Here is a 110,902-nt window from a genome sequence, read left to right as displayed (position 1 = left end):
GTCATTTTCGTTTTTGCTCCGGGGCTATTACCCGCCTATGGGTGCCTCATGGCTTGTGGGGTTGACGGTTCAGGGTGAACGCAGACAACAGGAGTGCACGGCCCCGGCCGGATGGCTGGAGCCGTGCACTGGTGAAGATGGTGCTTATAGAGTGACCTAAGCCGCCATTTCTAGCAACTGTGGCAAGATACGGTGGCCGGGTGTGGCCAGCAAAGGCTGATCCACCACTTCCACCAGACGGGCCTGGTCGAAGCCGTTGAACTCGGTCCGCAGCGTGGCGCCATAGGCACCCAACTGGCCAATCTCGATCCAGTCGCCCTCGCGGATGTCGGTTGGCAGCAGGAAAGGCCCCTTCATCCGGTCGGCGCTGTCACAGGTCGGACCCCAGAAGCTGAACGGCATCAGCGGCGCATCCGACCGGCGGATCAGGCGGCAGGGGAAGCGGAAGGCCGGCACACCGGCGTCCGACAGGCTGCCATAGATGCCGTCATTGATGAAAAGCTCATCCCCACCGCGCCGCCGCTCCACCTGCACCACGACGGAACCGCCGGCCGCCACCAGGGCACGCCCCGGCTCGCACCAGATGCGGGTCTCCCGCGGCAGGTTCAGCGCCGCAATGCCACGGGCGATGGCATCCATGTAAAGCTGCAGGTCCGGCGGGGTCATGTCCGGATAGGCGACGGGGAAGCCGCCGCCGACATCCACCACATCAATGGCCACCCCTGCCGCCGCGATCACGCGACCGGCAATGGCGATCCCCGCCTCGTAAGCCGCCGGGTCCATCATCTGGCTGCCGACATGGAAGCAGACACCCAGACGGCGGGCCAGCGGGCGGGCGCGGCGCAGCAGGGCCACCGCTTCTTCCAGCGTAGCGCCGAACTTGCCGGACAGGTCATAGGCCGCCGCCCCTTTCGGCATCGCCAAGCGGATGAACAGGCCCAGATCGTCGTTGGCACCGGTAACCGCCAGGATCTTGTCCAACTCCTCCTGGCTATCCAGGGAGAAGTCGCGCACGGCGAAATCATTCCACGCCTTGGCGATGGCCGCGCGGTTCTTGACCGGGTGCATGTAATGGACATGCGCATCGGCGAACATCTGCCGCACGATGCGGATTTCCGCCGGCGAAGCGCAGTCGAAATGGCGCACGCCGCCGCGATAGAGCGCGCGCAGGAAGGCCGGGTCCGGATTGCACTTCACGGCATACAGCACATCACCCCCCACCGCCCGGTCAAACAGGTCGATGAAGCGGCGGGCCGTGGCGGACAGGACCTGCGGGCGGATGCAGTGCATCGGCTCCGCCGGCTGCAAATCCGCCACCATGCGGTCCACGGTGGGAAGCTGGACGGGGCGGTGGGACAGGTTGCGCCGCAAGGGTGCGACAGCGGAACGGAAGCGGATATGCGCCATGACAAAATCCCCCCTGCCACGGGATGCGGGATAAAACCCGGCCACACATGGCAAGAATAAAAAAGCGAGGCCCCAGGCGGTAAAGGCCACGGAACCGATGATGGTCTTGGGGAAAAGGTCTGGCGTCGCGTCGTGATTGCCGGGTCGATCCTGCGGCCCCCAGGGGAGATTGCAGTGAACCTCAAAGCGTCAACAGACGAGAGGAACCAGAATAGGCCTTAGCCTAACATGGCCCCTTTGGGCATAACGGCGTTCATATCGACTTCCCTCTCGGGGACCGGCCCACTTTCGACCGGTTCTGCCAAAAAGGACGCCTGACGTCGTTGCGTAAACACCAGGGGCATTGCCGGAGAAGGCGAATGCCGCAAGGGCCAGGGGCACGTGCGGGTGCGTCTACCCCCTATTTAGGGAAAAGGAACGGCCCTGCCAAGCATCTTTAGGGTCAGGTTCAAAAATTTCACAATTCCGCCGCAGGTTCGCCCGGCAAGGCACCCTGCCGTTCCAGATAGCGGCGCAGCAAAGCCATGTTGCGCTTGTTGGATTTGAAATAAACGTCAAAGACAGTGCCGATCAGCGGCACGCTGCCAAACAGCCAGTCCACGCCGACATTGCCGGCCATGCGGGTCAGCAGCCAGCGCGACGCCCCCAGGCGCCGCGCCTCGGCCAGCAGATAAAGGGAGATCATGGCCGTGGCCGTATCGCCCGCCACGGGGATAAGGCTGGCAAGCCCGTCCCAGCCAAAGCGGATGCCGGTGCCAGGGATTTGCCAGCGGCTGTCCAACTGGCGGGACAGCGCTTCCAGCCGGGCGAGCGCCGCTAATCGCTGGGCCGGGCCGGAAGCGCCCTGGTTCATTTCTTCACGATGACCCAGATGGCGTGGATGATGCCGGGGATATAGCCCAGGATGGTCAGCAGGATATTCAGCCAGAAATGCAGGCCGAAGCCCACCTGCAAGAACACGCCCAGCGGCGGCAGCAGAATGGCGAAGATGATGCGGATCACATCCATGGTTGATACCCTTTCTCGTGGATTGGTCCCTGCCTGTTGAACGGGCAGGATAGTAGATCGGTTCCCATTTTGGTCACGGGGCAGCACAGGGTTCCGTTATCTGACTCCGGCCAAACCCCACACCGCATCCGATGGTTCCAGCACCTGACCTTCAGGACAGGATAATGGCCCGCCCCTGTTCACCCTTTCCCGCCATGCCCATATCCCTGATATGAAAAAGACACGCATCCTGTTGCTGGCCGCCCTGCTGACCCTGCCCGCCTTTCCGGCGGCGGCGGATAACCCGCTGTTGCAGCCGGCGCCCGGCACCAACCCCAGCGGCAACCGCTCCCCCCTGGCGGCGGAACGAGACCGGATGCAGGCCGACAGTTTGCGCAATCTCAGCCGCGACCCAACCCTTGGCGTCCGCCCGCCGGACCCGATGGCACGCCGGGAAGCGCAGGAATATCGCCGCGACGCTGATCGCATCGACCAGTCGCTGCAAGGGCCGGGTCGGGTGCCGGTTACGCCGGATGACCGGGCCTTGCGCGACAGCCTGGGGGGCAGCGCCCCGCCCGGTACCACGCCGCCACCGCCGCGCATCACCCATGGCAAACCACCAGGCAGCCCCAGCCCGGTTCAATCCTCCCCTGTGCCGGAACGCAAGCCGGACACGCCGGACAACTGATCCATCGATTGATCCATCGCAGGCAGGACAAATGCCGCGCGCCATGAATGATATGGCGCGCGGCACAGGCATTACTGCGTCGTCGGATAAGGGACGATCCTTTAGATTTCTGGCCTTTAGATTTCTGGGAAATCCACGTCGGTCCCGGCAACGTTGTTGATCAGGTTGGTGAAGAAATTCTCCGCCACGACGGCGACGATCTCGACAATCTGACCCTCGCCGAAGCCAGCCGCCCTCACTGCATCGATATCGGTTTGGGAGACCTTGCCCCGCGTCTCCGCGACACGGCGGGCAAAAGCGGCAGCAGCGGCAGCCTTGGGCTCTTCCGATGTTCCTTGCCGTGCCCGGTCAATTTCCTCACGGCTCAGCTTGGCGAAGTTGAAACCGGTGAAGGTGTGGGCGGCGTTGCAATATTCACAGCCATTTACCGCCGCGACCGTCAGCGCGATACGCTCCCGGGTCTTCGTATCAAGCGCCTTGCCAAGTCCCTGGTTCAGGGCTGCATGGGCATTGATAACTGTCGGGCTGTTGGACAGAACGCGGAAGAAATTGGGAACACGGCCGAGCTTCGCGTTGATCGCACCAAGCGTGGCCTGGGATGCGTCGGGGGCGGATTGCGGCGCGGGGATCGAAAGACGAGACATGGCTTATACCTTTCCTTGAAGGGGATTTACGGATGCCGATCCAGGATGGTGCGGCATTGATTGTCGCCTCAGGCACCCACGGGGATCGGGTTCTCAACGAGGCTTTGGTTGAAGGCGTCGAAAAGGGCGTGTTCATTGGCGCCCGGATTGTCGCGCATCGGTTTTATGGCATCGACGATCACTTCGGGATCATCGGTTGCCAGCGCCGCGAGGGTCTGTTCAATGAAGGCGGGCAGCGGCATGGCGCGCGGATCCCCGCTCTTGTAGATCAGGTCGGTATCCACCCAGGGCGGAGCGATTTCCTGCACCCGGACAGTGGTGTTACGCAGTTGGAAGCGCTGCGACAGGGCAAAGGAGTGCAACGCCGCCTTGGTCGCCGAATAGATCGCGTTGCTGGCAATCGGCACGAAGGCAAGAACACTGCTGGTGTACAAGACCGTGGCCGCTGGCTTTGTTTTCAGATGCTCGATCAGGGCTGCGGTTACGCGGATGGGGCCCAGCAGGTTTGTGGTGATCAATGTCTGCGCCACCGCATCATCGACAGGGCCGGACACATCGTCGAATGGCATGAAGCCGGCATTGTTGAACACGACATTGAGATCGGGATGTTTCTCAATCAGTTCGCGTGCCGCCGACTGGATGCTGTCCAGACTGTTGACGTCCAGCATGATGGCCGACATGCCGGGATTGGCGGCTGTCACCTCCGCCAGCAGGGCGGTGCGCCGCCCGGAAATGATCACCTTGTTGCCCAGGCGGTGGAATGCTTCTGCAAGACCACGGCCGATACCGCTGGTGCCGCCGGTGATGAAGATGGTGTTACCGGTGAGTTTCATGGGGAACAGTCCTGATGAAGAGAAAGCCGGGAGGCATCAGACGGCGACGTTGAAGCGTGCGGCCGGGGTCGTGGCGGAAAGCTGGGGACCCAGCGCGTGGCGTGCGGCCTCAAAGGCATTCCACAGCTCAACATCCCGCAGCGCCGGGATCGTGCTGGTCTCACCCTGATCCAGTCCGGCGAGGGCGGCATCCACCATGTCCTCGGCCTGCATCACGATCTCGCTGGGCAGATGCTCGACCGGCAGACCACCCAAGGCCCAGAAATCGGTCCGGGTAGCGCCGGGCAGCACGGCCTGCGCCCGGATGCCACGCTCAGCCAGTTCATGGTTCAATGAGGCAGTGAATGCCTGAACAAAAGCCTTGGTCCCGCCATAGACGCCGTTGAGCAACTCAGGCGCTACCGCCACGATGGAGGCAATGTTGATCACCGTCCCGCCACCACGGGCGACAAAACCGGGGACCGCGGCATAGGTCAGACGCATCAGCGCCGTCACATTCAGCCGCACCATGGCTTCCATGCGATCAACATCGCTTTCCAGCAGCTTGGTGTGGGTGCCGATACCGGCATTGTTGACCAGCGCCGTGATGCTCGCATCCTCGCGCAGCACTTTCTCGACCGACGCGAGATCAGCCGCGTTCCCCAGGTCGGCCGCCAGCACCTCAACCGCGCGGCCGGTCTTGTCCGAAATCTGGGCGCCCAGGGTCTGGAGCTTGTCCTTATTGCGCGCCACCAGGATCAGGTCGTAGCCGCGGGCGGCGAGACGGTCAGCGTAGATCGCACCGATGCCGGTGGAAGCGCCCGTGATAAGTGCAGTTCCCTTGATGGTCATTGGGATGGTCCTTGTTGGGGAGGAGAGCGTGATCGCTTCCGACAAGGACTTTATGGACCCAACAGTCCGCGTCTGATATGACGTATAAAGTACGTTTTTCAGACATCCCATCCAGAGGGTCCAATGCCCCACATGTCCATGGTCCTCACCCCCGGCTTCCAGTTCCTGGCCCTGGGCGTGCAGGCCGCCTTCGAGCTGGCCAACGCTTTGAAGGGAGAAGCTTATTACAGCCTCTCCATCACTTCGGTTGCAGGCGGCCCCGTCATGTCCTCAAGCGGCTTTGCCGTGCCGACGACGCGGCTCGACCAGGTGGAGCCTGTTGACACGCTGCTGCTTCTGGCTGGCCTTGTGCCACCCCCGCAGCAGAATGAGGCGACCCTTGCCTTGCTGCGCGCCAAAGCCACCGAAGCCCGCCGGGTTGCAGGCCTGTGCACGGGGGCCTTTCTACTGGGGCAGATGGGGCTTCTGGAGGGGCGTCGCGCCACGACGCACTGGGCCTATGCCCGGCACATGCGCGAGGCCTTTCCCAATGTGCGGGTGGAGGATGACCGCATCTTCATCAATGAAGGGACGGTCTGGACGTCAGCGGGACTGACAGCGGGCCTGGATCTCGCGGTGGCGCTGATCGAGAAGGACCTGGGGCGCGACATGGCAAGCGCTATTGCCCGGCGGCTGGTGATGCATCATCGCCGGGCCGGCGGTCAGTCCCAGCATTCCGAACTGCTGGAACTGGCCCCCAGCAGTGACCGCATCCAGAAGGCGCTGATCCACGCCAGGGCCCATCTTTCCCATCCGCTGACGGTTGAGGAACTGGCGGAGGTCGCAGCCCTGTCGCCCCGCCAGTTCAGCCGCGCGTTCCGCGCGGAAACCGGCCAGACACCTGCCAAGGCGGTGGAACATATCCGGCTTGAAGCCGCACGTCTCATGATCGAGGAAACCCGTCACCCTCTGGATCAGATCGCGCGGGAAAGCGGCTTTATCGATATACGCCGGATGCGCGAGGCTTTTATGCGCCAGTACGGCCAGCCGCCGCAGGCCCTTCGGCGCCTGGCGAGGGCGGCCTGATCGAAACAGAGATTTTGGGCCGCTTCGCTGATATGGTGCATCGCTGGTGCCAGCCGCCATCGCTTTGCATCCCTGCGCCCTATGCTGTAGGCAAGCGGACCTTTTCCCTTTCCCCCGGACCTTTTCCTCCATGATCGCCATCACCCCCTATATTTCCATCGCCGAGGAGGAGTTGCAGGAGAGCTTCCTGCGCGCCGGCGGGCCGGGTGGGCAGAATGTCAACAAGGTGGAAACGGCGGTGCAACTGCGCTTCGACGTCGCCAATTCTCCCTCCCTGCCCGATTGGCTGAAACAGCGGGTGCGCGGCGTGGCCGGGCGCAAGCTGACGGCGGAAGGGGTGCTGGTGCTGGTGGCGCAATCCCATCGCAGCCAGGAGCGCAACCGGGAAGACGCCAAGGCACGGCTGGTGGAAATTCTGGCCAAGGCGGCGGAACGGCAGGCCCCGCGCCGTCCGACCCGGCCCACCAAGGCGTCGAAGGTCCGTCGGCTGGATGAAAAGGGCAATCGGGCCGGCATCAAGCAGATGCGCGGCAAGGTCGCGCTGGATTGAACGGAAACAGAATGACGCGCGCTTATGATGTGGTTATTGCCGGCGGCGGTGCTGCCGGTCTGTTTGCCGCCATTTTCGCTGGTCGGCGGGGGCGCCGGGTGGCCGTGCTGGACCATGCGGAGAAGGTGGGATCGAAGATCCTGATCTCCGGCGGCGGACGGTGCAATTTCACCAATCTGGACACCAAGCCTGACCGGTTCCTGTCGCAGAACCCGTCTTTCTGCATCTCGGCGCTGAAACGCTATACCCAGCATGATTTCATCGCGCTGGTCGACCGCCACGGCATCCAATGGCACGAAAAGAAGCTGGGCCAGTTATTCTGTGACGGCTCCGCCAAGGAGATCGTCGCCATGCTGGTGGCGGAATGCGGCGATGCCGGGGTGGATATCTTCACCCAATGCCGGGTCGACAAGGTGTCGGCCAATGAGGGCGGCGGTTACAGCGTCGCCACCAGCCTGGGCGACTTCTCCGCCGCCAGCTTCATTCTGGCGACCGGTGGCCCGTCCATCCCCAAGATGGGGGCGACGGATTTCGCCTTCCGGCTGGCACGGCAGTTCGGGCTCAATCTGGTGGAACCGCGCCCGGCCCTGGTGCCCTTCACCTTCGCCGACCGCGACCTGAACAAGTTGCGCGACCTGTCCGGCGTACCGCTGGAAGCCAGCGTCGCCTGCAACAAGGGCAAGTTCCGCGAGGCCTTGCTGATCACCCATCGCGGCCTGTCCGGGCCATCCATCCTGCAAATCTCGTCTTATTGGCGCGACGGGCAGGAAGTGAGCATCGACCTGTCGCCCGACCGACCGCTGGCAGAGCATCTGAAAGGGCTCAAGCGGACACGCCCGAAGGCGGAATTGCGCACCATCCTGGGCGAAATCCTGGCACGGCGCTTTGCGGAACGGCTGTTCGAGACCGATCTGATCGGCCCACAGCCGCTGACCACCCGCCCCATGGCGGATATGAAGGATGCCGATCTGGTCGCCATCGCCCAGGCCCTGCACGCGTGGCGCGTCACGCCCAACGGCACGGAAGGTTACCGCACGGCGGAAGTGACGCTGGGCGGGGTCGATACGGCGGAACTGTCGTCCAAAACCATGGAAGCGAAGAAGCTGCCCGGCTTCTACGTGATCGGTGAGGCGGTGGACGTGACCGGCTGGCTGGGCGGCTATAATTTCCAATGGGCCTGGTCCAGCGGGCACGCAGCGGGAATGGCGGCGTAACGGGACGAACGCCACCATAACGTGCCTCCCCCTTTGAACATTCCCCGCCCCCATGCCATATCGTGAAGTCGAACAGCTTCACCGGAGGGGGCAATGCCCGATAGTTTGACGACCGCTGATCTGGGCCCGATGCCGAATTGGGACCTGTCCGATCTTTATGCCGGCCCCGACAGCCCGGCGTTGAAGGCCGATCTGGATCAGGCGGAAAAGGACGGCATCGCCTTTGCCAAACAATATGAAGGCAAGCTGGCCAAGCTCTCCGGTGCCGATCTGGCCAAGGCCATCGCGATCTATGAACGGATAGACGAAGCGCTGTCCAAGATCATGTCCTATGCCGGGCTGCTCTATGCCTCCAACATGGCTGATCCGGCCATCGGCCGCTTCTACCAGGGCATGAATGAGCGGGTGACCGCCATTTCCGTGCATCTCTTGTTTTTCACGCTGGAGATCAACCGGCTGGAAGAACATGAAATCCAGGCCAAGCTGCGCGACAAGGCCCTGGCGGCTTATGGCCCCTTCATCCGTTATACCCGCGTGTTCCGCCCGCATCAGCTTTCCGATGAGGTGGAAAAGCTGCTGATGGAAAAGCAGGTGGTCGGTCGCGCGTCCTGGATGCGTTTGTTCGATGAACATCTGGCCGATCTGCGCTTCCCCGTGCGCGGTAAGGATCTGACCTCGGCGGAAGCGCTGAACCTGCTCTCCTCCACCGATCCGGCCCTGCGGCGCGATGCGGCCCAGGCGCTGGGCGAAGTGCTGGGCAAGAACCAGCGCATCTTCGCCCACATCATGAATACGCTGATCAAGGAAAAGGAGATCGAGGATCGCTGGCGCTCCTACGCCCAGCCCTGGTCAGCACGCAACATGGGCAACCATGTCGAAGATGAGGTGGTGGATGCGCTGCTGTCGTCGGTGCGCGCAGCCTATCCCCGTCTGTCCCATCGTTACTATGCGCTGAAGGCCAAATGGTTCGGCCAGGACAAGCTGGATTACTGGGACCGCAACGCCCCCCTGCCCGGCGATGACGATGCCAAGATCAGTTGGGAAGACGCCAAGCGCATCGTCAGCAATGCCTATGGCCGCTTCTCCCCCGACATGGCGGCAATCGGCCAGAAATTCTTCGACAATCCCTGGATCGACGTGCCGCCGCGGCCCGGCAAGAATCCCGGTGCGTTTGCCCATCCGGTGGTGCCGTCGGCCCATCCCTATCTGCTGCTGAATTATATGGGCCGCACGCGCGATGTGATGACGCTGGCCCATGAATTGGGCCATGGCGTACATCAATATCTGTGCCGCGCCCAGGGGCATTTGCAGGCGTCCACACCCCTGACCCTGGCAGAGACGGCGTCCGTCTTCGGGGAGATGCTGACCTTCCGGTCGCTGCTGGACAAGACCACCGACAAGGCCGCGCGCAAGCGCCTGCTGGCCGGCAAGGTGGAGGATATGATCAACACGGTGGTCCGCCAGATCGCCTTTTACCAGTTCGAGCGCAAGCTGCACAGCGAACGGCGCGAAGGCGAACTGTCAGCCGAGCGGATCGCCGATATCTGGATGGAAGTACAGAAGGAAAGCCTGGGCCCCGCCTTCCGCTGGGAAGACAGCTACCGGCCCTACTGGACCTATATCGGGCATTTCGTCCATGCGCCCTTCTATGTTTACGCCTATGCCTTCGGCGATTGCCTGGTGAACAGCCTCTATGCCGCCTATCAGGAAGCGGCGGCCAAGGGCGAAGGGGACGTGTTCGCGGACAAATACATCAAGATGCTGTCCGCCGCCGGCACCCTGCACCATGGGGAATTGCTGGCCCCGTTCGGCCTGGACCTGAAAGACCCCGCCTTCTGGAACAAGGGGCTGGGCCTGCTGGAAAGCTTCATCGACGAGTTGGAACGGCTGTAAGGCCATTCTGCTTACTGGAAACACACCCCGGTTTTTGTTTTCCTCAATCGCCGGCGCTGCCTCCGGCAGCTTGGCTTCGCGGCACGTGCCGCGCGGCGGCGGTCGCCGCCGGAGCTGTTTCCGGTCAACCGAAAACAGCTCTACCGCATCAGCCATTTCAACAGCCGGTCGATGCGCTCCCCATAAGGGGGGCGCATCAGGCCGGTCAGGCTGAAGCGGCTTTGGGTGAAGATGGCGCGGGCATGGCTGAACCGGTGGAAACCGGCCTCCCCATGATAGGCACCCATGCCGCTTTCCCCCACCCCGCCAAAGGGCAACGCTTCCTGCGCCACATGCAGCAGCGTGTCATTCACGGTCACCCCACCAGACAGGGTTCGGTCCAGCACATGGCGGGTCAGGGCCTTGTTGTGGCTGAACAGGTACAGCGCCAGGGGACGGGACCTAGCGTTGATATAATCAATCGCACCGTCCAGCGTGTCATAGGGCACCAGCGGCAACAGTGGCCCGAAAATCTCCTGGTTCAGGATGTCAGCCGGCTCCGGCACCTCCGTCAGCAGGACCGGTGCCAGCTTGCGATCTGCCGGGTCCAGGATTTCCGCCGCCGGGCTGAGCGGGAACAGCCGCGCCCCGCGCCGGCGCGCATCATCCAACAGGCCATTCAGCCGCTGATAATGACCATCGCTGATGATGGCGGTGTAATCCGGATTGCGGCCCAGCGTGGGATAGCGCCGCGACAATGATTGCGCGAATGCGTCAATGAAGGCCGCCTCCCGCCCGCGCGGCAGCAGCACATAATCGGGCGCGATGCAGGTTTGCCCCGCATTCAGCAGCTTGCCGGCCAGGATGCGGTCAACCGCCTGATCCAGCAGATAATCATCGGTCAGCAGAACAGGCGACTTGCCCCCCAGTTCCAGCGTCACCGGCACCAGATTCTCCGATGCCGCCCGCATCACCTGCCGGCCAATATGGGTGGAGCCGGTGAACAGCAGATGGTCGAACGGCAGATGGGTGACGGCATGGGCCAGATCAGCCCCACCGGTCAGCACCGCCACCTCACTCGGCTTGAACACCTCTGCCAGCAGCAGTTCCAGCAGCGCGGCCGTGCGGGGCGTCTGTTCAGACGGCTTCAGCAGCACCCGGTTACCCGCCGCCACCGCCGCCGCCAGGGGGGAAAGGGCAAGCTGCACGGGGTAGTTCCACGGCGCGATGATGCCGACCACGCCCAGGGCCTGATATTCCACCCGTGCCCGGCCGAGGCGGAACAGCAGATCAACCGGCCGGCGGCGCGGCCGCATCCAGCGGCGCAGATGTTTGGCAGCATGGCGGATGGCAAGACGGGTGGTGAAAAGGTCTGCCATCATCGTTTCATGGGTGGAACGATGGCCGAAATCCTGGCTTACCGCTTCGCACAGGCTATGGGCATACTTGGCCAAAGCCTGATCAAGCTGTTCAAGGGCGGCGATGCGGCGCTCTGGCATCAGGGGGCCTTCCTGGCGATAGGCATCGCGCAGGGGATCGAACGCGCCGGTCACCCGGCGATCAGCAGCGGCAGCCGCGCGGATGCGGGCCTTGGCCAATGGAAATTCGATCACCGCATCCGACATGCGTGTCCGCCTTCCTTGCCGATAGCGCGTCGGGGCGGGGATCGCCCGCTCAGGCGCGCCGGAACCGTTCCACCTTGATCAGCCGATAACCCGATGCGGCCGAGAAGCGAGAGGCTGCCCGGTGCCGGGCATCACGATCAGTGGCCCCAGAAATCAAATAGGTACGCCCCGCCGCCCAGTCCATGGCAACCGCGCCCGATGGCGGCGCCGTGCCGCCTTCCTGCGCTATGGTAACCTCCCACAGACGGGTTTGGCCCAGGCTGGACCGGTCGATCATGAAAAGACGCTGTTTGGGCTGCTCATTGGCCTGGGCCAGATCGGCTTCAGCCTGGATCGTTTCATCGGCCAGCCGGGCCAGTTCCGCCTTGGCGCGGCCCAGTTCCTCCTGGCTTTGCGCATTCAGGCCGCGCAGGGTCTCACACGCCACATCCAGACGCTGCCGTTCCTCCTCCACCAGCCGCAGGTCGCGCTGGTAGTCCATGACATCCCCCTCGATCCGGCGCATCAGCGCGGCGGAAAACACGATGGCAATGACGATCAGCAGGAACAGGCCGAGCTGGATGATCATGCGCCTACGCCGCTGCCAGAGGCATGGAGGGGGCGGGCTTGGAAAGGGAGAAGCCGGCATCGGGGGAGAAGGCAGCCCGGGCGATACGGGTCGCTTCCTCCGCATTATCGGCCCACACCTCCACCATGTGCCGCACATGGCGCAGATGGCAGTCCTTCACCGTGGTCTGTCCCAGCATGATGGTGCTGGCGATGGATAATTGCAGGGAAAAGCACTGTCGATGGCTGCCAGGGTCACCCAGTTCATGCACGATCAGATAATTATCGGCCGCGGCCTGCTGGATGCGGCGGTGGAGTTCGGCCAGTTGGGTTGTCGCCACCTTGCGGTCCTGCTCCGCCTGGCGCACCGCCTCCTGCGTCCCGCGCCAGGCATCGGTCAGGGCCTGCTGCTTGCGGGTCAAGGCCCGGTTCTGCTCCTGCTGGCGATCGATGCGCGCGCGACGGGTATAGAACAGCATCTGCCGGACAAGGGCCAGGGTCACTGCCGCAATGGCGCACACCATCGAAACAACAAAAAGGGTGATATTGACGTCCAACCCCAGGGCCTCCCTGCCCCCCTGACCATAGACCGGTAATCTATCATGCCGGTGGCGGGGCCGTCTTTGCCGGCGATCCAGCCGGAAGCGATGGGGCCCTATGCAAGGGTGGCTCCCAGCACCGCGCCGCTGGCAGCCAGATCAGCCGGCCAGTGGGGCCCGGCAAGATAGGCCATCTCTGCCTGCCGCGCCCCGACAACCGGGTCCAGTCCCGCCAGCACGTGATCCGCCTGGGCCGGATGCACCATGATCAGCAGGCCCGGACGCACCCGTGACAGGAAACGCCGCATCAATGCCGGAAAATCCCCGTCGAATCCGTAAATACCGGTAAAGCCGGCATTGGTGGGAATGCCACGGGCATGGGCCGCCGCCGCCAGCCCGCCAGCCAGCGCGGCGATGAAGGCAGCCTTGGCCGGGGCTACGCCGCGCGCCAGGATCGCGCCCGCCGGCTCGGCACAATCACGCAGCCACACCGTGCCGGCGGGATAGCGGCGGGTCAGCGCCCCCAGCACTGCCGGCCGGATGCCCGGCAGCAGATGCACATGCTGGTGCCCGTCAATATAGGCCGGCGGGCGGCCCATCACGGCCTCGAACGCATCAAGCTGGCGGTCGATCTCCGCCGCGATTTCCGTCCGGCATGCCGCGTTCAGGCCACCGGACAGGCTGTGCCGCAGCCACCAGCCCAGCGCCGGGAAGCGCCCATCCGGCGCCAGTCGCGGCATGGCGCCCAGTGGGGCGAGCGCCCCGGTCAGGGTCACATGCAGCCCTGCCTGAAAAGGCGGCGGAAGGTCCGCCAGGGCGCGGCCATGCTCCCGCCAGAAGGGGCTGGGCGTCATCGCACCCGTACCCGTCAGCCGCCCTTCCCTGGCCAGGGACAGGATGGCGGCACTGACGCCGGGGGAGAGCGCATAATCATCCGCCACCACCTGGATCGGACAGGGCCGGCTCATGATTCCACCATCGAAACAGGGGTGATGCGCAAACCACTGGGCAGCGGCCCGCCCGGATCGGTGACGAAGGCTGCCACATCGCCCCGAACGATATCAGCCTTCAGGTCGCGCAGCAGCAGATGCCAGCCATCGGGATAGCGCAGCACCCGCACCCCTTCTCCCGACGGGATGCGATGCAGGGCCGTCGTCACGGCCAGCGGCGGGATCACCTGTTCGTTCCGGCCATAAAGCACCAGGGTGGGGGATGGCAGCCTTGCCATCGACGCCATGGCCTGATCCATCAGGTCGGTCAGCCCGCGCATGGCATCAATCCGGGTGGCGCGGATCATCATCGGGTCACGGCCCAGCGCGCGCAGCATCTCGATATTGTCGGAAGCCTGGATTTTCAGCCCCTTGGGTGGGGTCAGGGCCATATCGGGGAACAGCCAGCCCCCAACCGCCAGCGCCCAGCGCTGATAGAAGGGCATGGTGGCGCGGCTCCACACCGCCGGCGCAGACAGGATCAGCCCGCCCACCCCATCCGGCAGGGGCGCCCCGGCAAAGGTGGTCGCGGCCACCGCCCCGCCCATGCTTTCCCCCAGGACAAAGACGGGCAGGCCCGGATAGGTCTGGCGGGCGGCGGCGACAGCGGACAGAAGATCGGCCTGCAACGTGTTGATGCCGGGCCAAAGCCCCCGGCCCGGTGCCGCGCCGAATCCGCGCTGGTCATAGGCCAGGGTCGCGATGCCCTGGGCCGCCCAGTCACGCGCCGGCGCATCAAAGGCATTGGAATAATCATTGAAACCGTGCAGGGCGACAATCACCGCCCGGACCGGGCCTTCCGGCCTCCAGTGCCGTAAAGGGAGGTTTGCGCCATCCGTTGTGACAAGCGCCCCTTCGGCCAGGGAAGGCACCTGCCGGACGGGACCGATCATCTCCGTCCGGGCGGCGCACCCCGTCACCAGCAGGCAGGCCAGCAGGGCCAGCGGCCCCAGCAGCCGGCCCCACCAGCCCGCCCCTGTCGGTTCAGCGCAGGCCACCATCCACAGAAGCCGGTGTGCGGGTCAGTTGCAGGAACACATCCTCCAGATCGCTTTCCACCATGGACAGATCCTTGACCGACAGGCCGGCAGCAGCCATGGCGCCCAGCAGGTCCGCCACCCGGGTCTGGGTGGGGCGATAGCGGATGGTCAGGCGGCGCGGGTTGTCCAGGCTGGCATCGAAGCCGGCAAATTGCGTCGGCACAGCAGCGATATCCTGATCCAGCGTCACCACCATCTCCTTCGCGTCCAGCCGGCCCAGCAGCACAGCCGTGCTGTCACAGGCCACCACCTGTCCGTGATTGACAATGGCGATGGTGTCGCAAAGTTCCTGTGCTTCTTCCAGATAATGGGTGGTCAGCACCACCGTGGTGCCGGCGCGGTTCAGTTCCCGCACATAGGCCCACAGGCTCTGCCGCAATTCCACATCCACGCCGGCCGTCGGCTCGTCCAGCACCAGCACCGGCGGGGCATGGACCATGGCCTTGGCCACCATCAGGCGACGGCGCATGCCGCCCGAAAGGGTGCGGGCATAGGCATTGGCCTTGTCCTTCAGCCCCACCGCCTCCAGCAGCCGGTCGGTCTGGCGTTCCGCCTTGGGCACGCCATAAAGCCCGGCCTGAAGGTCCAGGATTTCCCGCGGGGTGAAGAACGGGTCCAGGTTCAGTTCCTGCGGCACAATACCGATGGCGGCACGCGCCGAGCGGGGATGCTTGTCGATATCGATGCCCCAGATCTCCGCCGTGCCGCTGGTCTTGTTCACCAGACCGGCCAGGATATTGATCGTGGTGCTTTTGCCCGCCCCGTTCGGCCCCAGCAGCCCATAGATGGACCCGCGCGGGATGGTCAGGTTGATGCCCTTCAGCGCTTCCTTGGGCGGGGCCTTGCCGCTGCCGCGATAGGTCTTGCGCAGATCGCGGATGGCAATGGCGGCGGCCGGGCCTGCCGGGGCCATGTCGGCCGCGGTCGGCCGGCTTACACTATCAGGCATGACATCATTTCCTTAAGGCGCGCACAGACTACAAAGACAAAGGTTCCAGGCGGCCGGAAGATTGCACAGCGTTGCATCTGGGGTACACCCAAGCCGCCCTCTGGTCAAACTGTGCCTCCGGTGAAGCGTAAAGGATACGACCGCCATCACAGGGGCGGCACGGCAGGGGCATGAAATCGGGAACGCTCCCATCCGCCGCCACCGCTTGCGCAAACGGTTGGCGCTTGTATGATGCGCGCGATATCGCCTTTTCCATGATCAGACGTCCAAAGGAACGATCCGCCATGCAGCCGCTGGAAACCATCTACATCGACGACGATACCGTCGGCTGCGATGGCGGCGGCGGCCCGCTGGGCCATCCGCTGGTCTATCTGCCGCTGGCCCCCACCGGTCAGGCCTCCTGCCCCTATTGCAGCCGCCTCTATATCCAGACGGAAGAGAGCAAGGCCGCCGGCGGTCACGGCCACTGACCGTCCATGCCGATGGCGCCCCCCGGTCAGGGGGCCGTCACCTGCACCAGCGGTCCCGGATGCAGGGAAAAAATGACTGAACGACCGCTTTCGTTCGTCATCTCCTGGTCGGCATGGGCATAAAAGGCCTGGTAGAGACCTGCCTCTGTCGGTGTGGCCAACATCCCTGGTGATGTGAAATCGGATGCCTGGGGGTTACGCCCCGCCGGCACCAGTGCAACGCCGTCAAATCCACCCGCCGCTGCCTGCTGGCATCCGGTCGGAACAGGGGTGCCCGCTGTCAGCACCAACGGCATCTCCGTCAGCAGCAAACCCGCCCGGGCGGTGAAAAGCTGAACGATCACCAGCCCCGTGCGCCCCAGCGCCGCGCCCATGCCGGCATGGGTCCACCGCGTATCCAGCAGGTTGCGGCGATGGCCGGGTGATCCCATCAGGTGGCGGACGGCCTCCGTCCCCGCTTTTTCTGCCTGGGCGGGATTGAACAGGCTGGCGCCATAAAGATTTTCCGCCGTGACGCCGACAAGGCGGCGATGCAGCAGGGCCACCCGCTCCCCCGCTTGGCGCCCCTGGGCATCGGTGTGGGAAAAGGGCGCGCCATCTGCCAGCGCCTGGGCATAAAAACGCGCAATCGCCGTCAATATCGCGTCTTCCGGCAGGGCGGCGGCCTGTTGCGCTGTGCGTTCCCGGTTGCTGGCCGCCATCGCCGCCGCCTCCACCCGGTCCAGCGGCCGTTGCGCCGGACTCCGCGGCGGTATGGCCTGGAACGCATCCCGATAGGCCTCTATGTCGGAGAGGGCGGGCGACGCCCCGACCCTGCCTGTCCGCAGGACGGCGACCATGGCCGCCAGTCCCGTGACGACGATCCGTCGGCCAAGACCGTGCATACTATCCTTTCGGCTAGGGTTTCAGGAGACGCATTCCAGTGCGGGCCGTTTAGGATGGCGCGGCCCTGGCGGATATGGTTACAGAATCACCGCTGCCAATAACTCTACCCCCATCGCCTTATCAATGCCTGTCGCCCCCAACCCCGTCAGAGTACCCATCACCCGCCTCCCCTTTGTCGGCGATAAAGCCGATGGCAGGATGGGATATTGGGTATTGCCGGAAGTCGGAGAGGGGGCGGATATGCGCCTTGTCGCCCGTACCTATGTCGCCTGGTTCATGATTTACGCCGAAGCCAACGGCCAGGATGCGGCGCGGGATCTGATGGACCGGATCGAGCTTGAGATGCCCTCGCGCTATCCCGCCATCGACCGGATTTTCCTGCGTGAACTGGCCGATCTGTGGTCACCATCGCCCTGATCCGCATCACCGCGCACCCAATTGTAAAAGAGTGTCGCAAAGCCCGTCCTGTTACAGGGTTGTAACAATAAGACGGTAGATAGCCGGGGTGGGAGCCACTAGTTGCTATGTGGTCAACCTGTGCCTATCTCACTGGCGGCGCACTGCCACTATTGCATGGCATTCGCCATCGGCTTTTTGCACAAGCCCCTCCTGGCCAGTTGCGATAGGATCGCAATGGTATTTCGGCCCCGTATTCTCTCGGGGGGTGAAGGCATTTCTTATGCGGAACGGATAATGCGCCTGCCACTTCAAATCGCCTCTGCCGTTGCCCTGGTCGCCATTGGCGGCGGTGTCTGGTATGTCGCCGGCACCCCGAAAGGGGCTGGAGAACAGAATCAGGTCGCCACGCGCGCGGTCTCCGTTGTGGGCGCCCGTGTCGAGAGGGGCGATATCCAGGTCAGCTTTGATGCTGTGGGCACCTTGCGCGCCAATGAAGCTGTGACCGTCACGGCGAAAACGGCCGGCATTGTCCGCTCGATCAATTTCTCTGAAGGGCAGAAGGTGGAAGCCGGGGCCATACTGGTGGAACTGGATGCGACCGAGGTCCGCGCCAATCTGGCGGAAGCGGAAGCCGCGCGCCGCAATGCCGCCCAGTTGCTGGAGCGGTCCAAGGCGCTGTTGCCGCGTCAGGCCATCGCCCAGGCCCGGGTGGATGAATTGAACCTGTCGCTCCAGGGGGCAGAGGCCGCCGTCCGCGCCGCCCAGGCCCGGCTTCAGGATCTGACGATCAGCGCACCCTTTTCCGGCTATACCGGCCTGCGTCAGGTCAGCCCCGGCGCGCTGGTGCGCCCGGCCGACCCCGTAACCACGATCGATGATACCAGCACGATGAAGCTGGAATTCAGCGCACCGGAAGCGACGCTGCGTGACCTGCGTACTGGCATGCAAATCAATGCCGAAACCATGGTTTACCCCGACGAGCGTTTCAGCGGCGCCCTGTCGGCCGTCGATACCCGCATTGATCCCGTGACCCGCACGGTGACGGCTGTTGCCCAGATGCCCAATGCGGATAACCGGCTGCGGCCCGGCATGTTCATGACCGTCCGCCTGACGCTGGAGAACCGGACGAACGTGGTGCTGGTGCCGGAGGAATCGCTGGTGCCCAGCGGCGACCGGCAGTTCGTCTATCTGGTTGCCAATGACCGGGTGGAACGCCGGGAGGTCAAGATCAGCACCCGCAGCGATGGCAAGGTCGAGGTGGTCAGCGGCCTGCAGGGTGGCGAGGTCGTCATCACCCGTGGCGTGCAGAAGGTCCGCGAAGGCCAGCCGGTCAAGGTGGAGATCAGCGGTGAGACGGGCGTGCCGCCGCAGACGGCAGCCCAGCCCAGCCAGACCTGATCGCCAGGATGGATTTACCGGCGCCCCCCTGTGGCGGCGCCCCCGCATATGCACCAGGGTAACGGGCGCCGCAACGCGCACCGGCCCGGTGCCATTCTTTACAAATGCCTTCCAGTGGGAAACCGGCCATGGTGCTTTCCGATATCTCGATCCAGCGCCCGGTGCTTGCCTTCGTGATCAGCGCGATGCTGGTGGTGTTCGGCGTGCTGGGGTACGAGAAGCTGCCCGTGCGCGAACTGCCCAAGATCGATTATCCGATCGTCTCGATCAGCACCGGCTATCCCGGCGCCAGCGCCGAGGTGGTGGATAATGAGATCACCGAGCGGATCGAAGGCGTCATCAACGGCATCGAGGGCATCAAGACCATCCGCTCCCGCTCCCGCGAGGGCTCCTCCTCCGTTTCGGTGGAGTTCAATATCGACCGCGATATTGATGCTGCCAGCAATGATATCCGTGACCGTGTCAGCCGCATCGCTGACAATCTGCCGGAAGAAGCCGATCCGCCGGAAGTCAGCAAGGTCGATGCCGACAGCAGCCCGATCATGTGGATCTCGTTGTCATCGGACCGGATGAACCAGCTTGAGCTGACCGACTTCGTCAATCGCTACTATCTGGATGCGCTGGGCACCGTGGAAGGTGTGGCCTCTGTGCGCATCAATGGCCGGCGCGATTTTGCCATGCGGGTCTGGCTGGACCGCAACGCCATGGCCGCCCGCGATGTGACGGTGCAGGATATCGAAGCCGCCATCCGTCGGGAAAATACCGAATTGCCGGCCGGCCGTATCGAAGGTGTCCAGCGTGAATTCACCGTCCGCACCGACACCCGCCTGAACACGCCCGAACAGTTCTCCCGCATCCTGATCCGCAGCGACGGGCTGAGCCAGGTCCGGATCGGCGATGTGGCACGGGTGGAAGTCGGTCCGCGGGACGATCGCAGCGGTTTCCGCATTAATGGCAGCGACGCTGTCGGCATGGGCATTGTCCGCCAGTCCACCGCCAATACAGTGGAAGTGTCACAGGCCGTGCGCGCCATGCTGGACCAGTTCCGCGCCACGCTGCCGCCCGGCATGGCCCTGGAAGTGCGGAATGACGACGCCGTCTATATCAGCCAGTCGATTTACGAGGTGTTCCACGCCATTGCGGTCGCCATCGGGCTGGTGATCCTGGTTGTCTGGGTGTTCCTGCGCACCTTCCGCGCCACGGTGATCCCTGTCGTCGCCATTCCCGTTTCTATGATCGCCGCCTTCGGGGTGATGGCGGCGATGGGCTTTTCCATCAATGTGCTGACCCTGCTGGCCTTCGTGCTGGCCGTAGGGCTGGTGGTGGATGATGCCATCATCGTGGTGGAAAACATCTCCCGCCGGATCGAGGAAGGGGAACCGCCGCTGCTGGCAGCCTATCGCGGGGCGCGGCAGATCGGTTTCGCCGTTATCGCCACCACCCTGGTGCTGCTGGCGGTGATTGCACCGCTCTCCATGCTGCCGGGTGATCAGGGCCGTCTGTTCCGGGAGTTCGCCATCGCGCTGATGGCCGCCATCGCCTTCTCCTGCCTTGTGGCGCTGACCCTGTCTCCCATGCTCTCTTCCAAGATGCTGAAGGGTCATCAGGAAGCGCGCGGGCTGTTCCGCTATTCCGAACGGTTCCTGGATTGGGTGACAAGCGGCTATCAGAGCCTGCTGAATGGGGCCTTGAAAAGCCGCCTGCTGGTGATCCTGGCCTTGTTCGGCAGCATCGTTGTGACCGGCCTGATCGCCCTGTCCCTGCCCAGCGAACTGGCCCCGACGGAAGATCGCGGCCAGTTCCGCATCTCTCTGACAGCCCCTGAAGGCGCCAGCCTGGAGTTCACCAAGCGGGAGCTGGCCGATGTGGAAGCGCTGCTGAAGCCCTATCTGGACAATGGCGAGCTGGACAGCACACTGACCATCCTCAACCCCGGCTGGGGCGGCAATGCCGGTGTCAACCGCGCCATGGTCATCGCCCGCACCCCTGTGTGGAGTGAGCGCGTCTCCGACAAATCCGTGCTGGCCATGGTGGCGGAACTGCGCCCGAAGCTGGATGCAATCCCCGGTGCCCGCATCGTGCCGATCCTGCCCTCCGGTCTGGGTGGCGGCAGCGGCAATGCCAATCAGATCCAGGTCGTGATTGGCGGCAACACGTTCGAAGAACTGGCCGAATGGCGTGACACGCTGATCACGCGGCTGGGCCAGTATCCCGGCCTGAACGGCTTTCAGGCTGATTATGACGAGACCAAGCCCCAACTCCGCGTGACCGTGGATCGGGAACGCGCCGCCGATCTGGGCGTGCCCGTCACCCTGATTGGCACGACCCTGGAAACCATGCTGGGCGAACGGCAGGTGACCCGTTATCTGGACCGGGGCGAGGAATATGACGTGGTGCTGCGGGCCAATAGCGGCGACCGCGCCAATCCGCGTGACCTGAACAATATCTTCGTGCGCGGCAACAGCCAGGCCGGCTCCGGCCAGTTGGTACCGCTGGCGAACCTGATTCGGGTGCATGACATCGCGGCCCCGACGGAACTGAACCGCTATAATCGCCTGCGCTCCATCACCATCACCGCCAATCTAACCAGCGGAACGCCGATGGGCGATGCAATCCGGGAAGTTCAGGCCGCCGCAGCAGAGGTGCTGCCGGGCGAGGCGCGGGTCAATTTCGAAGGCGCGGCCCGCCTGCAGCTTGAAGCCTCCAGCGCCATCTATTTCGCGTTGGGCATGGCGATGCTGGTCGCTTTCCTGGTGCTGGCCGCCCAGTTCGAGAATTTCCGCCTGCCGGCCATGATCCTGGTATCGGTGCTGCCCGCGGGCTTGGGGGGCATCCTGGCGATCAAGCTCACCGGCATGTCGTTGAACACCTACACCCAGATCGGCCTGATCATGCTGATCGGCCTGATCGCGAAGAACGCGATCATGATCGTGGAATTCGCCAACCAGCTTCGCGAAGAAGGGCAGGAACTGCTGGAGGCCGTGGTCGCGGCCGCTACCCTGCGCCTGCGCCCGATTCTCATGACCTCCATCGCCACCGTCTTCGGCGCCATGCCCCTGGCCCTGGCCCATGGCGCCGGTGCAGAAAGCCGGATGGCCATTGGCTGGGTGATCGTGGGCGGGGTCAGCGTCGGCACCCTGCTGTCCCTGTTCATCACCCCGGTGCTGTACAGCATGTTCGCCAAGGGCGTGCAGCCGATCGGCAGCATCCGCCGCCGGATTGAAGAACAGGAGCGGGGCCTGGGGCCCCATCAGGTTCCAGCGGAGTAACCGACCGAAACCCGATCAATCGACCACGCAAAAGGGCGCCTCACCGGGGCGCCCTTTTTCATAACATATGGTCTGGCGATCCTTGCGGGATCAGTCTTGTGACAGGGCGGTCAAGGCTGGGCCGCTCAGCGCCATCAGCGTCACCCCTTCCGTCTGCGCGCCTAGTGAGCGGTAGAACAGGGCCGCCCGCACATTGCGGGTGCGGGCATGCCAGGACAGCCAGCCCAGCCCCTCCTCCACCGCCAGCCGGGCACAGGCGGCCATCAGGGCACGGCCCACGCCACAGCGCCGGGCCAACGGCTCCACATAAAGATTTTCCACCACAAGGCCCGCTTCCGCCGACTGGCTGTCATAGCCCCTGGTCAGCAGCACCAGCCCGGCCACCCTTCCCTGCCGCTCCGCCAGAAGGGCGGTGAAAAGCGGCTTGCGGCCAAAAGCCTGCCGCTGGAACAGGGCGGGGGTCAGCGCCGGCGGCACCATCCCCTCTTCCGCCGACAGGGCGGCGATAAGGGCACAAACGACATCGGCATCCGCACGGGTTGCCGCACGGATGCCGATCATCATGGCGCTTTCCGCCTTTACCGGTCAGGCCGCGGCGACCAGCTTGTCCATCTCGCGCAGGATGCTGTCCGCCATGACGGAGGTGGACACCTTCGCCATGCCGGGCTGCATGATGTCACCCGTACGCATGCCGGTCTTCAGCACATTCTCAACCGCAGTCTCCAGAATGTCGGCATCGCCCTGCAGGTCGAAGGACCAGCGCAGCGCCATGGCGAAGGACAGGAACATGGCGATCGGGTTGGCCAGGTCACGGCCGGCAATGTCCGGGGCGGAACCATGCACCGGCTCATACAGGGCCTTGCGCTTGCCATTGGCATCCGGCGCGCCCAGCGAGGCGGACGGCAGCATGCCGATGGAGCCAGTCAGCATGGAGGCTTCGTCCGACAGGATGTCGCCGAACAGATTGTCGGTGACGATCACGTCGAACTGCTTGGGATTGCGCACAAGCTGCATGGCAGCGGCATCGGCCAGCATGTGGGACAGTTCCACATCCTGATACTCGGCCTTATGCAGAGCGATCACTTCCTGACGCCACAGCAGGCCCGATTCCATCACGTTGGACTTCTCGGACGAGCAGACCTTGTTGCCGCGCTTGCGCGCCAGCTCGAACGCCACGCGGGCGACACGGTGGATCTCGTGCGTGTCATAGACCTGGGTGTTCACGCCGCGACGCTCGCCGTTCGGCAGATCGGAGATGCCGCGCGGCTCCCCGAAATAGACGCCGCCGGTCAACTCGCGGATGATCATGATGTCCAGGCCGCGCACGATTTCCGGCTTCAGCGAAGAGGCATCGACCAGCGCATCGAACACCTTGGCCGGGCGCAGGTTGGCGAACAGCTCCATCTCCTTGCGCAGGCGCAGCAATCCTGCCTCGGGGCGCTTGTCGAAGCTGAGATTATCCCATTTCGGCCCGCCGACGGCGGCCAGCATCACCGCATCCACCGCCAGGGCGCGGGCCATCGTCTCGTCGGACAGGGGGGTGCCGTGCGCATCATAGGCGCAACCGCCGACCAGACCTTCCTCAATATCGAACTCGACACCGCGCTTGCGGGCGTACCAGTCGATGACACGGCGCAATTGGCGCATCACTTCCGGCCCGATACCGTCGCCCGGCAGCAGCAGCAGCGAACGCTTCGACATAATACTACCCCTGTAAGTTCATCATCGGACGGCCACGCCGTCGCGGCATTTCTAAACGGATCGCCCGCCAGCGCCAAGCCCGTGATGGGGCGACACCGGCAGGGCGAAGATCAGACGGGCACCCGCCTTCAGGAAGCCCAGAGCCAGGACTGGTCCTGCTTGGCCTTGGCCTCGAAACTGTCAATGGCATCGACATTGCGCAGGGTCAGGCCGATATCGTCCCAGCCATTCAGCAGGCATTCGCGACGGAACGGCTCCACGTCGAAACCAATCGTGCTGCCATCGGGCAGGGTGATCTTCTGGGTTTCCAGATCGACGGTGAAGGTGGAATTGGCGCCATTATCGGCAGCCTCCATCAGCCTTTCCACCACTTCAACCGGCATCGGGATCGGCAGGATGCCGTTCTTGAAGCAGTTATTGAAGAAGATGTCGGCAAAGCTGGGGGCGATGATGCAGCGGATGCCATAATCGGCCAGCGCCCAGGGCGCATGCTCACGCGAGGAACCGCAGCCGAAATTGTCACCGGCGATCAGGATGCTGGCCTTGGCATAGGCCGGCTTGTTCAGGACAAAATCCTCAATCGCCTTGCCATCCTTGTACCGGAGCGAGGCGAACAGCCCGGCACCCAGGCCGGTGCGCTTGATCGTCTTCAGGTAATCCGCCGGGATGATCATGTCGGTATCGACATTCATCAGACGGAGAGGGGCGGCAACGCCGGTAAGCTGCGTAAACTTCTGCATGGGATAAGGACCCGGACGGCTGGCAATGAAGCAGGCCCCCTTACTGCCATGCCGCCGGGCAGTGGCGCAATACATGATCGCAGGAATGCTGCTCTGCGACAGAAGCTTGCGTGCAGCCGGATCAACGCCGGCAGACGCCACCAAATTTCACGCACGGGCCCGCATTCCGGCACCGCCGTCAGGCCATGGCGTTCACCTGCCAGCAGGCCGCTGTGAAACGCGCCTCCTCCCCCTGTATGAAAGGCGCGAACGAGGTCAGCAGGTGCGCCAGCACTTCCTGGCGCCGGCCTGGTTCCAGCCCGTCCATCACCCGTCCCAAAGGGCCGAAGCGGGACAGATATGTCGGCAACCGGTCCAGGGGCAGACCACATTCAACATCCATGGGCGCGATGTCGATCTCACCCCAGCCGGAATCCCGCAAAATCCCCGCCACATGGTCGCGGTCAGCAAAAGCGAACTGGCCGGGCGCATGGGGCTGCCGGGGTGGCAATGGCGGCAGAAAAGAGGATGCTGCCTTTTCTGCCAGGGACATGAAGCTGTTCTCCACCGCGCTGCGCCAGGCAAAAAAGCACAGGTTGCCCCCTGGCCGCGTCGCCCGCCACAGGTTGGCAAAAGCGGACACCGGCTGGCCGAAGAACATCACGCCAAAACGTGACACCACCAGATCGAAACCGCTTTCGGCAAAATCATGGCTTTCTGCATCCGCCAGCAAAAAGCGCGGATCCAGCCCAGCAGCGCGTGCCCGCACTTCCGCCGCTGCCAGCATGGGGGCGGAAATATCGATCCCTGTCACCATCCCGGCAGGCCGATTACGGGCGATGGCCAGGGTGACGGCCCCGGTGCCACAGCCTACATCCAGCACCCGCTGGCCCCCCTGTGCCGCCACGGCAGCAACCAGCCTTTCCTGAAACGGGTGCAACATGGCATCCATCATAGTGCATTCCTCGGCCCAGGCACGCCCGGCCGCACCGTTCCATAGCTGCGCCTGATCGTCCGCCCCCTTGGGAAGCAGGTGCATCCTGTCGGTCATATCCATTTCCTTCCGCTTGCAAAACTATGGGCATGGCGAGAGGCTGCCACTTCAAGTTCACTTGAGGTCAAGGGCTATTCGATGCTTCTCGATATTGGTGAGGTTGCACGGAAATCCGGCCTGAGCCCGGCAACCTTGCGATTCTACGAGGAGAAGGGCCTGATTGCGCCCGTCGGCCGCCGGGGCCTGCGCCGGCTTTACGAGGCAAGTATCCTGGAACGGCTGGCGCTGGTGGCATTGGGTCGGGCGGCAGGCTTCACCCTGGCGGAGATCGGCCCGATGCTGGGAACTGATAGCACCCCCGCCCTGGACAGGCAGATGCTGGTGGAAAAGGCTGATGAACTGGACCGCACGATCTCCCGTCTGGTGGCGATGCGCGACGGGTTGCGCCATGCCGCCGCCTGCCCCGCCCCCCGTCATATCGAATGCCCCACCTTCCGACGCCTCATGAAAGGCGCGGCCCATGGCCTCTTTGCCTTGGGCAAAGGGGAGCCCTCCCCCTTCTAAGTCCCCCCACGACGTTGGTCGGGGGCACCAATGGTTATAGCCCCACATGATTGCCGGGTGGGCCCACCCGCGTTACCATCATCCCAATATATCGAATGGTGCGAACCGGCGCTGACCGGATCAACGCAACCGCATAAGGGAGGGGCGCCTGGATGAATGGGGCCATCGGCACAAACTCTTCAAACCGGGGGTGCCATGCGCGTGCGTAGCCCCCAGGATCTGGTGGGTGGTATCGCGCTGATCGCGCTGGCCGCCCTGGCATTTTCACAAATCGGTGATTTACGGTTCGGTACCGCATCACGCATGGGGCCGGGATACTTCCCCACCGTGCTGGCGGGGCTGACCGGATTGGTAGGGCTGGTGCTGGCCGCCCGATCACTGGTGCTGGACGGGCATGGGCTGGAAAGCCTGAACCTGCGGCATGGTTTGCCGCTGCTGGCCGCCATCCTGGTCTTCGGGCTGACCATCCGGCCCCTGGGTCTGGTGCTGGCCTCCGCATTGCTGTTCCTGGTCAGCGCCTTTGCCTCGCCCGAACTGAAATGGCGGGAAACGCTGGTCGCCTCGGTGCTGTTGATCGGGCTGGCCGTGCTGCTGTTCGTGGTCCTGCTGGACCTGCCTTTCCCCGTCTGGCCCCGGATGTGAGCCCATGGACAGCGTCTTTTCCAATCTGGCGCTGGGGTTCAGCGCGGCGGGCACGCCGACCAACCTGGCGCTCTGCTTCATCGGCGCCCTGGTCGGCACGCTGATTGGTGTGCTGCCGGGCCTTGGCCCCATTGCCACCATCGCCATTCTGCTGCCCATCACCTTCAGCCTGGACCCGCTGGGCGCGCTGATCATGCTGGCTGGCATCTATTACGGCGCCCAGTATGGCGGCAGCACCACCGCCATTCTGGTGAACATGCCGGGGGAAACTTCGTCGGTTGTCACCACGCTGGACGGGCACCAGATGGCCCGTCAGGGCCGTGCCGGACCGGCGCTGGCCATCGCGGCGCTGGGATCTTTCTTTGCCGGCACGGTGGCCACCTTCCTGGTGGCCTTGTTCGGGCCAATTCTGGCTTCTTTCGCGCAGAATTTCGGTCCGCCGGAATATTTCGCCCTGATGCTGACCGGGTTGATCGGGGCCATCGTGCTGGCCAGCGGATCGGTGCTGAAGGCGGTGGCCATGGTCATTGTCGGGCTGCTGCTGGGCTGTGTGGGATCGGATATTGAAACCGGTGAACCGCGCATGACCTTCGGCATTCCCCAGATCGCGGAGGGGATCAATTTCACCACGCTGGCCGTGGGCCTGTTCGGCGTGGCGGAAATCCTGCGCAATCTGGAAAAGACACAGGATCGCACGATCCTGGGCGCCAAAATCACCGGGCTGATGCCGACCTGGGCCGATATCAGGCAAAGCGTCATGCCGGTTCTGCGCGGCACGGGCCTGGGCTCAATCCTGGGCATCCTGCCCGGCAATGGCGCGGTACTGGCGCCCTATGCCAGCTATACGCTGGAAAAGAAAATCTCCCGCACGCCGCAGCGCTTCGGCAAGGGGGCGATTGAGGGGGTGGCCGGCCCTGAAAGCGCCAATAATGCCGGGGCGCAGACCAGCTTCATCCCGCTGCTGACCCTGGGCATACCGCCCAACGCGGTGATGGCGATGATGGTGGGCGCCATGACCATTCAGGGCATCGTGCCCGGCCCGACGGTGATGAATGAAAACCCCACCCTGTTCTGGGGCATGATCGCCAGCATGTGGATCGGCAATCTGATGCTGGTCATCATCAACCTGCCGCTGGTGGGGGTGTGGGTGCGGCTGCTGAAGGTGCCCTATCGCATCCTGTTCCCGGCCATCCTGATGTTCTGCTGTATCGGCGTTTATTCCATAAACTCGTCCGGGATAGAGGTGATGCTGGTCGCCCTGTTCGGGGCCATCGGCTATTTCCTGCTGAAACACGGATTCGAGCCGGCGCCGCTGCTGCTGGCCTTCGTGCTGGGACCGCTGATGGAGGAGAACCTGCGCCGGTCCTTCCTGATCGCGCGCGGCGACCCGATGATTTTCGTCAACCGCCCGCTTTCCGCCTTCCTGCTGCTGGTGGCGGTGGGTCTGCTGATCCTGGTGCTGCTGCCCGCCATCCGCAAACGCCGGGAAGAAGTTTTCCACGAAGAAGAATGACTTAACATCGGCACAACAATCCCTGGGAGGAATAAACCATGCGTTTCAGCACCCTTGCCGTCACCGCCTTTGCCCTGGCCCTGGGCACAGCCCCCGCCATGGCGCAGGATTATCCCAGCCGCCCCGTCACCATGGTGGTGCCATTCTCCGCCGGCGGGCCGACGGATACGGTGGCCCGCCTCGTCGCCCAGTCGATGAGCAAGACCCTGGGTCAGCAGGTGATTGTGGAAAATGTCGGCGGGGCCGGCGGCACCATCGGGGCCGGCCGCGTCGCCAAGGCCGATCCGGACGGCTACACGATCCTGCTGCACCATATCGGGCAGGCCACATCCGCCACGCTGTATCGCAAGCTGGCCTATGACCCGAAAACGGATTTCGCGCCGGTCGGGCTGGTAACCGATGTGCCGATGACCATCGTCGCGAAAAAAGACTTTCCGGCCAAGGACCTGAAGGAACTGGTGGCCTATGTGAAGGCCAATCCGGACAAGGTGACGCTGGCCAATGCCGGGGTGGGCGCCGCCTCGCATCTATGCGGCATGCTGTTCATGCAGGCCCTGGAAACCCCGCTGACCACTGTGCCGTACAAGGGCACCGGCCCGGCCATGAATGATCTGGTCGGCGGCCAGGTCGATATCATGTGCGACCAGACCACCAATACCACCGGCCAGATCAAAGGCGGCGCAATCAAGGCCTATGCCGTGACCACGCCCAACCGCGTCCCCTCCCTGTCCGACCTGCCCACGACCAAGGAAGCCGGGCTGCCGGGGGTGGAAGTGGCCGTGTGGCACGGGATCTACGCCCCCAAAGGCACGCCGGACGCCGTGGTGAAAAAACTGTCCGACGCGCTGAAGGTGGCGCTGAAGGATGAGACGGTGAAGCAGCGCTTCGCCGATCTGGGCACCGAGCCCGTCGCCGAAGACCGCGCCACGCCCAAGGCCCTGGGTGATTTCGTGGTGACGGAGATTGACCGCTGGAAGCCGGTGATCACGGCAGCCGGGGTTTACGCGGATTAAGGGGAACACCGTCTGCCAAACGCAAAAAGCCCGCCGGGAGAGCTTCTCTCCGGCGGGCTTTTCACTGGAAAACGCTACTGTCCGTCAGGCTGAAATCAGCCGACGATCTCCGTACCAGCGAAGAAGTAGGCGATTTCGATCTTGGCGTTGTCCAGGCTGTCGGAGCCGTGAACGGAATTGGCCTCGATGCTCTCGGCGAAATCCTTGCGGATGGTGCCGGGGGCGGCGTTGGCCGGGTTCGTGGCGCCCATGATGTCGCGGTTCTTGGTGACGGCGTTGTCGCCTTCCAGAACCTGCACGACCACCGGACCGGAGATCATGAACGACACCAGCTCGCCGAAGAACGGACGCTCACGGTGAACGTCGTAGAACTGCTCGGCCTGCGCCTTCGAGAGCTGAACGCGCTTCTGCGCAACGATACGCAGACCGTTTTCCTCGAAGCGGGCATTGATCTTGCCGGTGAGGTTGCGGCGGGTCGCGTCGGGCTTGATGATCGACAGCGTCCGTTCGACAGCCATGGGAATCTCCTGAGCATAGGCGTTTAAACTTGGCCGGGCTTATACAGACGTACAGGTCGCCCTACAACGCCCTTTCTGTGGGAGCTTATATGCGCGCCGCTTCTGCGCTCGCGATAGCTGTGGTAAAGCGCACCCTATCATGCTGCAGATCACCGACCTCACCTACCGTATCGCCGGCCGGCTTTTGCTGGAAGGCGCCAGCGTCACCATCCCCGCCGGCCACCGCGTGGCCCTGGTGGGCCGCAACGGCACAGGCAAATCCACCCTGTTGCGCCTGATCGCCGGGGAAATCCATGCCGATGCCGGCTCCATCTTCCTGCCATCGGGCCTGAAGATGGGGTGGGTGCGGCAGGAGGCGCCGGCGGGATCGACCACGCTGATCGAGGCGGTGCTGGCCGCCGATACCGAACGCACCGCCCTGCTGGCAGAAGCCGAAACCGCCACCGACCCCGAGCGGATCGGGGAGATTCATGCGCGGTTGGCGGATATCGGCGCGCATTCGGCAGAATCGCGCGCCGCCCGCATCCTGTCCGGTCTGGGCTTCAATGCGGAGGCGCAGCAGCGCCCCTGTTCGGACTTCTCCGGTGGCTGGCGGATGCGCGTGGCCCTGGCCGGCGTGCTGTTCACCGAGCCTGACCTGCTGCTGCTGGACGAGCCGACCAACCATCTGGACCTGGAAGCGACCCTGTGGCTGGAGGAGTACCTTAAGAACTATCCGCACACGATGCTGATCGTCAGCCATGATCGCGGCCTGCTGAACAAGGTGCCGACCACCATCGTGCATCTGGATCAGTTGAAGCTGACCTCTTATGGCGGCAATTACGACCAGTTCGTGCAGATCCGCTCCATGCGGATGGAACATGCCAAGGCCATGGCCGCCAAGCAGGATGCCCAGCGCGCGCACCTGCAATCTTTCGTGGACCGGTTCCGCGCCAAGGCCAGCAAGGCCACCCAGGCGCAAAGCAAGCTGAAAGCCATCGAACGGCTGGGTCCGCGCGTGCAGGTGATCGACGATACGCCGGTCAATTTCAATTTTCCCTCGCCTGAAGAACTGGCCCCGCCGCTGATCCGGCTGGACAATGCGGTGGCCGGCTATGGCGACAAGGCCATCCTGAAACGGTTGAACCTGCGTATTGACGGGGATGACCGCATCGCCCTGCTGGGGGCCAACGGCAATGGCAAATCCACCCTGGTGAAGCTGCTGGCCGGGCGCATGGGGCCGCTGTCGGGCGAGGTGTTCCGGTCGGGCAAGCTGCGCGTCGGCTATTTCGCGCAGCACCAGTCGGACGAATTGAATCTGGGCTGGACGGCGTTGCAGCAGATGCAGGCGGTGATGCCGCCGGGCACGCTGGAAGGCCAGGCACGGTCGCATCTGGGCCGCTTCGGCTTCACCCAGCCCAAGGCGGACACCAAAATCTCCGGCCTGTCGGGCGGGGAAAAGGCCAAGCTGCTGCTGGCCATGATGACGCGCGATGCGCCGCATATCCTGATGCTGGACGAACCGACCAACCATCTGGATATCGACAGCCGCGAGGCGCTGGTGGAGGCACTGAACGAATATGAAGGTGCGGTCATCGTCATCAGCCACGACCCGCATCTGGTGGAACTGACGGCGGATCGGCTATGGCTGGTGAATGACGGCACCTGCCAGCCGTTTGAGGGCGATCTTGAGGATTACAAGCGCCTGCTGCTGGAGAAAAGCCGCGCCGAGCGGGCAGCGGAGAAAAGCAGCGGAGGGGCGGCAACAGCCCCCGCCCGCGACCGCAAGGATGAACGCCGGGCTGCGGCGGAATTGCGCCAGCAACTGGCCCCCCTGCGCCGCAAGATCGAGGATATCGACAAGCGCATGGCCAAGCTGACCAAGCGCAAGACGGAGCTGGAGACCAAGCTGGCCGACCCGAAGCTGTATGAAGGCCCGTCCGACAAGGTGGCCAAGATCCAGATTGAACTGGGGAGCGTGACCGCCGAGTTGGAAGAGGCGGAAATGGAATGGCTGGACCTGTCCGAACAGATGGAAAAGGCCCTGGCGGAAGGGGTAGCCCCTTAACGCTACCGGAAGGCCCCGCCGCCGGGCGGGGCCTTCACCGGCTTGATCAGCAAGGCCATTTCCAGAAAGTGGCATGGACAGGGGGCCCACCATGTCCCCGAATGGTTACCGCAGTATGGCGGCTCCTTCGGGCACCTACCGGGACCAAGGCGCGTTGATACAGTACGATAACGCACAGCCTTGTCATTGCATTGCACGCAAACGCGTGCCATTTCTCAGTTCACTGGTTCAACCATGAAGGTCCTGCCCGGAATGCCACTCGACCGCGCCGAGGCCGCCACGCCCGCCAAGGAGCCCAGCGCTGCTTGGCTTTTTTTCAAGCGCTGGATGGCAAGACCGATGCAGATGGCATCGATCACCCCCTCCTCCCCGTCCCTGTCGCGGTTGATCTCTTCGCAGGTGCGGCAGGAACAGGACGAGGTGGTGGTTGAATTCGGTGGCGGCACCGGGGCCATCACCCGTGCCCTGCTGGAACAGGGGGTCGCGCCGCAAAAGCTCTATACGGTGGAGCGTGATCCTGAACTGGCACCCTATCTGCGCCGCCATTTTCCCCAGGTGAACATTCTGGAAGGCGATGTGGCCGATGTGCGCCGCATGCTGCCGCCGCATCTGGTGGGCAAGGTGGGTACCGTGGTCTGCGGCATCCCCATGATCCTGATCCCGGTGGAAGCCCAGCGCATCATCGTGGACGAGATTTTCGCCATCATGCCCAAGGGCCGGCGTTTTTACGCCTATACCTACTCCGCCCGCTCCCCCTTGAAGCGCAAGGAACTGGGCATCAAGGGCAAGCGCGTCGGCTTCACCATCGCCAATGTGCCCCCGGCCAGCGTCTGGGGCTATTGGCGGGACTAGAGTTTGTCAGGTTTACGTTGGATCAACCTCCACCGTCACCCCGGCGAAGGCCGGGGTCCAGAATCACAGGCGCTGTGCTCTAGGAAACTGGACCCCGGCCTTCGCCGGGGTGACGGAAGTGAGGACAATGTCCGATTCCACCTAAACCTGACAGACACTAAAGGGGCGGCAACCTACCGCCCCCAGCGCTCTTGTCTCTCAGCCCAGCGGACCGATGAAATCACGCTTGCCGATGGCCAGCCCCTGTTGACGCAGCAGGTCATAGGCGGTGGTGAGGTGGAAATAGAAATTGGGCAGGGCGAAGCCCAGCAGATAAGACTGGGCCGTGAACGGGATTTCACCGCTCGGCAGCTTCAGCACAATGGTCCGCCCGGCATCATCGGAAATGTCTGCCGGCTTCACCGAATCCAGAAAAGCGATGGTTTTGGCGAGGCGCTGGCGCAGGTCGCCCAGGCTCTGCTCCTCATCCGCCATGGCGGGGGCGGCAATGCCGGCCAGCCGTGCTGCGGCCCCCTTGGCATTGTCGCTGACCATCTGCACCTGCCGGGTGAAAGGGTGCATGTCCGGGGCGATGCGGGCATTCAACAGGGTCGCGGCATCAATACCGGTTTCGGCCACATAGGCTTCCGCCTTGGCCAGCAGGGTGTCCAATACCACCAGGCCGCGGCGCAGGGCAGGCACGGAGGCATCATAAAAGGACAGGCTCATTTCGGGTTTTTCCTCAACAGGATAAAGACATTTCGGGCGGATCATGCCGCTTGACCAAAGATTGTAAAGTGGCCGTCATCACTGCCCTGGTACATGGACGCGGATGGCGGCGCTGGCACGCTGGCCGGTGGCATCAATGACCGTCAGGCGAGAGAATCCAGCACCGGTCGGACGCCAGAAGGGCGTATCCTCTGCCAGCGGCATATCATCGGCCACCCAGCGATAGGGGGCCCGCCCGCCTTGCGCGGAAAGGGAAATACCCTCATCCAGTGCCTCCACCTCCGCCCCATCGGGGGGGAACAGGATACGCAGCTTCTCCACATGCGTGATCGCGGCCACAGGCGCGGCATTCAGCCGGGCCAGGGCTGGCGGGGGTGCGCTGCGGAAAAGGGCATGGTCGGGCTGGGCCGGTTCCGGCTGCGGTCCATCGGGCGGCAGCAGGTCGAAGACGCGGAACATCAAGGGGGCCGCCGCCTGCCGCCCCGCCTCCCCCGGTCGGGGTGCACCATCGGCCCGGCCCACCCAGACAGCGACCGTGTAATCCGTGGAAACCCCCACCGTCCAGGCGTCGCGATAGCCATAGGATGTACCGGTCTTGAACGCGACCCGCCGGGTGCGGGCGATGCCAGCGCCCCCGGCCAGACCATCCGGCATGGGGCTGCCCCGCAGGATGGTCAGCGTGGCGCGCGCCGCCGGGCCACCCACCAGCCGACCGGCAGGCCCCGCCGTCGGCCCATCCAGCCGCGTCTGGATGGGGCGTACCTTGCCATCATCGGCCAATGCTGCATACAGCATGGCAAGGTCCGTCAGGCGGATGCCCACCCCGCCCAGCGCCAGCGGCAGGCCCGGTTCCGCCGCCGGGGGCAAAGACAGGTTGGCCCCCGATGCCGTCAGCAGGGCCGCCATCCGCGCCGGCCCCACCCGTTCCAGCACCTGCACCGCTGGCACATTCAAGGATCGCTGCAACGCCTCCCGCGCGGTCACCATGCCATGGAAATCATGATCGAAATTGCGTGGCAGCCAATCCCCGAACCGCTGGGGCGCATCGTCAATCAGCGTGCCGGGATGCAGCGACAGATCATCAAAGGCCAGCGCATAGATAAAGGGTTTCAACGTCGATCCCGGGGAGCGCACGGCCCGCGACAGGTCCAGTTGCCGGCGCTGCCAATCGCCGCTGCCCAGATGGGCCAGCAGCCGGCGGTCGCGATTATCCAGCACCAGAATGGCCAGATCGCCCCCCGCTTCCAGCCGGGCAAGGTGGGCGCGGCCCAGCGCTTCCAGCCCGCGTTGCAGGTCGGGGCGGATGGTGCTGCGGATCACGGCACCGGGGCCGGCCCCGGCCACCAGCCGTTCGGCCAGATGCGGGGCCAGCAAGGGCAAAGGGGATTGGCGGGTGGGCAAAGGTTCCGCCTTGGCGGCAGCCGCCACATCGGCGGCAATCAACCCGGCGGCGGCGGCCCGGTCCAGCACCCGGTTACGGGCAGCCCGCGCGGCGGCGGGAAACCGGTCGGGCCGCAACCGTTCCGGTGATTGCGGCAGCGCCACCAGCAAGGCCGACTGCGCCGGGGACAGATGCGCCGGTTCCCGCCCAAACCAGGACAGGCTGGCCGCGCGCACCCCTTCCAGCGGGCCACCGAACGGGGCCAGCGTCAGATAGACGGACAGAACCCCCTCGGCCCCCAGCCGGCGATGAAGCTGCAAGGCGCGCGCCGCCTCTTCCAGCTTGGCGCGGAAGGTGCGCGGCTGGGGCGACAGCAGGCGGGCAGCCTGCATGGACAGGGTGGAGGCCCCGGAAATGATGCGGCCATGGCGCAGCGCCTGCCCGCCCGCCCGGATCACGGCCAGCGGATCGACACCGGGATGCCAGCCATGGCGCCCGTCTTCCACCAGCAGCAGCATGTCCAGATAAAGCGGATCGACCTGATCGGGCCGGGTTTCCAGCCGCCAGGACCCTTCCGCGGTGGGAAAGGGCCGCAACAGACCGCCATTGGCATCCAGCACCTGGGCCGACCGCCCCTGCCAGCGCGACAGGTCCGGCGGCAAGGCCAGATCCGCCGCCAGCAGCAGGCCGGCAGCGGCAAGCCCCCCAATCCCGATCCGGCGCCAGGATCGGGAAAGCCGGATCACTCGGCAATCTCCATCCGGCCCATCTCCGTCCGCGCCCTGGCCTGGGGCACATACATATGCTCCGCGACCGCAGCCGGCAGGGCGAAGCTGCCCGGCGTCACCGCCCGCACCGCATAGGCAACACGGAAGCCCCATTTGCGATCCAGGGCAAAGCCGCTGGCCCCCGTCAGGCCGGTATCATCCTCGCGATAGGCCGGCAGGGTCAGCGCGGCGACCATCCGGTCATCGCGCCCTTCCGCCACCTGGGTGTCGGACAACAGGCCGATCCAGTCATAACCGGCCTGCCCCGCCCGCAGCACGCCTTCCACCTCCAGACCAGCGGGCAGCAGGTCCAGCAGGGCGTAATCACCGCGCAGGGCCGCTTCCGTGGCATTGCCTTCCAGCACCACGACCAGCCGGTCATTGCGGCGCACCTGGGCCGGGTCCACCGGTTCCCCCGCCGGGGTGAACAGGCGCTTGGACAGGGTGATGCCATTGGCACTGGCCGGTTCCGGCGCCAGGGGCACCCCTTCCACCGACAAGGTGCGGTACAGGTCCGTCTCGCCCTTATTTTCCAGCGTCAAGCCCTGTTCCAGTGCCGTCAGGGCCACAGGCACGGCAACGGGATCACCGCCGGCCACATCACGGCCATCCACCGCCACGGCCAGCTTGGCCTGCCCCCCCGCCAGGGTGGCAGCGGCACGCAGCATCCAGGCCTTTTCCTGGGTGTTGGTATCTTCCGCCCTGGTATCCAGCAGATGGGCCGATTCCAGCAGGGCCGGCACCGCCGCACCCCGACCACCATTGGCCATCAGCGCGGCAATGGCATAGGTGTCGCGCAGGCGACTGCCATATTTGTCGGTACGATCCGGCACCTTCGCCGGTTTGCCGGTGCGCCGGGCGGTTTCCAGTGCCGCCCTTTCCGCCGGTTCCGCCGCCGCCCATTGGGCCAACTGGCGCCGGGCTTTGTCATAGGCACTGGCGGCGCGGGCACGTTCGCCAATCGCGTCCAATGCTGCGGCAAGCTGGGCGGTGGCCAAAGCCTGTTCCGGTATGTTGGAATCGTGGAAATAGCGCAGGTCGCCAGCATTGGCCTGGCCCTTGCGGGCCTGCACCCAGCCGGCATAGGCCTGCACCGGCACCGGATAGGCGCGGGTGGATGCTTCCATCAGCCAGCGCCGGCCCAGCGCCAGCGCATCAGCCGGCACCAGATAGCCCTGATCCGCCGCCAGCATCAGGAAATCATAGGCGAAGACGGAGATCCAGGGATCGGCCCCGTCACCATAGCCGCCCCACATGCTGAACCCGCCATCCGGCTGCTGCATGGACAGCACCCGGTCGATACTGTCCTGTACCCGGTCGGCAATGGCCTGATCCTGGCGCGTGCCGGCCATCAAGGCCAGATCGTTGAACCAGAGCAGGGGCATGGCCCGGCTGACCGTCTGTTCCAGACAACCGAACGGGTAGCGGTCCAGCCAGCGCAGCATGCCGGGCACATCCAGCCCCTGCCAGCGCGACAGGGAGACGGAGACCGACACCGTGCCCGGCACCATGCCGGCCACCAGATCGCCGCCCAGCGTCACCCCCTGGCCGGGGGCCAGGGTCGCCACCTCTTCCCGCGTCACGGGCAGTTGCGGCGGGCGCACCTGGATCGGCCAGGACCGGTCCACCTGGAAGCCACCCGGCCCGGTGACCGACAGCCCCACCGTGCCGATGCCGGCCAAGCGCCCGTCCAGCGGCACAGTGAAGACCTGCCGTTCCCCCGTGGCCAGCGTCAGGGTGCGCTGTTCCACCCCGCCGGCCACCGCACCGCTGGCCTTCACGCTCAGGCGGTAATCACCGGCCTGGCCTTCCACATTATGCAGCAGCACCGTGGCCCGTCCCTGATCATCCGGAGACAGGAAACGCGGCAGGATCAATTCCGCCACCACGGGATCGCGCACCACCATGGCCCGGTCGGCGGACCCGATCCGGTCCTTGTCCCAGGCCACGGCCATCAGCCGCAATTCCCCCTGAAAATCCGGGATCTCCAGCGGGATGCGGGCCGTGCCGTCCCCATCCAGCGCGACGATGCCAGAGAACAAGGCCACGGTGCGGGTGGGCACCACATCCAGCCCCTTGCCGCCGAAACTGTCGCCGCCCTGGTCGTCACCCTGGGCCAGCCCCCGGATCAGGCGGCCATAATCATCCCGCATCGCCACGCCCAGCAGGCGCTTGGCCAGATAATGGGTCTGGGGCTCCGGCGTCTTGAAGCGGGTGAGTTGGAGAATGCCCTGGTCTACGGCGGCCAGGGTGACATGGGCCTGCCGCCCCGCCCCTGGCACCGTCACCACCACTTCCTGCGTCTGGCGCGGGGCGATGCGCTCCGGCGCCTGGATCGCCACATTCAGGGTGCGGCGGGACGGGTCCAGCCCCAGCCATGCCACGCCAACCGCACGCACCGGCGCATGGCCCAACTGGGCGGTCAGCGGCCGGTAGAGGGTGACCAGCGCATAGGCGCCCGCCCCCCATTCCTCCCGCAATTTTACCTCCAGATCGGTGCCGCCGGCCGGCACGCTCAGGGTGCGGACCTCCTGCACCTTCTCATTGGCGATGACCAGCAGCGCTTCCCCGGCGACATCGCTTTCAATATGCAGGCGGGCCGTTTCCCCCGGCGCATAGCCGGCGCGGTCGGCTGCCAGCTTCAACCGGTCGGGCCTGTCGGCCCCGGCGGCGGAATACCAGCCGCCGGAGAAGCTGACCGCACTGGCAGCACCCGATGCCGGATCCGTAACAATCAGGCGATATCCGCCCCATTGCACCTGCTGGGCGATGGTCGCGACCTTGTCATGGGCAACATCCAGGCTGCCGGATGCCACCTCCCGCTCCCGCGGGACGCGCTGATATTTCCAGCCTCCCCCGGACCGGAACCATTGCCAGGTGGAGGTATCCCGCACCAGTCGCCAGCGCAGGCCCTGGGCCGTCACCGGTCGGCCATCCTCGCTGACCATGATGATGTCGAACCCGGCGTGGGCCCCTTCCTGCACACTGTCATCGAAATGGGGGCGGATGCCGATGGCCCGGTCGCGGGCCATGAAGGGGATATAGACATGTTCCGACGTGGCACGGCCGCCTGGCTCCCGGATGGCGATGGAAATATCGGCGCGCAAGGGGCGGGTGGATTGCAGGTCGCCCGGCAGGGTGCCGGTCACCTGGGTACGCCCTTCGGCGTCCGTGGTGCCGATCTCCAGGTCATAACGGTCGGCGCGGAAATCCTCCGTCCCGATGCCCCAGCGGAAGCCCTTATGCTGGGGATAGGGGTTGGGGTCCGGCTCAATCACCATGGAGGCTTCACCCGTCAGGTCCGACCCCGGCGCGCCATAGAGGAAGCGGGCGGTGACATCCAGGGAAAGCGGCGCCCCCGGCAACAGCCATTTGGGCCCGCCTTCAACCGACAAAGCCAGACGCTGGGGCACGAAATCCTGCACCTGGAACGCAACACGCCCGACCGGATCGCTTTCCGGATCGGCATGCAGGGTCGCCTCCCACTGGCCGCGCGCGGCGCTGGCCGGCAACACCAGGGACAGGTGCCCAGCCCCGCCGCCGCCATCGGCCAGATCATAACGGCGATGTTCCTTCCCGTCTGGGCGCTTCAGCTTCAGCGTGAAGGTGCGACCGGTCAGGGCATGGGCGGTCTGGTCGCGCAGCAGCGCCGTCAGTTCCACCGTCTCCCCCGGACGATAGATGCCACGCTCGGTATAAAGGAACGCATCCACCGGCCCCGCCGGCGGGCGGCCTTCCACACCACGGTCGGACAGGTCAAATCCGGGGCGGCGCAGGTCCAGGAAATTGAAATCGCCATCGCCGCGATAGGCCATGACCATCACGGGCGCCATGCCGCCTTCCCCGCGCAACAGGCCGGCACCGAAGCGGCCGATCCCGGCTTCATCGGTCCGCACCTCGCCCAGCACCTCATTATTGCGGGCGATCAGGGTCAGGCGCGTACCGGCCAGCGGCGTCGCGCCCGCCAGCGAGCGGACAGACAGGGTCAACCCATCATCACCGGCAAAGCTGGTCAGGCCCAGATCGGACTGCACCACCCATTGCCCCGCCGCCGGGCGATAGCTGTCGGAATAGAAATAGCGGCCCTCGCCATCATCCCGCGGGGCATCCGGGTTGGACGCAACCAGCAGATAGGCCCCCGGTTCGGTCGTGCCGATGGTCTTGGCCAGGGGGAACAGGCTGGTCACCGCCTCGTTGCGCGGGCCTTTGACCGGCATTTCCCCTTGCCAGACCAGACGGCCCTGATCCTCGGCAATCTGTTCGGAATCATAGGGATAGAAGGTCCGCTCATCCAGGAAATCCTGGCGCATGCGGGCCAGCAGCCGGTCCCCGACACGGTAGAGCTTGATCGACAGCCGGTCGACATTGACCGTGGTGATGGGCAGGCCGTCGCCCGTCTCCCGCGGCAGGATGAAGCCCTGGCCCATCGCCACTGCGGGGGGCCGGTCGGCCAACCCGACCGTGACGGGCACATCCTCGGCCAACGCGCCTTTGCCGCCAGCAGCCGGCAGGCCGCTGCGCAGGGTCAGCGCATATTCGGTGCCAAAGGAAAGGCCGGACAGGCACAGCCGGTTGCCATCCACGCGGAAACCGGGGCGGACCCCATCGGGCACCTGGACATAATCGGCATAGGAGGTGGCGCCGCTGCCATCCAGGGGAGCGTTGAAGGCGAGGCAGGCTTCCGCCACCGTGCCGCCGGCTTCCACCGACACACGATGGAAGCGGAAGCCGCCTTCCGGGGCGGTATCCGTGCCAGTCACACTGGCAACGGGGGCAACCATGTTGCCTGCTGTTTGTCCCGTCGCAGGGCTGGTAGTGGCCACCGGACGGGCATTCCCGTCCTGCCCATCCTTATCCAGCATACGCACCAGGCCCAGCCCAGCCAAACCCACCAGGATGATGGTAATGGCCACCAGGGCCACCTGCATGATCGACCGCATATTTTCTCCCCCCACGGCAGCCCATTGGCAAAAGGCTGCACGACCCATGGGGCAAGAGTGCCGTCCCCTTTATGGCGACACAACGGCCAGTGGCATTTCCCAGACTAAAGGGGTGGAATTAATCCGAATGGAGACTGCCCCGCCGGCAGGGCGATCACAGCAAACCCGGGTCCAGCGTGAACAGTTCCTGCGCCCGGCCCACGCCGCGCAGGGCATAGCGGCCAACCGACACCAGTCTTGTCCGCGAATCGTGCGGGCTATGGGCGGCGAAATCAGACGACATCACCACATGACGATCCACCGACCGGCACATGGACGCGATGCGCGCCACCTCATTCACGGCCGGGCCGACAACGGTGAAATCCAGCCGGTCCTGGCTGCCGATATTGCCGTAGAACACGTCGCCGATATGCAGGCCCAGATACAGGTCGGTGACGGGCTGGCCCTCGGCCACGCGGCGCTGCTTCAGTTCGCGCAGGCGGCGGCGAAGCTGGGCTTCGGCTTCCAGCGCACAGCGGCAGGCATCGGCCGGATCATCCGCCTTGAAAATCGCCAGCGTGCCATCGCCAATCAGCTTCAGCACATCGCCGCCGGCATTATGGATCGCCGAGACGACGGCATCGGCATAATCATTCAGCAGCGGGATGATCTGGTCCGGCGTGGCCGAATCGGAGATGCGGGTATAGCCGCGCAGGTCGGAATACCAGAGCACGGCGTTGATCCGGTCCGTCACCCCGCGGGAGATGCGGCCCGACAGCACGCGCTGGCCAGCATCACGGCCCAGATAGACCTGGGTCAGCGTACCGGCGATGCGGGCCAGCGACTTGGCCTTGATGCCCAGCGCCAGGGAGGGCAGCAGCCCGGAAAGTGCCGCCCGTTCCGCCGCACTGAAGCCGCCCGCCCGGTCGGTCCCCCAGTAGGAATAGACGCAATCCATGCCGCCCAGCGCCCCATCGGGGGAGAAATGGTGGATATGGGCCACGCAGTCGGTGATCCCCTCATCCCCCAGTTCGGTGAATTTGGCGAACTGCATGCCGTCGCCTTTTTCCAGCCAGCAGCGCTTTTCGGTCAGCCCGGCCAGCAGCATGTGGAAAAAAACGGAACGCTGCCACATATCGGCGGCTTCCCCATCCAGGGTCGGCCCATATTCAACCATATCCTCGACCAGGGCGCCGTCACTGCGCCAGGGGAAGGCGCGGCCTTCAAAGATCGGGTGCAGCGTATCAATAATGACAACGGCGCGGACCAGCGGAATGCCGGCCGCCTGACAGCGCCGGCAGAAACCTTGCAGGAGGTCGGCCTCCGACAGGCCATTCAGCCCTGCGGAGACGACCCAATCCCGGATGGCATCCAATCCCTGAAGGCCCGGTGTCGCCAGATCGTCCGGCATCAACGGGCCATGGCGCCACGCAGATGGCGGGCAAAGCGCGCCGGCGAGGGCAGATGGGCGAGCAGGCCCCCTGCCTTGCCCACGGCCCCTGTCACCTGCCCCATGCTTTTGCCAACAGTCATCACATCATTGATGCGCCGGTCCAGGAAGGCCCAGCTATCGGCCTGATCATCGGACGCATCATCCAGCCAATAGAGGGTGGTGGTGGTCACCACCCCGCCCAGCAGCAGGCGCTTGGTATAGAAATTATAGTCGGTGGATGTATCCCCCGCCAGCCGCCACACCCGGTCCACTGTGCGGTAGAGCAGGCGGGGGCCCAGGGAAAGGCCCGACGGCATGGCCAGCATGGCCGTGGCCCGGCGCAGCGCCTCCCGATAAGGCGCCAGGATTTCCAGCCGCGTGCGCACGGCCAATGCCACACGCTGCCGCACTTTCAGTGCCGCCATATCGGTTGCGGCCAGATCGGCCAGCATCTGGCGATCCGCCCAGTCGGCAAAATGGTCCAGCACCTGCAACGGCCCCTCCGGGAAAGCCGCCTGGGCTTCGCGCGCATCAAAACCGGCCAGCTTAGCCCCCTGGCGCATGGCGGCCAGGGTCCAGCCATCAAAGGCGACATCCGGCAGCATGCCTAACAGGATTGCGTCGCGCCGCGCTTCCAGCTCCGCCTCCATTTCGGCCAACGGGTCGGTTGTCAGTTCAGGGCCAGGGGCCGCGGCCTGCGCGGCACCGTCGCCGGTCTCTGTCATGTTCTGCATGCGGCTGCTCCCTGGATGGATACCGGTGGTCGGGCCCTGGAAGGGGACATTATGTCGGTTTCAGTGCCTCGCCGGTGAAATACTTCATTTCCTCGGTGAAGGTCAGCTTCGTCATATCGGGCATCCGATCCAGATATAGCACCGCATCCAGATGATCCAACTCATGCTGGATGACACGGGCATGGGTGCCGGCGGCCTCCCGCTCCACCAGATTGCCATCCAGATCATATCCCCGATAACGGATGCGGGCGAAGCGCGGCACCACACCGCGCAGGCCGGGGATGGACAGGCACCCTTCCCAGCCCAGCACCGTCTCTTCCGATAAAGGCACCAGTTCCGGATTGATCAGCACCTGCGCATCCATGGCCACATCACCCGCCGCCCCGCTGGCCCGGTCCCCCGGCACGCGAAACACGATGATGCGGGCACCGACATGGATCTGCGGCGCCGCCAGCCCGATACCCGGCGCATCCAGCATCGTCTCCACCATATCACTGGCCAGCCGGTGGATATCAGCCGGCAGGGGCGCACCCGGCGTCAGGGGCACCGGCTCCGCCACCCCGCGCAGGACGGGGTGACCCATGCGGGCGATCTTCAGGATGGCCATGCGACGGCTCCAAAAAAGGGTCGATTCGGGGATTGTGCGTGCCGGATAGGGCGGGCGCAAGGCACTCAAAGCAGGTTCCAGGGGGCTCCGCATGCCCGCCATACCGGGGAATCTGCGATCTATCCGCCGCAGACCCTTCACAAGGGCGATGGGCGTGTGTATAACCGCGCCGACTGGATCGGGCGATGGCTTGGACCTGAAAGGGTTCCCATTGCCGTTTCTTTCTGTTTGCAACCCTTATGGCGGTGGCCGGTTCGCCGGACAGCGCATCCATTGGAGTGGAAAGACCCGTGCAAGTTCTGGTTCGTGATAACAACGTCGATCAGGCCCTGCGCGCGCTGAAGAAGAAGATGCAGCGTGAGGGCATCTTCCGCGAAATGAAGCTGCGCCGCAATTACGAGAAGCCGTCAGAGAAGCGTGCCCGCGAAAAGGCGGAAGCCGTTCGTCGTTCGCGCAAGCTGCTGCGCAAGCGCCTGGAGCGTGAGGGCTACTAATAGCCTTCTCTGCCACTTGATCGGCAGTACAGGATTAAACGCCGCCCCTGGGATTACCCGCGGGCGGCTTTTGGTCTTTTAAGCACTTGGACGCTATAAGCGCATATAAGCTGCCTCCCCCACCAGGGTGGGAGAGGCAGACCAGGCAAATTTTCGGTAGTGCAAACGGGGCCTAGAGCAGATCGCGGAAAAGCGGAATCGCTTTGGAGCGTGAATCTGCTCGCTGAACAGGGGCTTAAAGCCGTGTGCGTTTCCGATTAAACGCACACGGCTCTAGAACTTCGCCCCCAGGGTCACGCCCCATTCCCGTGGCCGCCCATAGCTTCCCTCTGCCAGACCAAAGGCGCCGCTGGCATTGCCCGACACCAGATAGCGCCGGTCGGTGAGGTTGGTGGCGAACAGGGCCAGGGTCCAGCTATCGTCCGATGCCGTGTAGGTCAGCCGGCTGTTGACGACTCCGTAGCCGGATTGCGCCACCAGCTCGGTATTGGCCACATCATTGTAGAACTTGCTGTAGACGGACAGGTCACCGCGCAGGCTGAGTGTGCCGCCATGATCCAGCGCGTGGGTATATTGCAGGCCGGCATTACCCGTCCATTTCGGCGTCTTGACGAATTTGGCATCCTTGGTGATGGGCAGGATCTGGGTCGGGCCCAGGCCGACGCCAACCTCATCATACTGCGCGTCCGTGTAGCCGACCGACAGATCGACATCCAGGCCGGTCGCTGGCCGGGCCCGCACTTCCAGTTCCGCCCCCTTGATTGTGCCCTTGGCGGCATTGGCAACGAAATTGCGCGGCGTCTGGTTCACGGTCAGTTGGATATTGTCATATTTGCTGAGATATGCGGCGGCATTGAGGATCAGCCGATTATCGAACCAGCCGGTCTTGGCGCCGGCCTCGTAGGTCCAGATCGTCTCCGGCTCATACTGCGTCACTTCCGACTCGTCGGCCAGCGGACGGGCGTTGAAGCCACCGCTCTTGAAGCCCTTGCCAGCCGACGCATAGAGCATGGCATCCGCAGTCGGCTTATATTCCAGGCCAACTTTCGGGGTGAAGGCATCCCATTTCCCCTCACGCTGAACGTCGGTGAAGATGACATTGTCGCGCTGGCGCTGGTTGAACACCGAAATCCACTTCTTATCGCGATTCCAGCGGGCGCCGACCGTGATCGCAAAGTCATCCGTCAGCTTGTAATTGCCCTGGCCGAACACTGCGTATGACGTGTTATCGATCTTGTTCAAGATCAGGGTTGCCGGCGACAAGGCCGGCCCCAGCGGCGGCCAGAGCCCCATGGCCAGATCCGCGCGGGCATCGTCAGTGCCCTCTTCGCTGAAATAGTAAACCCCGCCCACCCAGGTGAAGCGCCCATCGAAACCTTCACCACTGAGCTGGAATTCCTGGCTGAACTGCCATTGCTCATCATCATTGAAGGTTTCACGATAGGTGAAGGGGGTATTGTCACCGTCGCGGGCGAATGTTGCTTCCAGTTCCCGGTACGCCGTGATGCTCTTGGCCTCCACCATCCCCAGATTCCAGGTCAGAGTGCCGGCCAGACCCCACAAATCCAGGTCATTGATGTTCGGGCCGCTGCCCCAGGTGGTGAACGGGCTGTCGGTGATGAAGGAGGAATTCAGGGTCCGGCCCCCATCGGGTGCCACAACGCCCCGGCTGGGGGCGACCAGATTATTGTAATTCACCAGGAAGGGGACACCGGTCAGGCCGGGTGCCGGCGCCACGGCCAGCAGCTTGTTGGGCGCGGAATGTTCACGCGCCCGCGTTATGTCACCCACCAGATGGAAATTAATGTCTTCGCTGAAATCGGTGGAAAGTTGCAGGCGGGCGCTATCGGCATTGCGGTCACCCATATCCTGCCCGTCCGACAGGCGCTTGGCGTATCCATCCCGGTTGAGGGAGGAAACGGACAGGCGGGTCAGCAGCTTGCCATCCGCCAGGGGTACGTTCAGCGTGCCTTTGGCGTCCAGCCGGTCGAAACGGCCTGTCGTCAGTTCAATCCGGCCGCCAAACTCCTCCTTCGGGCGCTGGGTGTTGATCAGCACGGCACCGCCGATTGTATTCTTACCGAACAACGTGCCCTGCGGACCGCGCAGCACCTCAACGCTTTGCAGATCCATGGCATCCATGATGCCGCCGATGGAGCGGGCGTAATACACGCCATCCACATAGAAACCGACACCCGGATCACTGAAAATAGCGAAGTCATTCTGACCAATGCCACGGATGAACACCGTAGCATTATAGTTACCGCCTGACAGGGCAGCCGCTCCGTCGAAGCGGATATTCGGCGTAAAGCGCGCGATACTGTCCAGCGTATCAATGCTGCGTGCTTCCAGGGCCTCCGCCGTGAAAGCCGTGACGGCAACGGGTGTATCCTGCAGCATCACAGACCGCCGCAACGCCGTTACGACAATCTCGTCCAGCGTGCCCGCCTCCTGCTGGGCATACGCAGCAGGGGCCGCAACCGTAACGGCAAGACCAGCCGCCATCAGCAGCATTTTAGCAGAAGATGGACAAAGCTCCGCCCCCACCGGCCAAGGCCGGTGTTTTCCCGTGGTCATATTTTCCTCCCTGAGACGCTTTTTTACTATTTTTTGAAAGCGCGCAGATGGGCGCACTATCGTAAAGTTGCATAATAGTTATGCATCATTATCTTTTCCCCGACAAGGGAGATAATGGCGGATCGATAGATTCAAGCAGGGATGCAGGATATGGTGCCGCTATTTCCGGCGCGCTTGCGTGCGGGCCTTGGATCGGAAGGTCACCGCCGTGAATTCCGGCGGTTTGCGGGCCACCCAGCGGATGAAATCGGCAATAGCGGGATGGGCGCGCAGCGCTTCCAGCGTCGTGTAGCCGCGCGCCAGTTCCTTCTCTGTCAATTCCGCATGGATCTTGCGGTGACAGACACGATGCAGGGGGATGGTTTCCTTGCCGCCCTGGCTGCGCGGCAGCAGATGATGGGCATCCACACTGGGCCCGGCAATCATGGGCCGGCCACACAGGCCGCACGGGCCTAGCGCCCGCCCGGTCGCGGCAGCAGCAACCGGGCGGGGAATATCAGGGGGAAGTGGTTTCAGCCTGTCCATAGGCAGGGAAGATGGCACCCGCCTGCGGACCGTCAAGCCCGCATGCCGTGGCCCCCTCCCCTGCCCGTCAATCAGATCAGTTCACCGCGGCGGATAGCGGCATAGCGGGCATCCACCGCCTTCCAGTTCACCACATTCCACCACGCCTCCAGATAGGCGGCGCGCTGGTTCTGGTACTTCAGATAATAGGCGTGTTCCCACACATCATTGCCCATCAGCACCGCCTTGCCTTCCATCAGCGGCGTATCCTGGTTGGGCTTGGCAACGATGGAAAGCTTGCCCGCCTGATCGGCCGTGACGAACACCCAGCCAGAGCCGAACTGCTTCGTCCCCGCCGCGTTGAATGCCTTCTTGAAGGCGTCGAGCCCGCCCAGATCGCGGGTGATGGCATCGGCCAGTGTCCCCGTGGGCTGCCCGCCGGCATTGGGCCCCATGATCGACCAGAACATGGTGTGGTTGGCATGGCCACCGCCATTGTTACGCACGGCCGTGCGGACCGTTTCCGGCAATTGCGGCAGGCGGTGCAGCAGCTCCGGCAGGGCCAGGGACTGAAGCTGGCTATGCTCTTCCAGCGCCTTGTTCAGGTTGGTGACATAGGCCTGGTGATGCTTGCCATGGTGGATTTCCATGGTCTGGGCATCGATATGCGGCTCCAGCGCCGATGCGGCATAGGGCAACGGCGGCAGGGTCACAGGCCCGGCGCCGGCCACCTGGGCAAAGACAGGGCGCGGGGCCAGGAATCCGGCTCCCGCTGCCAGAAGCCCCGCCCCGGCGGCACCCGCCAGCATCAGGTCACGACGGCCCAAAGCGGCGGTTTTGGCCGTGCGCCGGGTGGCGGTATCGGGTCGGGTCATCTGCTTTCTCCTCTGTCTGGGGCGGCGACATACCGAATCACTGCTGGCGATGCGGTTTCCCGTCGCTTATATCGCGAACCGATGCCGGCCTTTCCAGGGCTGGAAAGCTGAATGGAAGCCGGCCATGGCCCGCATTGTCTTGTTGAACAAACCGTATGACGTTTTGTGCCAATTCACCGATGAGGGAACCGGCCACCGCACCCTAGCGGAATTTATTAACCAACCGGGAATTTATCCGGCCGGTCGCCTGGACCGCGACAGCGAAGGGCTGGTGGTGCTGACCGATGATGGCGGCCTGATCGCCCGCATCAGCCAACCCCGCCATAAATGGCCCAAAACCTATCTGGTGCAGGTGGAAGGGGAGATCGGGGAGGAGGCGCTGGCGGCCCTGCGTACCGGCGTCACCCTGAAGGATGGCCCCACCCTGCCGGCAGAAGCCCGGTCCGTGGCGGAGCCGGACTGGCTCTGGCCCCGCACCCCGCCCGTGCGTTTCCGCAAATCCGTGCCGACAAGCTGGGCAGAGATTGTGCTGCGCGAAGGCCGCAACCGGCAGGTCCGCCGCATGACCGCCGCCGTCGGCTTCCCCACCCTTCGCCTGATCCGCATCGCCGTGGGTGATTGGCGGCTGGACGGGCTGGAACCGGGGCAGACGCGGGTGATTGCGTGATCAGGCCGCAACCACCCGGTCCACCGTTTCCGGCGATTGTTCGATGATTTTCAACAAGATGCGCGCCACTGGGTCTGGCGTATAACGCCCTTGTTCCCAATTGCGCACGCTGTCCAGTTCCAGGCCGAACCGGGCGGCAAAAGCCGCCTGGGTCAAGTCCAACCGTTCCCTGATCGCCTTCACATCGACATGGGCAGGTGCGCAGCGCCATTCCACCCGCAAGCCCAATGCTGCCAAGTCGGAAACAACAGCAGCCGGGTCAGGGACAGCGGGGAAGGTGATGGCAACCGGTTCGTCGGCAGCCAGGCGGTTCAGCAGGCTGTGCGCCTGACGTAAACCAAGCCCCAGTTCAGCCAGCCTTTGGGCCAGGGTCACCGGCTGCGCCAGCGGGCCTGTCCGCATCAGCATTGCGTGGGCGGGCGAGCCTGAAAGCGGCTGGCCGGTGCCCGGGGCGGGCACCTGTTGTTCTAACCGCGCCCTGAATGACAAGCCTGTCGACATCCGCCACCTCCATCAACCTGTAACCTATGGCGTTCAACCCCGCCCTGCTGAGCGCGCCAGGAAACAGTCCTTCGACATGAGCATCCTCAACAAACAGGCAACGTCCTTCCAACCGCAACAGCCCCAGCATCCGCATAGTACCCAGCGGGGTATGGGCGGTTACCACCCAGACCGGATGTTCCGACATCGGATCGAGGTCAATGATTATCTTGGCCCAAACAGACGGCAAAGTCCAATCAATGGTACGCGCAGCGCTTACCTTCATTTTGAACCTCCCCGATGTCCAAAGCACCAAACTACAGGATCACTGGACTTTTTCGCGCCAGAGGTCGGTTATCGTTTTATCCATCATTCAACGAAAAAGGGCCGCCCCATCGCCGGGGCGGCCCTCCGTCATTGGATGGGCAATGGACTCAGTGCCCGCCGCCTGACAGCGCCTTGACGATTTCTTCCGTCATCTTCTTGGCGTCGCCCAGCAGCATCATGGTGTTGGGGCGGAAGAACAGCTCGTTCTCCACGCCGGCATAACCGGCACCCATGGACCGCTTGATGAACAAGACCGTCTTCGCCTTTTCCACGTCCAGGATGGGCATCCCGTAGATGGGGCTGGAGGTGTCGGTCTTGGCGGCCGGGTTGGTCACGTCGTTGGCACCGATGACATAGGCCACGTCCGCCTGACCGAAATCACGGTTGATCTCGTCCAGTTCGAACACTTCGTCATAGGGCACGTTCGCTTCGGCCAGCAGCACGTTCATATGGCCCGGCATACGACCGGCCACGGGATGGATGGCGTATTTCACCTCCACCCCTTCCTTCTTCAGCAGGTCGGCCATTTCACGCAGTGCGTGCTGCGCCTGGGCCACGGCCATACCGTAACCCGGAACGATGATGACCTTGGCGGCATTCTTCATGATGAAGGCCGCGTCATCAGCCGAACCGGCCTTGAAGGAACGGTCCACCGCAGCGCCACCAGCCGGGCCGGCGCCAGCGGCTTCGCCGCCAAAGCCGCCCAGGATGACGTTGAAGATCGACCGGTTCATGCCCTTGCACATGATGTAGGACAGGATGGCGCCGGAAGCACCAACCAGGGAACCGGTGATGATCAGCAGCGGGTTCTGCAGCGTGAAGCCGATGCCCGCCGCCGCCCAGCCGGAATAGCTGTTCAGCATGGACACGACGACGGGCATGTCGGCGCCACCGATCGGCAGGATCAGCAGGAAGCCCAGCGCCAACGCCACAACAACGATCAGCCAGAACAGGATCGGGCTCTGCGTCAGGCACAGCAGCACGATCAGCAGCACGGTCAGGCCGCCCAGCGCAGCATTCAGCAGGTGCTGACCGTTGAACTGCAAGGGCTTACCGGACACCAGCCCCTGCAGCTTGGCAAAGGCCACCAGCGAACCGGTGAAGGTGATGGCGCCGATGGCCACACCCAGGCTCATCTCAATCAGGGAGCCGACATGGATGTCGCCGGGCGCGCCGATATTGAAGCTTTCCGGAGAATGGAAGGCTGCGGCAGCCACGAACACAGCCGCCAGACCGACCAGGGAGTGGAAGGCCGCCACAAGCTGCGGCAGTTCCGTCATCTGGATGCGCTTGGCGATGACATAGCCAATGCCGCCACCGATAGCCAGACCGGCCACGATCAGCAGCCAGGCCAGACCACCGATATCGGGAATGACGGCCAGCGTGGTGAGAATGGCAATGGCCATGCCGACCATGCCGAACCGGTTGCCCGACTGGGCCGTGGCCGGGCTGGACAGGCCACGCAGGGCCATGATGAAGCAGACTGCCGCCGCCAGATAGGCGAGCGAAGCAACGATAACCATGATGATCGCCCCCCTTACTTGGCGTTGCCGCCGGCGGCCGGCGTCTTCTTCTTGTACATGGCCAGCATCCGCTGGGTGACCAGGAAGCCGCCGAAGATGTTCACGGCGGCCAGCACCGTCGCCAGGAAGCCGAACGCGATCGACCAGCCGGACATGGAAGCCCCGGTCGCGATCAGCGCACCGACGATGATGACCGACGACACGGCGTTGGTGACGGCCATCAGCGGCGAATGCAGCGCCGGCGTCACCTTCCACACCACGTAATAGCCCACGAAGCAGGCCAGCACGAAGATGGTCAGACCAGTGACGATGAAGGGCGGGCCACCGGCCATGGCGGCATGGCTGGCCACGGAGGCAGCCTGATTGGCCAGTTCGGCGGCATTATCGGCAAGGGCCTTGGCCTGATTGGCCAGGTCCGCTGCGTTTTGTGCGTGCTGTTGCGGATCCATCTATTCTCCCTCCCGATCAGGCGGCGGCCGGCTTGAAGGCGGAATGGACGATGGCGCCGTCACGGGTCAGGCCCGTGCCCTTCACCACCTCATCCTCCCAGTTCAACTTCAGGCTCTTCGTCTCCTTGTCGACGAAGGGGGTGATGAAATTCAGCAGGTTCTTGGCATAAAGCGAGGAGGCATCGACGGCGATGCGGCCGGGCATGTTGATGCGGCCGACAATCTTCACGCCATATTTCTCCACCACTTCACCCGCGACGGAACCTTCGACATTGCCGCCCTGCTCGCAGGCCAGATCCACCAGGATGGCGCCCTGCTTCATGGTCTTCAGCATGTCGTCGGTCACCAGCACCGGGGCCTTGCGGCCCGGGATCAGGGCGGTGGTGATGACGATATCCTGCTTCTTGATCGTCTCCGCGATCAAGGCCGCCTGTTTGGCCTTATATTCCGCCGACATTTCCTTGGCATAGCCGCCGGCAGTCTGGGCCTGCTGGAATTCCTCGTCCATTACCGCGACGAAAGTGCCGCCCAGGCTTTCCACCTGTTCCTTGGTGGCCGGCCGCACGTCGGTGGCCGACACCACGGCGCCTAAGCGCTTGGCGGTGGCGATGGCCTGCAAGCCGGCCACGCCGGCGCCCATCACCAGGGCACGGGCCGGCGGCACGGTACCGGCAGCCGTCATCATCATCGGGAAGGCACGGCCAAACTCGTTCGCCGCCTCGATCACCGCGCGGTAGCCGGCAAGGTTGGACTGCGACGACAGGATATCCATGCTCTGCGCGCGGGTGATGCGCGGCATGAATTCCATGGCGAAGGCATCAACCTTGGCATTGGCATAGGCCGTCACGCTCTCCGGCGCGCCATAGGGCGACAGGCCGGCGATCAGGATGGAACCGGGCTTCAGCAGCGCCAGTTCATCCACATCCCCTTCACCGGCAGTCAGCGGGCGCTGAACCTTCAGCACGATGTCCGCATCGCCCAATGTGGCGGCGGCATCGGCGGCGATCTTGGCACCGGCCAGCGCAAAGGCATCGTCGGTGATGGCGGAGCCGATCCCGGCCCCGGTTTCCACCACGACCTCGAAACCCAGTCCGACATATTTGCGGACCGTATCGGGCGTGGCAGCCACACGCAGCTCATGCGCGCGGCGTTCCTTCGGTATAGCGATTTTCATGCGATCCGATTCCCCCTCTGGCTTTCAGTGCGTCCCGTGGCCCCGGAACCTGCGGCGCTTATCGTCCACTTGTTACGTTCGCGGTTACCCGCCGGATAGATTTGCATCTGCACGATGCCTGATAAGGTAATCTTTGTGAAGGATTGGGACATGGCGATGCAAGGCGGGCATGTGGGGGCCTGCCGCGATGATTACGCCATTGACACCGGTAGCAATGACTGTTTCAGGCCATTCCGTACTGATTAAAGGCCAGATGATTGGCAGACATGCTGCAGCGCACCAGACAGGTTTCGGCACGATCGCCCTAGACCGGGCCGGCCATCAGGCCCAAATTGGCGGCAACGCAACATATCAGCGGCCAGAACCATGACCGACCAGCCCCTTCCCGACAAACATCCCGTGGCGGATGCCGCCCGCACCCTGTTCAAGGAACTGACCGAGGCCGGACGCCCCGTCGTGGGAACCGGCATTGGCGAAGGGCGCATCTATCTGCGCGTCTCCGGGCCCGACCATGGCGCGCCGGCGGAATATCGCGGCTATCCGGTGGTGGTGCTGACGGATGAGGGGATCAAACGCTGACAGTGCGGGGCTCACGCCCCGGTAGCGGGCGGTAATGGGCGTGCGCATGCCCACCGCCTTCCTGTTGCCAAAAAAAAGAACCGCCGCACCAGTTGCCCGATGCGGCGGTCTTTGGCTCCGGTCGGACCCCTGAGGATCCGCCTCCCTGTGAGCTTGCTTACTGGATGGATTCGCCGTGCAGGGCGATATCCAGGCCGTCACGCTCCGCCTCTTCCTCGACCCGCAGGCCGACAATCGCCTTCACGACGAAGAGGATGATGGTGGTGGCCACAGCCGACCAGATCACGGTGGCCAGCACGCCCCAGATCTGGGTCCAGATCTGGCCGATATTGCCTTCCAGCGCGCCGGCGGTGCCGCCGATGGCCTCACGGGCGAAGACACCGGTCAGGATGGCGCCGACGATGCCGCCAACACCATGCACGCCCCACACATCCAGGCTGTCATCATACTTCAAAGCATGCTTCAGCGTGGTGGAAGCGAAGTAGCAGATCACGCCGGACAGGACGCCGATCCCCAGGGCGCCATCGACACCGACGAAACCGGCGGCAGGCGTGATGGCGACCAGACCGGCAACGGCACCGGAGATGATGCCCAGAACCGAGGGCTTACCCTTCACGCCCCATTCCACGAACATCCAGGACAGGGCCGCGGTGGCAGCACAGACCTGGGTGACCAGCATAGCCATGCCTGCACGGCCATCAGCGGCCACGGCGGAACCGGCATTGAAGCCGAACCAACCCACCCACAGCATGGCCGCGCCGATCAGCGACAGGACCAGATTGTGCGGCTTCATGTCGGACGTGCCGTAACCGGTGCGCTTGCCCAGGATGATACAGGCAACCAGACCCGCCACGCCGGCATTGATATGCACCACGGTGCCACCGGCATAATCCAGCACGCCGTCGCCCATCAGGAAGCCGCCGCCCCACACCCAGTGGCAGACCGGGCTGTAGACCAGCAGCGACCACAAGGTCATGAACAGCAGCATCGCGGAGAACTTCATCCGGTCTGCGAAGGCGCCGGTGATCAACGCCGGGGTGATGATCGCGAAGGTCATCTGGAAGACGATGAACAGCGATTCCGGGATGGTGCCGGACAGGCCTTCCACCGTCATGCCCGCCAGGAAGGCGCGGCTGAAATCACCAACAAAGGCATTGCCCGGCCCGAAGGCCAGACTGAAGCCCGCTACCACCCAGAGGACGGAGATCAGGCAGCAGATGGCGAAAGACTGCATCACCATCGTCAGGACGTTCGCCTTGCGAACCATGCCGCCATAGAAGAGCGCCAGACCAGGAATGGTCATGAACAGCACCAGCGCGGTCGAGGTCAGCAACCAGGCCGTATTACCGCTATCCAGGGTCGGTGCCGCGTCCTGAGCGAGGGCCACGCCCGGGAACAGCGCCAGGCACGCCGCGAGAAGGAGTTTATTCAAACGATTCATGTGGCTCCCCATTCTTGTGGGCACGGGGCCGGCCGGCCGCCGCACACGCCACTGACCCCTTATTCAAAGAGCGTGCCGCGCCGGGAAATGGCGGATTCCCTTGCGCAGTACCACGGGCGATAGAGGGCGGACTGGTCCACGACTCGCCCTCAGATAGGTCAATTGCATAAATTTTAGGCGTAATTTCCTTGCGCAATTTTCATGGAAACCAAAGGTTTTCCACCAGTTCGGAGGCATCAGCGCCCTCGCCCCGCTCCCCCGATCTCGAAAAAGTGAGTGCAGCCTAAAATTTAGGCAATCAATTCGGAACATTTCCTGGGCAACTGCATTACCCACCCCGTGCTCATGGCGATATCGTCGAGGCCCAACACGGGGGCATGGCCCGCCAGCGCAATCTGTGCGAGTTTAACCATGCGCGAGAGGCACCGGCATCCGGACAACAGGCGATGCCGGCTATCACGGGGGAGGTACGGGAATTGGCAACGGAAGTTTCCGAACAGCGTCTGGACCAGGAAATGCGGCACGCGCCGCGCAATGCCCTGGCCCTGGTCCTGGCCGGCGGCCGCGGCAGCCGGCTGAAGCAGTTGACCGACCGGCGCGCCAAGCCGGCTGTCCATTTCGGCGGCAAGTTCCGCATCATCGATTTCGCGCTGTCCAACTGCATCAATTCCGGCTTTCGCCGCATTTCGGTGCTGACACAGTACAAGTCGCATTCGCTGCTGCGCCATTTACAGCGCGGCTGGGGTTTCCTGCGTGGCGAGATCGGGGAATTCATCGATCTGCTGCCGGCCCAGCAGCGCATTGACGAGACGAGCTGGTACCAGGGCACGGCCGACGCCGTGTATCAGAACCTGGATATTCTGCGCAGCCATGATGCCGAATGGGTGCTGATCCTGGCTGGCGACCATATCTACAAGATGGATTACGCCAATATGCTGTCCAGCCACATCCGCTCCGGCGCGGATGTGACGGTGGGCTGCATCGAGGTGCCGCGCATGCAGGCCACGGGCTTCGGCGTGATGCATATCGACGATGATGATAATGTCATCAGCTTCCTGGAAAAGCCGGCCGATCCGCCCCCCATGCCGGGCAAGCCCGACATGGCGCTGGCCAGCATGGGCATCTATATCTTCAACGCTGAATTCCTGTATGGCCATCTGGAACGCGATGCCGGGGAACAGACCTCGTCACGCGATTTCGGCAAGGATATCATCCCCTATCTGATCGACCGGGCGAAGGTGAAGGCCCATCATTTCGCCGATAGCTGCGTGCGCAACCGCGCCCAGCCGGGTGAAAGCTACTGGCGCGATGTCGGCACGGTGGATGCCTATTGGGAAGCCAACCTGGACCTGTGCCACGTCTCCCCCTCGCTGGATCTTTATGATCCGAGCTGGCCGATCTTCACCTATCAGGAACAGTTGCCGCCGGCCAAATTCGTCTTCGACGATGAGGATCGGCGCGGCATGGCCGTGGACAGCATGGTGTCTGCCGGCTGCATCCTGTCCGGCTCCACCGTGCGCCGGTCGCTGCTGTTCAACAAGGTGCGCGTCCATTCCTACTGCACCCTGACGGAGGCGGTGATCCTGCCGGAGGTGGAGATCAACCGGAATGTCCGGCTGACCAAGGTGGTGGTGGATCGTGGCTGCGTGCTGCCGGCGGGGCTGGTTGTGGGTGAAAATCCGGAAGAGGATGCCCGCCGCTTCCACCGCACCGATAATGGTGTGGTATTGATCACGGCGGAAATGCTGGCACGCCTGAAGGGATAAGGGATGGCCCGCCCCGGCACCAGCCGGTAACCGGGGCGGGCATGCCACAATGAAGACCTATCCTGGCGATTATGTGCTGGACCCGACAGGGCGGCGGGTGGTTTTGCAGGATGCAACCGCCTTCGCGGCCCTGCGGGTGGCCGGACAGGTGGCGGCTTCCTGCCTGGACCATCTGACATCCTTTATCGTGCCGGGGGTCAGCACGGCTGCCATCGACAGGATCGTGGATACCTATCTGCGCGACCATGGCGCCATCCCGGCCACGCTTGGCTATCATGGCTTTCCCAAAAGCTGCTGCATCTCCCCCAACCATGTCGTCAATCACGGTATCCCGGCGGAAGATGTCGTCCTGCACGACGGCGACATTGTGAATGTCGATGTCACCGCCATTGTGGATGGCTGGCACGGCGATACCAGCCGGATGTATCTGGTGGGGGACGTGGCGGCCCCGGCCCGCCATCTGGTGGGTGCAACCTATGATGCGATGATGGCCGGCATTGCCCAGGTAGCGCCCGGCCAGCAGTTGGGCGATCTGGGCCATGCCACGGATGCCGTGGCGCGGCGGTACGGCTATAGCTCGGTGCGCGATTATGTCGGCCATGGTATCGGCCGCGTCTTCCATGACGCACCCGATATCTTTCATTGGGGTAAGCCCGGCCGGGGCATGAAACTGGTGCCGGGCATGGTCTTCACCGTGGAACCGATGCTGAACCAGGGTGGTCCCGGTATCCGGCAATTGGCGGATGGCTGGACCAACATCACCCGCGACCTTTCCTTATCGGCCCAATTCGAACATATGGTGGGGGTGACATCGTCGGGGGTGGAGATTTTCACCCTCTCCCCCGCCGGGTTTCATTGTCCCGTGCCGCCCCTTGCCGACAGCTTTTCTGCGGCTCCCGCTCTCTCCGCCTTCTGATACGGAAGTGATCATGCGCGTATTGTTCGTGACGTCGGAATGCCTGCCCTATGTCAAGACCGGGGGCCTGGGCGACGTGGCCGGCGCCCTGCCCGCCGCCCTGCGGGCGGAACAGGTGGATGTGCGGTTGCTGTTGCCGGGTTATCCCGGCGTGCTGGAACGGCTGGAGGGGGTGAAGGTGCTGCGCGATCTGCGCGGCCTGCCCGGTCTCGCCTCTCAGGCGCCGGCGCGGCTGCTGGTGGGGCGTGGCGTGGATGGCGCCCCTGTCTATGCGCTGGACGTACCGTCCTTCTTCGGTCGCAAGGGCAACCCCTATCTGGGGCCGGACGGCAAGGATTGGAGCGACAACCATCTGCGCTTTGCCGCCCTGGGACGCACCGCCGCCCTGATCGGGCTGGATGGTGACGGCGCACGGGGCCGCGGGGCCTGGGTGCCGGATGTGGTGCATGGCCATGACTGGCAGGCCGGACTGGCCGCCGCCCATCTGGTGCATCCGATGTGGCCCTATGGCGGGGCCAAGCGGCCCGGCACCGTTTTCACCATCCATAACATGGCCTTTCAGGGCCTGTTCCCGCCCGATGTGCTGCCGCAACTGGGCCTGCCCTGGGATGCCTATACGCCCAACGGGCTGGAGTTCCATTCCCGTGTCGGCTTCCTGAAGGCGGGGCTGGTCTATTCCGACCGCCTCACCACCGTCAGCCCCACCTATGCGACGGAAATCCAGGGGGAGACGATGGGCTTCGGCCTGGATGGGCTGCTGCGGGCCCGCGCCGCCGTGCTGGAAGGCATTTTGAACGGGATCGATACGGATTCCTGGGACAGTGCCGGCGACCCGCATATCGTGTCGCATTATGATGGTACGAACCTGGAGGCCAAGACCCCCAACAAGGCGGAATTGCAGCGCGCCTTTGGCCTGACCCCGGATATCCATGCACCGCTGTTCGGCATTGTCAGCCGGCTGACGGACCAGAAGGGCATTGATCTGGTCGTGGAGGCCCTGCCCCATCTGGTGGAAAAGGGCGCCCAGGTCGCCGTGCTTGGCACCGGCAGCGCCGCGCTGGAGCAGGCGCTGGCCGGGGCCGCGCGGCGCTTCCCCGGCCGGGTCGGGCTGGTGCTGGGCTATGACGAGGCCCTGTCCCACCGGTTGCAGGCCGGGGTGGATGTGCTGATGGTGCCGTCGCGGTTTGAACCGTGCGGCCTGACCCAGATGTATGCGCTGCGCTATGGCAGCCTGCCCCTGGTGGCCCGTGTCGGCGGGCTGGCCGATACGGTGACCGATGTGACGGAAGACAGTCTGGCCGACGGCACCGCCACCGGCTTCACCTTCGCCCCTGTTACGGTGCCGGCGCTGCTGGCCGCCACTGACCGGGCCTTGAACCTGCATCGCCGGACCGAGCTTTGGCGGCAGGTGCAGCGCAATGCCATGGGACGCGATGTCTCCTGGGCAGCATCGGCCCGCCATTATGTCGCGACATACCGCGCCGCCATGGAAGCGGCGGGGCGCTAAAAAACAACACCCCGCCAGCCAGAGGGCGGGCGGGGTGCTGGACAGCCTATGCCGGCAGCAGACCGGCCCCTGGGGAAGGGCCGGTTGGCGAGGGGATCACTCCTCCTCGTCGCCTTCCTCGGCGTCGGCTTCGATCTGATCAGCCAGATCGCGCAGCATGTCAGCCACGTCGGTGTGGCTGGTTTCTTCCACGGCCTGATTGACAGCCGCTTCGATCATGGCGATGGCGACATAGCCGGAAAGTGCACCACCTTCCTTCATGGCCGCTTCAAGATGCTTCTCGGCCATATCGAGCGCCTTGTCGAAAAGCTGCTCGGCGGCGCTGGTGTTGGTCGGTTCGGACATGACGGAAACCCTTCCGGGAGTAGAGATTGCCGGTGATACCGGCGCCCATCCTCCATAGGATGGTACGTCGATACAAAGGCCCTTCTAGCACCGTTTCCGGCGCCCGGCTTGCCAAAAGCGCAGGCACCCCCTATGCCATCGCACAGAAAATTAGGAGTCGACAGACCGGAATAGCCCGTTCAGCAGGTCACTACCCCCGCTGAGCAGGCAGGAGCCTTATCATTCCGTAACCGGAATTAATAAGCACACCGATCTGAGACTCGTTTCATGATCATATCGAAACCGGAATGAAGGACATGCCCATGGCCGCTCCCCGTAAACAGCACAAGGGCCGTCCCCACAGCCGGCCTGCCCAGCGGCCCAAAATGGAGCCGCCGACTCATGGCCCGGTGGAGGTGGAGATCACCCGTGTCGGCGGCCGGGGCGACGGGTTGGGGGAATGGCAGGGGCACCGGCTGTTCGTGCCTCAGACCCTGCCGGGCGACCGGCTGATGGTGAAATTTGGCGAGGGGCGTGCCGATGGCTGGGAAGGTGTGCCAGTCAGCCTGCTGGCGGAAGGGCCGGGCCGTACCGATCCCGCCTGCCGCCATTTCGGCACCTGCGGCGGCTGCGCCACCCAACATATGGATGAGGCCACCTATACGGCGTGGAAGCTGGATATGCTGAAAGGCATCCTGGACCGGGCAGGTCTGCTGGGGCCGGATGTGGTGATGCACCCGATGGCCCGCACGCCTGCCGGTGGGCGGCGTCGCGCCACGCTGGTGGCCGCCCAGCGCGGGCGGCGCACCTGGGTCGGTTTCAATGAGCGCCATTCCCACCGTCTGGTCGATCTCGCGGAATGTGCCGTGCTGGCCCCGCCGCTGGTGGCATTGCTGGGGCCCCTGCGCACGGTTCTGGGCCAGATCCTGGCCGATGGCCAGCAGGTCGATGTCGCCCTGACCCTGTTGGAAGATGGGGTGGATATGGTGCTGGAAGGGCTGCCGGAACCCGACCTGCGGGTGCTGGAAACCCTGGCCGCCTTTGCCGAGGAGGCCGATCTGGCGCGTCTGTGCTGGCGCCCCCGCCCCGGCCAGCCGGCGGAACCGATCGCCATGCGCCGTCGCGGCACCATCACCTTTGGCCCTGTTACGCTGTCGCCCGCCCCCGGCACCTTCCTGCAGGCCAGTGCCGCCGGCGAAGGGGCGCTGATTGCCGCCGCCCTGCTGGGGATTGAGGGGGCGACCGATGTCGCCGACCTGTTCGCCGGCAGCGGTACCTTCACCTTCCCGGCCTCCAAAAAGGCCCGCATCCATGCGGTGGAAGGCGACCCCGACGCCGTGGCCGCTTTGCAGGCCGGCGCGCGTGTGGCCGGGGGGCAGGTCAGTGTGGAAAAGCGCGACCTGTTCCGCGACCCGCTGCCGCCCTATGACCTGAACCCGTTCCAGGCCGTGATCTTCGATCCGCCCCGCGCCGGCGCCCAGGCCCAGGTGGAGGAATTGGCCAGATCCACCGTCCCTACAGTTATTGCCGTTTCCTGCAACCCGGCCAGCTTCGCCCGCGACGGCGCTATTCTGGTCGCCGGCGGCTACAGGCTGACGGAAATCTGGCCGGTGGACCAGTTCCTGTGGAGTTCGCATCTGGAACTGGTGGGCCTGTTCCGGCGGGGGTAAGGCGCCCCTGCCCTACCCTGCCACCGGCAGCGACACGCGCAACGACAGGCCGCCGCCTGCCCGATTGACGGCGGTCACCCGGCCGCCCACGGCCTCCACATTGCGGCGGACGATCCAGAGGCCGATGCCGTAATGCGGCATGCCATCCTCGTCCAGGGTCTCTGCCGCATCGCCCGGCCGTTGGGAGAAATAGCGTTCGAAGATGCGGTCCAGGTTGGAGGGGTCCACACCCGGCCCCTGATCCTCCACCACCAGATCGACCCCTTTTTCCCGGCGTTGCAGGATGATGCGCAGCGTGCTGTCCGGGGGAGAGAAGGACAGCGCATTGTCGATGATATTCTCGATCACCGTTTCCAGCAGTTCCTCCCCCGCCCGCACCTCAATCCCCGGATCGACGCGGGTGGAAAGCTGGACATCACGCTGTTCCACCAGCCCGCGATAGCCCTGAAGCACGCGGTTCAGCAAGGCGGACAGGTCGATGCGCTGACGGGGCGGCTCCAGCAGATCGGCCGTCGTCTCATCCATCCGCCGCGCGAAGGAGACGAGGCCGTCCAGCTTTTCCACCGATCCTTCGATCAGGTCCAGCGCCCGCCGGCCCCGGCTCTCCTGGGGTGGTACCAGCTTTTTCAACGGCTCCAGCGACTGACGGATAACGGCGATGGGGGTCTTGAAGGCGTGGGCATTATCTTCTGCCGCGCGGCGGAGATTGGCGGCGCTGGAATGCAGGGTGGCGACCAGCCGATCGAAATCCTCCGCCACCGGCGCCAGTTCCGGCACCCGGTTCTGTGCGGCGAAACTGTCGGTGGGGCCGCTTTTCTGCACGATGGCGCGGGCAACGGCGCCAAACCGGCGCAGATTGCGCCAGATTTCCACCAGCAGCAGCATGATCAGCGCGGCCATGGCGAGATAGACCAGGGCCGCCGCCTGCACCTCCGGCGTCTGCCAATAGGGCCGGCCAGCACCAGCGCCCAGATAGGCTGCGGCACGGTGGGAGGTGATGACGGCCCAGCAGCCCATGGAAGTACGGATCGGGGTGATGGAAGTCAGCAGTTCGGTGCCGCCGCTGGCCTGCTGTACCGGGATCGCCAGAGGCATGTTGCCGGCGCAACTGCCGGCCAGATTGCCTAGAATCCCCTGTTCAATCAGGCGCTGACGTTCAATGTCCAGCAGGGCCGTGGGCACCACCGGGGCAGAGGCAACATAAAAGAACCCCTCCCCGTCCGGCAGCCCGGTGGAGGCCGCCGCCGCCGGCATTGCCGGGCTCAGCAGCAGACGTACCGAGGTATTGGCATCGGCAAACGGTTCCAGCCTCTCGCCCAGCCGGGTCAGGTCGCGCTTCTCCAGGGTGGCCAGCACAGGCTCCAGCGCGCGGGCGACAAGCTGGCCCTGTTGCTGGGCGCTGCGCAACAGCAAGACCTGCTTTTCCGCATCCGCCACCCGGAACTGCTCATAAAGCAGGATCGGCACGGTCAGAAAGACCAGCAGGGCCAGCACCAGCCGCGACGCCAGCGACCGCCACAACCAATGCCAGCGCCAGCGCGTGTCCGGCGCCGCACCACGCTCCGGGCGTGAAGCCATGCCGTCTCTCCCCGATTCCGGCCTCACCTTGCGGCTGCCGCCGCCTCGCCCACCATTTCGCCTTCATGACGGTCCGACCAGCGATAGCCGAAGCCGGGATAATTGCCGATCTCGTCAAAATCCGTATCGACGGCGCGGAACTTGTGCCGGATGCGCTTGATGAAGGCGCGGACATTGGCGCGATAGCCCGCCGGGCCATAGCCGGCGACGAAATCCTTGCCATGCACCAGATCATACAGGTCGCGGTAGGAGACATCCTCACCGGCGCGGGTGGCCATCAGGCGCACGATATTGAACTCGGTCAGGGTCAGTTCAATCCGGTTGCCACTCCAGAAGGCGCGCGCCACATCCAGGCGCAGTTCCAACGGCCCGCGCCGGTAGGTCTGGCCCGCCGCAGCACCATTATCGGCACCAATATCGCCGCCAACCGTAGCCGTGCCATCATCGGGGCCGGGCTTGCGGCCCTGGACGATCAGTTGCATCCGCTTCAACAGGATCGGCAGGGAACGGGATTTTTCGACAAAATCCACGGCCCCGCCGCCCAGCGCCGTCTCCTCATAGATCTGGTCGGACAGGACGGTCAGGAAGATGACGGGGATATCAATCCCGCGTGCGCGAAGCTGGCGCAGGGTTTCAATCCCGTCCATGCGCGGCATGCGCCAATCCATCAGGATCAGGTCGGCGGTACCACCATTGCTGAAATAATCCAGCGCCGCATGGCCCCGGTCGAAGGGCATCACCTCATAGCCTTCATCCGTCAGGTTCAGGCCCAGGCTTTCCCGGAACAGATCATCATCATCGACAAGCGCTACGCGCGCGATCGGGTTCTCGGCCATGGCGTCAGCCTCCCTGCCCGGTCGGGTGGGCGACTTGGACGTCCAGCCAGTCTCGGCATTGCTGATCGACATCGGGGCTTACTCCCGTGCTGTTGAGTTCGTAGGACAGGGTGCGGAAGCTGCGTGTCGTCATTTCCATGAACATGTGGATGCGCAGAACGCAGTCACCCTTCGCATATTGCCAGGTGCGACCTGGCGGCATTTCCTCCACCCGCGTCGGGCGGCCCAGCAGGCTTTCGGTCTCATCCGCGGACAGGCCGATCAGCTTTTCCGGGTTGAAGCGATCCACCAAGGGCGCTGGCCCCGTCGGGGGTGCCGCCGGCAAGGGGGCTGGCGGGCGAATGGCGGCGGGGGTGGCGGTGGCTGCCGGCACCTTGGGCTTGCGCGACGGCACCGGGGTGGGCGGCGGCGGGGGTGGCGGCGCCACCAGGGCCAGGGGGGGCGGGGCCGTGGGTTTCGGCGCCGGGGCCGACGGTTTATCCGCACAGGCGGCAGGCAGCAGCAGCACGGCCAGCGCGGTTACGCGCCACCATCCACTTTTCACCCATCCACCTCGGCACAGCTCAAAGGACAAAGTCCGCCATCTCCCATTAGCTCGGGCACCCATCATCAGGCACAGGGGCCATCCGGTTGCCCAGTTCCGGCCCCCATATGTGCCGGCCGGCATGGCACCTGCCTGTAACAAGCGAGGCGCCAGATCGGACCTGATCCATGATTGCAATGGCGCAGATGGGACGAAAAAGTGGCGAGCTTGGGCATCTACCCGAAAGATTGCGCCCTTCCGGCCTTTTGCCCCCGATGCAGATCAGCAGGAGGTAATCCCGAAGATGAGGACGGGGCAGCAGGCGCTGAAGGGAAGGGAAGCTGAAGGGAAGGGAATATGAAAACGGCGGATCATCCACCAGGGATGACCCGCCGTTTCGTGGCATGGCCTTTTCGGCCTCAGCCGGATGGGCGCAAGCCCTGTTGAACCGCACAAAGGCGGCGGCTTCGCCACACTATATCCGGCCGATCATCCGGCTGGCCGTCCCGCCATTGGGTGGGAAAGCCAGTCGGCCCTGGGCGGAACCGGATGCCGTCCTGTCCGCCGCATGAGGAAAATGGTGCGCCCCTTTGCCGGACCGGTCAACCCAGGCCAGGGCATGACCAGCGGCGCCAGCGTCCCGGTCACCTCATAGCTTGGCATTTATCGCGGCTGGGAACGACCGGGCCTTGCCAACGTTTCACCAGACAGCAACCCGCCCGTGCCATCTGGCCGGGCGGCCCACCATCATGGCGAGGAGGGCCCGATGCCGGAACGGTTCGAAGAGGCGACCCCCAACGATAAGCTGGGCGAGCAGGTGCGCGATGTCGGCGCAAAGATGGTCGATGCCGCGCGGGAACGTGTGCGTGGCAGTTTTGAGAAGCAGCAGCACCGTGCCGCCGACCAGATTGCCGGCGTGGCCGATGCGCTGCGCGATGCGGCCGAACGGCTGAGCGCCGAGGACCAGGGTCTGGGGACCGCCAAATATGTGCGCGGGGCCGCCGACAAGGCCGCCCAGTTTGCCGATCAGGTGCGCGAACGCGGCCTGGATGATCTGGTTGGGCAGGCTGAAGGGCTGGCCCGCCGCCAACCGGAGCTGTTTGTCGGCGGCGCCCTGCTGGCCGGCATTGCGCTGGGCCGCTTCCTGCGCTCCACCAGCAACCGCCGCCGCATGGCCGGCGATATCGACGTTGCGGTGCGCGGCGGCAGCTACACCACATCAGAAATGGATTTACCCCCTGAAGTCGCGATGGGCACAGCCGCAAGCCCGGCTACTGCCCCCACCGGCCCCACCGGTCTGGACCCGCGCCCGACCCCCCCGGGCCTTAACCCGCAGATCATCCCATGAGCCTGGCAGAAGAGCCCGGCGGCGCCCAGTCCGCCCCACCCCCGGAACGGTCAATCACCAGCCTGCTGGCGGACCTTGCCGCCTCCATGACGGCGCTGGTCAGCAAGGAAGTGGAACTGGCCAAGGCGGAACTGGCGGAACGGGCCAACGCGGCCGGCCGGGGCATCGGGCAGATGCTGGTCGGTGGCGCCATTCTGTTCTGCGGGCTGCTGCTGTTGCTGGCATCGGCCACGCTTGGCCTGTCGCACGTGATGGCGCCCTGGATGGCGGCGCTGATCATCGGGGTGGTGGTCGGCCTGATCGGGCTGGCACTGCTGCTGGCCGGAAAGGCCAAGCTGCGCCCCGTGATGGAACCGCCGCGCCGGACGCTGGCGAACCTGCGCACCGATGTGCGCGAGGTGGCCGACACGCTTTCACCGCGCTGAATCCGTTTTTGCTGACCGGCTTCTTCAGCCAAAGGCCCGATACAGGCCCGATCCCGAGGAGATAATCATGACCTATAGCAACGACTATGGCACGACAAAGGGCCCCGGCGCCGCCGGGACGGCCCCGCAACCCGACAGCGATACGCTGGATTATCGCGATCCGCTGTCGCAAAGCCGCTTCCCTGAAGATGAAGGCTATGCGGTGACCAACGGCCATGCCCGCAATGGCAATGGCAGCAGCATTGGCGGCCTGATCCATGACAACCGCGTGCCGCTGGCCCTGATCGGCGCCGGCCTGGGCTGGCTGCTGCTGTCGGCGGCGCGCAAGACCGAGGCCTATGATCGTGCCGCCCACTGGGCGGATGACCACACGCGCAGCGCCCGCAACCGCCTGTCCCGGAAATATGATGAACTGTCCCACCGGGTGGAGGAAGGGCTGCATAAGGCCACCCATCGCCTGGATGAGGCCGCCCATGACATTTCCGACAAGGCATCCGAACTGCGCGCGGAAGCCCGCCGCCGGTTGAAGCGGATGCGCCCTTCCCGTCAGGTGCAGGAACTGAGCGACCGGTATGCCGGTTATGGCGACAGTGCCTATGGCTATCATTACGAAGATGACAGCGAAGGCCATCGCCGCTATCGCCGCATCGTTGCGGAGAGCGAAGCCATCGCCCATCGCGCCCGTCGCCGCGCCGCCCGCATCAATCGCAGCTTCTGGGACATGGTGGACGAGCACCCGATCTCCGCCGGTCTGGTGGGGCTGGCTGTAGGCGCGGCTGTGGGTGCTGCCCTGCCCGCCACCCGCACCGAGGATGAGTGGATGGGCAAATACCGCGACGGGCTGCTGGATGAAGCGCTGGCCAAGGGTCGCCGCACCGCCGAAAAGGCCGCCAATGTCGCCAAGGAAGCCGCCAAGGCCGGCACCGATGCCGCCCTGAAGACGGCGGAAGAGGAAGCCGACCGCCAGGGCCTGAAATCCGAAGTGATGTAACCTTCGCGTTCCCACCAGGATGGCAGGGGGCGGGCCTTCGGGCTCGCCCCTTTTTCTTTTGGCAAATCATTGCCTTTCGGGTAGCGCATGCCTCCCGTGCCGGCAGCCTGGGGGCACAGGCTTGACTATCGCCTCCGACCGGCTCACTTAATCAGTACCAGATTGGTACTGAATTGAGAAGGAGTCGCAACAACCCATGCTGAGGCTCAGCAAAATGACGGATTATGCCGTGGTCGTCCTGGCCACGCTGGCGCATGCCGATGGCGCGCTGCATACCGCCACCTCGCTGGCCGACCGCACGGGTTTGCCGATGCCGACGGTCCAGAAGCTGTTGAAGCTGCTGGCACGCGGCGACCTTCTGCAATCCCATCGCGGGGCCACGGGCGGCTATACGCTGGCCAAGGCCCCCACCGCCATCAATGTGGTGCATATCATCGAGGCGATCGAGGGTCCGATCGCCTTGACCGATTGCGTGGATGGCGGCAGCGGGTCGTGCGGGGTGCTCAGCCTCTGCGCCCGCAAGAGTGCGTGGGACAAGGTGAACAGCGCGGTCCGCCGCGCGCTTCAGGATGTGACGCTGGCCGACATGGCCGCACCGTCCACGATTGACTTCATCCACGCCCCGGCCCCGCCGGCGGCGCTGGCTGGTTGATCGGGAACGGATCGTTTAGGGGAGCTTTCAGGCCATGGCCGCCACCGAACAGACCATCGAACAGGTCCGCAATCTGGCGGAAGCGAAGTATAAGTACGGCTTCTTCACGGATATTGAGGCGGAAACCGCGCCCAAGGGCCTGAATGAAGACGTCATTCGCTTCATCTCCGCCAAGAAGGGGGAGCCTGAATGGCTGCTGGAATGGCGGCTGAAGGCCTATCGCCACTGGCTGACGATGGAAGAGCCGGATTGGGCCAAGCTGCACTATCCGCCCATCGATTATCAGGACAGCTATTACTACTCAGCACCCAAGACGACGCCCGGCCCGAAATCGCTGGATGAGGTCGATCCTGAGTTGTTGAAGACCTATGAGAAGCTGGGCATCCCGCTGAAGGAACAGGCCATCCTGGCCGGTGTCGAAGGCGCTGGCGACAGCCCCTCCATCGCTGTGGATGCCGTGTTCGATTCGGTGTCGGTGGCCACCACCTTCAAGAAGAAGCTGGAAGAGAAGGGCATCATCTTCTGTTCCATCTCTGAGGCTGTGCAGAACCATCCGGAACTGGTGCGCCAGTATCTGGGGTCGGTTGTGCCCTATTCGGATAATTACTTCGCCACGCTGAACTGCGCCGTCTTCACCGATGGCAGCTTCGTCTATATCCCCAAGGGCGTGCGCAGCCCGATGGAACTGTCGACCTATTTCCGCATCAATGCGAAGAATACGGGGCAGTTCGAACGCACGCTGATCATTGCTGACGAAGGTTCCTACGTCTCCTACCTGGAGGGCTGCACCGCCCCGCAGCGGGACGAGAACCAGTTGCACGCCGCCGTGGTGGAACTGGTGGCGCTGGATGACGCCACCATCAAGTACAGCACGGTGCAGAACTGGTATCCGGGCGACGAGAATGGCAAGGGCGGGATCTATAATTTCGTCACCAAGCGCGCCGCCTGCCGGGGCAAGAACAGCAAGGTGAGCTGGACCCAGGTGGAAACCGGGTCGGCCATCACCTGGAAGTACCCGAGCTGCATTCTGCAGGGCGATAATTCGGTGGGCGAGTTCTACTCCGTCGCCATCACCAACAATATGCAGCAGGCCGATACCGGCACGAAGATGATCCATATCGGGAAGAACACCCGGTCCACGATCATCTCCAAGGGGATTTCGGCCGGCAAGGCGCAGAACACCTATCGCGGCCTGGTCCGCATTCTGCCCAAGGCCCAGAACGCCCGCAACTTCACCCAGTGCGACAGCCTGCTGATCGGTGACAAATGCGGGGCGCATACCGTGCCCTACATTGAAAGCAAGAACCGCACGGCGCGGGTGGAGCATGAAGCGACGACGGCCAAGATTTCCGAAGACCAGCTTTTCTATTGCCGCCAGCGCGGCCTGAAGGAAGAGGATGCGGTCGGGCTGATCGTGAATGGCTTCTGCAAGGAAGTGCTGAAGGAACTGCCGATGGAATTCGCCGTGGAGGCGCAGAAGCTGGTGGCGATCAGTCTGGAGGGGAGTGTGGGGTGATGGTGGTTATGCCCCGTCATTTCGCCCAATCCTCCGTCACCTCTTACTCTCAACTGTCGTCCTGCCCCCCACCGTCATTCCCGCGAAGGCGGGAATCCAAGCAAGGGAGCGGCTTCACTGACGGTGGCGTTGTATGGATTCCCGCCTTCGCGGGAATGACGGTGGAAGGGAGGCGATGGTCGTGCGAACCAGGCAAACGGATTTGAAGGTCGAATGAACGGATAAGGAGTGATGACCGGTTACGTTTACATCCTCGCCAGTCAAAAGCTGGGTACCCTTTACATAGGCGTGACCAGCGATATCGGCAGGCGGATATGGGAACACCGGGACGGTCTGGTTGATGGTTTCACCAAGCAGTACGACGTGAAAATGCTGGTCTATTACGAGCTGTTTGATCGGATCGATGATGCGATCTTTCGGGATAAACAGCTCAAGAAATGGAACAGACAGTGGAAGATCAACCTGATTGAAGCATCCAATCCTGACTGGAATGATCTGAGTTCGACCTTGCTATGAGTAAACAGCCTGACCGTCCGCTTATCAGTGGGAGGCAGGGAGAGAGGGTGGAAAGGTTCTTCTCCCCTCTCAAGCACATTAGGTGTGGAGCAGCGTTATGTCCCTGATCGAAATCAAGAATCTTCATGCCTCGGTCGATGGCAAGGCGATCCTCAAGGGGGTTGATCTGACCATCAAGGCCGGTGAGGTCCATGCCATCATGGGGCCCAACGGGGCGGGCAAAAGCACGCTGTCCTATGTGCTGGCCGGTCGCGAAGGCTATGAGATCACCGAAGGCAGCGTCACGTTCGACGGCCAGGATCTGCTGGCCCTGGAAGTGGAAGAACGTGCCGCCGCCGGCCTGTTCCTGGCCTTCCAGTATCCGGTGGAAATCCCCGGCGTCACCAATGCCACCTTCCTGAAGGAAGCGCTGAACGCCATCCGCAAGACGCGCGGCGAATCCCCGCTGGATGCCATGCAGTTCCTGAAGCTGATCCGGGCCAAGGCCAAGGATCTCTCCATGACTGACGAGATGATCAAGCGCGCCGTCAATGTCGGCTTCTCCGGCGGGGAGAAGAAGCGCAACGAGGCGCTGCAGATGGCCGTGCTTCAGCCGAAGCTCGCGATTCTGGATGAAACCGACAGCGGCCTGGATATTGACGCGCTGAAGATCGTGGCTGAGGGCGTGAACAAGCTGCGCGGGCCGGAACGCGGGATGCTGGTCATCACCCATTATCAGCGCCTGCTGGATTACATCGTGCCCGACGTGGTGCATGTGCTGGCCAATGGCCGCATCCAGAAGACCGGCGGCAAGGAACTGGCGCTGGAGCTGGAAGCCAAGGGCTATGCCGAGTTCGGCATCAGCGACGCGGCAGCCTGAGGAAAAGCGACACGCCATGGCCGCCCCCGACACCTATATCAGCCTGGAACGGGATATCACGGCCTCCAGCCCGGAGGCCGAACCGGTGATTGCCGGCCTGATGGCCTATAACACGGCCCGTCTGCCGCCCAGTCACAACCGTTTTATGCTGGTGATTGGTGATCCCGAAACAGGTGCCCCCGCCGCCGGCATGACGCTGATCGGCTGGGGCGACACGGCCTATTGTTTCTGGGGTGTCTGGTCCCTGCCCGATGCGGTGGACCATCCGGGGGCCGTGGGTGTGCTGCTGGGGCTGGCGGAACAGGAACTGGCGCGGCGCAACATGGTGCGGATGGAATTCTACATCCGCGCCCATGATGATACGGCACCCTACCGCGCCTATGGTTTCACGGTGCGCCAGCAGGTGGATGGGCATGTCAATGGCCGCCCCTTCACCGTGATGGAAAAGCCGGTGATCTACCCGGACAGCCCGCCCAGCGCGGAGGGGCTTTCCGTCGCCCTGCACGCACCGCCGTCGCGCCAGTTGGGCCGGGATGCCTGGGCCGTGACGGACCGGCGGCGCCGGCTGATGCTGGCCCAGCCGCTGACCCTGGTGGCAGCGCTGGTGCGCGACCGGGCAACCCATGCCGTGCTGGGCGGTGCGCTCTGCTATGCCACCCAGGGTGACTATATGGTCGATATGGTCTGGCTGGATGATCGGCTGCGCGGCACGGGTGTCGGATTCGACATGCTGGCCCGCGCGCTGGATGAAGGCCGGGCCATGGGCTGCACGCGGGCGGGGGTGGAAACGATGGATTGCCAGGCCCCCAAATTCTATCCGAAGCACGGTTTCCAGCGCTTCGCCTATGTGGCGAGCCCGGTGCCGGGCATGGGCATGAACTTCTATGAAATGCGGCTTTGAGAGATGAGTGGCGAACTGACCCCGACCCATAGCGCCCAGGGCACGAGCGCTTCCTTCATCGAACAGGTGAAGCAGGCCCAGCCTGCCCTGGCCCCGGTGGCGCATCCCTGGCTGGCCTGCTTCCGGGCGGAGGGAATGGAGCGTTTCGCCAAGGCGGGCCTGCCCACCACCCGGAACGAGGCGTGGAAATTCACCAACCTGCGCGGGCTGGACAAGCTGTCCCTGTCGCCCGCCCCGGATGCCCGGTCCGTGCCGGTGGATGCCATTCCCACAGCCCTGGAAGCGGCGGGGCCGCGTCTGGTCTTCATCGGTGGGCAGTTCCGGGCTGACCTGTCGCGTACCCAGGGCCTGCCCGATGGCGTGCTGCTGGATGCGCTATCGGCGCAGATGGCAGCTGACCCGCAGGGGCTGGCCGACCGGATGGAAGGGTTGCTGGCCCGCTTCCCCGGTGCCGACCACCCAATGCGGTCGCTGAATGCCGCCTTCCTGGCCGATGGCGCGCTGCTGCATGTGCCGGCGGGCGTGAAGCTGGAACAGCCGGTGGAACTGGTGTTCCTGGCCCCGGCGGGTGTGGCCGCCGCTTGGCATCCGCGTCTGGTGGTGCTGGTGGAAGATGGGGCGGAAGCCACCATCGTGGAACATCATGCCGGCCAGCCGGGCGCGGCGTACCTGTCCAACATCGCCGCTGATGTGGCGGTGGGTACGGGTGCGCGGCTGCACCATTACAAGATCCAGCGTGAAGGCACCGATGCCTTCCACATTGCCACGCTGAACACCCATCTGGCCGATGCCAGCACCTATGACACGTTCGTGCTGAACCTGGGCGCGCGTCTGGCCCGGCACGAGGCGCGGCAGGTGCTGGGCGGTGAGAAGATTGAGGCGCGGGTGTCCGGTGCCTATGCCATTGGCGGCGATCAGGTGAGCGACATCACCACCCTGATCGACCATGCCATGCCCAATTGCACCAGCCGCGAGGTGGTGAAGGGCGTGATCGACGGCAAGGCGCGCGGCGTCTTCCAGGGTAAGATCATCGTCCGCCCCGATGCGCAGAAGACCGACGGTTATCAGTTGAACCGCGCCCTGTTGCTCTCCGAAACGTCGGAAATCAACAGCAAGCCGGAACTGGAAATCTATGCCGATGATGTGAAGTGCAGCCACGGTGCCACGGCGGGCGAACTGGACGAGGACCAGATGTTCTATCTGCGGGCCCGTGGCGTGCCGCGCGATGTGGCGCGCGTGATGCTGATCGGTGCCTTCCTGGATGAAGCGATGGACGAGATCATCGACGAACAGGTCCGCGCCTATTTCCGCGCCGCTGCCGCAGCCTGGATGGGGACGGAACGCGCCTGATGAACGCCGCCGCCCACCCCACCTCCCTGGCCGATCTGGTGCTGGAAATCCGCCATCCGGCGGATATGTCGGCGCTGCGCTGGCTGCACGACCGGGTGTCGGCAGCCGAGCGCGCGGCCCTGGGCGTGGGGCGGGAGGATGCGGGCCTGTTCATCAAGGACGAAGCCGGGCGCATCGTGGCCGGGCTGGTCTGCTGGCTGCGCGGGCAGGATGCCTATCTGCATATGCTGTGGGTGGATGCGCCCTGGCGCCGCCACGGGCTGGCCGCCACCTTGATGCGCACGGGCGAGGCGCTGGCCGCCAAGCGCGGCTGCACCCGCGCCCTGGTGAACACCATGCGGTTCCAGGCCCCGGATTTCTATCCGCGCCTGGGCTATGTGCCCATGGGCGTGATGGCGGATTTCACCGGCGGGCATGACCGGCTGTATTTCCGCAAAGAGCCGCTGGCCGAGAAGGCCCCCGCCCCCGACATGCCGCCGGGCCTGCGGCTGGAGGTTTCCGCCCCACCGGCACCTGAGGATGTGCGGCTGGTGGAGGAAGGGCTGGATGCCCATTGGCTGCTGCATATTGACCGGCTTTACACCGAACTGACGGTGATGGCCCGCGACGCGACGGGTGCCCCGCTGGGCGGTGTGATGGGCGTCGTCGACAATGGCTATTTCACCCTGGTTGATTGCTGGGTGGAACCGGCCCAGCGCCGCCGGGGTCTGGGCCGCCGGCTGCTGGCCGCAGCGGAAGCAACGGCGGCAGAGGCCGGCTGTCGCTGGGCCACCGCCTGCCCGATGACATTCCAGCATCCGGGCTTCTTCCAGGCCCAGGGCTACGTGCCTGCGCTGCATATTGAAGATTATCTGTTGGGCCATGGCCGTTACTGGCTGCGCCGGCCCCTGGGGACGACACTATGAGCGATACCGCCACCCTTTCCCCCGCCAGCCTTGGCAATGCGCCCTATGATGTGGAGCGTGTGCGCCAGGATTTCCCGATTCTGACCCGGCTGGTGCATGAACGCAAAGGCCGGCCCGGCAAGAAGCTGGTCTATCTGGATAATGGTGCCTCGGCTCAGAAGCCGCGCCAGGTGATCGACGCCATGTCGCACCTGCTGGAGAACGATTACGCCAATGTGCATCGTGGCGTGCATTTCCTCTCCCAGCGCTCGACTGACCTGTATGAGGGCACGCGCGACAAGGTGGCCGCCTTCCTGAACGCGCCCAGCCGGGAGAATATCGTCTTCACCCGCAACGCCACGGAGGCGTTCAACCTGCTGGCCCAGAGCTGGGGCCGGCGGTTCCTGAAGGCCGGCGATGCGGTGGTGATTTCCTGGATGGAACATCACGCCAATATCGTGCCCTGGCAGTTGCTGCGCGACCAGATCGGCATTGAAATCAAGGTGGTGCCGGTCCTGGATAACGGGTCGCTGGATATGGCGGCCTATGCCCAGTTGCTGACCGACAATGTAAAGCTGGTATCCATCACCCATGCCAGCAATGTGCTGGGCACGGTGAACCCGGCCAAGCGTATCGCCCAACTGGCCCATGCCAAGGGCATTCCGGTGGCGTTTGATGGCAGCCAGGCCGCCGTGCATCAGCCGGTGGATGTGCAGGCCCTTGATGCCGATTTCTATGTCTTCACCGGGCACAAACTGTACGGCCCCACCGGCATCGGCGTGCTGTATGGCAAGATGGAGCATCTGAACGCCATGCCGCCCTGGCAGGGTGGCGGCGACATGATCTCCACCGTCAGTTTCGCCCACACCACCTACCGCGAGGCCCCCTATCGGTTTGAGGCGGGGACGCCGGCTATCGTGGAAGGGATCGGCCTGGGCGCGGCCATCGATTATGTGACGGCCCTGGGCATGGATGCCATCCACGCCCATGAACAAAGGTTGCTGGCCTATGCCACCGGCCGGCTGTCGGAGATTGAGGGCGTGCGCATCATCGGCACCGCGCCGGACAAGGCCGCCATCATCAGCTTCACCATGGATGGCATTCATCCCCACGATATCGGCACGCTGCTGGACAGCCGGGGCGTGGCGGTGCGGGTGGGCCGCCATTGCGCCGAACCGCTGATGGACCGGTTCGGCGTGGGTGCCACCGCCCGTGCCAGCTTCGCTGCCTATAATACGGAGGCGGAGGTGGATGCACTGGTGGATGCGGTGTTGGCGACAAAAAGCTTTTTTGGGTAAGGGCTTCCCCCATGTTTGATGAATTGCGCGACCTTTACCAGGAAGTGATCCTGGACCACGGCAAGAACCCGCGGAACTTCGGCAAGCCGGAGAGCTATAACCGCACCGCGCGCGGCGATAACCCGATGTGCGGCGACAAGATCAATGTCTATCTGACCGTGGATGGGAACGGCATCATCCAGGATCTGCGCTTTGACGGGCGGGGCTGCGCCATCAGCCAGGCCAGCGCCAGTTTGATGACGGAAATCCTGCGTGGCAAGCCGGCGGCAGAGGCCGAAGCCCTGTTTGAGTATTTCCATGATGTCTGCACCAAGGATGATGATGAACAGGGCGTCCATGAAAATCTGGACGAGGATGCGACCGACAAGCTGGCCGTGCTGTCGGGCGTGCGCGAATTCCCCATGCGGGTGAAATGCGCCACGCTGGCCTGGCACACGATGAAGGCCGCCCTGCATGGCGACCCTGTCACCTCCACTGAAAATTCCGCCTTCTAAGGGGGACGAAGAAGATGAGCAGCAATCCCCGCCCCATCGCCCCTGGCGTTTTCATGGGTGCCCCGGCAGAAGTGCCGGAAGATGAAAAACTGCCCGCCGACGCGCCGCTGGCCGACCGCGTGGTGGAAGCCCTGCGCACGGTCTATGACCCGGAGATTCCGGTGAATATCTATGAACTGGGCCTGATCTATCGCTGTGATGTGGATGGCGAAGGCGATGTTGAGATCGAAATGACGCTCACCGCCCCCGCCTGCCCGGTGGCCGGCGAAATGCCGGGCCAAGTGCAACAGGTGGTGCAGGCCGTTGATGGCGTGCGCAATGCCCGCGTCGATCTGGTCTGGGAACCCGCCTGGGACCCCAGCCGCATGAGCGACGAAGCCCGCATTGCGTTGAACATGTTTTGATGTGAAGGAGCCCGACCATGGCCCGTCCCCTGCCCAAGGCAATGACCATCACCGACGCCGCCGCCGAGCGGGTGAAGGAACTGATGAGCCGTTCCGACAAGCCGATTATCGGCCTGCGCGTGGGCGTGAAGGCGCGCGGCTGTTCGGGCATGAGCTATTTTGTCGAATATGCCGAGGAAAAGAAGCTGTTCGAGGAGGTGGTGGAGGATAAGGGTGTGACCATCCTGATCGACCCCGCCGCCACCATGTTTCTCATCGGGTCGGAAATGGATTATGCCGAGGACAAGTTCCAGTCCGGCTTCACCTTCAAGAACCCGAACGAGAAAGCCCGCTGCGGCTGTGGCGAGAGCTTCATGGTATAAGGGCGCCAATCCCCCGCCCTTGTCCCTTCAGTAGCGATGATGATTACCCTTGCCGACGCCGCCATCGCGGTGCTGACCACCCCGGAGGCTGCCGACAAGGTGCGCCTGTCCCGCGCCTTCGCCGCCGACTGGCGCGAGGGACGGATCAGCGAAATCGGCCAGGGCAGCCCGCCCAACCGGCCCGCGCGCCCCGCCCATCCGGAACTGCGCCATCCCAAGGATATGCCCAAGCGCGGCAAGGGGCAGAGCATTGCCAACCGTATCGCGCTTTTACACGCCATCGCCCATATTGAGCTGAACGCCATTGATCTGGCCTGGGATATCGTGGCCCGCTTCCGCGCCCTGCCCGATGGCACCACCCCGCCGCGTGCCTTTTACGATGATTGGGTGCGCGTGGCGGATGAGGAGGCCAAGCACCATGCGCTGGTCGCCGAGCGGCTGGCCCATTTCGGCGCTGCCTATGGCGATTTGCCGGCCCATGACGGCTTGTGGCAGGCCAGCGAGGCGACGGCGCACGACCTGCCGGCCCGGCTGGCCGTGGTGCCGATGGTGCTGGAGGCGCGCGGGCTGGACGTGACGCCGGCCATCATCGACAGCCTGACCAAGGCCGGCGACCTGGACAGTGTGGCCGTGCTGGAGATCATCCTGGCGGAAGAGGTGGGGCATGTGGCCGCCGGCCGCCGCTGGTTTGAACAGGCCGCCCGCTGCCTGGGCCAGGATGCCGGCCCCTGGTGGCAGCAATTGGTGCGCACCCATTTCAAGGGGGAGTTGAAGCGCCCCTTCAATGGCCTGTCGCGCGAATTGGCAGGGCTGCCATCTGACTGGTATGAACCGTTGGCCGCCGGCTGAGTGCGACGCCCCTGGTCGGCATCAGCGGCTTGTGGCAGGGTGACGCCAACGCCCGCGCAAGGGCGGTCAGGCAGTGGCGAGAAACATGGATATGCGGGCGATTTATTTTCTGGCACTGGCCCTGATGGCCCTATCCCTGCCCGCCATGGCCCAACAGCCTTCTGCCGAGCAGCAGCCCCCAGCGGCAGAGAAGAAAGCCCCGCCGGCACAGGAGATGGAAGAGGAAATCATCGTCCGCGGCCGGCGCGACGGGGAGCCCGACTTCCAGACCCAATATGAATATCACAAGCAGGAATATGACCGGCTGAACAAGATATACGGTCCGGAAACATCGCCCAACCGCCGCTTGGACCGGATGACCGATACGCCGAACCCCGATGCCGGCAAAAGCGTAATGCGCAGCCCCTCCGGCAGTACAGTCCAGGGCCGCACCAGCAGTCCCGTGCCATAACAGCCGCAGTAACCGCTTCCCCCCTCAACTGCGCCAGCGCAACACTGTATCCTTCACCGGGTTGACGAAGGGCCGCGCCTCTGTGTGGGCGCGCATATATTCATTCTTGAGCTGGTAGTACCAGCGGGCCTGCGTGTCGGCATCCTTGATCAGCATCAGGGTCGGCTCATGCCGCAGCCCTTCCTGCTGCTTCACCACCACATCGCGATCCTGGCCCAGGAAGCGGCGGACGAATCGGCGCAGCACCGGGCGCGCGACATTGGCCCAGCCCAGGGTCCAATAGAAGCTGTTGGTCACTTCCGTGCGGTTGGCATCCAGTGGCGTCACCGTGGTCAGGTTCACGATCCGGTGGCGGCCAGCGACAATATGTTCCGTCCGGATGCCGGGCAGGCGGAAGCTGATCTCCGTCTCCGGCGCGCCACCCAGCAACTTGTAGGCGGCGGAATTGGAAGAGGGCCGGTGCCGCTTCATGGCGAAGCCATAGGGCGCCGGGCCAAAGGCCTTGGCCTTTTCATGGATGCTTTTGGCCGAACGCCAGAACCAGCTTTGATGCACGAAGGGGCCATGCGCGGGGTCCATCAGCCCCACGACCGCATGATCGACATGGCAGGGAAATTCCATCACCTCGGTCAGGTTGGGCGCGCGTCCCTCCATATCCGGCATTTGCGGCGGCGGGCCGTCCGGCTCCTTCTCCCCCATCCAGATCCAGAGATTGCCCTGCGCATCTGCCACGGGATAGCGGCGGACCTTGATCCGGTTCAGATCAAATTCCTGCCCCTCCACCAGCGAGGGAATGGCGGTGCAAGCGCCGCTGCCATCGAAACGCCAGCCATGATAGCAGCATTCAACCTCCCGCCCGTCAAACCGGCCGCAGGAAAGCGGAATGCCGCGATGGGGGCAGATATCACGCAGGGCAAAGGCCACACCATCATGGCCCCGGGCAAACACCACCGGCTGGCCCAGCAGCATCTTGGCCTGCATGCCACCCGGCGCCAGGGCGGCGGACGGCATGGCGAAATACCAGATATCGGTCAGGAAGGGGGCGGGCTCGGCCAATTGCGGCATATCCGGCGGCAAGGGAAAAGATGGCCGGCACCATAGCAGGCCGGACGCCGGCGGTCAGCAGGCCCGCAAGCCCCGCTCCCCGTTCTCGTTCAGCGCCGCCAGAAACTGGGGCTCAACAGCACCAGCACAGTGAACAGTTCCAGCCGCCCCAGCAGCATGCCCAGCGACATGACCCAGATCGCGGCCTCGTGCAGGGGCTGGTAATTCCCAACCGGCCCGATCATCGGCCCCAGACCTGGACCGACATTGCCCAGCGCCGTAGCCGCGGCCGAGATGGCATGGGTGTAATCCAGCCCGGTCATCCCCAGCAGCACCGCGAAGATCAAAATCAGGGCCATATAGACGAAGGTGAAGCTCATCACCGACATGATGACATCAGACCCGACCGGCTTGCCGCTATAGGTCAGCGGCAACATCCGGTTCGGGCTGAACAGCCGGTTCACCTGGGTCCGCAATGCCAGCCACATGATCTCGAACCGGAACATCTTGATGCCGCCGGAGGTGGAACCGGTGCAGCCGCCGACCAGCGTCAGAATGAAGAACAAGGCCACCGGTCCCGGCCCCCATTGCAGATAATCGGCGGAGGAGAAGCCCGTTGTCGTGATCAGGGAAACACAGTTGAACAGCGAATGGCGCAGTGCCTCACCAAAAGGCAGCGTATCCATCGCTGCCAGATAGAGTGCCAGCAACAGCGACACGATCAGGGTGAAGGCGGTGTAGGTCCGGACCTGGCTGTCCCGCCACAGGCCGACATAATCGCCCCGGACCAGGCTGATATAACGCACGAAGGGCAGGCTGCCGCAGAACATGAAGAAGATCAGCACCCATTCCACATTGGGGTTTTGGTAGAAGCCGATCGATGTGTCCTGCGTGGAAAAGCCACCCGTCCCCAATGCCGTCATGGAATGGTTGATCGCGTCGAACATGGGCATGCCCGCAGCGCGCAGCGCGATGATGCAGACGAAGGTCAGCGCCAGATAGACCCAGCCAAAACCCAAGGCCATATCAGCCGCTCGCGGCACTACCTTGTCGGACTTGTCCGACGATTCGCTGCGGAAAAGCTGCATCCCACCGACCCGCAGGAAAGGCAGGATCACGATCCCCATGCCGACAATGCCGATGCCCCCCAGCCAGACCAGCAAGGACCGCCAGAGCAGCAACCCAGGCGGCAGGGTGGACACCACCGCATAAGCCGATGCGCCCGTTGTCGTCAGGCCCGACATCGCCTCGAAATAGGCAGCGGAGAAGGACAGGCCATTGGCAGAAAACATGAAAGGCAGCGCTGCGAACAGGCACACCACCACCCAGGATGCCGTCGTCAGGATGAAGGTCTGGCGCAAGGACAGGACGATTCGCCCGGTCCGGTTCGTCAGTATCAACAGCACCCCGAAGAACAGGGTCAAGGCCGAGGAAACGGCGAAGACACGCCAGTCATCGGAGCCGGCCACCAGATCAGCAACCAGCGGCACGGCCATCGCCAGCGCGAGGACCGAGAGCAACGCACCGATGACATAGAAAATGGGACGAACGTCCAGGGAGAGCATGGCACTCCGGCGGCTTGGGATCCGCGATGGCGCGGGCCGGCCATCCGTTGAAAGGTTTCTTCACCTTTCGGGAAGGCGGCCTTCTCGTCAAGGCGCTATCTGAAGCACCAAAGGGAACGGCCGGGGAAAGCCCCCGGCCGCCGGCAAAATCCCGCAAAAGCGGCTTTCTACGGCTTACTCGATCCCGAGCGCCGACTTGTAGAGATCCAGCAGGGCTTCCATTTCCTGCCGGTCATTGGACTCCATCTTACGGATGCGGATGATCTGGCGCATGATCTTGGTGTCGAAGCCGGTACCCTTGGCCTCGGCATAGATATCCTTGATATCGTCCTGGATACCCTTCTTCTCTTCCTCCAGGCGCTCGATGCGCTCGATGAAGGAACGCAGCCGGTCGGCCGCAATGCCGCCGACGTCGGTAGAGGTTGCCGCGTCAGACATAGGATGCCTCGTTCAAATTCGATCAGGGAAGGCCGCGACCTTATCCAGCCATTGGGGGATAAGCAAGCCGGTTGGTGGCAAGGGCTATGGCCCCCGCCATGCGACAGATAGACGTTGCCGCACCTGCTCCATCGCCGCGCGGAAGGGCTGCTCGCTATCCAGGGCACGGGACAGGACCAGGGCACCCTGGATGGTGACAAGGGTATCGAGGCTGGCGCTTTCCGCTTCCGCCGGCGGCAGACCAGCGCGTTGCAAGGCGATAGCCAGCGCCTTGTGCCATTGGGTGAAATAGCCGTTCAGCGCCGGGGCGAAGCGGTCACGGGTTCCATCCAGCGCGAACGCCCCTACCAGGCAGATACGGCGCCCGGACTGAAAATAATCCGCCACAGCATCGATCATTCCGTTCACGGCTTCTGCCGGGGGCAGCGTTTCCAACGGCTGAAAAATCGTTCCTGCGAACCAGTGCTGCACCGACTCCAGAACGGCTGCCGCCATCTCCTCCTTCCCGCCGGGGAAGAAATGATAAAGGCTGCCCTTGCCCAGCCCCGTCCTCTTACAAAGCCGGCTGATACTGGCGCCCTCAAAGCCGAATTCGCGGAAAGCCTCCGCCAGAAGCGGAATGGCGTCGGCCCGCTCTGCCACCAGACGGGCCATCAGGCGGGCCGCAGCGGGTATGTCACGCCACTGGCGCGGTGGAACATCACCGCGATGGCAACAAGGGTACAAGCGCCCAGCAAAACCGGCATAACCAGGAAGTCCGGCCCCGGCGACAGGGCGAAAACCAGCAGCGGATCGGCGCCGGCCGGCGGGTGTGTCACCCGCAGCGCGCCCATCAGGGCAATAGCGAGGCCAACCGCCAGCGCCACCGCCCACCATTGATTGGGCAGGAGAGCATGCATGACCAGCGCCACAGCCGTAGCCAGGACATGCCCGCCGACAACATGGGCCGGCTGTGACAGCGGGCTGTACGGTGCTGCGAACAGAAGCACACAACTGGCCCCAAAGGGCGCAATCAGCAGGGGCGCCTGCATGAAGGCGGAAAAAGCCGCAACACAGCCGATTGCCAGCAGGCCGCCCAGGCCGGAAAGGAATGTCACACGCCAGGGCTGGGTCGGCTGATGACGGGAGATGAAATGGCGCATGAAACCTCACCTGTACCGATCAGTAAAAATTTTACCGATCGGTACAGGAATAAGTGCAACCAGTCAAGGGGGATAGCTCATCCCCGCCGCAACACCAGGGCCACGCCCCCAGCCGTCACCGCCATGCCGGCCAGCGCCAGCGGCCCCAGCGTCTCCCCGAACAAGGCCCAGCCCATAAGGGCGGTGACCGGAGGGGTCAGATAGAACAGGCTTGCCACCCGTGACGCCGCCCCCCGCTTGATCAGCATGAACAGCAGGAAGATGGCGCCGACCGACAGGACAAGGCACAGCCAGCCCAGGGCGAAGATGAAGTCCCAGGTCCAATCGACTTGCATCGTCTCCATCCAGGGGGCCAGCACGGCGAACAGGGTGCCAGTGGCGGCATATTGGATGGCCGTGCCGCTGCGCAGATCCATGCCGGTGCAGAAACTCTTCTGGTAGAGCGTGCCAGCCGTGATGCCGAGAAGGGCGATGCCGGCCAGAATCAGTGACCAGCCATCGCCATTGCGCAGCGCCAGCTTCTCCCCCACCACAGCCGCAACGCCCAGCAAGCCCAGGCCCAGCCCCAGCCATTGCAGCGGCCGGATCCGTTCCCCCAATAGCGGACCGGCCACCAGGGCCGTCAATACCGGCTGCAGGCCAACAATCAGCGCGACCGTTCCCGCCGGCAGACCATGATGGATGGCACCGAACACGCCCCCCAGATAGGCGCCATGAACCAGCAGCCCGGCCAGGGCGATGTGCCCTGCCTCCCGCCTTGTAGCCGGCCAGGGCGCGCGGGTCCAAACTGCCAGTGCCATCAGCAGCACGGCCACCAGGGCCATCCGCCACAGCAGAAAGGTCAATGGCTCCGCATGGGGCAGACCCAGCTTGCCGCCGATGAAGCCAGTGCTCCACAGCAGCACGAACAGGGCGGGGGCAAGCTTGTCGATCATGGGGAACCGCTTTTCAGACCTGAATATCCAAAGAAAAACGGCCGCCCCTTTCGGGACGGCCGCTTTCCAACTCAACCAACAGCCGGAAATCAGCCGTTGTTCTTGCCCTGCTTGGCAACGATTTCGTCAGCGACGTTCCTCGGCACCGGATCATAGTGCGAGAATTCCATCGTGAACGAACCGCGACCGGAGGTCATGCCGCGCAGCTGGCCGATATAGCCAAACATGTCGGACAGCGGCACATGGGCTTCAACGGCGATGTTGTTGCCACGCTCCAGCTGACCCAGGATCGTGCCACGACGACGGTTCACGTCACCGATCACGTCACCCAGATAATCTTCCGGAACCACCACTTCGACCTTCATGATCGGTTCCAGCAGAACCGGACCGGCCAGCTTCATGGCTTCGCGGAAGCAGGCCTTGGCGGCGATTTCGAACGTCAGGGCGTTCGAGTCGACGTCGTGGTACTTACCGTCGATCAGGGTGGCCTTGAAGTCCACAGTCGGATAGCCGGCGATGACACCGTCTTCCTTCTGCATCTGCAGGCCCTTATCGACCGAGGGGATGTATTCGCGCGGCACGGTACCGCCGACCACCTGGTCGACGAACTCGTAACCCTCACCGCGTTCCTTCGGCTCGAAAATGATCTTCACTTCAGCGAACTGGCCCGAACCGCCGGTCTGCTTCTTGTGGGTATAGATGTGCGTGACCGGACGGGTGATCGACTCGCGATAAGCCACCTGCGGACGGCCCATGACGCCTTCCACACCATATTCGGTGCGGACACGGTCCAGGGTCACTTCCAGGTGCAGTTCGCCCATGCCGCGCAGCAGGGTCTGACCGGTTTCGCGATCGGTTTCCAGACGCAGGGACGGATCCGCGCGGACCATCTTGCCGATGGCGGCGCCGAACTTGTCCTGGTCGCCACGGTTCTTCGGCTCGATGGAGACGGAGATCACGGGCTCGGGGAAACGCATACGCTCCAGCACCACCGGGGCGGTGGCATCGCACAGCGTATCACCGGTATCGGTTTCAGCCAGCGACACGAAGGCAACGATGTCACCGGCGCGGCATTCTTCCAGATCGTTGGTGTCCTTGGCGAACATTTCCACGATACGGCCGATACGCTCGCGCTTGCCACGGGTGGTGTTCAGCAGCTGGGTGCCCTTGGTGACAACGCCCGAATAGACGCGCACGAAAGTCAGCGAACCGTACTTGTCGTTCAGCACCTTGAAGGCAAGACCCGAGAACGGCTCTTCATCGGAGCAGATACGCTCGCCGTTCGGGTTACCATCGGGATCCACCGTCTTGATGGCTTCCACGTCGGTCGGAGCGGGCAGGTACCACACAACAGCGTCCAGCAACTGCTGCACACCCTTGTTCTTGTACGAAGAACCGCACAGCACCGGCACGAAGGCGCCGGACAGGGTGGCCTTACGGATGCACTCGCGGAGCTTGTCGGCGTCCGGCTCGGTGCCTTCCAGATAGGCTTCCATGGCGGCGTCGTCCTGCTCCACGCAGGCTTCGACCAGATCCTGACGATACTGCTTGTACTGGGACAGCAACTCGCGGTCATAGGCGTTGGTGATCTTCAGCTTGTCAGCCAGATCATCCGTAACGTCCCAGATTTCCCACTTGCTGTCCTTCTCCTCGGAGAACCAGACATAAGCCTTCATCTCAACAAGGTCGACGATGCCGTGGAAGTCATCTTCCGAACCGATCGGCATCTGCAAGCAGATGGGGCGGGAGCCCAGACGGTCAACGACCATCTTCACCGTGCGGCGGAAGTTGGCGCCCGAGCGGTCCATCTTGTTGACATAGCACATGCGCGGCACTTTGTAGTTGTCCGCGAGGCGCCAGTTGGTCTCGGTCTGCGGCTCAACGCCGGCCACACCGTCAAACACCACGACCGCGCCGTCGAGCACGCGCAAGCTACGGTTCACCTCAATGGTGAAGTCCACGTGGCCCGGGGTGTCGATGACGTTGATCTTCTTGCCCTTCCAGAAGCAGGAAACGGCCGCCGACTGGATCGTGATGCCGCGCTTCTGTTCCTGCTCCATATAGTCGGTCGTCGTCGACGTCTTCAGATCCTTGGTATCATGAACGTCGATGATCGTGTGCTTACGACCGGTATAGTAAAGGATGCGCTCAGTCGTGGTCGTCTTGCCGGCATCGACGTGGGCGATGATGCCGATATTCCGAATATCAGAAAGCGGGGTAGTGCGGGGCATAAGAAGGGCTCCGTCGTCCAGCGTCGTGTGAAAAAAATCAACCGACCCGGCGTGGTGAGGTCAGGTGTTCGGAAGGCGGGCCGATCCACGTAGGCAAACCATACCCGCACGAAAAAAACCGGGGTGCCGTCAGCGCCAAGCGCCTCGGTTCCCCGGTGGCGGCCTATTTAGCGCGGATGGGCCCAGATGCCAAGGGGGGATATGGCATGACGGGTAAGCGCGTGTGAACAAGCTGTTCACCCTCATCGCCGTGCATTCAAAGGACTGTAATGCGAGTTACACCCGCGTCCTGAAGATGGGCTTCCCGTCATGGCAACCACGTCACAATGGCTGTCATCGAGTTCGTGCTCCGATCTGGCCGCCGAGGGCAAGGTTTGGTGAGTGACGATCTTGGCGAAGAAGCCGCGCCTGATTGCAGGTGTCTGGTTGAAAAATTAAAAGCGCTGCCGGCTAGAATCCTACTGATTTTTTTTACGCAGACCCGACATCATTGAGCAGACGGTGCGCTGTCGAATTGAGGACTTTATCAGGAATGCTCGTCAAGGCCATGCCACCTAAAGCCGATCTGCTCACTCAGGTTCGTAGACTCTACGAATGCGTTGCCACCGCAACGAATTTGCTACCAAGGGTAGCGCATTCGCTGGCGCCTAGTATGGGGCAGCGGCTAGTCAGATTTCTACTCCCCCCCGTAAGGACCCTTAGAGAGCTAGATTTTGACGCACACGCATCACTTGCGGAGGGTCTTGTTGAACTTGAGGAAATTGTTAATGATTTGCCGTGCAGCGTCGCCCCGATCATCCAGCGCGGCATCGTTTGGCATTTTCATTTCCCAGGTGGGCACTCTCTTTCCGCGACAGAATGGCAGCGTTATCTTGGAAGTGTCCTAATACCTTTATGGAAGCAACACTCTACCTTTGCACTGCTTTGTTCACTTAGCCGCGATGGCTATGTCCGTCAGGCGGCACTACGTTCCGCCACGGCCCCGTTATCCAGCCCGCTTCTGGTTCATATTCTGTTGTATCGACTTCTGGACTGGGTTCCTGCCGTCCGGGAAGAAGCGCGAGCCTGCCTCCAACGGATAACAAAGATCACCGACCACGCCATTATGGCGGAAGGATTCCTCGGCGCACTTGCCACACTGCCCCGCCGATCCGCTTGGCGTGAGACAGGCCCGTCATTGATAGAGCACTTTAATGGGGCAGGAATTTTTGGTGTTGCCGTCGACCAGCTCGCCGCACGCCAGCAAGGTCCAAGTGGTGTTCTCCTACGCAGACTCATCATCTCACCAGAGATTGATGCACATCTGCCCGCACTGGCGAGGACAGCGAAGCAGCCTGCTGTGCGCGCGGTCGCCCTGCGCTGTCTCTTATCAGGTGTGGCCTATTATACGGTGGGATTGCGAAGGCAATGGGTCGATAAAACCATGGGCCGGTACATGCTGGTGCCGGACATGGTCGAACGGCCCCTGACCATAATACCAGCGCCCCGTCGTGAATTGATACAGCAGGCAATTTTTGATCGCGCGGCTTGTGTACGTCGTATTGCGCTAGATGCTGCGATACGGGAGCCCGTTTTGATCATTCCTGTCGACCAACTGCGCAGTTTGGCAATGATGGATAAGGCCGCTTCAGTACGCAGCCGTGCAAGCTGGCTTCTGCGGCAACCGCTATACAGTTCGATCGGATAGAAGCGAGCGCAGGTCACCCGGCTGTCACGCGCCGGTCATGACCGTCAGGCTATATGGGTCCACGTTGTCGGCATCTCTGCCAGCAATAAGTATGGGATAGCCAACACCCCTGTTTCCAGGGGCGGCAACATACCTTGGGGGGCACATGTTCGGGACTTCCGTGTCACGCCTTCTGATGGCGGTGCAGATCACCATGCTCTGCGGCCTGCTCCTGGCGGCCAGCACCCTGGCCGTCGGGGCATTGAGAAATTTCAGCAATGCCGGCAGTGCTGTGGCGGATACGGAATCCAACCGGGCCCTTTTCGATGCCGTGGTCAAAAATCGCGCGCAGATCGCACGCGTCCAGACGGCCCTGGTCGCCCAGGACGACCCGCGCCCCATCGCCAGCAAGACGCGCGACGAAGCCAAAAGCGCGGTCGCTGAGGCGTTGCGCCTGCTTCAGAATAGCGATCTGGCAGAAAAGGATGATCTGCTAAAGGTCATTACCACGGACCTGGAGACCATGGACAGGGAATGGGCCAGGGTGGAGGCGCTCTTTGCCCTTCCCAAAGGGGGGCGGGATGTCGCCAGCACGGATGGCTGGCGGCGGTCCGTGCTGACGCTATCGACCGCGATGGAAAAGGCCGCCACCACTTTGTCCAGCGACATGCGGGAGCGCAACGCGCTTATCGGCAGCCTGCTGACAACCCGCGAGGCGGCGTGGCGGTTGCGCGACAATATGGGGGCCCAATGTTCCCAGCTCCGCCCCTTCGTCACCGAAAGCAAGCCATTAACAGCGGACGCCGCCCGGCAATGGCATGTGCGGCGGGGCGCTTACGGTGTCGATCTTCAGGTGCTGCGGGAAATTGCCGATCGACCAGGAACCCCCGTTGCCCTGCGTGATGCCATCGGCCTTGCCGGCACCAATATCGAGCGCGCCCAGGCCACGATTGATGGGTTGGTCGCCCGTTTTGACGGGTCCGGCCAGCCAGCCATGGAAGCGGCTGCCTATACGGCTGCCTGCAACCAACCTTTTGAGAGCATCCTTGCCATTGCCTATGGCGCGCTGGACCTGTCGGTTGACCACGCACAATCCCAGCGGCAATCGGCCCTTCTGGTGTTGATCACCACGTTCCTGGGCCTGGCCGCCGCCGTCGCCCTGTCGCTGTTCGGCCTGTTCGCAATCCAACGCCGATTGAGCCAGCCGACCATGGTACTGCGGGAAGCAATCGGCCACCTGTCCCGGCAGGACTACACGATCCCGGTCCCCCCTGCCCGCCATCCGGACGAGTTGGGGTCCATTGCCACCGCACTGGAAGCCCTGCGCCGCAGCGCTGGTGAAGCGCAGCGTCTTCAGCAGGAAGCGGCGGAACGCCAGAGGGCGGAACTCCAGCGGGCGGAAGCTTTGCGCACCTATTGCCGTGAATTCGAAGGTGCCGCGCAAGCCGCGCTCAGCACCATCAGCGCCGCCTCCGGTGCGCTGGACCAAACCTCTGGCACGATGCGCCACATCGCCAGCGATACCAGCGCCCAGGCGGGGATGGTTTCCAATGCGGCAGAGGAAACTTCCCAGAATGTGCAAACCGTCGCCGCCGCGACCGAAGAACTCTCCGCTTCCATCGCGGAAATTTCCCATCAGGTGACGGCCAGCGCCGACATGGCGCGCACCGCCGCCGGTCAGGCCGCTTCCACCAACGCCACAGTGGAGGCCTTGACGGAGGCGGCACAGAAGATCGGTGACGTTGTGGGCTTGATCAGCGAAATCGCCGGACAGACCAACCTGCTGGCGCTCAACGCGACAATTGAGGCAGCACGCGCCGGTGAAGCGGGCAAGGGCTTTGCCGTTGTCGCAGCGGAAGTGAAAAACCTCGCCACGCAGACTGCACGCGCGACGGAAGATATCACCCAGCAGGTTCAGCATATCCAGATGACGACAGCAGACGCCGTGACCGCCATCCAATCCATCACCGATATGATCAGCCGGATCAGCGAGGGAACATCAGCCATCGCAGCAGCCGTGGAGGAGCAAGGGGCGGCTACCCGGGAGATTTCCTCTTCCGTGCAGCAGGTGGCGCAGGGCACGGCGGAAGTGACCAGCACCATCGCCCAATTGGCCCAGTCCAGCCAGCAAACCGGTAGCGCTGCTCAGGCAGTGAGCGAAGCGGTGGGCGATGTGGTGCGGGAACAGAGCAGTCTGCAGGGTGCGATGGAGAATTTCCTGACCAAGGTTCAGCAGGCCTGACAAAGCTGACCGGATCACCGCGCCGAAAGAAAAACCCCGCCGGAATTGCTTCCGGCGGGGTTTTTCTTGTCAGGCTTTTGACCTGATATCAGGCGGCGGCTTCTTCGCCGTCCTCGTCCTTCACCAGGACCGGGCCGCTATCCTGGCCCTTGGCGGCCAGATCGCGATCAACGAACTCGATGACAGCCATCGGGGCGTTGTCGCCATACCGGAAGCCGGCCTTCAGGACGCGGGTGTAACCACCGTTGCGGTCCTTGTAGCGCTCGGCGATGACGGTGAACAGCTTGTCCACAACGGCATTGTCGCGCAGCTCGGCATAAGCCTGGCGCTTGGCGGACAGGCCACCCTTCTTGCCGAGCGTGATCAGCTTTTCGACGATCGGACGCAGATCCTTCGCCTTCGGCAGGGTGGTCTTGATCTGCTCGTGCTTGATCAGGGCGTTCGCCATGTTGGAGAACATGGCCAGACGGTGGGAGGTGGTGCGGCTGAACTTACGCCCGGACATTCCATGACGCATGGGTACTCTCCTTCATAGCATGGCCCCGCGGGGCGGAACCGATGGCGATCCCCGCAAGCGCCGGTACCCGAAAAGGGCCAGTACGGCGGGGGTGGGCGGAATGCCCAAAGTGAAACAAGGGGCGGAACCTAGTCGGCTCCGCCCGTAACGTCAAGCTCAGTACGGCTCTTCCAGACGCTTGGCCAGGTCCTCGATATTTTCGGGCGGCCAGTTCGGGATTTCCATGCCGAGATGCAGACCCATCTGGGCCAGCACTTCCTTGATCTCGTTCAGCGACTTGCGGCCGAAGTTCGGGGTACGGAGCATCTCCGCCTCGGTCTTCTGCACCAGATCGCCGATATAGACGATATTGTCGTTCTTGAGGCAGTTGGCCGAACGGACCGACAGTTCCAGCTCGTCCACCTTGCGCAGCAGGTTCTTGTTGAAGGGGATTTCGTCCGCCTTCGTCTCGGCCACGGCCGCCTGCGGCTCCTCGAAATTGATGAACATCTGCAGCTGGTCCTGCAGGATACGGGCGGCGATGGCCACCGCGTCTTCCGGCGTGACCGCGCCGTTAGTCTCAACGGTCAGCAGCAGCTTGTCATAGTCCGTGGTCTGGCCAACGCGGGTGTTTTCCACCTTGTAGGCGACCTTGGACACGGGCGAGAAGATGCTGTCCACCGGGATCAGGCCGATGGGGGCATCTTCCGGACGGTTCATGGCAGCGGCGACATAGCCCTTACCGGAATGAACCGTCAGTTCCATGCTGAGACGCGCACCGGCATCCAGCGTGCAGATCAGGTGATCGGGATCCAGCACCTCGATATCGGCACCGGTATCGATCATCCCGGCCACGACGTTGCACGGGCCTTCAGCGCGCAGCCGCATGCGGCGCGGGCCTTCAGCACCCATCTTCAGCGCCATCGCCTTGATGTTCAGGACGATGTCGGTCACGTCCTCGCGGACGCCGGGGATCGAGGAGAATTCGTGCAGCACACCATCGATATGGATCGAGGTGACGGCGGCGCCCTGCAGGGACGAGAGCAGAACACGACGCAGGGAATTGCCGAGCGTCAGGCCAAAGCCACGCTCCAGCGGGCCGGCGACGATAACGGCTTCACGCTTCGGGTCATTACCCGGCGTGATTTCCAACTTGTTCGGCTTTTCGAGAGTCTGCCAGTTCTTCTGGATCACGGCTATGCCTCATGCCATCGGGTCAAAGCAACATTCCGGCACACCACGGTCCCACCGGCTTTCGCAGATGGGGCCAACCGTTCAATGCGTGGAGGGGCGCGATGGCGTGCGCCCCTCTTTCCCGAACGGTGCGGGTGCCGGGATGCCTCGGTCTGGATCAGACGCGGCGCTTCTTCGGCGGACGAACGCCGTTGTGCGGGATCGGCGTCACGTCGCGGATGGACGTGATCTGGAAGCCGATCGACTGCAGCGCGCGCAGAGCGGATTCACGGCCCGAACCCGGACCCTTGACTTCCACTTCCAGCGTCTTCATGCCGTGTTCCTGAGCCTTGCGGCCAGCGTCCTCGGCAGCCATCTGGGCAGCATAGGGGGTCGACTTACGCGAACCCTTGAAACCCATGGTGCCCGACGACGACCAGGAGATGGTGTTCCCCTGCGCGTCGGTGATGGTGATCATGGTGTTGTTGAAGCTGGCGTTCACGTGAGCGACGCCAGAGGTGATGTTCTTGCGCTCGCGACGACGGAGACGCGCAGAGGCGTTGGGCTTTGCCATTTGTCAGGTCTCCAGTCTTACTTCTTCTTGCCGGCGATCGGCTTGGCCGGGCCCTTGCGGGTGCGCGCATTGGTGTGCGTGCGCTGGCCACGGACCGGAAGGCCCCTACGATGACGCAGGCCGCGATAGCAGGCCATGTCCATCAGGCGCTTGATGTTCATCGCGGTTTCGCGACGCAGGTCGCCTTCCACGCGATAATCGGCATCGATGGTTTCGCGAATGCGCAAAACTTCGTCGTCGGTCAGCTGGTTGACACGGCGCTCGTCGGGGATACCAACCTTGGAGCAGATGTCAGCCGCGAACTTCGGACCGATACCATGAATGTACTGAAGGGCGATCACCACACGCTTAGCCGTGGGGATATTAACGCCAGCGATACGCGCCACGTGTTCTCTCCTCGCTATGCCCGACCAAGAAAGTCGGGCGATCTTCGTCCACATCCCGCCTGTCGGCACCGGCACCCGTGGCGGGGCAGCCGGACGAACTCGGGACATCTCATCCGAAGAAATCCCGATAATCGGGATCTTCAAATGCATACACGCAAAAGACTCCGCCCCGGCACTTATCCGGAACAGAGTTTCTATCCGTGCGATCGACCCTGTAACAGATCGAAGGCGCGCATTATAGGCAGGGTTCACGCCCTGTCAAGCGCGGAAGAAACAACAAGGGGCGGGCACCATCGGTACCCGCCCCTCGCTTGTTCAGCAGCAATCGGCAATCAGCCGATAATGGCTTCCAACTGGCGGGTGACCTCGTCGATCTCCGCCATTCCATCGACTTGTTTCAGCACGCCATGCTCCCGGTAATAGGGGAGAATCGGTGCAGTATCCCGCTCATATGCCGCCAGACGCTTGCCGAAGGTTTCGGCATTATCGTCAGCGCGACGGGTGAACTCGGTAGAGCCGCAATTATCGCAGACACCGGCAACCTTGGGCGGGTTGAAGCTGTCATGATAACCCGTGCCGCACTTGGCGCAGGTGAAGCGGCCTGTCACGCGGGTAACCAGCGCCGGACCATCCACCTTCATCTCGATCACATGGTCGAGCTTGAGGCCCTTGTCAGCCAGCATGGCATCCAGCGCTTCGGCCTGCGGCACGGTGCGCGGAAAACCATCCAGGATAAAGCCCTTGGCACAATCCGGCTGATCGATCCGTTCCGAGATCATCTCAATCATGACCTCGTCCGGTACCAACTGCCCTGCCTTCATGATGGCGTCGGCGCGCTGGCCCAGTTCCGACCCGCTGCGCACCGCGGCGCGCAGCATATCACCGGTCGAAAGCTGGATCGTACCGTACTTCTTCTCCAGACGCTGGGACTGCGTCCCCTTGCCGGCCCCCGGCGGTCCCAACAGGATCAGGTTCATCCACGTCTCCCACGCAGCTTGGCCTTCTTGATCAGGCCTTCATACTGGTGCGCCAGCAGGTGCGAATGGACCTGTGCCACGGTATCCATGGTCACCGTCACCATGATGAGCAGGCTGGTACCGCCGAAATAGAAGGCAGCGCCATACTCGGCCATCATCAGTTCAGGCAACAGACAGACCACCGTGATATAGGCGGCACCGACAAATGTCAGGCGCGTCAGGACAAAGTCCAGATAGTCGGCCGTGTTCTTGCCGGGACGAATGCCCGGAATGAAACCACCATACTTCTTCAGGTTATCGGCCGTTTCGGTCGGGTTGAAGACGATGGCGGTATAGAAGAAACAGAAGAAGATGATCAGCGCGGCATACAGCACCATATAAAGCGGAGTGCCATGCGCCACATTACGGGTGATCAACTCAAGGGCGCTGGACCACCAGCTTCCGCCATCAGCCGCCCCCGCAGCGCCGACGCCAGAGAAGCCGACCATGGTCAGCGGCAGCAGCAGCAGCGACGAGGCGAAGATCGGCGGGATAACGCCGGCGGTGTTCAGCTTCAGCGGCAGGTGCGAGGACTCGCCCCCGAACATCTTGTTGCCGACCTGGCGCTTCGGGTACTGCACGATCAGACGACGCTGCGCCCGTTCGAAGAACACGATGCCGGTGATGACGATCACGGCCAGGATCAGCAGGCCGATGATGAACCAGGTGCTCATAGCGCCGGTCCGGCCCAATTCCAAAATCTGTGCGAAGGCGCCCGGCAGGGCCGCCACAATACCAGCAAAGATGATCAGCGAGATGCCATTGCCGACCCCGCGCGCGGTAATCTGCTCACCCAGCCACATCAGGAACATCGTGCCGCCCACCATCGTGATGACGGTGGAGATGCGGAAGAACCAGCCGGCATCAATGACGACCGCCCCTCCCTGTTGGTTCATGCCCTCAAGCCCCAATGCCAGCCCATAGGACTGCACAACGGCGAGGATCACCGTCAGGTAACGGGTATATTGGTTGATCTTCTTTCGGCCCGACTCGCCTTCCTTCTTCAACGTCTCCAGCGTCGGCGACACAGCGGTCATGAGCTGGATGATGATCGAGGCGGAGATGTAGGGCATGATGTTGAGCGCGAAGATGCTCATGCGCTCCACGGCACCACCGGCAAACATGTTGAACATGCCCAGGATGCCACCCGACTGGTTGGCGAAGAAGCTGGCGAAAGCCTCGCTGTTGATGCCCGGCAGCGGGATATAGGTCCCGAGACGGTAGACGATCAACGCCCCCAGGGTGAACCAAATCCGCTTCTTGAGTTCCGTCGCCTTGGAGAAGGCGCCGAAATTCATGTTGGCGGCAAGTTGCTCGGCAGCTGATGCCATGAAAGGCCCCTTGAAGTCGCAAACCCGGCCGGCACACCCCGGCCCATGTTGTTACATGGCTATGAACAGGGCGGCGCCGCTGCGGTCAATATGAAAGTGCGGCATGCAATGGTGCTGCGCCAATAGGTCCGGCTCCGCACGACCGTTGGTAGGCTGGATATCGGCATTTTCCCGTCAGGTCAATGCTGCTTCCCCCTCCCCGGACGATGGTCGCAATGGCGCGCCCCTGTCCTGATGCTGAAATGAAACAAGGCCCCGGGTTGCCCCGGGGCCTTGCATCATGTCCTGACCGTCGGCTTATCAGCCTTCGGCGGCCTCAACGGCCGGAACCGTCACCTTGCCGCCAACGGCTTCGACAGCGGCGATAGCGCCGGCCGATGCACCGGCCACGTCAACCGTGACCTTGGCAGTGAGGGTGCCCTTGTTCAGCAGGCGAACGCCGTCGCGGGCGTTGCGGACAATACCAGCCGCAACCAGCGCTTCAGCGTTGATGGTCTCGCCGGCGTTCAGGCGACCATCATCAATGGCCTTCTGAATGGAACCGACATTGACCACCGCGTAGTCCTTGGCGAACGGCACGTTCGAGAAGCCGCGCTTCGGAAGACGGCGATGCAGGGGCATCTGGCCGCCTTCGAAGCCCTTGATCGAGACGCCCGAACGGGACTTCTGACCCTTCACACCACGGCCACCGGTCTTGCCCTTACCGGACCCGATGCCGCGGCCGATACGCAGGCGTTCCTTGCGGGCGCCATCGTTTTCGCGGATTTCGTTGAGCTTCATGATCTCTATCCTTCAAGCCGTATCGGGGAAACCTCTTACGAGGCCTCCTCGACGCGCACGAGGTGCCGAACCTTGGCGATCATGCCACGAACGGCCGGAGTATCCTCCAGCTCGCGCGTGCGGTTCAGCTTGTTGAGACCCAGACCGATCAGGGTGGCCCGCTGATCGGCCTTGCGGCCGATCGGGCTCCCCGTCTGGGTCACGATGACGGTGTTCTTGTCAGCCATTTACGCGGCCTCCTTCTCACCTTCGCGCTTGCCGAGAATATCGGAAACGCGACGGCCACGACGGGCGGCCACAGCACGCGGGCTGACGCATTGCGCCAGAGCGTCGAAGGTCGCTTTGATCATGTTGTGCGGGTTGGAGGTGCCGACCGACTTGGTCACCACGTCCGCCACGCCCAGAGCTTCGAAGATGGCGCGCATCGGGCCACCGGCGATGATGCCGGTACCCGGCGGGGCGGCGCGAAGCACCACCTTGCCGGCCCCGAAGTGACCATACACATCGTGATGCAGCGTGCGGCCTTCGCGCAGCGGCACGCGGATCATCGACCGCTTGGCCTGATCGGTTGCCTTGCGGATGGCTTCCGGCACTTCACGGGCCTTGCCCGAACCGACGCCGACACGACCCTTGGCATCACCAACGACGACGATGGCGGCAAAGCCGAAACGACGGCCACCCTTCACCACCTTGGCGACGCGGTTGATCCCGACGAGCTTCTCGACGAGATCGTCGCCTTCGCGTTCCTCACGACGATCGCGGTTCTCACCACGCTCGCGGCGTTCGCCACGATCGCGGTTACGCCGCTCACCTTCGCCGCCGGCCGCGCTGTTCTCATTACGAGCCATTGCTACCCCCTTAGAACTGCAGGCCGGCTTCGCGGGCGGCGTCGGCCAAAGCCTTCACACGCCCGTGAAACAGATACTGGCCGCGGTCGAAAACGACGGTGCTGACACCATTGGCCAGAGCGCGTTCGGCAATCAGCTTGCCGACGGCCTTGGCCGCTTCGATATCGGCACCGGTCTTCAGACCTTCGCGCAGCCCCTTGTCCAGGGTCGACGCAGCGGCGAGCGTATGGCCCGCCGTGTCGTCGATGATCTGGGCATAGATATGCTGGCTCGACCGGAAGACGGAGAGACGAACGCGACCGCCGCTGACCTTGCGGAGCCGGGCACGCACCCGCGCCTTGCGGCGCTGGTTGAGATCCTGTTGCTTGCTCATCGACGGCCGCCTTACTTCTTCTTGCCTTCTTTGCGGACGATCGTCTCGTTATCGTACTTCACACCCTTGCCCTTGTAGGGCTCTGGCGGACGATAAGAGCGAATTTCCGCGGCGATCTGACCCACCTGCTGCTTGTCGGCACCAGAGATCGAGATGGAGGTCGGCTTGTCGCACTTCATCGTGATACCCGCGGGAATGGGGTAACGGATGTCGTGGCTGAAACCGAGGTTCAACACCAGCTCGCTGCCAGCGACGGCGGCCTTGTAGCCGACGCCGGTGATTTCGAGGTTGCGGGTGAAACCCTTCTCCACACCGGTCACCAGATTGGCGACGTTCGTGCGGGCGGTGGCCCAGTTCTGACGAGCGCGAACCGTTTCGTTGCGCGGAGAGACGACAACCTTGCCGTCCTCCAGCTTCGCTTCGATCTCGTCGATGAGGGTGAGGCTGAGCTGGCCCAGCTTACCCTTGGCGGTGACAGTCTGACCGGTGACCTGAACGGTTACCCCGGCCGGAACCGGCACCGGATGCTTTCCGATACGCGACATGGCCGTGCTCCTTAGAACACCTTGCAGAGGACTTCACCGCCAACATTGGCGGCGCGGGCCTCGTTGTCAGACATGACGCCGCGCGGCGTCGAGAGGATCGCAATACCCAGGCCGTTATACACGCGCTGGAGATCGGCGATCTTGGAGTAAATCCGGCGGCCCGGCTTGGAAACGCGATGCACTTCCTTAATGACCGGTTCGCCTTCATGGTACTTCAGCTCGATGCGCAGATTGCGCACACCGGGCTTCACATCTTCCACGGAATAACCGCGGATGTAGCCTTCGCGCTTCAAAACTTCCAGCACATTGGTGCGGAGCTTGGAGGCCGGGCTGTTAACGACCGACATGCGGGCTTTCTGACCGTTACGGATACGGGTCAGCATATCGCCCAGGGGATCGCTCAGGTTCATTACCCGACCCTCCTTACCAGCTGGACTTGGTCATGCCCGGGATCTGACCATTGCTGGCGAGATCACGCAGGGCGACACGGCACAAGCGGAACTTGCGATAGAAGGCGCGCGGACGCCCCGTCAGTTCGCAACGGTTCCGGATGCGGGTACGGCTGCCATTGCGGGGCAGCTGCGCCAGCTTCAGGACAGCAGCGAACCGCTCGTCATCCGGCAGGTCACGGCTGCGCGCGATGGCCTTGAGGGCCGCGCGCTTTTCCCGATGCTTCGCCGCCAGCTCGGTGCGACGCTTGTTCTTCTCGACAGAGCTCTTCTTAGCCATTGTTACCCGCCTCACCGACGAACGGCATCTGGAAAGCCTTCAGGAGAGCCTTGGCTTCCTTATCGGTCTTGGCCGTGGTGACGAAGATGATGTCCATGCCCCGGATATCGTCGATCTTATCGTAATCGATTTCCGGGAAAATGAGCTGTTCCTTCAGACCCATGGCGTAGTTCCCACGGCCATCGAAGCTGGTGCCCGGGATACCGCGGAAGTCGCGGACGCGGGGCAGTGCGATGGTGACCAGACGGTCAAGGAACTCGTACATGCGGTCAGCGCGCAGCGTCACCTTGCAGCCGATCGGCATGCCTTCACGCAGCTTGAACTGCGCGATGGACTTGCGGGCCTTCGTGACAACGGGCTTCTGACCGGAGATAGCGGTCAGATCAGCAACGGCCTGGGAGACCTTCTTGCTGTCGCCGGCGGCTTCGCCGACGCCCATATTGATCACGATCTTCTCGAGACGCGGGATCTGCATGTCGTTGGCGTAGTTAAACTCCGCCTTCAACTTGCCACGGATCTCGGCGTCGTAATGTTCCTTCAGACGGGCAGCCATTGTGCGCCTCACTGGTCGATCACTTCGCCGGAAGCCTTGGCGAAGCGGACCTTGCGGCCGTCCTCCAGGGTCCGGAAGCCAACGCGGGTCGGCTTGTTGGTCTTGGGGTCGATGTGCGCGACATTGGAAATGTCCATCGCAGCCTCGATCTCGACGATGCCGCCTTGCTGCATCGGGGTCTGACGCTGGTGCTTCTTCACCAGGTTGACACCGCGCACCTTGACGCGACCTTCGGTCGGCAGCACCTCGATGACTTCACCCGTCTTCGTCTTGTCCTTACCGGCAATGACGACGACGTTGTCACCTTTACGGATCTTCGCAGCCATCAGAGCACCTCCGGCGCCAGCGAAATGATCTTCATGAACTTCTTACCGCGCAGCTCACGAGTAACCGGCCCGAAGATACGGGTACCGATCGGCTCACCCTGCTTGTTGATCAGCACGGCGGCATTGCGGTCGAAGCGGATGACGGAACCGTCCTCACGGCGCAGTTCCTTGGCGGTGCGAACGATGACAGCGCGATGCACGTCACCCTTCTTCACGCGGCCGCGCGGAATCGCCTCCTTCACCGACACGACGATAACATCGCCGATGGCGGCGAAGCGACGACCAGCGCCGCCCAGCACCTTGATGCACTGCACCCGGCGCGCGCCGCTATTATCGGCGACCTCCAGGTTGGTTTGCATCTGAATCATGGAATGGCTTCCTTATCTTCAAATGTATTCGGCAAAATCAAAACCGGCGACCGAGGCCGCCGGTGTCGATTCAGCCATTGTCGGCGACCGGAGTCGCCAGCACGGTCCACCGCTTGGACTTCGAGATCGGACGGCATTCTTCGATCTGGACAACGTCCCCGATCTTGACAGCGTTCGTCTCGTCGTGAGCGGCGTACTTCTTGGACTGCTTGATGAACTTCTTATACACGGGGTGCATAACGCGGCGTTCGACCAGAACCGTAACGGTCTTGTCGGCCTTGTCGGACACCACGGTACCCTGCAGGATGCGACGGGGCATCGTTAACCCCTCCTTTAGGATGCAACGGCAGCAGACGAGGTCTGCTGGCCGAGGATGGTCTTGATGCGGGCGATATCGCGACGCACCTCACGAACCCGCGCCGTGTTCTCCAGCTGGCCAGAGGCCTTCTGGAAACGCAGGTTGAACTGTTCCTTCTTGAGCTGGAGGAGCTGATCGTTCAGCTCGTCCTGGCTCTTGCCGCGAAGGTCAGTAGCCTTCGTCATGCCTCACCCCCTTCACCCAGACGGGTGACCATACGCACCTTGATCGGCAGCTTCGCAGCAGCCAACTCGAAAGCGCGCTTGGCGAGATCCGCCGGCACACCATCGAGCTCAAACATGATACGACCCGGCGCAACGCGCGCGGCCCAGAATTCGGGCGAACCCTTACCGGAACCCATTCGCACTTCAGCCGGCTTCGACGACACGGGCAGATCCGGGAAAATCCGGATCCACACGCGTCCCTGACGACGCAGGTGGCGGGTGATGGCGCGACGAGCGGATTCGATCTGACGCGCGGTAATACGCGCAGGTTCGACCGCTTTCAAGCCAAAAGCACCAAAGTTCAAATCGGTGCCGCCCTTGGAGGCGCCGTGGATACGACCCTTGTGCGCCTTGCGGTACTTAGTACGCTTCGGACTCAGCATGGCATGTAGCCTTCTCTATATCCCTGCCAGTATCCGGCGTCTCAGCGGGCCGGGGCCTGATCGCCGGCGCGCTTGTCCTGCGCCATCGGATCATGCGCGAGGACCTCGCCCTTGAACACCCACACCTTGACACCGCAGGTGCCGTAGGTGGTCATCGCGGTGCCAACACCATAGTCGATGTCGGCGCGCAGGGTGTGCAGCGGCACACGGCCTTCGCGATACCACTCGATACGAGCGATTTCAGCACCACCCAGACGACCGGAGCAGTTGATCCGGATACCCTGGGCGCCCAAGCGCATGGCGGACTGCACGGCGCGCTTCATGGCGCGACGGAAGGCCACACGGCGCTCCAGCTGGCTGGCGATGTTCTCGGCGATCAGACGGGCGTCCAGTTCCGGCTTGCGGATCTCGACGATGTTCAGGTTCACCTCGGAACCCGCCATCTTGCTGAGCTCAGAGCGCAGCTTTTCGATGTCCGCACCCTTCTTGCCGATCACCACACCCGGACGGGCCGTGTGGATGGTGACGCGGGCCTTCTTGGCCGGACGCTCGATGACCACGCGGCTGACGCCAGCGGCCTGCAGGCGAGCCTGCAGGTACTTGCGCAGACGCAGGTCCTGGTGCAGCAGCTTGGCATAGTCGCGATCAGCGAACCAGCGGCTGTCCCAGGTGCGGTTGATACCGACGCGAAGGCCGATCGGATTGACTTTCTGACCCATTACTCAGCGGCCTCCCCGGCCTTCTCCTCGACGCGCTCACGAACGATCACGGTCAGGTTGCTGAACAGCTTTTCAACGCGAGCCCCACGACCGCGAGCGCGGGCATGAAAGCGCTTCATGACCAGGGCCTTACCCACGGTCGCGTGCGAAACGAAAAGCCGGTCAACGTCCAGCTGGTGATTGTTCTCGGCGTTCGCGATGGCGGACTGGAGGACCTTCTTCACTTCGCCAGCGATACGACGCTTGGAAAATGTCAGAAGGGCGACGGCTTCACCAGCGGACTTTCCGCGGATCAGCTGCGCAACCAGGTTCAGCTTCTGCGGGCTCGTGCGGATCATTCCGCCGAACGCCTTGGCCTCAGTCTCGCTGAGGCGCCGCTCTGCAGCAGGCTTTCCCATGATTACTTCCTCTTCGCCTTCTTGTCGGCCGCGTGGCCATAGAACGTCCGGGTCGGCGAGAACTCACCGAACTTGTGACCGATCATATTCTCGGTCACCAGCACCGGCAGGAACTTCTGGCCATTATAGACGCCAAAGGTCAGACCAACGAAATGCGGCAGAATGGTGGAACGACGCGACCAGATCTTGATGATCTCGTTGCGGCCGGACGCACGCGCCTTGTCTGCCTTCTTCAACAGGTAGCCGTCTACGAACGGCCCCTTCCAAACGGAACGAGTCACGGCAGCACTCCTTACTTAGCGCGACGACGGATAATGAGCTTATCCGTGGCCTTGTTCTGACGCGTCTTCTTGCCCTTGGTCGGCTTGCCCCACGGGGTGACCGGATGACGACCACCGGAGCTGCGGCCTTCACCACCACCATGCGGGTGGTCGATCGGGTTCATGGCAACGCCACGAACCGACGGACGCTTGCCCAGCCAACGATTACGACCGGCCTTGGCGATCACAATGTTGGACTGATCGGGGTTGGAGACAGCGCCGATCGTGGCCATGCACTCGCCGCGAACCATGCGCAGCTCGCCCGAGGGCAGCTTCAGCTGAGCATAGCCCTGGTCGCGACCGACCAGCTGCAGGTAGGTGCCGGCGGAACGGGCCAACTGGCCGCCCTTGCCTGCCTTGAGCTCCACATTGTGCACGATCGTGCCAACGGGAATGTTCTTCAGCGGCATGGCATTGCCGGGCTTCACATCGACCTTTTCGCCGGCGATGACAGTGTCACCAGCCTTCAGGCGCTGCGGAGCCAGGATGTAGGAGAGCGTGCCGTCCTCGTACTTCACCAGAGCGATGAAGCCGGTACGGTTGGGGTCGTATTCCAAACGCTCCACGACTGCCGGCATGTCGAACTTGCGACGCTTGAAGTCGACAATACGATAGGTGCGCTTGTGACCGCCGCCGATACGGCGGGCGGTGATACGACCGGTGTTGTTACGGCCGCCCGAGGAGGAAAGACCCTCGGTCAGCATCTTAACGGGCTTGCCCTTATACAGCTCGGAGCGATCCACCATAACCAACTGGCGGAGGCTCGGCGTAATGGGACGGAAAGTCTTCAGTGCCATCGCTCTGTCCTCACACCCCGGTGGTCACGTCGATCGTGCTGCCCTCGGCGAGGGTGACCACGGCCTTCTTGTAGTCCGACCGGCGACCGATCGTCCCACGGAAGCGCTTGGTCTTCCCCTTGACCACGACGGTATTGACCGCCGTGACCTTCACCTTGAACAGGCCTTCGATCGCGGCCTTGATTTCCGGCTTCTTCGCATCCAGACGCACCTTGAAGGTGACCTGGTTATGCTCGGAGCCCATGGTGGCCTTCTCGGTGATCACGGGCGCGACGATCAGATCGTACATGCGCTCGGCCGAGACAATCGTCTTCTTGGCGTTGCTCATTTCAGGCGAGCCTCCAGCTGCTCGACGGCATTACGCGTCAGGACGAGAACGTCCTTGCGCAGAATGTCGTACACGTTGGCGCCCTGCTCCGGCAGCACGTCGATGTGCGGGATGTTGCGAGCAGCCCGGAAGAACAGCTCGTTCACATTGGCGCCATCGATGATCAGCGCGGACTTCAGGCCCAGGGCCTGGAGCTGGCCGAACAGCACCTTGGTCTTGTGGGTCTCAGTGGCGGCGCTTTCCAGCACAACCAGCTTGCCTTCAGCGGCCTTGACCGACAGAGCGGTCTTAAGCGCGAGCTTGCGGACCTTCTTGGTCATGTCATGTTCGTGGGAACGAACGACCGGCCCGAAAATGCGCGCACCACCGCGGAACTGCGGCGAACGGACGGAACCCTGACGGGCGCGACCGGTGCCCTTCTGGCGCCACGGCTTCTTCGTGGTACCGGAGATCTCGGAGATGCCCTTGGTCTTGTGCGTGCCAGCGCGGCGCTTGGCGAGCTGCCAGAGCACCATGCGCGCCAGGATGTCCTGACGGGCGGGCAGGCCGAACACGTCTTCCGACAGCTCGATCTCGCCGACGGTCTCGTTCTTCAGATTCTTAACGGACGTCTTCATTTATCAGCCCTCCTGCGCCGCAGGAGCTTCGGCCGCCGGGGCACGGAAAGCGCCGGGGAACGGCACGCCCTCGGGCAGCTTCTTCTTGACGGCGTCCTTGACGAGGACATAGGCGCCCTCATGGCCCGGGACAGCGCCCTTGACCAGGATCAGACCGCGATCGGCATCAACCGACACGACCTTCAGATTCTGCACGGTCACGGTCTCGGCACCGAGGTGACCAGGCATCTTCTTGTTCTTGAAGGTCTTACCCGGGTCCTGACGGCCACCGGTCGAACCGATGGAGCGGTGGGACACGGACACGCCGTGGGTAGCGCGCAGACCACCGAAGTTCCAGCGCTTCATACCACCGGCAAAACCCTTACCGAGGGAAGTGCCCTGGACGTCGACGAACTGGCCGGCAACAAAATGGTCCGCAGTCAGCTCAGCACCAACCTCGATCAGGTTGGCGGGCTCGACGCGGAACTCAACGAGCTTCTTCTTCGGCTCGACCTTCGCCTTGGCGAACATCTCACGCTGGGCCTTGGCGACGTTCTTCACCTTGGCCTTGACGGCGCCGAGCTGGAGGGCGGTGTAGCCATCCTTCTCTTCCGTCTTGTGAGCAACCACCTGGACCTGGTCCAGCTTCAGCACAGTCACCGGCACGCTCTCACCCTCGTCAGTGAAGACGCGGGTCATGCCGACCTTCTGCGCGATCAATCCGGATCGCATCTGTTTTCTCCTCACTCGGGACATCCTCAATCGGGAGAGGTCCCGTACTCACATCAAACTAACTTACAGCTTGATCTCGACATCAACGCCGGCGGCCAGATCGAGCTTCATCAGCGCATCCACGGTCTGGGGCGTCGGATCGACAATGTCGAGCAGACGCTTGTGGGTGCGGATCTCGAACTGCTCGCGCGACTTCTTGTCGATATGCGGGCTGCGGTTGACCGTGAACTTTTCCAACTGCGTGGGCAGCGGAATCGGACCGCGGACGCGCGCACCGGTCCGCTTCGCGGTGTTGACGATCTCGCTGGTGCTTTGGTCGAGCACGCGATGATCAAACGCCTTAAGGCGGATCCGGATATTCTGATTGTCCATGTCCTAGACCCCAAAAAGAGCAGGGTTTATACCCAAAGAGTGGGCCGGCCCCAAGTACTTTCGGGCCGGCCCCACCACATTGCTGTGATGCGTCGAAGCGATAGGCTTACTTGACGATCTTCGACACGACGCCGGCGCCGACGGTGCGGCCGCCTTCGCGGATGGCGAAGCGCAGGCCTTCATCCATGGCGATCGGGGCGATCAGCTTCACGGCGAAGCGGATATTGTCGCCCGGCATCACCATCTCGGTGCCTTCCGGCAGCGTCACCGAACCGGTCACGTCCGTCGTACGGAAGTAGAACTGCGGACGGTAGTTGGCGAAGAACGGGGTGTGACGGCCACCCTCTTCCTTCGTCAGGATGTAGGTCTCGGCTTCGAAGTCCGTGTGCGGGTTGATCGAGCCCGGCTTCGCCAGAACCTGACCACGCTCCACATCGTCACGCTTCGTGCCGCGCAGCAGCGCGCCAATGTTGTCGCCAGCCTGGCCCTGGTCCAGCAGCTTGCGGAACATTTCAACGCCGGTAACGGTCGTCTTGGTCGTCGGACGGATACCGACGATTTCGACTTCCTCACCAACCTTCACAATGCCGCTCTCAACGCGGCCGGTCACCACGGTGCCGCGACCGGAGATCGAGAACACGTCTTCGATCGGCATCAGGAAGGCCTTGTCAACCGGACGCTCCGGCTGCGGGATGTAACGGTCAACCTCGGCCATCAGGGCCAGGACCGCGTCACGGCCGATTTCCGGGTTCGTGTCGTTCAGCGCGCAAACCGCGGAACCCTTCACGATCGGAATATCGTCGCCCGGGAAGCCGTAGCTGGACAGCAGCTCGCGCACTTCCAGCTCAACCAGTTCCACCAGATCCGGATCGGCCAGATCCATCTTGTTCAGGAACACGACCAGCGCCGGAACGCCAACCTGACGGGCCAGCAGGATGTGCTCGCGGGTCTGCGGCATCGGGCCGTCAGCGGCAGAGCAGACCAGGATCGCGCCGTCCATCTGGGCGGCACCGGTGATCATGTTCTTCACATAGTCGGCGTGGCCCGGGCAGTCCACGTGCGCGTAGTGACGGTTGTCCGTCTCATACTCAACGTGCGCCGTCGAGATCGTGATACCACGAGCCTTCTCTTCCGGGGCCTTGTCGATCTGGTCATAGGCGGTGAAGGTCGCGCCGCCCTTCTCGGCCAGAACCTTGGTGATCGCCGCGGTCAGCGACGTCTTGCCGTGGTCAACGTGGCCGATCGTGCCGATGTTGCAGTGCGGCTTCGTCCGCTCAAACTTTGCCTTCGCCATTTTCTCGTCCTCACATCATCATTGGTTTACGGCTTTTGGCGTCAAGCCACCTTGGCACGGATGCCCTCGGCGATCGCCTGCGGCGCCTGCTCGTAACGTTCAAACTGCATCGTATATTGCGCCCGGCCCTTGCTCATGGACCGGAGCGTATTCACATAGCCGAACATCGTCGCCAACGGCACCGAAGCGCCGATGACCTGGGCATTGCCCCGCTGATCGATCCCGGCCACCTGACCACGACGGCTGTTCAGGTCACCGATGATGTCGCCCAGATAATCATCCGGCGTCACCACCTCAACCTTCATCACCGGCTCCAGCAGGACGGGCCGCGCCTTCGCCAGCGCCTCCCGCAGAGCCCCGCGGGCCGCCGTTTCGAACGCCAGGACGGAACTGTCCACATCATGGAAAGCACCATCCAGCAGTTCGACCCGGAGATCGACAACGGGAAAACCCGCCACGACACCGGAAGCAACCACCGCTTCGATCCCGGATCGAACACCTGGCACGAATTCCTTCGGCAGATGGTCACCCGCGACCTTGTTCTCAAACACCAGACCGGAACCGGGCACACCCGGTTCAACCGCCAGCCTGACACGGGCATAATGCCCGAGCGCACCAGCCTGCCGCTTATGGATGAAATCGGCTTCCGCCCGCTGCGTCACCCTCTCGCGATAGGCGACCTGGGGACGCCCCACCGCCGCATCCACCCGGAATTCCCGGCGCATGCGATCGACGATGATCTCCAGATGAAGCTCGCCCATACCGCGCAGCACCGCCTGCCCGCTTTCCGGATCACGACCGACACGGAAAGAAGGGTCCTCGGCCGCCAGGCGACCGAGTGCCACCGCCATCCGGTCATGGTCGGCCTCTGTATGGGGCTCAACCACAACCTCGATCACCGGCTCGGGGAACTCCATCCGCTCCAGCAGGAGCGGATGGGCGGGGTCACACAGCGTGTCACCGGTGCTTGTCGCTTCCAGCGAAGCGAAAGCGACGATATCACCGGCAAAAGCCTCAGCGATTTCTTCCCGGCTGTTGGCATGCATCAACAGCATGCGACCGATCTCTTCTTCCCCGCGCTTGCCCGGATTGGCCACTTTGGCCCCCTGGCGAAGCATCCCGGAATAGATGCGCGCAAAGGTGAGTGAGCCGGCAACCGGATCATTCATCACCTTGAACGCCAGCGCCGCGAACGGCGCCGTATCAGTCGCCGGACAGGTCACAACGGCCCCATCCAGCGCAACGGCCTGAACATCGGCGACATCTGCCGGAGACGGCAGATAATCGACGACGGCATCCAGCATCGGCTGAACGCCCTTGTTCTTGAAAGCGGACCCGCACAGGACGGGAACCAGACGCTGCGCGATGGTTCCCTTGCGGATCAGGCGCCGCAAACCTTCCTCGTCGGGCTCATCGCCCTGGAGATAGGCATCGGTCGCCGCCTCATCCATCTCCACCGCCAGTTCAACGAGCCGGGCGCGATGCGCCTTCGCCTCTTCGAGCCGATCAGCAGGGATATCCACGGTGCGGAAACGGGCACCCAGCATGTCATCGTCCCAGATGACCGCCTTGAAGGCGATCAGGTCGATGACGCCGATAAAGTCCTGCTCAACACCCAGCGGCAACTGAAGCATGGCCGGGTGGGCGCCAAGGCGCTCCCGGATCATGCCCACGGTGCGGAAAAAGTCAGCCCCGGTTCTGTCCATCTTGTTGATGAAACAGATGCGCGGCACGCGGTACTTGTCCGCCTGCCGCCAGACCGTCTCCGACTGCGGCTCCACACCCGACACGGCATCGAAAATCGCCACCGCACCATCCAGCACGCGAAAGCTCCGTTCGACCTCAATCATGAAGTCGACATGGCCCGGCGTGTCGATGATGTTGATCCGGTGGTCCTTCCAGAAGCAGGTCGTCGCCGCTGAGGTGATGGTGATGCCCCGTTCCCGTTCCTGTTCCATCCAGTCCATCGTGGCGGTGCCGTTATCGACCTCGCCAATGCGATAGGACCGCCCCGTATAAAAGAGGACGCGCTCAGTCGTCGTCGTTTTGCCGGCATCAACATGCGCGGCAATGCCGATATTCCGATAGCGTTCGATGGGGTGGGACCGGGACATCTCTGGACTTCCGCCTCAGGCTGGGCTCGACACTTACCAGCGGTAGTGCGAGAAGGCCTTGTTGGCCTCGGCCATACGATGGGTGTCCTCGCGCTTCTTCACGGCCGTGCCGCGCTGCTGGGCAGCGTCGAGCAACTCACCGGAAAGGCGCTCGGTCATGGTGTTTTCCGAACGGTTGCGGGCAGCACCGATGATCCAGCGGATCGCCAGAGCCTGCGCGCGCTCGGTGCGCACTTCCACCGGAACCTGATATGTGGCACCACCGACGCGGCGGGAACGAACTTCCAGGTACGGACGGACGTTGTTCAGGGCGTCATGGAACAGCTGCAGGGGGTCCTGCTTGGCCTTCTGCTCGATGCGGTCGAGGGCGCCATAAACGATGGACTCAGCCACCGACTTCTTGCCGTCATACATCAGGCAGTTCATGAACTTGGTCAGCACGATGTCGCCAAACTTGGCGTCGGGCAGAACTTCGCGCTTATCGGCTTTACGACGACGGGACATAACTCGATCTCCTTACTTGGGCCGCTTCGCACCGTACTTGGAACGACGCTGCTTACGGTCCTTAACGCCCTGAGTATCGAGCGTGCCGCGGATGATGTGGTAACGCACACCGGGAAGATCCTTCACACGACCACCGCGGATCATGACGACCGAGTGCTCCTGGAGATTGTGACCTTCACCGGGGATATAGCTGATGACCTCGTAGCCGTTCGTAAGGCGCACGCGGGCGACCTTACGGAGTGCCGAGTTCGGCTTCTTCGGGGTGGTGGTGTAAACACGGGTGCAGACGCCACGCTTCTGCGGGCACTCCTGCAGTGCCGGCACCTTGTCCCGGGCCACCAACGGAGCCCGCGGCTTGCGGATCAACTGACTGATCGTCGGCATGAAAGCCCTTCGCTCTTGCTGTCGTCCCCGTCACCGGGGAATCGAATTCCAATCCAGGCCGCGCACAATTCCCTGATTCGGCACTCGTGACGACGGACGAAAAATACCCGCTTGCGAAACCAGAGGCTCCGCGCGGGGCAGATTCCATACGCCGTCCGAACAAGGACTCGGTTGCGGCTATCGACTGTTCCGGTTAGCGCCAGCCAGCCCCTCAGCACAGGGATCAAGCCAGGTCTGGGGGATATGCCTGGGGCACCCGATGGGCACACCACGCCTTCCCCCCCGAAATAGGTTGCGGGACTATATGGAGGAGTCACGGGACCGTCAAGCGCGACCCTTGGATTTCCGCCACGTTCAGCACGCAACGGCACCCCTTGGAGTCCGCAGGGCTGGTCCGGAGGCGCAGCAGGACGCAGCCAGAGCACCAGACCCCGGATCGCGCACCTTTCGTGCCCGCCGGAGGTGCGTCGTCAGACAGGATAGCGACCATTAATGGCAGACAAAGACCAGACTCGGCACGCCCCCTGGCCGCGATCAAGGCGGCGCTGCCGTCCCGCCCATGCGCCATTTGCTGTCACCGCCGGCCCGTCATGCGGCGCATGGGCTGGTCGTGCGGACGCTCTGGCCTTATATAGGCGCCTTCCCGCGAAGGACCTACCCCCATGACCAAGCCTGCCATCTCCCTTCCCACCGCCCCCAAGGTGGGCATTGTTTCACTCGGCTGCCCCAAGGCGCTGGTGGACAGTGAACGCATCCTGACCAAGCTGCGCTCGGAAGGGTATGAGATTTCCGGCTCCTATGACGGGGCGGATGTGGTGCTGGTCAATACCTGCGGCTTTCTGGACTCTGCCAAGGCCGAAAGTCTGGAAGCCATCGGGGAGGCCATCAAGGAGAATGGCAAGGTTATCGTCACCGGCTGCCTGGGCAAAGAAGAAAGCCTGATCCGACAGAGCCATCCCAACGTGCTGGCCGTCACCGGGCCGCACCAGTATGAGCAGGTGGTGAACGCGGTCCACGACGTGGTGCCACCCCGCCACGATCCGTATCTGGACGTCGTGCCGCCGCAGGGGCTGCGCCTCACCCCGCGCCATTACGCCTATCTGAAGATTTCCGAGGGCTGCAACAATCGCTGCACCTTCTGCATCATCCCGTCCATCCGCGGCGATCTTGTCTCCCGCCCCGCCAATATGGTGCTGGCAGAAGCCGAAGCGCTGGTGAAGGCCGGCGTGAAGGAAATCCTGGTGGTCAGCCAGGACACCTCGGCCTATGGCATGGACACCCGCTATGCCGAGAGCAAGTGGAAGGGCCGGCAGGTCCGCGCCAAGTTCATCGACCTGGCGCGCGAGCTGGGTGATCTCGGTGCCTGGATCCGCCTGCACTATGTGTACCCCTATCCGCATGTGGATGAGGTGATCGGGCTGATGGCCGAGGGCAAGGTACTGCCCTATTTGGACATCCCCTTCCAGCACGCCGCCCCCAATGTGCTGAAATCCATGAAGCGCCCGGCCAACACTGACAAGGTGCTGGACCGGATCAAGATGTGGCGCCAGGGCTGCCCGGACCTGACGCTGCGCTCGACCTTCATCGTCGGCTTCCCCGGCGAGACGGAACAGGATTTCCAGTATCTGCTGGACTGGCTGACCGAGGCCCAGATCGACCGGCTGGGCTGCTTCAAATACGAGCCGGTGGACGGCGCGCCCGCCAATGAAATCCCCGGTGCCGTGCCGCCAGAGGTGCAGGAGGAGCGCTGGAACCGCCTGATGGCCCACCAGCAGGAAATCAGCGCCAAGCGCTTCGCCGCCAAGGTTGGCCGCGAAATGGATGTGCTGATCGATGAGGTGGACGAAGACGGGGCCATCGGCCGGTCCTGGTCCGATGCACCAGAGATTGACGGCAATGTCTTCCTCAACGGCGAAACCGGCCTGAAGCCGGGCGACATGGTGCGCGCGCGCATTGATGAAGCCGATGAGTATGATCTCTGGGGCAGCCGTCTGGTATGAATTAAAACGCGGTATCATACCAATCCGCCGAAAGGTTGACCTTTCGGCGGATTGGAGGCCGGCGACCGCCGGCCCGCCGCACGTGCGGCGTAAGCCAAGCTGCCGGAGGCAGCGCCCGGCGCCTGAGGGAACGCAAAATCTCCCCGGATCGGTCACGATCAAGGGAGATTGTTATCAACAGGATGCCGCGTTTTCCGGCCTCTTTTCCGGGAAAGCCTTTCCTGATATTCCGATTGGAAATGAAAAGTACCGCCACACCCATGGCGGGTACGAAAATCGGGCTCAGAGGGGTATCATGGCAGCAACCGGTTTGGCCGCCTTCACAGCGGCATCACCACTGATTCAAATCCACGCCGTCCTGGCAGGCGTATCCATCGCGCTGGGCGGGGTACAGTTCGCCATGCCCAAGGGCACGGACATTCACCGGCTGATCGGTCGGTTCTGGGTAGGGATCATGGCCATCGTGGCCTTGTCCTCCTTCGCCATCCATAAGATGCAGATCATCGGGCCCTTCAGCCCGATCCATTTCCTGTCCATCTTCGTGCTGATCGTGCTGTACCGTTCCGTACAGGCGGCCCGGCGCGGCGACATCGCCAAGCATCGCCGCTCCATGATCCTGCTTTATATCCTGGGCCTGATCATTACCGGCGGCTTCACTCTGCTACCAGGCCGGCTGATGCATACGGTCCTGTTCGGCGGTTGATCGGTCAGGTGTCGTAGGGCCAATCCTTGGCGTCCAGCAACCGTTGGGCGCCAAGGCGCAGCGTGTCGTGCAGGGTCCGGATCGCCTCGATCTCCTGCTCCGAAAGCGCATCCAGCTTCTGGCCCCGCAGATTATGCAGCAGCCCTGCCAATGTCTTTGCCGTACGGGCAAGGGGTGGGAAGGACGCGCCCAGCCCCAGCACCTCGTCCCGGTAATCAGGCCGCAGCACATTGGGGTACAGCCGGTCCATCAGGTCCAGCGCATTGGTTAATTGCGTTCGGTTCATCGCACAGGGGCTCAGTTACGGACATCGGGCGACCATCGCCCGGTCGCACCATCACCTTCTTGCTGCGCCGCCTGGACCTGAGCCCGCAGGCTGCCCGACGGCGCCGGCGTGGCTGGGCGAACGGGCGAAGGCGCCGGGGGCGCCGCGACGACCACTGGGCGACGGCTTGCCAACACCTTCCGGACCCAGAAGACATGGGCCACCGCGACGAGCGCGCCGAACGGCAGCGGGCCCCAGATCAATAATTGAGGATATTGCTGGCCAATATCGGCCATAGCGGGCAACGCGCGCAGACCACTGCCAATGATGGAGGTCGCCCCTGCCCCGCTGAGCGCGGCGAAGACCAAACCCGCCCGCCCCGCAAACTGCCCGCCCGCCATCACGCGCACTCCCTGCCACTCAATAATCTCAGCCTATTTAGGCGGCTGCGGCATGATTGCCAAGACCCAAGGCGCTCGCCGCTCGTGCCTGTCGTCAAACGGGCCGCGCCATGCTGCGTGCGCGCATCATGGCCCAAGGGGTGGACGCGCCGCGCCATTCAAACTGCACCAGAAGCTGATTCAGTTGTCCGCTTTCCCTGATCCATTCCGGCATTTCCAGCACATGGCCACGCGGCTGGAGAATCTCGATTTCATGGCTGGCCGCGAACCGGCCGGGCACAGTATCCCGCGTGTGCCCCCGGTCGGTTGGGTGGAGTTCTACCAATATATCCATATCCGTGAGGGCTGGAGAGCGTACAGGGTCCAGCAGCACGTCCTCCGCGCCTTCGATATCACACCAGACCAATGTCCGCCCGCCGGTATGGCTC

At 63.5% G+C, this 110,902-nt stretch carries 121 protein-coding genes (1 of these 121 cut by a window edge); 42 read left to right on the top strand and 79 right to left on the bottom strand.

All coding sequences use genetic code 11. The annotated features are described in order from the left end of the window. The 4 genes from G473_RS0114530 to G473_RS29960 form a co-directional block, all read right to left on the bottom strand. Positions 1–5, bottom strand: the 5' portion of a protein-coding gene (locus G473_RS0114530) for a homospermidine synthase (protein ID WP_029013696.1). 1,420 nt of this gene lie to the left of the window's left edge; 5 of the gene's 1,425 nt are visible here — the first part of the coding sequence; its start codon is at positions 3–5; its stop codon lies off the left edge, out of view. A 151-nt stretch (positions 6–156) separates the two neighbouring features. After that, a complete protein-coding gene (locus tag G473_RS0114525; protein ID WP_029013695.1) occupies positions 157–1,407 on the bottom strand; it encodes a type III PLP-dependent enzyme in 1,251 nt (416 codons plus the stop codon). 457 nt (positions 1,408–1,864) lie between these two features. Then, entirely contained in the window at positions 1,865–2,260 is a 396-nt protein-coding gene (locus G473_RS0114520; RefSeq protein WP_051330309.1) for a DUF4112 domain-containing protein, read from the bottom strand. Beyond that, positions 2,257–2,415 carry a YqaE/Pmp3 family membrane protein gene (locus G473_RS29960; RefSeq protein WP_035707406.1) on the bottom strand — a complete coding sequence of 53 codons (159 nt, stop codon included), beginning with the start codon at positions 2,413–2,415 and terminating at the stop codon, positions 2,257–2,259. The genes G473_RS0114520 and G473_RS29960 overlap by 4 nt, the downstream gene beginning before the upstream one ends. A gap of 211 nt (positions 2,416–2,626) precedes the next feature. Between G473_RS29960 and G473_RS0114510 the strand changes: the two genes are divergently transcribed. Continuing rightward, entirely contained in the window at positions 2,627–3,082 is a 456-nt protein-coding gene (locus G473_RS0114510; protein ID WP_029013693.1) for a hypothetical protein, read from the top strand. A gap of 116 nt (positions 3,083–3,198) precedes the next feature. On the opposite strand, the gene G473_RS0114505 is transcribed toward G473_RS0114510, so the two are convergent. The 3 genes from G473_RS0114505 to G473_RS0114495 form a co-directional block, all read right to left on the bottom strand. After that, positions 3,199–3,726: a carboxymuconolactone decarboxylase family protein gene (locus G473_RS0114505; protein ID WP_029013692.1), complete on the bottom strand. Its 528-nt coding sequence runs from the start codon at positions 3,724–3,726 to the stop codon at positions 3,199–3,201. A gap of 68 nt (positions 3,727–3,794) precedes the next feature. Continuing rightward, positions 3,795–4,559, bottom strand: coding sequence for an SDR family oxidoreductase (locus G473_RS0114500; protein WP_029013691.1), 765 nt, complete (start codon positions 4,557–4,559; stop codon positions 3,795–3,797). A gap of 36 nt (positions 4,560–4,595) precedes the next feature. Next, positions 4,596–5,390 (bottom strand): SDR family NAD(P)-dependent oxidoreductase, encoded by a 795-nt coding sequence (locus G473_RS0114495; RefSeq protein WP_029013690.1) that lies wholly within the window; start codon positions 5,388–5,390, stop codon positions 4,596–4,598. 132 nt (positions 5,391–5,522) lie between these two features. Between G473_RS0114495 and G473_RS0114490 the strand changes: the two genes are divergently transcribed. The 4 genes from G473_RS0114490 (at position 5,523) to G473_RS0114475 (ending at position 10,112) form a co-directional block, all read left to right on the top strand. After that, complete coding sequence (locus tag G473_RS0114490; RefSeq protein ID WP_245580073.1) at positions 5,523–6,455, top strand: GlxA family transcriptional regulator; 933 nt, start codon at positions 5,523–5,525, stop codon at positions 6,453–6,455. Between the two features lie 130 nt (positions 6,456–6,585). Then, positions 6,586–7,005, top strand: coding sequence for an alternative ribosome rescue aminoacyl-tRNA hydrolase ArfB (gene arfB, locus G473_RS0114485; protein WP_029013688.1), 420 nt, complete (start codon positions 6,586–6,588; stop codon positions 7,003–7,005). 11 nt (positions 7,006–7,016) lie between these two features. Then, positions 7,017–8,219, top strand: coding sequence for a BaiN/RdsA family NAD(P)/FAD-dependent oxidoreductase (locus G473_RS0114480; RefSeq protein WP_029013687.1), 1,203 nt, complete (start codon positions 7,017–7,019; stop codon positions 8,217–8,219). Between the two features lie 93 nt (positions 8,220–8,312). After that, a complete protein-coding gene (locus G473_RS0114475; protein ID WP_029013686.1) occupies positions 8,313–10,112 on the top strand; it encodes a M3 family oligoendopeptidase in 1,800 nt (599 codons plus the stop codon). 140 nt (positions 10,113–10,252) lie between these two features. Here G473_RS0114475 and G473_RS0114470 read toward each other — a convergent pair whose 3' ends face one another. The 6 genes from G473_RS0114470 to G473_RS27045 form a co-directional block, all read right to left on the bottom strand. Continuing rightward, the gene (locus G473_RS0114470) at positions 10,253–11,716 is read right to left on the bottom strand and encodes a coniferyl aldehyde dehydrogenase (RefSeq protein WP_029013685.1); all 1,464 of its coding nucleotides are present in this window, start codon (positions 11,714–11,716) and stop codon (positions 10,253–10,255) included. A 49-nt stretch (positions 11,717–11,765) separates the two neighbouring features. Further along, complete coding sequence (locus G473_RS0114465) at positions 11,766–12,284, bottom strand: hypothetical protein (RefSeq protein ID WP_029013684.1); 519 nt, start codon at positions 12,282–12,284, stop codon at positions 11,766–11,768. A gap of 4 nt (positions 12,285–12,288) precedes the next feature. Then, positions 12,289–12,819 carry a hypothetical protein gene (locus G473_RS0114460; protein ID WP_029013683.1) on the bottom strand — a complete coding sequence of 177 codons (531 nt, stop codon included), beginning with the start codon at positions 12,817–12,819 and terminating at the stop codon, positions 12,289–12,291. Positions 12,820–12,917: 98 nt separating this feature from the next. After that, positions 12,918–13,769, bottom strand: a complete 852-nt coding sequence (locus G473_RS27055; protein ID WP_035707402.1) for a ChbG/HpnK family deacetylase — start codon at positions 13,767–13,769, stop codon at positions 12,918–12,920. Beyond that, a complete protein-coding gene (locus G473_RS27050; protein WP_051330308.1) occupies positions 13,766–14,791 on the bottom strand; it encodes an alpha/beta hydrolase in 1,026 nt (341 codons plus the stop codon). Before G473_RS27050 ends, G473_RS27055 begins: the two co-directional genes overlap by 4 nt. Continuing rightward, positions 14,775–15,779 carry an ABC transporter ATP-binding protein gene (locus tag G473_RS27045; protein ID WP_051330307.1) on the bottom strand — a complete coding sequence of 335 codons (1,005 nt, stop codon included), beginning with the start codon at positions 15,777–15,779 and terminating at the stop codon, positions 14,775–14,777. The genes G473_RS27050 and G473_RS27045 overlap by 17 nt, the downstream gene beginning before the upstream one ends. Before the next feature lie 284 nt (positions 15,780–16,063). Between G473_RS27045 and G473_RS0114440 the strand changes: the two genes are divergently transcribed. After that, the gene (locus tag G473_RS0114440) at positions 16,064–16,249 is read left to right on the top strand and encodes a zinc-finger domain-containing protein (protein ID WP_029013682.1); all 186 of its coding nucleotides are present in this window, start codon (positions 16,064–16,066) and stop codon (positions 16,247–16,249) included. Between the two features lie 26 nt (positions 16,250–16,275). Here G473_RS0114440 and G473_RS0114435 read toward each other — a convergent pair whose 3' ends face one another. Then, a complete protein-coding gene (locus G473_RS0114435; protein ID WP_029013681.1) occupies positions 16,276–17,133 on the bottom strand; it encodes a CAP domain-containing protein in 858 nt (285 codons plus the stop codon). Positions 17,134–17,374: 241 nt separating this feature from the next. On the opposite strand from G473_RS0114435, the gene G473_RS30380 reads away from it, so the two are divergent. The 3 genes from G473_RS30380 (at position 17,375) to G473_RS0114415 (ending at position 22,200) form a co-directional block, all read left to right on the top strand. Next, positions 17,375–17,551: a hypothetical protein gene (locus G473_RS30380; RefSeq protein ID WP_154667417.1), complete on the top strand. Its 177-nt coding sequence runs from the start codon at positions 17,375–17,377 to the stop codon at positions 17,549–17,551. 276 nt (positions 17,552–17,827) lie between these two features. After that, on the top strand, positions 17,828–18,931 hold the full coding sequence (locus G473_RS27040; protein ID WP_051330306.1) for an efflux RND transporter periplasmic adaptor subunit: 1,104 nt from the start codon (positions 17,828–17,830) through the stop codon (positions 18,929–18,931). A gap of 128 nt (positions 18,932–19,059) precedes the next feature. Then, a complete protein-coding gene (locus tag G473_RS0114415; protein WP_029013680.1) occupies positions 19,060–22,200 on the top strand; it encodes an efflux RND transporter permease subunit in 3,141 nt (1,046 codons plus the stop codon). Between the two features lie 90 nt (positions 22,201–22,290). On the opposite strand, the gene G473_RS29380 is transcribed toward G473_RS0114415, so the two are convergent. The 4 genes from G473_RS29380 to G473_RS0114395 all read right to left on the bottom strand — a co-directional run bounded on the left by G473_RS29380 (position 22,291) and on the right by G473_RS0114395 (position 25,671). Further along, positions 22,291–22,764 (bottom strand): GNAT family N-acetyltransferase, encoded by a 474-nt coding sequence (locus tag G473_RS29380; protein ID WP_051330305.1) that lies wholly within the window; start codon positions 22,762–22,764, stop codon positions 22,291–22,293. A 21-nt stretch (positions 22,765–22,785) separates the two neighbouring features. Beyond that, complete coding sequence (leuB, locus tag G473_RS0114405; RefSeq protein WP_029013679.1) at positions 22,786–23,901, bottom strand: 3-isopropylmalate dehydrogenase; 1,116 nt, start codon at positions 23,899–23,901, stop codon at positions 22,786–22,788. A 128-nt stretch (positions 23,902–24,029) separates the two neighbouring features. After that, entirely contained in the window at positions 24,030–24,641 is a 612-nt protein-coding gene (gene leuD, locus G473_RS0114400; RefSeq protein WP_029013678.1) for a 3-isopropylmalate dehydratase small subunit, read from the bottom strand. A gap of 178 nt (positions 24,642–24,819) precedes the next feature. Further along, positions 24,820–25,671, bottom strand: coding sequence for a class I SAM-dependent methyltransferase (locus G473_RS0114395; RefSeq protein ID WP_210163328.1), 852 nt, complete (start codon positions 25,669–25,671; stop codon positions 24,820–24,822). An 81-nt stretch (positions 25,672–25,752) separates the two neighbouring features. On the opposite strand from G473_RS0114395, the gene G473_RS0114390 reads away from it, so the two are divergent. From G473_RS0114390 to G473_RS0114375, 4 genes are all read left to right on the top strand, one after another. Continuing rightward, entirely contained in the window at positions 25,753–26,178 is a 426-nt protein-coding gene (locus G473_RS0114390; protein WP_029013676.1) for a helix-turn-helix domain-containing protein, read from the top strand. A 195-nt stretch (positions 26,179–26,373) separates the two neighbouring features. Then, positions 26,374–26,820, top strand: coding sequence for a tripartite tricarboxylate transporter TctB family protein (locus G473_RS27030; protein WP_035707398.1), 447 nt, complete (start codon positions 26,374–26,376; stop codon positions 26,818–26,820). Between the two features lie 4 nt (positions 26,821–26,824). After that, the gene (locus tag G473_RS0114380) at positions 26,825–28,333 is read left to right on the top strand and encodes a tripartite tricarboxylate transporter permease (RefSeq protein WP_029013675.1); all 1,509 of its coding nucleotides are present in this window, start codon (positions 26,825–26,827) and stop codon (positions 28,331–28,333) included. A gap of 38 nt (positions 28,334–28,371) precedes the next feature. After that, entirely contained in the window at positions 28,372–29,346 is a 975-nt protein-coding gene (locus tag G473_RS0114375; RefSeq protein ID WP_029013674.1) for a tripartite tricarboxylate transporter substrate binding protein BugD, read from the top strand. 95 nt (positions 29,347–29,441) lie between these two features. Here G473_RS0114375 and ndk read toward each other — a convergent pair whose 3' ends face one another. Then, complete coding sequence (gene ndk, locus G473_RS0114370; RefSeq protein ID WP_029013673.1) at positions 29,442–29,864, bottom strand: nucleoside-diphosphate kinase; 423 nt, start codon at positions 29,862–29,864, stop codon at positions 29,442–29,444. Positions 29,865–30,003: 139 nt separating this feature from the next. Here ndk and G473_RS0114365 point away from each other — a divergent pair, with 139 nt between their 5' ends. Beyond that, the gene (locus G473_RS0114365) at positions 30,004–31,911 is read left to right on the top strand and encodes an ABC-F family ATP-binding cassette domain-containing protein (RefSeq protein WP_029013672.1); all 1,908 of its coding nucleotides are present in this window, start codon (positions 30,004–30,006) and stop codon (positions 31,909–31,911) included. 215 nt (positions 31,912–32,126) lie between these two features. Here the strand turns inward: G473_RS0114365 and G473_RS31020 are convergent, their stop codons facing one another. Further along, positions 32,127–32,270, bottom strand: a complete 144-nt coding sequence (locus G473_RS31020; RefSeq protein WP_245580072.1) for a hypothetical protein — start codon at positions 32,268–32,270, stop codon at positions 32,127–32,129. On the opposite strand from G473_RS31020, the gene G473_RS0114360 reads away from it, so the two are divergent. Beyond that, positions 32,257–32,763, top strand: a complete 507-nt coding sequence (locus tag G473_RS0114360) for a class I SAM-dependent methyltransferase (RefSeq protein ID WP_245580071.1) — start codon at positions 32,257–32,259, stop codon at positions 32,761–32,763. The genes G473_RS31020 and G473_RS0114360 overlap by 14 nt on opposite strands. A gap of 198 nt (positions 32,764–32,961) precedes the next feature. Here G473_RS0114360 and G473_RS0114355 read toward each other — a convergent pair whose 3' ends face one another. The 6 genes from G473_RS0114355 to def form a co-directional block, all read right to left on the bottom strand. Beyond that, complete coding sequence (locus G473_RS0114355; protein WP_029013670.1) at positions 32,962–33,471, bottom strand: DUF1993 domain-containing protein; 510 nt, start codon at positions 33,469–33,471, stop codon at positions 32,962–32,964. A 78-nt stretch (positions 33,472–33,549) separates the two neighbouring features. Then, positions 33,550–35,598, bottom strand: a complete 2,049-nt coding sequence (pbpC, locus tag G473_RS27025; protein ID WP_035707394.1) for a penicillin-binding protein 1C — start codon at positions 35,596–35,598, stop codon at positions 33,550–33,552. Further along, the gene (locus G473_RS27020) at positions 35,595–40,559 is read right to left on the bottom strand and encodes an alpha-2-macroglobulin family protein (RefSeq protein WP_051330304.1); all 4,965 of its coding nucleotides are present in this window, start codon (positions 40,557–40,559) and stop codon (positions 35,595–35,597) included. Before G473_RS27020 ends, pbpC begins: the two co-directional genes overlap by 4 nt. 154 nt (positions 40,560–40,713) lie before the next feature. Beyond that, complete coding sequence (locus tag G473_RS0114340) at positions 40,714–41,949, bottom strand: adenylate/guanylate cyclase domain-containing protein (protein WP_051330303.1); 1,236 nt, start codon at positions 41,947–41,949, stop codon at positions 40,714–40,716. After that, complete coding sequence (locus tag G473_RS27015; RefSeq protein ID WP_245580070.1) at positions 41,949–42,704, bottom strand: COQ9 family protein; 756 nt, start codon at positions 42,702–42,704, stop codon at positions 41,949–41,951. Before G473_RS27015 ends, G473_RS0114340 begins: the two co-directional genes overlap by 1 nt. Positions 42,705–42,753: 49 nt before the next feature. Next, a complete protein-coding gene (gene def / locus G473_RS0114330) occupies positions 42,754–43,311 on the bottom strand; it encodes a peptide deformylase (protein ID WP_029013668.1) in 558 nt (185 codons plus the stop codon). 290 nt (positions 43,312–43,601) lie between these two features. Here def and rpsU point away from each other — a divergent pair, with 290 nt between their 5' ends. Beyond that, on the top strand, positions 43,602–43,805 hold the full coding sequence (gene rpsU / locus G473_RS0114325; RefSeq protein ID WP_029013667.1) for a 30S ribosomal protein S21: 204 nt from the start codon (positions 43,602–43,604) through the stop codon (positions 43,803–43,805). A 273-nt stretch (positions 43,806–44,078) separates the two neighbouring features. Here the strand turns inward: rpsU and G473_RS27010 are convergent, their stop codons facing one another. The 3 genes from G473_RS27010 to G473_RS0114310 form a co-directional block, all read right to left on the bottom strand. Continuing rightward, on the bottom strand, positions 44,079–46,382 hold the full coding sequence (locus G473_RS27010) for a TonB-dependent receptor (protein WP_210163327.1): 2,304 nt from the start codon (positions 46,380–46,382) through the stop codon (positions 44,079–44,081). 159 nt (positions 46,383–46,541) lie between these two features. Beyond that, positions 46,542–46,907 carry an HNH endonuclease signature motif containing protein gene (locus G473_RS0114315; protein ID WP_029013666.1) on the bottom strand — a complete coding sequence of 122 codons (366 nt, stop codon included), beginning with the start codon at positions 46,905–46,907 and terminating at the stop codon, positions 46,542–46,544. A 71-nt stretch (positions 46,908–46,978) separates the two neighbouring features. Further along, complete coding sequence (locus G473_RS0114310) at positions 46,979–47,761, bottom strand: Fe-Mn family superoxide dismutase (RefSeq protein WP_051330301.1); 783 nt, start codon at positions 47,759–47,761, stop codon at positions 46,979–46,981. Between the two features lie 124 nt (positions 47,762–47,885). On the opposite strand from G473_RS0114310, the gene G473_RS0114305 reads away from it, so the two are divergent. After that, on the top strand, positions 47,886–48,428 hold the full coding sequence (locus tag G473_RS0114305) for a pseudouridine synthase (protein WP_029013664.1): 543 nt from the start codon (positions 47,886–47,888) through the stop codon (positions 48,426–48,428). Here G473_RS0114305 and G473_RS27005 read toward each other — a convergent pair whose 3' ends face one another. From G473_RS27005 to G473_RS0114280, 4 genes are all read right to left on the bottom strand, one after another. After that, on the bottom strand, positions 48,429–48,836 hold the full coding sequence (locus tag G473_RS27005; protein WP_245580068.1) for a helix-turn-helix domain-containing protein: 408 nt from the start codon (positions 48,834–48,836) through the stop codon (positions 48,429–48,431). Between the two features lie 506 nt (positions 48,837–49,342). Next, positions 49,343–50,758 (bottom strand): NAD(P)(+) transhydrogenase (Re/Si-specific) subunit beta, encoded by a 1,416-nt coding sequence (locus tag G473_RS0114290; protein WP_029013662.1) that lies wholly within the window; start codon positions 50,756–50,758, stop codon positions 49,343–49,345. 14 nt (positions 50,759–50,772) lie between these two features. Beyond that, on the bottom strand, positions 50,773–51,207 hold the full coding sequence (locus G473_RS0114285) for an NAD(P) transhydrogenase subunit alpha part 2 (protein ID WP_029013661.1): 435 nt from the start codon (positions 51,205–51,207) through the stop codon (positions 50,773–50,775). A 16-nt stretch (positions 51,208–51,223) separates the two neighbouring features. Then, positions 51,224–52,381 (bottom strand): Re/Si-specific NAD(P)(+) transhydrogenase subunit alpha, encoded by a 1,158-nt coding sequence (locus tag G473_RS0114280; RefSeq protein WP_029013660.1) that lies wholly within the window; start codon positions 52,379–52,381, stop codon positions 51,224–51,226. 366 nt (positions 52,382–52,747) lie between these two features. On the opposite strand from G473_RS0114280, the gene G473_RS0114270 reads away from it, so the two are divergent. Continuing rightward, positions 52,748–52,960 carry a hypothetical protein gene (locus G473_RS0114270; RefSeq protein WP_035707391.1) on the top strand — a complete coding sequence of 71 codons (213 nt, stop codon included), beginning with the start codon at positions 52,748–52,750 and terminating at the stop codon, positions 52,958–52,960. Positions 52,961–53,117: 157 nt separating this feature from the next. Here the strand turns inward: G473_RS0114270 and G473_RS0114265 are convergent, their stop codons facing one another. Then, positions 53,118–54,401 carry an ammonium transporter gene (locus G473_RS0114265; RefSeq protein WP_029013658.1) on the bottom strand — a complete coding sequence of 428 codons (1,284 nt, stop codon included), beginning with the start codon at positions 54,399–54,401 and terminating at the stop codon, positions 53,118–53,120. A 446-nt stretch (positions 54,402–54,847) separates the two neighbouring features. On the opposite strand from G473_RS0114265, the gene glgC reads away from it, so the two are divergent. Genes glgC through glgA form a run of 3 tightly spaced genes read left to right on the top strand, consistent with a single transcriptional unit; the run spans position 54,848 to position 58,590 of the window. Then, positions 54,848–56,167 carry a glucose-1-phosphate adenylyltransferase gene (gene glgC / locus G473_RS0114255; protein WP_084438153.1) on the top strand — a complete coding sequence of 440 codons (1,320 nt, stop codon included), beginning with the start codon at positions 54,848–54,850 and terminating at the stop codon, positions 56,165–56,167. 49 nt (positions 56,168–56,216) lie between these two features. Further along, positions 56,217–57,083, top strand: coding sequence for a type I methionyl aminopeptidase (map, locus tag G473_RS0114250; RefSeq protein WP_051330300.1), 867 nt, complete (start codon positions 56,217–56,219; stop codon positions 57,081–57,083). A 13-nt stretch (positions 57,084–57,096) separates the two neighbouring features. Continuing rightward, entirely contained in the window at positions 57,097–58,590 is a 1,494-nt protein-coding gene (glgA, locus tag G473_RS0114245; RefSeq protein ID WP_029013655.1) for a glycogen synthase GlgA, read from the top strand. 96 nt (positions 58,591–58,686) lie between these two features. Here glgA and G473_RS0114240 read toward each other — a convergent pair whose 3' ends face one another. Next, the gene (locus G473_RS0114240) at positions 58,687–58,935 is read right to left on the bottom strand and encodes a hypothetical protein (RefSeq protein ID WP_029013654.1); all 249 of its coding nucleotides are present in this window, start codon (positions 58,933–58,935) and stop codon (positions 58,687–58,689) included. A gap of 302 nt (positions 58,936–59,237) precedes the next feature. Between G473_RS0114240 and G473_RS0114235 the strand changes: the two genes are divergently transcribed. After that, entirely contained in the window at positions 59,238–60,584 is a 1,347-nt protein-coding gene (locus tag G473_RS0114235) for a class I SAM-dependent RNA methyltransferase (RefSeq protein WP_154667415.1), read from the top strand. A 12-nt stretch (positions 60,585–60,596) separates the two neighbouring features. Here the strand turns inward: G473_RS0114235 and G473_RS0114230 are convergent, their stop codons facing one another. The 3 genes from G473_RS0114230 to G473_RS29375 are packed head-to-tail and all read right to left on the bottom strand — an operon-like array spanning position 60,597 to position 63,542. Next, on the bottom strand, positions 60,597–62,162 hold the full coding sequence (locus G473_RS0114230) for a sensor histidine kinase (protein WP_029013652.1): 1,566 nt from the start codon (positions 62,160–62,162) through the stop codon (positions 60,597–60,599). A 23-nt stretch (positions 62,163–62,185) separates the two neighbouring features. Next, positions 62,186–62,998, bottom strand: a complete 813-nt coding sequence (locus G473_RS27000; protein WP_035707388.1) for a response regulator transcription factor — start codon at positions 62,996–62,998, stop codon at positions 62,186–62,188. Positions 62,999–63,002: 4 nt separating this feature from the next. After that, the gene (locus G473_RS29375) at positions 63,003–63,542 is read right to left on the bottom strand and encodes a hypothetical protein (protein WP_154667414.1); all 540 of its coding nucleotides are present in this window, start codon (positions 63,540–63,542) and stop codon (positions 63,003–63,005) included. 745 nt (positions 63,543–64,287) lie between these two features. Here G473_RS29375 and G473_RS29370 point away from each other — a divergent pair. The 16 genes from G473_RS29370 to G473_RS0114130 all read left to right on the top strand — a co-directional run bounded on the left by G473_RS29370 (position 64,288) and on the right by G473_RS0114130 (position 76,821). Continuing rightward, complete coding sequence (locus G473_RS29370; protein WP_029013651.1) at positions 64,288–64,869, top strand: hypothetical protein; 582 nt, start codon at positions 64,288–64,290, stop codon at positions 64,867–64,869. Beyond that, entirely contained in the window at positions 64,866–65,294 is a 429-nt protein-coding gene (locus G473_RS0114205; RefSeq protein WP_029013650.1) for a phage holin family protein, read from the top strand. Before G473_RS29370 ends, G473_RS0114205 begins: the two co-directional genes overlap by 4 nt. Before the next feature lie 67 nt (positions 65,295–65,361). After that, positions 65,362–66,285, top strand: coding sequence for a YtxH domain-containing protein (locus G473_RS0114200; protein WP_029013649.1), 924 nt, complete (start codon positions 65,362–65,364; stop codon positions 66,283–66,285). Between the two features lie 196 nt (positions 66,286–66,481). Further along, a complete protein-coding gene (locus G473_RS0114195; protein WP_029013648.1) occupies positions 66,482–66,937 on the top strand; it encodes an SUF system Fe-S cluster assembly regulator in 456 nt (151 codons plus the stop codon). A 34-nt stretch (positions 66,938–66,971) separates the two neighbouring features. After that, positions 66,972–68,453: a Fe-S cluster assembly protein SufB gene (gene sufB / locus G473_RS0114190; protein ID WP_029013647.1), complete on the top strand. Its 1,482-nt coding sequence runs from the start codon at positions 66,972–66,974 to the stop codon at positions 68,451–68,453. Positions 68,454–68,684: 231 nt separating this feature from the next. Beyond that, positions 68,685–68,969, top strand: coding sequence for a GIY-YIG nuclease family protein (locus G473_RS0114185; RefSeq protein WP_029013646.1), 285 nt, complete (start codon positions 68,685–68,687; stop codon positions 68,967–68,969). Between the two features lie 97 nt (positions 68,970–69,066). Beyond that, positions 69,067–69,828, top strand: coding sequence for a Fe-S cluster assembly ATPase SufC (gene sufC / locus G473_RS0114180; protein ID WP_425411579.1), 762 nt, complete (start codon positions 69,067–69,069; stop codon positions 69,826–69,828). Positions 69,829–69,844: 16 nt separating this feature from the next. Further along, positions 69,845–70,729, top strand: a complete 885-nt coding sequence (locus G473_RS29365; RefSeq protein ID WP_051330298.1) for a GNAT family N-acetyltransferase — start codon at positions 69,845–69,847, stop codon at positions 70,727–70,729. A 3-nt stretch (positions 70,730–70,732) separates the two neighbouring features. Beyond that, on the top strand, positions 70,733–72,079 hold the full coding sequence (sufD, locus tag G473_RS0114170; RefSeq protein WP_029013643.1) for a Fe-S cluster assembly protein SufD: 1,347 nt from the start codon (positions 70,733–70,735) through the stop codon (positions 72,077–72,079). Continuing rightward, complete coding sequence (locus G473_RS29360) at positions 72,079–72,984, top strand: GNAT family N-acetyltransferase (protein ID WP_051330297.1); 906 nt, start codon at positions 72,079–72,081, stop codon at positions 72,982–72,984. The genes sufD and G473_RS29360 overlap by 1 nt, the downstream gene beginning before the upstream one ends. Then, positions 72,981–74,261, top strand: coding sequence for an aminotransferase class V-fold PLP-dependent enzyme (locus G473_RS0114155; protein ID WP_029013642.1), 1,281 nt, complete (start codon positions 72,981–72,983; stop codon positions 74,259–74,261). Before G473_RS29360 ends, G473_RS0114155 begins: the two co-directional genes overlap by 4 nt. A gap of 11 nt (positions 74,262–74,272) precedes the next feature. After that, positions 74,273–74,755: a Fe-S cluster assembly sulfur transfer protein SufU gene (sufU, locus tag G473_RS0114150; protein WP_029013641.1), complete on the top strand. Its 483-nt coding sequence runs from the start codon at positions 74,273–74,275 to the stop codon at positions 74,753–74,755. 14 nt (positions 74,756–74,769) lie between these two features. Next, the gene (locus tag G473_RS0114145) at positions 74,770–75,159 is read left to right on the top strand and encodes an SUF system Fe-S cluster assembly protein (RefSeq protein WP_035707384.1); all 390 of its coding nucleotides are present in this window, start codon (positions 74,770–74,772) and stop codon (positions 75,157–75,159) included. Between the two features lie 17 nt (positions 75,160–75,176). Then, a complete protein-coding gene (locus G473_RS0114140; RefSeq protein WP_029013639.1) occupies positions 75,177–75,521 on the top strand; it encodes a HesB/IscA family protein in 345 nt (114 codons plus the stop codon). A gap of 36 nt (positions 75,522–75,557) precedes the next feature. Continuing rightward, entirely contained in the window at positions 75,558–76,370 is an 813-nt protein-coding gene (locus G473_RS0114135; protein ID WP_029013638.1) for a ferritin-like domain-containing protein, read from the top strand. A 91-nt stretch (positions 76,371–76,461) separates the two neighbouring features. Then, positions 76,462–76,821, top strand: coding sequence for a hypothetical protein (locus tag G473_RS0114130; protein WP_154667413.1), 360 nt, complete (start codon positions 76,462–76,464; stop codon positions 76,819–76,821). 24 nt (positions 76,822–76,845) lie between these two features. Here the strand turns inward: G473_RS0114130 and G473_RS0114125 are convergent, their stop codons facing one another. The 7 genes from G473_RS0114125 to fusA (G473_RS0114095) form a co-directional block, all read right to left on the bottom strand. Beyond that, positions 76,846–77,877: an aromatic ring-hydroxylating oxygenase subunit alpha gene (locus tag G473_RS0114125; protein WP_029013636.1), complete on the bottom strand. Its 1,032-nt coding sequence runs from the start codon at positions 77,875–77,877 to the stop codon at positions 76,846–76,848. 98 nt (positions 77,878–77,975) lie between these two features. Then, positions 77,976–79,430 carry a TrkH family potassium uptake protein gene (locus G473_RS0114120; RefSeq protein ID WP_029013635.1) on the bottom strand — a complete coding sequence of 485 codons (1,455 nt, stop codon included), beginning with the start codon at positions 79,428–79,430 and terminating at the stop codon, positions 77,976–77,978. Positions 79,431–79,604: 174 nt separating this feature from the next. Next, positions 79,605–79,868, bottom strand: coding sequence for a DUF2312 domain-containing protein (locus G473_RS0114115; RefSeq protein WP_029013634.1), 264 nt, complete (start codon positions 79,866–79,868; stop codon positions 79,605–79,607). 84 nt (positions 79,869–79,952) lie between these two features. Further along, positions 79,953–80,522 (bottom strand): TetR/AcrR family transcriptional regulator, encoded by a 570-nt coding sequence (locus tag G473_RS0114110; RefSeq protein ID WP_029013633.1) that lies wholly within the window; start codon positions 80,520–80,522, stop codon positions 79,953–79,955. Continuing rightward, positions 80,522–81,010: an HPP family protein gene (locus G473_RS0114105; protein WP_029013632.1), complete on the bottom strand. Its 489-nt coding sequence runs from the start codon at positions 81,008–81,010 to the stop codon at positions 80,522–80,524. The genes G473_RS0114110 and G473_RS0114105 overlap by 1 nt, the downstream gene beginning before the upstream one ends. Before the next feature lie 77 nt (positions 81,011–81,087). Continuing rightward, a complete protein-coding gene (locus G473_RS0114100) occupies positions 81,088–81,945 on the bottom strand; it encodes a DMT family transporter (RefSeq protein ID WP_029013631.1) in 858 nt (285 codons plus the stop codon). Between the two features lie 89 nt (positions 81,946–82,034). Beyond that, positions 82,035–84,176 carry an elongation factor G gene (gene fusA / locus G473_RS0114095; RefSeq protein ID WP_029013630.1) on the bottom strand — a complete coding sequence of 714 codons (2,142 nt, stop codon included), beginning with the start codon at positions 84,174–84,176 and terminating at the stop codon, positions 82,035–82,037. 532 nt (positions 84,177–84,708) lie between these two features. Here fusA (G473_RS0114095) and G473_RS30375 point away from each other — a divergent pair. Together G473_RS30375 and G473_RS0114085 are read left to right on the top strand one after the other, a co-directional pair. After that, positions 84,709–85,863, top strand: coding sequence for a hypothetical protein (locus tag G473_RS30375; RefSeq protein WP_154667412.1), 1,155 nt, complete (start codon positions 84,709–84,711; stop codon positions 85,861–85,863). A 160-nt stretch (positions 85,864–86,023) separates the two neighbouring features. After that, complete coding sequence (locus G473_RS0114085; protein ID WP_161630995.1) at positions 86,024–88,084, top strand: methyl-accepting chemotaxis protein; 2,061 nt, start codon at positions 86,024–86,026, stop codon at positions 88,082–88,084. An 88-nt stretch (positions 88,085–88,172) separates the two neighbouring features. Here the strand turns inward: G473_RS0114085 and rplQ are convergent, their stop codons facing one another. The 31 genes from rplQ to rpsL all read right to left on the bottom strand — a co-directional run bounded on the left by rplQ (position 88,173) and on the right by rpsL (position 107,105). Beyond that, on the bottom strand, positions 88,173–88,601 hold the full coding sequence (gene rplQ / locus G473_RS0114080; RefSeq protein WP_029013628.1) for a 50S ribosomal protein L17: 429 nt from the start codon (positions 88,599–88,601) through the stop codon (positions 88,173–88,175). A 156-nt stretch (positions 88,602–88,757) separates the two neighbouring features. Further along, a complete protein-coding gene (locus G473_RS0114075; protein ID WP_029013627.1) occupies positions 88,758–89,774 on the bottom strand; it encodes a DNA-directed RNA polymerase subunit alpha in 1,017 nt (338 codons plus the stop codon). Positions 89,775–89,931: 157 nt separating this feature from the next. Further along, entirely contained in the window at positions 89,932–90,327 is a 396-nt protein-coding gene (rpsK, locus tag G473_RS0114070; protein ID WP_029013626.1) for a 30S ribosomal protein S11, read from the bottom strand. A gap of 17 nt (positions 90,328–90,344) precedes the next feature. Next, entirely contained in the window at positions 90,345–90,713 is a 369-nt protein-coding gene (rpsM, locus tag G473_RS0114065; protein ID WP_029013625.1) for a 30S ribosomal protein S13, read from the bottom strand. A 332-nt stretch (positions 90,714–91,045) separates the two neighbouring features. Then, a complete protein-coding gene (locus G473_RS0114060; protein WP_029013624.1) occupies positions 91,046–91,690 on the bottom strand; it encodes an adenylate kinase in 645 nt (214 codons plus the stop codon). Beyond that, the gene (gene secY, locus G473_RS0114055) at positions 91,687–93,060 is read right to left on the bottom strand and encodes a preprotein translocase subunit SecY (RefSeq protein WP_029013623.1); all 1,374 of its coding nucleotides are present in this window, start codon (positions 93,058–93,060) and stop codon (positions 91,687–91,689) included. Before secY ends, G473_RS0114060 begins: the two co-directional genes overlap by 4 nt. Before the next feature lie 300 nt (positions 93,061–93,360). Further along, the gene (rplO, locus tag G473_RS0114045; protein ID WP_029013622.1) at positions 93,361–93,840 is read right to left on the bottom strand and encodes a 50S ribosomal protein L15; all 480 of its coding nucleotides are present in this window, start codon (positions 93,838–93,840) and stop codon (positions 93,361–93,363) included. A gap of 35 nt (positions 93,841–93,875) precedes the next feature. Next, positions 93,876–94,067, bottom strand: coding sequence for a 50S ribosomal protein L30 (rpmD, locus tag G473_RS0114040; protein WP_029013621.1), 192 nt, complete (start codon positions 94,065–94,067; stop codon positions 93,876–93,878). Then, a complete protein-coding gene (rpsE, locus tag G473_RS0114035) occupies positions 94,068–94,688 on the bottom strand; it encodes a 30S ribosomal protein S5 (protein WP_029013620.1) in 621 nt (206 codons plus the stop codon). 10 nt (positions 94,689–94,698) lie between these two features. Then, positions 94,699–95,061 carry a 50S ribosomal protein L18 gene (gene rplR, locus G473_RS0114030; RefSeq protein WP_029013619.1) on the bottom strand — a complete coding sequence of 121 codons (363 nt, stop codon included), beginning with the start codon at positions 95,059–95,061 and terminating at the stop codon, positions 94,699–94,701. 11 nt (positions 95,062–95,072) lie between these two features. Continuing rightward, the gene (rplF, locus tag G473_RS0114025; RefSeq protein WP_029013618.1) at positions 95,073–95,606 is read right to left on the bottom strand and encodes a 50S ribosomal protein L6; all 534 of its coding nucleotides are present in this window, start codon (positions 95,604–95,606) and stop codon (positions 95,073–95,075) included. 11 nt (positions 95,607–95,617) lie between these two features. Beyond that, positions 95,618–96,016, bottom strand: coding sequence for a 30S ribosomal protein S8 (gene rpsH / locus G473_RS0114020; RefSeq protein WP_029013617.1), 399 nt, complete (start codon positions 96,014–96,016; stop codon positions 95,618–95,620). A gap of 13 nt (positions 96,017–96,029) precedes the next feature. Continuing rightward, positions 96,030–96,335 (bottom strand): 30S ribosomal protein S14, encoded by a 306-nt coding sequence (rpsN, locus tag G473_RS0114015; protein ID WP_029013616.1) that lies wholly within the window; start codon positions 96,333–96,335, stop codon positions 96,030–96,032. Next, positions 96,328–96,888, bottom strand: coding sequence for a 50S ribosomal protein L5 (rplE, locus tag G473_RS0114010; RefSeq protein WP_029013615.1), 561 nt, complete (start codon positions 96,886–96,888; stop codon positions 96,328–96,330). Before rplE ends, rpsN begins: the two co-directional genes overlap by 8 nt. 8 nt (positions 96,889–96,896) lie before the next feature. After that, entirely contained in the window at positions 96,897–97,217 is a 321-nt protein-coding gene (rplX, locus tag G473_RS0114005) for a 50S ribosomal protein L24 (protein ID WP_210163348.1), read from the bottom strand. Further along, positions 97,214–97,582, bottom strand: coding sequence for a 50S ribosomal protein L14 (gene rplN, locus G473_RS0114000; protein WP_029013613.1), 369 nt, complete (start codon positions 97,580–97,582; stop codon positions 97,214–97,216). Before rplN ends, rplX begins: the two co-directional genes overlap by 4 nt. Positions 97,583–97,652: 70 nt before the next feature. Further along, the gene (gene rpsQ, locus G473_RS0113995) at positions 97,653–97,901 is read right to left on the bottom strand and encodes a 30S ribosomal protein S17 (RefSeq protein ID WP_029013612.1); all 249 of its coding nucleotides are present in this window, start codon (positions 97,899–97,901) and stop codon (positions 97,653–97,655) included. Positions 97,902–97,915: 14 nt separating this feature from the next. Continuing rightward, complete coding sequence (gene rpmC / locus G473_RS0113990; protein ID WP_029013611.1) at positions 97,916–98,125, bottom strand: 50S ribosomal protein L29; 210 nt, start codon at positions 98,123–98,125, stop codon at positions 97,916–97,918. Continuing rightward, entirely contained in the window at positions 98,122–98,547 is a 426-nt protein-coding gene (gene rplP, locus G473_RS0113985; protein WP_029013610.1) for a 50S ribosomal protein L16, read from the bottom strand. Before rplP ends, rpmC begins: the two co-directional genes overlap by 4 nt. Before the next feature lie 41 nt (positions 98,548–98,588). Continuing rightward, a complete protein-coding gene (gene rpsC, locus G473_RS0113980; protein ID WP_029013609.1) occupies positions 98,589–99,266 on the bottom strand; it encodes a 30S ribosomal protein S3 in 678 nt (225 codons plus the stop codon). Beyond that, on the bottom strand, positions 99,266–99,664 hold the full coding sequence (gene rplV, locus G473_RS0113975; RefSeq protein WP_035707378.1) for a 50S ribosomal protein L22: 399 nt from the start codon (positions 99,662–99,664) through the stop codon (positions 99,266–99,268). Before rplV ends, rpsC begins: the two co-directional genes overlap by 1 nt. Before the next feature lie 2 nt (positions 99,665–99,666). Continuing rightward, positions 99,667–99,945 (bottom strand): 30S ribosomal protein S19, encoded by a 279-nt coding sequence (gene rpsS / locus G473_RS0113970; protein ID WP_029013607.1) that lies wholly within the window; start codon positions 99,943–99,945, stop codon positions 99,667–99,669. Positions 99,946–99,956: 11 nt separating this feature from the next. Next, positions 99,957–100,781 (bottom strand): 50S ribosomal protein L2, encoded by an 825-nt coding sequence (gene rplB, locus G473_RS0113965; protein ID WP_029013606.1) that lies wholly within the window; start codon positions 100,779–100,781, stop codon positions 99,957–99,959. Positions 100,782–100,791: 10 nt separating this feature from the next. After that, a complete protein-coding gene (locus G473_RS0113960) occupies positions 100,792–101,109 on the bottom strand; it encodes a 50S ribosomal protein L23 (RefSeq protein WP_029013605.1) in 318 nt (105 codons plus the stop codon). Beyond that, a complete protein-coding gene (gene rplD / locus G473_RS0113955) occupies positions 101,106–101,726 on the bottom strand; it encodes a 50S ribosomal protein L4 (RefSeq protein WP_029013604.1) in 621 nt (206 codons plus the stop codon). Before rplD ends, G473_RS0113960 begins: the two co-directional genes overlap by 4 nt. Before the next feature lie 3 nt (positions 101,727–101,729). Continuing rightward, positions 101,730–102,437, bottom strand: coding sequence for a 50S ribosomal protein L3 (gene rplC / locus G473_RS0113950; RefSeq protein ID WP_029013603.1), 708 nt, complete (start codon positions 102,435–102,437; stop codon positions 101,730–101,732). A 63-nt stretch (positions 102,438–102,500) separates the two neighbouring features. Next, positions 102,501–102,809, bottom strand: a complete 309-nt coding sequence (gene rpsJ, locus G473_RS0113945) for a 30S ribosomal protein S10 (RefSeq protein ID WP_029013602.1) — start codon at positions 102,807–102,809, stop codon at positions 102,501–102,503. A gap of 106 nt (positions 102,810–102,915) precedes the next feature. Then, entirely contained in the window at positions 102,916–104,103 is a 1,188-nt protein-coding gene (gene tuf, locus G473_RS0113940; RefSeq protein ID WP_029011721.1) for an elongation factor Tu, read from the bottom strand. A 41-nt stretch (positions 104,104–104,144) separates the two neighbouring features. After that, positions 104,145–106,217, bottom strand: coding sequence for an elongation factor G (gene fusA / locus G473_RS0113935; protein ID WP_029013601.1), 2,073 nt, complete (start codon positions 106,215–106,217; stop codon positions 104,145–104,147). 33 nt (positions 106,218–106,250) lie between these two features. Beyond that, complete coding sequence (rpsG, locus tag G473_RS0113930; protein ID WP_029013600.1) at positions 106,251–106,721, bottom strand: 30S ribosomal protein S7; 471 nt, start codon at positions 106,719–106,721, stop codon at positions 106,251–106,253. A gap of 12 nt (positions 106,722–106,733) precedes the next feature. After that, on the bottom strand, positions 106,734–107,105 hold the full coding sequence (rpsL, locus tag G473_RS0113925) for a 30S ribosomal protein S12 (RefSeq protein WP_029013599.1): 372 nt from the start codon (positions 107,103–107,105) through the stop codon (positions 106,734–106,736). 662 nt (positions 107,106–107,767) lie between these two features. Here rpsL and rimO point away from each other — a divergent pair. Both rimO and G473_RS0113910 read left to right on the top strand, forming a co-directional pair. Continuing rightward, positions 107,768–109,105 carry a 30S ribosomal protein S12 methylthiotransferase RimO gene (rimO, locus tag G473_RS0113920; RefSeq protein WP_029013598.1) on the top strand — a complete coding sequence of 446 codons (1,338 nt, stop codon included), beginning with the start codon at positions 107,768–107,770 and terminating at the stop codon, positions 109,103–109,105. 295 nt (positions 109,106–109,400) lie between these two features. Further along, positions 109,401–109,808 carry a DUF2306 domain-containing protein gene (locus tag G473_RS0113910; RefSeq protein ID WP_035707371.1) on the top strand — a complete coding sequence of 136 codons (408 nt, stop codon included), beginning with the start codon at positions 109,401–109,403 and terminating at the stop codon, positions 109,806–109,808. Positions 109,809–109,812: 4 nt separating this feature from the next. Here G473_RS0113910 and G473_RS0113905 read toward each other — a convergent pair whose 3' ends face one another. The 3 genes from G473_RS0113905 to G473_RS30660 all read right to left on the bottom strand — a co-directional run. Further along, positions 109,813–110,094: a hypothetical protein gene (locus G473_RS0113905; RefSeq protein ID WP_029013596.1), complete on the bottom strand. Its 282-nt coding sequence runs from the start codon at positions 110,092–110,094 to the stop codon at positions 109,813–109,815. A gap of 11 nt (positions 110,095–110,105) precedes the next feature. Then, a complete protein-coding gene (locus tag G473_RS0113900; protein ID WP_029013595.1) occupies positions 110,106–110,474 on the bottom strand; it encodes a hypothetical protein in 369 nt (122 codons plus the stop codon). Between the two features lie 94 nt (positions 110,475–110,568). Further along, on the bottom strand, positions 110,569–110,902 hold a 334-nt coding region (locus G473_RS30660; protein WP_035707368.1), incomplete at its 5' end, for a hypothetical protein.

Origin of the sequence: Niveispirillum irakense DSM 11586 (assembly GCF_000429645.1) — a bacterium.
Classification (GTDB): domain Bacteria; phylum Pseudomonadota; class Alphaproteobacteria; order Azospirillales; family Azospirillaceae; genus Niveispirillum; species Niveispirillum irakense.
Note: the sequence above shows the minus strand (reverse complement) of the source record. Positions and strands in the feature narration are given on the sequence as shown.

Coding starts and splice junctions, on each gene's coding strand:
- G473_RS0114490 (WP_245580073.1), top strand. CDS start 5,523: ATGTCCATGGTCCTCACCCCCGGCTTCCAGTTCCTGGCCCTGGGCGTG.
- rplB (WP_029013606.1), bottom strand. CDS start 100,781: ATGGCACTGAAGACTTTCCGTCCCATTACGCCGAGCCTCCGCCAGTTG.
- G473_RS0114380 (WP_029013675.1), top strand. CDS start 26,825: ATGGACAGCGTCTTTTCCAATCTGGCGCTGGGGTTCAGCGCGGCGGGC.
- G473_RS0114280 (WP_029013660.1), bottom strand. CDS start 52,381: ATGAAAATCGCTATACCGAAGGAACGCCGCGCGCATGAGCTGCGTGTG.
- G473_RS0114230 (WP_029013652.1), bottom strand. CDS start 62,162: ATGGCTTCACGCCCGGAGCGTGGTGCGGCGCCGGACACGCGCTGGCGC.
- G473_RS27055 (WP_035707402.1), bottom strand. CDS start 13,769: ATGAGCCGGCCCTGTCCGATCCAGGTGGTGGCGGATGATTATGCGCTC.
- G473_RS0114495 (WP_029013690.1), bottom strand. CDS start 5,390: ATGACCATCAAGGGAACTGCACTTATCACGGGCGCTTCCACCGGCATC.
- G473_RS0113905 (WP_029013596.1), bottom strand. CDS start 110,094: ATGAACCGAACGCAATTAACCAATGCGCTGGACCTGATGGACCGGCTG.
- G473_RS0114285 (WP_029013661.1), bottom strand. CDS start 51,207: ATGGATCCGCAACAGCACGCACAAAACGCAGCGGACCTGGCCAATCAG.
- G473_RS0114365 (WP_029013672.1), top strand. CDS start 30,004: ATGCTGCAGATCACCGACCTCACCTACCGTATCGCCGGCCGGCTTTTG.
- G473_RS0114310 (WP_051330301.1), bottom strand. CDS start 47,761: ATGACCCGACCCGATACCGCCACCCGGCGCACGGCCAAAACCGCCGCT.
- rpsJ (WP_029013602.1), bottom strand. CDS start 102,809: ATGGACAATCAGAATATCCGGATCCGCCTTAAGGCGTTTGATCATCGC.
- G473_RS0114115 (WP_029013634.1), bottom strand. CDS start 79,868: ATGTCTGACGCGGCAACCTCTACCGACGTCGGCGGCATTGCGGCCGAC.
- G473_RS29380 (WP_051330305.1), bottom strand. CDS start 22,764: ATGATGATCGGCATCCGTGCGGCAACCCGTGCGGATGCCGATGTCGTT.
- rplQ (WP_029013628.1), bottom strand. CDS start 88,601: ATGCGTCATGGAATGTCCGGGCGTAAGTTCAGCCGCACCACCTCCCAC.
- G473_RS0114465 (WP_029013684.1), bottom strand. CDS start 12,284: ATGATCATCCAGCTCGGCCTGTTCCTGCTGATCGTCATTGCCATCGTG.
- G473_RS0114520 (WP_051330309.1), bottom strand. CDS start 2,260: ATGAACCAGGGCGCTTCCGGCCCGGCCCAGCGATTAGCGGCGCTCGCC.
- G473_RS0114305 (WP_029013664.1), top strand. CDS start 47,886: ATGGCCCGCATTGTCTTGTTGAACAAACCGTATGACGTTTTGTGCCAA.
- ndk (WP_029013673.1), bottom strand. CDS start 29,864: ATGGCTGTCGAACGGACGCTGTCGATCATCAAGCCCGACGCGACCCGC.
- G473_RS0114100 (WP_029013631.1), bottom strand. CDS start 81,945: ATGATCGACAAGCTTGCCCCCGCCCTGTTCGTGCTGCTGTGGAGCACT.
- map (WP_051330300.1), top strand. CDS start 56,217: ATGAAGACCTATCCTGGCGATTATGTGCTGGACCCGACAGGGCGGCGG.
- G473_RS0114140 (WP_029013639.1), top strand. CDS start 75,177: ATGGCCCGTCCCCTGCCCAAGGCAATGACCATCACCGACGCCGCCGCC.
- G473_RS30380 (WP_154667417.1), top strand. CDS start 17,375: ATGCGCCTTGTCGCCCGTACCTATGTCGCCTGGTTCATGATTTACGCC.
- leuB (WP_029013679.1), bottom strand. CDS start 23,901: ATGTCGAAGCGTTCGCTGCTGCTGCTGCCGGGCGACGGTATCGGGCCG.
- rplV (WP_035707378.1), bottom strand. CDS start 99,664: ATGGGAAAGCCTGCTGCAGAGCGGCGCCTCAGCGAGACTGAGGCCAAG.
- G473_RS29370 (WP_029013651.1), top strand. CDS start 64,288: ATGCCGGAACGGTTCGAAGAGGCGACCCCCAACGATAAGCTGGGCGAG.
- rpmD (WP_029013621.1), bottom strand. CDS start 94,067: ATGGCTGACAAGAACACCGTCATCGTGACCCAGACGGGGAGCCCGATC.
- glgC (WP_084438153.1), top strand. CDS start 54,848: ATGCCGGCTATCACGGGGGAGGTACGGGAATTGGCAACGGAAGTTTCC.
- G473_RS0114060 (WP_029013624.1), bottom strand. CDS start 91,690: ATGAACCTGATCCTGTTGGGACCGCCGGGGGCCGGCAAGGGGACGCAG.
- def (WP_029013668.1), bottom strand. CDS start 43,311: ATGGCCATCCTGAAGATCGCCCGCATGGGTCACCCCGTCCTGCGCGGG.
- G473_RS0114290 (WP_029013662.1), bottom strand. CDS start 50,758: ATGGTTATCGTTGCTTCGCTCGCCTATCTGGCGGCGGCAGTCTGCTTC.
- G473_RS27020 (WP_051330304.1), bottom strand. CDS start 40,559: ATGCGGTCGATCATGCAGGTGGCCCTGGTGGCCATTACCATCATCCTG.
- fusA (WP_029013630.1), bottom strand. CDS start 84,176: ATGCCCCGCACTACCCCGCTTTCTGATATTCGGAATATCGGCATCATC.
- G473_RS0114375 (WP_029013674.1), top strand. CDS start 28,372: ATGCGTTTCAGCACCCTTGCCGTCACCGCCTTTGCCCTGGCCCTGGGC.
- G473_RS0114475 (WP_029013686.1), top strand. CDS start 8,313: ATGCCCGATAGTTTGACGACCGCTGATCTGGGCCCGATGCCGAATTGG.
- G473_RS0114355 (WP_029013670.1), bottom strand. CDS start 33,471: ATGAGCCTGTCCTTTTATGATGCCTCCGTGCCTGCCCTGCGCCGCGGC.
- rplP (WP_029013610.1), bottom strand. CDS start 98,547: ATGCTGAGTCCGAAGCGTACTAAGTACCGCAAGGCGCACAAGGGTCGT.
- G473_RS0114470 (WP_029013685.1), bottom strand. CDS start 11,716: ATGTCGGATGCGGTGATCGAATTTCCATTGGCCAAGGCCCGCATCCGC.
- G473_RS0114120 (WP_029013635.1), bottom strand. CDS start 79,430: ATGCTCTCCCTGGACGTTCGTCCCATTTTCTATGTCATCGGTGCGTTG.
- sufC (WP_425411579.1), top strand. CDS start 69,067: ATGTCCCTGATCGAAATCAAGAATCTTCATGCCTCGGTCGATGGCAAG.
- G473_RS0114360 (WP_245580071.1), top strand. CDS start 32,257: ATGGCATCGATCACCCCCTCCTCCCCGTCCCTGTCGCGGTTGATCTCT.
- G473_RS27010 (WP_210163327.1), bottom strand. CDS start 46,382: ATGACCACGGGAAAACACCGGCCTTGGCCGGTGGGGGCGGAGCTTTGT.
- rplF (WP_029013618.1), bottom strand. CDS start 95,606: ATGTCGCGTATCGGAAAGCATCCGGTGCCGGTTCCGGCCGGGGTAACC.
- G473_RS0114395 (WP_210163328.1), bottom strand. CDS start 25,671: ATGACCGACAGGATGCACCTGCTTCCCAAGGGGGCGGACGATCAGGCG.
- rplD (WP_029013604.1), bottom strand. CDS start 101,726: ATGAAGACGTCCGTTAAGAATCTGAAGAACGAGACCGTCGGCGAGATC.
- G473_RS0114155 (WP_029013642.1), top strand. CDS start 72,981: ATGAGCGATACCGCCACCCTTTCCCCCGCCAGCCTTGGCAATGCGCCC.
- sufB (WP_029013647.1), top strand. CDS start 66,972: ATGGCCGCCACCGAACAGACCATCGAACAGGTCCGCAATCTGGCGGAA.
- G473_RS0114390 (WP_029013676.1), top strand. CDS start 25,753: ATGCTTCTCGATATTGGTGAGGTTGCACGGAAATCCGGCCTGAGCCCG.
- G473_RS27030 (WP_035707398.1), top strand. CDS start 26,374: ATGCGCGTGCGTAGCCCCCAGGATCTGGTGGGTGGTATCGCGCTGATC.
- rplN (WP_029013613.1), bottom strand. CDS start 97,582: ATGATTCAGATGCAAACCAACCTGGAGGTCGCCGATAATAGCGGCGCG.
- G473_RS29360 (WP_051330297.1), top strand. CDS start 72,079: ATGAACGCCGCCGCCCACCCCACCTCCCTGGCCGATCTGGTGCTGGAA.
- rpmC (WP_029013611.1), bottom strand. CDS start 98,125: ATGACGAAGGCTACTGACCTTCGCGGCAAGAGCCAGGACGAGCTGAAC.
- G473_RS27000 (WP_035707388.1), bottom strand. CDS start 62,998: ATGGCCGAGAACCCGATCGCGCGCGTAGCGCTTGTCGATGATGATGAT.
- G473_RS0114200 (WP_029013649.1), top strand. CDS start 65,362: ATGACCTATAGCAACGACTATGGCACGACAAAGGGCCCCGGCGCCGCC.
- G473_RS0114500 (WP_029013691.1), bottom strand. CDS start 4,559: ATGAAACTCACCGGTAACACCATCTTCATCACCGGCGGCACCAGCGGT.
- G473_RS0114145 (WP_035707384.1), top strand. CDS start 74,770: ATGAGCAGCAATCCCCGCCCCATCGCCCCTGGCGTTTTCATGGGTGCC.
- G473_RS0114435 (WP_029013681.1), bottom strand. CDS start 17,133: ATGCACGGTCTTGGCCGACGGATCGTCGTCACGGGACTGGCGGCCATG.
- G473_RS30375 (WP_154667412.1), top strand. CDS start 84,709: ATGCTCGTCAAGGCCATGCCACCTAAAGCCGATCTGCTCACTCAGGTT.
- G473_RS27015 (WP_245580070.1), bottom strand. CDS start 42,704: ATGCAGAACATGACAGAGACCGGCGACGGTGCCGCGCAGGCCGCGGCC.
- G473_RS0114270 (WP_035707391.1), top strand. CDS start 52,748: ATGACCGACCAGCCCCTTCCCGACAAACATCCCGTGGCGGATGCCGCC.
- rplE (WP_029013615.1), bottom strand. CDS start 96,888: ATGGCTGCCCGTCTGAAGGAACATTACGACGCCGAGATCCGTGGCAAG.
- G473_RS0114205 (WP_029013650.1), top strand. CDS start 64,866: ATGAGCCTGGCAGAAGAGCCCGGCGGCGCCCAGTCCGCCCCACCCCCG.
- G473_RS0114480 (WP_029013687.1), top strand. CDS start 7,017: ATGACGCGCGCTTATGATGTGGTTATTGCCGGCGGCGGTGCTGCCGGT.
- secY (WP_029013623.1), bottom strand. CDS start 93,060: ATGGCATCAGCTGCCGAGCAACTTGCCGCCAACATGAATTTCGGCGCC.
- G473_RS27045 (WP_051330307.1), bottom strand. CDS start 15,779: ATGCCTGATAGTGTAAGCCGGCCGACCGCGGCCGACATGGCCCCGGCA.
- sufD (WP_029013643.1), top strand. CDS start 70,733: ATGAGTGGCGAACTGACCCCGACCCATAGCGCCCAGGGCACGAGCGCT.
- rpsK (WP_029013626.1), bottom strand. CDS start 90,327: ATGGCAAAGCCCAACGCCTCTGCGCGTCTCCGTCGTCGCGAGCGCAAG.
- G473_RS0114235 (WP_154667415.1), top strand. CDS start 59,238: ATGGCCGCTCCCCGTAAACAGCACAAGGGCCGTCCCCACAGCCGGCCT.
- G473_RS0114195 (WP_029013648.1), top strand. CDS start 66,482: ATGCTGAGGCTCAGCAAAATGACGGATTATGCCGTGGTCGTCCTGGCC.
- rplR (WP_029013619.1), bottom strand. CDS start 95,061: ATGAGCAAGCAACAGGATCTCAACCAGCGCCGCAAGGCGCGGGTGCGT.
- G473_RS0114440 (WP_029013682.1), top strand. CDS start 16,064: ATGCAGCCGCTGGAAACCATCTACATCGACGACGATACCGTCGGCTGC.
- glgA (WP_029013655.1), top strand. CDS start 57,097: ATGCGCGTATTGTTCGTGACGTCGGAATGCCTGCCCTATGTCAAGACC.
- G473_RS0114185 (WP_029013646.1), top strand. CDS start 68,685: ATGACCGGTTACGTTTACATCCTCGCCAGTCAAAAGCTGGGTACCCTT.
- G473_RS0114525 (WP_029013695.1), bottom strand. CDS start 1,407: ATGGCGCATATCCGCTTCCGTTCCGCTGTCGCACCCTTGCGGCGCAAC.
- rpsN (WP_029013616.1), bottom strand. CDS start 96,335: ATGGCTAAGAAGAGCTCTGTCGAGAAGAACAAGCGTCGCACCGAGCTG.
- G473_RS27050 (WP_051330308.1), bottom strand. CDS start 14,791: ATGGTGGCCTGCGCTGAACCGACAGGGGCGGGCTGGTGGGGCCGGCTG.
- rplO (WP_029013622.1), bottom strand. CDS start 93,840: ATGAAGCTCAACGAAATCCGCGAAAACGATGGCGCCCGCAAGGAACGC.
- rplC (WP_029013603.1), bottom strand. CDS start 102,437: ATGCGATCCGGATTGATCGCGCAGAAGGTCGGCATGACCCGCGTCTTC.
- G473_RS29960 (WP_035707406.1), bottom strand. CDS start 2,415: ATGGATGTGATCCGCATCATCTTCGCCATTCTGCTGCCGCCGCTGGGC.
- G473_RS0113900 (WP_029013595.1), bottom strand. CDS start 110,474: ATGGCGGGCGGGCAGTTTGCGGGGCGGGCGGGTTTGGTCTTCGCCGCG.
- sufU (WP_029013641.1), top strand. CDS start 74,273: ATGTTTGATGAATTGCGCGACCTTTACCAGGAAGTGATCCTGGACCAC.
- G473_RS0114265 (WP_029013658.1), bottom strand. CDS start 54,401: ATGAATCGTTTGAATAAACTCCTTCTCGCGGCGTGCCTGGCGCTGTTC.
- G473_RS0114510 (WP_029013693.1), top strand. CDS start 2,627: ATGAAAAAGACACGCATCCTGTTGCTGGCCGCCCTGCTGACCCTGCCC.
- G473_RS0114130 (WP_154667413.1), top strand. CDS start 76,462: ATGCGGGCGATTTATTTTCTGGCACTGGCCCTGATGGCCCTATCCCTG.
- fusA (WP_029013601.1), bottom strand. CDS start 106,217: ATGTCCCGGTCCCACCCCATCGAACGCTATCGGAATATCGGCATTGCC.
- rpsC (WP_029013609.1), bottom strand. CDS start 99,266: ATGGGTCAGAAAGTCAATCCGATCGGCCTTCGCGTCGGTATCAACCGC.
- G473_RS0114105 (WP_029013632.1), bottom strand. CDS start 81,010: ATGCGCCATTTCATCTCCCGTCATCAGCCGACCCAGCCCTGGCGTGTG.
- rpsG (WP_029013600.1), bottom strand. CDS start 106,721: ATGTCCCGTCGTCGTAAAGCCGATAAGCGCGAAGTTCTGCCCGACGCC.
- G473_RS0114505 (WP_029013692.1), bottom strand. CDS start 3,726: ATGTCTCGTCTTTCGATCCCCGCGCCGCAATCCGCCCCCGACGCATCC.
- rpsQ (WP_029013612.1), bottom strand. CDS start 97,901: ATGCCCCGTCGCATCCTGCAGGGTACCGTGGTGTCCGACAAGGCCGAC.
- rimO (WP_029013598.1), top strand. CDS start 107,768: ATGACCAAGCCTGCCATCTCCCTTCCCACCGCCCCCAAGGTGGGCATT.
- G473_RS27040 (WP_051330306.1), top strand. CDS start 17,828: ATGCGCCTGCCACTTCAAATCGCCTCTGCCGTTGCCCTGGTCGCCATT.
- rpsE (WP_029013620.1), bottom strand. CDS start 94,688: ATGGCTCGTAATGAGAACAGCGCGGCCGGCGGCGAAGGTGAGCGGCGT.
- G473_RS0114240 (WP_029013654.1), bottom strand. CDS start 58,935: ATGTCCGAACCGACCAACACCAGCGCCGCCGAGCAGCTTTTCGACAAG.
- tuf (WP_029011721.1), bottom strand. CDS start 104,103: ATGGCGAAGGCAAAGTTTGAGCGGACGAAGCCGCACTGCAACATCGGC.
- G473_RS0114110 (WP_029013633.1), bottom strand. CDS start 80,522: ATGGCCCGTCTGGTGGCAGAGCGGGCCGACGCCATTCCGCTTCTGGCG.
- rpsH (WP_029013617.1), bottom strand. CDS start 96,016: ATGAACCTGAGCGATCCCCTGGGCGATATGCTGACCCGTATCCGTAAC.
- arfB (WP_029013688.1), top strand. CDS start 6,586: ATGATCGCCATCACCCCCTATATTTCCATCGCCGAGGAGGAGTTGCAG.
- G473_RS0113910 (WP_035707371.1), top strand. CDS start 109,401: ATGGCAGCAACCGGTTTGGCCGCCTTCACAGCGGCATCACCACTGATT.
- leuD (WP_029013678.1), bottom strand. CDS start 24,641: ATGCAGAAGTTTACGCAGCTTACCGGCGTTGCCGCCCCTCTCCGTCTG.
- G473_RS0114315 (WP_029013666.1), bottom strand. CDS start 46,907: ATGGACAGGCTGAAACCACTTCCCCCTGATATTCCCCGCCCGGTTGCT.
- G473_RS0114340 (WP_051330303.1), bottom strand. CDS start 41,949: ATGCCGGACGATCTGGCGACACCGGGCCTTCAGGGATTGGATGCCATC.
- G473_RS0114415 (WP_029013680.1), top strand. CDS start 19,060: ATGGTGCTTTCCGATATCTCGATCCAGCGCCCGGTGCTTGCCTTCGTG.
- rpsL (WP_029013599.1), bottom strand. CDS start 107,105: ATGCCGACGATCAGTCAGTTGATCCGCAAGCCGCGGGCTCCGTTGGTG.
- G473_RS27005 (WP_245580068.1), bottom strand. CDS start 48,836: ATGCTGATGCGGACAGGCCCGCTGGCGCAGCCGGTGACCCTGGCCCAA.
- G473_RS29365 (WP_051330298.1), top strand. CDS start 69,845: ATGGCCGCCCCCGACACCTATATCAGCCTGGAACGGGATATCACGGCC.
- G473_RS0114135 (WP_029013638.1), top strand. CDS start 75,558: ATGATGATTACCCTTGCCGACGCCGCCATCGCGGTGCTGACCACCCCG.
- G473_RS0113960 (WP_029013605.1), bottom strand. CDS start 101,109: ATGAGCAACGCCAAGAAGACGATTGTCTCGGCCGAGCGCATGTACGAT.